This window comes from Gracilibacillus sp. YIM 98692 (assembly GCF_010993965.1).
Classification (GTDB): domain Bacteria; phylum Bacillota; class Bacilli; order Bacillales; family Amphibacillaceae; genus Gracilibacillus.
Map to the genome: position 1 here is coordinate 1 of NZ_WIXM01000002.1, position 115,343 is coordinate 115,343.

A 115,343-nucleotide genomic window follows, 5' to 3' on the forward strand; every position below is an offset into this window, starting at 1 on the left:
GACAAGAAGGCACTATTTAATTCCTGTTTTCTACTCTACCCCGGAAAGGGAGCGTTTTTCCGCAGCGTCGAATAAGCACTCATTTCGAAAGAGGGCACATGGTCCTCTTATCTAAATTATGCCTATTTCCAACAAATTTTATTGAACTAAACAAAAGAATAAAAAATTTTCTATTTCATCCAAAAATGGGTAGCCAAAAAACAAATTTTTTATCATAATAGTGATATCAGTAAATGGAAAAAACAACGCTTACATATTGGACAGACATCATGTAGTAGATGGAAGGAGCCTGTCAAGATGAATTGGATGATCGAATTTGGTCTCGCCTTGTTGCGTCTATTTATGCAACCTTTGTTTTATTTATTTTTCTTATTAATATTGCTCCGCGGTTATTTACAAATAAAAAAAGATCGTCGGAATTTTGGAGTGAAAGTTCATTCCTATTTTCATGAAACCAAGCATACATGGAGCATTTCATTTTTTATTGGATTTATTTTGTCCTTATTATCGGTAACCCTCGGTTTTAGTACCACCTTAGCATTTGGCGTACTACTAGCGATAATCGTTTTTCTTACTTCATGGCTCATTCGTTATACTTGGCTATCGGCAAGCATCAGCTTCCCGCTCGTCTTTGCTCTTATTTATCTAATGCCAATTTACGGGCAGCAATACATACCTTCCCAATGGCAGGGACTATTTTCGAATCTGGATTTACTTCTTTTCGTCATGTTGTTAGCGATATTTTTATTAGCGGAAGCTTGGATTCTATCTCGTTTTAAGGTTCATGATTCTTACCCTGAGCTTGTCGAAAGTAAACGTGGGAAATATCAAGGGCAACATCGCGTCAAGAAGTTAACGATGATTCCATTTTTCACCTTAGTACCTGGAGGGTTTATTGAGCCAATTACGGATACTTGGCCCATTTTAGAAATAGGCGGGGAAACTTATGGCTTGCTTATTCTTCCTTATCTAGTTGGTTTCGAATATTTATTTAAAAGTGATGTACCTAAGTATAATGTCAAGCTATTAAGCAGTAGATTAATTTTATTAAGCGTCTTTGTTCTCCTATTGGCTATTGTTGGGTATTTTTATCCCATTTTTTTATGGGCAGCTATTTTCGTTGCCTTTATTGGAAAAGTAGTCATCCAAGGCACGTTTTCTAACAGTCAAAAAAGGCGAACAGCTTTTTTTCAGCCTGGCGGAGAAGGGTTATTAGTTCTCGGTGTCTTGCCACATACCGCAGCAGTGGAATTAGGTTTAGAGCCAGGTGATCGAATTGTTAAAGTGAATGATCATCATGTTCAGACTCAAGAAGAATTTTATCAAGAAGTACAAAAAAACAGGGCCTTTTGTAAGTTGTCTATTAAAGATATCCATGGCGAGTTACGTTTGAGTCAACGAGCCCTGTATGAAGGCGAACATCATGAATTAGGTGTATTATTTATTAAAGATAGTTAAAAAGCAAGAGGATTTATTCCTCTTGCTTTTCATTAAATTGCAGAAGTTCGCGGATTTCTGTTTCCGTGAGCTTGGTAAGCAATGTTTCACCTGGTTTGATAATTTGATCAACGAGCTCCCGCTTTTTCTGTTGTAATTGATAAATCTTTTCTTCAATCGTTCCTTCAGTAATAAAACGAATAACTTGAACGACATTCTCTTGTCCAATCCGATGAGCCCGACCTGCTGCTTGCTCTTCGACCGCTGGATTCCACCATAAGTCATACAGGACAACTGTATCAGCGCCAGTTAAATTCAGTCCCGTTCCTCCCGCTTTTAGTGAGATAAGGAAAATCCCATTTTCTCCGTTGTTAAACGCTTCTACCATCTTTAATCGCTTTTCAGAAGGAGTAGATCCATCCAAATAAAAAACGTCATAGCCTTTCTCTTCTAGTGTTTTTCGAATGATTTGCAGCATGCTTGAGAATTGCGAGAAAATGAGTGTACGTTTCCCTTGAGCTTCAAGTTCGGCCATAAGCTCCATGAGCTGCTCCAACTTGCCTGAGGTTCCGCTGTAATTTTCTAAAAACAAGCTAGGGTGACAGCAAACCTGTCGTAGTCTGGTTAAACCTGCTAGAATTTGTAATTTTCCCTTTTCAAACCCTTTTTCTTGAATGGTTTCATTCAATTCTTGCTGAATACGTTGTAAGTAGGCAACATAAACTTCTTTTTGTGATTTGGTTAGCTCGGAATATCGAACTGTCTCAATTTTATCAGGCAGTTCTTCTAATACATCTTTTTTCACACGTCTTAAAATAAACGGTCTTGTCATTTTGGCAATAAAATTTGTATCCATTTGCGAGAATGCTTTTTTGTTGCCAAATAGTCCTGGTGAGATGGTATAAAAAATCGACCAAAGCTCATCAAGAGCATTTTCAATCGGAGTACCGCTTAGGGCAAAATATTGCTTCGCCTGTATAGATCGCACTGCTTTAGCCGTTAATGTTAAATGATTTTTGATTGCTTGCGCTTCGTCTAATATTAAGCAATCAAAAGGTTTAGATTGATATAGGTTTTCATCTTTTCTTAAAGTCGGATAGGATGTAATTAAAATATCGGTTTCTTGGTGTACCTGTAATAAATGTTCTCGTTGTTGCTTGGAACCAATGATAACAGCAGAGCTTAAAGTTGGTGCAAATTTTTCCACTTCCTTTTGCCAATTATAGAGCAACGAGGCAGGTGCAACCACAAGTGCTTGATAGTTCTGTGATTTACTGTTTATTTCTGATAATAAAAAGCTTATCGTTTGCAGCGTTTTTCCTAGCCCCATATCATCTGCTAAGATCCCGCCTAGGTGATAATAAGACAATGTCTTCATCCACTGAAATCCGACCTGCTGGTAATCACGTAAGTCTGCCTCTAAGTTTTCCGGCAATGAGAACTGCAGTTGACTAGGGTTCTTTAATTGATCTAGCATCTTTTGAAAAGATTGGCTAAATCGGTTATCTGTTTTTTCAAGTGCTTGCTCTACTTGAAAACCTCGGGCAGCAGGGATTGAAATCTTATCTTCTTCGATTTGTTTTTTGGACCATTGCATTTGTTCTTGTAATTTTTGAAAAGCTTGGAAGCTGTCAGATTCTAAATGGAGCAACGGACCATCAGGAATACGGTAGTATCGCTTTTTTTCTATTAAAGCTTTTAATATATTAGTCACATCTTCTTGTGAAATACCTTCCATATCAAAGTGAATATCAAGCATCCCCTCAGAAGGCCGGTAATCCACTTGTGATTGAAGCGGCTGCGCATTTTCGTTTATTAACTTTTTGACACTTTGTGATACATAGACCGATACAAACTGTTTCAATAATTCCAGCTTTTCATGTAAAAAATGATAAATCGCATCATCATGAAACAGGAACATCGCTTGGTTCATTTCTAAGAATTCACTATCTCTTAACCATTGCATGAGATATTGTTCTTGTGCATAATCACGCTTTGTTATTTTTTCTGATGTTTGTTGATGTTGAAATGGATTAAATATTGTCTCCCCATAATGAAATTCAATATCGACCTTTAATGCGCCCTCTACGTTATCTATATAGACTTTGCCATGAAATGGACTAGTATTCATCTGTTTTTCCATTCTTTCGGTCATTTTCAGTTCGCCAATTTGTTCAAATTGCGGCATGACGCTGCGAACAAAAGTATCCATTTCTTGGGGAGATATCCTTTGTTTTTTTCTAGTTTGAAATGGCAAAATACGAAAGAGTTTATCTAGCACTTGCTTTTGCTGTTGACTTACTTTATAAATATAATTCTCATATATGACATAGCGATAACTTTCTAAAAAATAATAGGAAGATAGTTCTGATAATTCCAATGTATAAGCGCCTTGCTGCAAGTAATCTAATTGAAATTCAAATTGATCGGTTAAAGGTTCAAAATGAATATGATGAAACTCACGATGTTGCCCTAATTTAAACGTAAACTGGGTATCGGTTATTTGATCCAACAAGGCATCGCTTGCGCTTGTTGGAACATAAAGCCCTCTAGGTTGTTCCATTTTCATCATATGGCTGTTTCCAAATAGCTTTTCTTGTTCATAACATATTAGAAGCCAGTCTATGATTTCTCTGTCTTGCGGCGGAAAATAATGCACTTCTGGATAGAAAGTAAAAGATTGGTTTACTTTATAGCTTTCCTGTTGCTCCATTGCTTTTAAGAAAGCGCGAATATCCCTGATAACATAAGGTCTCTTATCTCCCATTTTCATTTCTATCGATAACGCATATTGATTGTGCTTATTTGCACGAGTGACGGAAATGATAAATTCAGACTGTACAGGTTCAGGTGTTTGGTCGCTTTCTTGTTTGTTTCGAAATGTGTGCATTAATTGCTTGGCAAATAAATCAGTTTCAGATTGGTTTTGGACTTCTGCTTTTTTATCTACCGCATATCTTTTTCGATTGGATTGTACATCTTCTGTTATGGCCAATAATACAGCGGCAACATGCTTGCAAGTATCATATTTCGCAAAGGCCGCACAATTACAAGTTGTATCTACTCCCATTCCTTCATCGAAATATATGCGAACCGTATAAATTTTTGTCCCTTTTACTAGCCCTCTCCAGGCGTTAGTACTGGGATTATAGGAAAGGCCATATACTTTCCCATTTTGAAAATATTGCAAACCTCTTTGAAAAAAGCGCTCACCAGTTAGCTGGCGGATCGATTGTTGATTCATTTTAATTTGTTGCACGTTAAATCCCTTCCTCACTCGAAACCATAAGCATATTATATGACAATGGATATCAATTCATCATTTTATTATATCAGATATTTTGATTGATTCCATCATGATTGACTTTTTATGTTTAAACTGCTATTTTATCATGGTCTATAACGTGATAAAATAATCAGAACGACCAAAATCCCAAACCAAAATGGGCAAGGCATTGATTAGGAATAGAGAAGAAAGTAGGGATTTATATGGGATTACAGGATGAAGTGCAGAAACGTAAAACGTTTGCTATTATTTCACACCCGGATGCAGGGAAAACGACAATGACAGAAAAATTATTATTATTTGGGAATTTAATTCGATCTGCAGGTACGGTAAAAGGAAAAAAGTCTGGAAAGTATGCGACATCGGATTGGATGGAAATTGAGAAACAACGTGGTATCTCCGTTACATCTAGTGTGATGAATTTTGCATATCAAGGTCATAAAGTCAATATTTTAGATACGCCAGGACATGAAGATTTTAGTGAAGATACCTATCGAACATTAACGGCCGTAGATAGTGTTGTCATGATCATCGATGCAACCAAAGGGATAGAAGCACAGACGATTAAATTGTTTAAGGTCTGTAAAATGCGAGGTATTCCAATTTTTACTTTTATTAATAAATTGGATCGAGAAGCACGAGAGCCGCTTGAGTTGCTGGATCAAATTGAAGATGTACTAAATATTGAGACATATCCAATGAATTGGCCTGTCGGTATGGGGAAAAGGTTTTTAGGGATTTTAGACCGTTATCAAGACCAATTCATTCAATATAATGGGAATGAAGAAGAATCGTATATACCATTATCGGAAATGGAAGATGAAGCACATCAAGAGATTCGAGAAAACCCTACTTATCAGGAAACGGTGGATGAATTGGAATTATTAGATGAAGCAGGGGATCAATTTTCTTTAGAGCGTGTTTTACAAGGGGAGCAAACACCTGTATTTTTCGGTAGTGCTCTAGCTCCATTTGGTGTGCAAGCTTTTTTTGATACCTTTATTAATATGGCTCCAGCACCAGGGCCACGCCGTACAAAAGAAACTGTAGTTAGTCCAGATCATCCTGATTTTTCTGGATTTATATTTAAGATCCAAGCTAATATGAATCCACAACACCGAGATCGTATTGCCTTTCTTCGTGTTTGCTCTGGAAAATTTGAACGTGGTATGAATGCGAAGTTAGCTCGAACTGGCAAGTCAATCCGCCTCGGGCAAACACAGCAATTTGTTGCTTCATCTCGAGATACAGTAGAAGAAGCTTATGCGGGAGATATTATTGGGGTATATGATCCAGGTTCTTACCGTATTGGTGATACTTTGTTGGAAGGGAAAAAAGCCTTTGAATATGATGAACTGCCACTATTCCCGCCCGAAATGTTCCAACGAGTAACTGCTAAAAATGTGATGAAAGCAAAGCAATTTCGTAAAGGGATTGAACAACTTGTTCAGGAAGGTGCCATACAACTATTCCGCGGCTATCCAACAGACTCTTACATTATTGGCGCTGTCGGTCAACTGCAATATGAAGTGTTTCAACACAGGATGAAAAATGAGTATAATGTAGAAGTCATGCTAGAATCTATCGGTGATCGTATCCCAAGATGGCTGAAAGCCGATCAAGTGGATCCATCATTATTTGATGAACGTAATCTATTAGTAAAGGACCGAGAAGATGAATTTCTCGTCTTATTTAAAAACGATTTTGCATTAAGATGGTTTACAGATAAACATCCCGATATTGAATTGATTGATTTATATGAAGTAAATCAATATGACCAAACAACATAGACGCAAGAAGGAGCTGTCTCAGAAAGGTTAGTTTATGAATGTACTCTGATTCAGCAACTGGAATATACGAGACTCCAGCGAAGACCCCTCGGACGAGCGTTTTTTGCTCGTGAGGAGGCTGAGGCGTTGCCTGCGGAAAGCGAATATATTCCAGTTGCGTGTACAGGGAGCTGACTTTTGGAGTCAGCTCTTTCTTTACCATATCAGCAGTTATATCGTGTTACAGATGAAGTGAACACGACGTAGACACCACGATTAGGAAGATATATAAGTGCAACTACGTCTCTAACTTCGCTAAAGGCTCGTCAATCGACGAGTTTTCTTTACCGTATCAGAAAGTATAAATGGTCAGCAAGGAAGAATTCTCGACGTAGTAGACCATTTTAGGAAGATAGATAAGGTCAACTATGCTACCGCACTGCGCCATAGGGCTTGGCGGATAGCCAAGTTTTCTTTATGCGAAAGTTTTTAAGATATGGTGCTATTTGGTTATAATGGAGAAGACAAGTAAAATATTTTTAATACACGAATATTTGTTCGCTTTTTAACATTATTTCGTTTATAATATAGATAGGGAAGCAGAACGGAGGTTAGGAAAATGGAGAAGCATACTTTTTCATTAGAAGCCCCTTATGAACCTCAAGGGGATCAGCCGCAAGCCATTAAAGAACTAGTTGAAGGCGTAGAAAAAAAGAAGAGACATCAAACATTGTTGGGTGCTACCGGAACTGGTAAAACGTTCACGGTCTCCAATGTGGTGAAAGAAGTGAACCGTCCAACTTTGGTAATTGCTCATAATAAAACATTAGCAGGTCAATTATATAGTGAGTTTAAAGAGTTTTTTCCAAATAATGCAGTCGAATATTTTGTTAGTTATTATGATTATTATCAACCAGAAGCTTATGTACCATCAACCGATACATTTATCGAAAAAGATGCCAGTGTCAATGATGAGATTGATAAGTTGCGGCACTCCGCTACATCTGCCTTGTTTGAAAGAAATGATGTACTGATTGTTGCAAGTGTTTCATGTATATATGGCTTAGGGTCTCCAGAAGAATATAAAAGCCAAGTCCTATCTTTGAGAATGGGAATGGAAAAAGATCGAGATGAACTTCTAAGAGGATTAGTCAGCATTCAATATGCACGAAATGATATAGATTTCCAACGTGGTACCTTTCGTGTCCGAGGCGACTCTGTTGAAATTATTCCAGCTTCGCGTGAGGAGCATTGTATTAGGGTCGAATTTTTTGGGGATGAAATAGACCGAATTCGAGAAGTGGATGCATTAACAGGAGAAATTATCGGCGACCGAGAGCATATTGCTATTTTCCCAGCTTCACACTTCGTCACAAGAGAAGAAAAGCTAAAATTAGCAATGCAAAATATCCGCAAAGAATTAGACGATCAACTGGCTAAATTTCGAGATGAAGACAAGTTGCTGGAAGCACAAAGGTTAGAACAAAGAACTAACTATGACCTCGAAATGATGGAAGAGATGGGCTTTTGTTCCGGTATTGAGAATTATTCCAGACATTTAACTTTACGGGAATCGGGTTCTACTCCTTATACATTACTAGATTACTTTCCTGATGACTCATTAATTGTCATAGATGAGTCTCATGTATCCTTGCCTCAAATTCGCGGGATGTTTAACGGGGACCAAGCTCGAAAGCAAGTATTAGTTGATCATGGATTTCGTCTACCTTCTGCATTAGATAACCGACCATTAACCTTTGGCGAATTTGAAAAAAAAGCGAATCAGCTAATCTATGTATCTGCAACACCTGGACCTTATGAATTAGAGCATACCCCGACGATGACAGAGCAAATTATCCGTCCTACGGGTCTATTAGATCCAGTTGTAGATGTTCGACCGATTGATGGACAAGTCGATGATTTGATCGGAGAAATTAATAAGCGCGTTACCCGTAAAGAAAGGGTTTTGGTTACAACCTTAACGAAAAAAATGTCAGAAGATTTAACCGACTATCTAAAAGAAGTCGGGATGAAAGTAGCTTATTTACATTCTGAGATCAAAACACTAGAAAGAATCGAAATCATAAGAGATTTACGTGTAGGTAAATATGATGTATTAATTGGCATTAACTTGTTACGTGAGGGCTTAGATATTCCGGAAGTTTCCTTGGTAGCCATATTAGATGCAGATAAAGAAGGTTTTTTAAGGTCTGAGCGATCGCTTATTCAAACAATGGGCCGTGCAGCTCGTAATGAAAATGGCATGGTTGTCATGTATGCTGATAAAATGACAGACTCTATGCAGAAAGCGATAGATGAGACTTATCGAAGAAGAGAGAAGCAACAAGCTTATAATGAAGAGCATGGCATTGTGCCGAAGACAATTAAGAAAGGTGTACGAGATGTTATTCGGGCAACAATGGTAGCAGAAGTGGAAGAAGAGTACGATGATACAAAACCAGATCTTAGCGAGATGTCGAAGCAGGAAAAAGAGAAGCTTATAGAAAAAATGGAAAAAGAGATGAAAAATGCGGCTCGTGAACTTGATTTTGAACGAGCAGCAGAACTTCGAGACATCGTTTTAGAATTGAAAGCAGAAGGGTGAGAGGACATGGCGAAAAAAAAGATATCTATTCAAGGCGCACGTGCTCATAACTTAAAAAATATATCTGTGGATATACCAAAAGACAATTTAGTGGTGTTAACTGGACTTTCCGGTTCAGGGAAATCGTCATTAGCATTTGATACCATCTATGCAGAAGGACAGAGGCGCTATGTGGAATCTTTGTCTGCTTATGCGAGACAGTTTTTAGGGCAAATGGATAAACCAGATGTTGATGCGATTGAAGGTCTTTCACCAGCAATCTCCATTGATCAAAAAACGACGAGTCGTAATCCTAGATCAACTGTTGGAACGGTAACCGAGATCTATGATTATATGCGTCTCTTATTTGCTAGAATAGGGCATCCGATTTGCCCCAACCACGGCGTAGAAATTACCTCTCAAACTGTTGAGCAAATGGTTGATCGTATTCTGGAATATGAAGAGAGAACCAAGTTGCAAATTTTAGCCCCTGTCGTTTCAGGGCGTAAAGGGACGCACAACAAAGTTTTAGAAGATTTACAAAAAGAAGGATATGTTCGATTACGTGTAAATGGTGAAATGAGAGAAGTCACTGATGATATCGCATTAGATAAAAACAAAAAACATTCTATTGAAGTGGTGATCGACCGAATTATTGTGAAAGACGGTGTTGCTTCTCGATTATCTGATTCCATAGAAACAGCTTTAAGCCTTGGAGATGGAAAGGTCATAGTCGATATTATTGGGGATGAAGAATTATTATTTAGTGAGAATCATGCTTGTCCGATTTGTGGTTTTTCTATTGATGAATTAGAGCCTAGGCTGTTTTCATTTAATAGCCCTTATGGTGCTTGTGATACTTGTGACGGACTAGGCTCTCAATTAGAAGTAGATGTCGATTTAGTGATTCCAAACCGTCAATTATCACTGAATGAAGGAGCTATTGCAGCATGGGAGCCAACAAGTTCCCAGTATTATCCTCAACTTTTGAAAAGTGTTTGTGAACATTATGATATTGACATGGATGTTTCTGTAAGTAAACTTCCAAAAAGCCAATTAGATAAAATATTACATGGAAGCGGCAAAGAACGGATCTTTTTCCGTTACGAAAATGATTATGGAGTGATACGTGAAAATGAGATTTATTTTGAAGGAGTGCTCCATAATATAGCACGCCGTTACCGGGAAACATCTTCTGATTTTATTAGAGAGCAGATGGAGAAATATATGGCGAATACTGCTTGTCCTTCATGTCAAGGTTATCGTCTCAATCAAGAAGCGTTATCTATCAAAGTAAACGGTAAGCATATAGGGGAGGTAACGGAACTTGCGGTAACAGAAGCCCATCAGTTTTTTACGACATTAAGCTTGTCTGAAAAGGAAGAGCAAATCGCTCATATGATTATTCGTGAACTTGACGATCGTTTAACATTCTTATCTAATGTTGGATTGGATTACCTTACCTTATCGCGATCAGCTGGTACTCTATCCGGCGGGGAAGCTCAGAGAATTCGTTTAGCAACGCAAATAGGTTCTGCTTTAACGGGTGTTCTATATGTGCTAGACGAACCATCTATAGGTTTACATCAGCGAGATAATGATCGTTTAATCCATACTTTAGAACGCATGCGTGATCTTGGCAATACGTTAATAGTAGTCGAACATGATGAGGATACGATGTTAGCTGCAGATTATCTAGTAGATATTGGGCCGGGTGCAGGAGAACATGGTGGTGAAGTGGTAGCGCAGGGAACCCCAAAACAAGTAATGCGGAAGAAATCCTCCCTTACAGGTCAATACTTATCTGGACAAAAATTTATTCCAGTACCGGCAACTCGTCATGAAGCAAGTGAACGTCATCTTGAAGTGATAGGAGCAGAAGAAAACAATTTAAAAAATGTGGATGTTAAAATTCCACTTGGGATTTATACGGCTGTAACTGGTGTATCAGGCTCAGGAAAAAGCTCGTTAATTAATGGTATATTGAAAAAAAGTCTCGTGACTCAACTGCACCGTGGTAAAGAAAAGCCAGGGAAACATAAAGAAATTAAAGGTATTGAATATTTAGATAAGGTCATTGATATTGATCAGTCACCAATTGGAAGAACACCAAGATCTAATCCTGCAACCTATACAGGTGTTTTTGATAATATTCGTGATGTATTTGCGCAAACCAATGAAGCTAAAATTCGCGGATACAAAAAAGGACGATTTAGTTTTAATGTAAAAGGCGGACGTTGCGAAGCATGCCGCGGTGACGGGATAATTAAAATTGAGATGCACTTTTTACCTGATGTTTATGTTCCTTGTGAGGTCTGTGAAGGAAAAAGATATAATCGAGAAACATTAGATGTAAAATATAAAGGGAAAAACATAGCAGATGTATTGGATATGACGATTGAGGAAGCATTAAAATTCTTTGAAAATATTCCGAAAATCAAACGAAAGCTAGAGACTGTTTATGACGTTGGATTGGGATATATTCGATTAGGTCAGCCAGCAACCACCCTTTCTGGAGGAGAAGCCCAAAGGGTAAAGCTGGCAAGTGAATTGCATCGTAGATCGAATGGAAAATCTCTTTATATATTAGACGAACCAACAACAGGTTTACACGTGGATGACATATCTCGATTGTTGGAAGTGATTCAACGATTAGTCAGTAATGGAGATACGGTCATTATTATCGAGCATAATTTAGATGTAATTAAAGCGGCTGATTATATTATTGACCTTGGTCCAGAAGGCGGTGAAGGCGGCGGACAAGTTGTCGCTACAGGTACACCAGAACAGGTCGCCGAAGTAGAAAACTCTCATACCGGCCGTTACTTAAAACCGATCTTAGAACGAGACCAACAAAGAATGGCAGCTAAAATTACAAGCTAACAAAAGGAAAGGGATAGTCCCTTTCCTTTTGTTCCACTAATAGAATGAATATCGTTTTATGGATTATAGTATTAAGAAAAGCTTGTATTTTTGAAACAAGATAATCCTGTCTACTTATGATAGAATATACATGGAACTTTATCACGGTGAATAACCGTCCGTAAAACCCCCACTTCAAAAGTTCAAGCAAAGAAAAGAAGTTTAAGTGGGGGATAACGGACGCTAACCCTGATTGGTTCGACTAACAATCAGTGGTGGAAGAAAGAAACCCCCCCACTGATTGAGTTTCACTTTATAGGGATTGGGGAGGCATCCACAATGGAACCAATAGAAATAGATGTACTACAAAAAGAAATAGACCATTTAGCGAATAAAGATGTTTATATTCATTTAGAAACAACCAATGGCGCCTATGCTAGCCACTTTAATAAAGATGCATATAATGTCGGTGCTTTTATTCGAAACGCTCGAGTACAATATGAACGTGGCAAAATAGTCGGGGCGGGCACAACATATAGAGTTGGCTTAAAATTAGATATTGGCTGGATTTATGCAGAAGGTGTGAATCAATTTGAGTTGAACCAAGAAGGCCGATTATTAATGGCAGGCCACGACAGAGAAGGCCGTCTAATGGTGGCATTACAGATCAGCGAAAAGCCATTCCAATATTAAGGGAAATGATGAGGGGGAATTATAGTGAAAGAGCATGTTGTAGTGATTTACCCACACCCAGATGATGAAGCTTTTGGTGCTTCAGGTACGATTACCACATTTCGTGAAAAAGGGATTCCAGTGACTTACCTATGCGGTACTTTAGGAGAGATGGGGCGAAATATGGGAAATCCAACTTTTGCAACGCGTGAAACCTTGCCTGAAATCAGAAAGCAAGAATTAATTCGGGCTTGTGAGATTTTAGACGTTGATTTGAAGATGTTGGGCTATCGTGATAAAACATTAGAATTTGAATCCACAGAGGAAGTTGCGGAACATCTTTACTCTTATTTAAAAGACATTAAGCCAAGCCTTGTTATTACCCATTATCCTGGTCATGCCGTTCACCCTGATCATGATGCATTTGGTGCTGCGGCAATCAAAGCGGCGGAAAAATTCAAAGAGGAAGATCGTCCTACTGTATGGGCACAAGCCATTAGCAGAACACATGAAGAAGAATTAGGGGGACCAGATATTCAAAATGATGTGACCCCTGTTTTTAAGAAAAAATTTGAAACCATTATGGCCCATAAATCCCAAGCAGATGGTATGATTGCCAAAGTAAAAAACGAATCAGATGACATCGAAGAAGCCACTAAAACATGGCTAGGAGTAGAATCGTTTTATACCTGGCAATTTTAAAGTAATCTTAATAGCCAAAATTTATATATTGTGCAACAAAAAGGGAATTTTCCATTAATCTAACTAATAAAAAGTCTTTAATGAAACATAACTCTTTTAGATAACTTCACAAAATTTAATCATATAAATAAAACTTTCATCGTATGATAAGAAGGAGGGCGGAAATGAGTAAAACATTATATCGCTCTGACAAGAATCGTATGGTAGCAGGGGTTATTGGTGGTATAGCTGAAATCACTAATATGGATGCTACGATACTTAGATTAATATATGTCGCTGCTTGTATATTTACCGCAGGAGCGCCACTTGTCTTGTTATATATAGTAGCTGCTATTATTATTCCGAAAAGAGGGATCTCCTAAATGCGATGGCTATTATCACTGGTGTTTAACGCACTTGCTTTAATGTTGATTGATTATTTATTTACAAATTTTGTAATAGATGGTTTCTTGGTTGCGCTGATTGCTAGTATAATTTTAGCTGTCTTAAATACGATTGTTAAGCCTATTCTTGTTTTGTTTACACTGCCAATTACGATTTTAACACTTGGATTGTTCCTCTTTGTCATTAATGCTATTACACTGATGTTAACACAAGCATTATTAGGAAATGATTTTATTATAGATGGTTTTGGTACAGCTATTCTTGCAGCCATTTTATTATCTATCTTAAATATGATTATCAATCGTCTAGTTAAAAAGTAGAAGCTGCGAAGTAATCATTCGCAGCTTTTCTTTTTTTTAAAAGGACCTTATAAAAATTTAACCCACGCTTTTTCGTACCACATTATTTTTCCCGCAGAACCTTTCCATTAGAAGAAACACGTTGCACCATAGAAGCAACACCATAACATTTCATCATTCTAGTAAAATCATTATTATGAAGAAACGGAGTAAATAAGTATATCTAAGACGTGAATGTTTATAATATATACAAAATAATTGGTTTAATTCGTTCACATCGGGAAAATCAATATATAAGGGAAGAATTGCTACTCCTATTAATGGTTTCTTTCTACCAATAAAATGATGAAGGGGTGTTGTTATGAGTAAATATGGTTATCCTGCTCCTCAAGGGTTATATCATCCAGAAAATGAGCATGAAGCATGCGGTATTGGTATGATTGCCAATGTCAATGGCCGCAAGTCCCACGACATTATCCAACATGCGGTGACGATTCTTTGTAACTTAGAGCATCGTGGTGGTCAGTCCGCAGATATAAGCACAGGGGATGGTGCAGGAATTCTTATACAAATTCCACATGCATTTTTTCAAGATAAATGCCAGGATTTAGATATCGACCTTCCAGATGAAGGGGATTATGGTGTCGGGATGGTTTTTCTTCCACAAGATCCAGTTATCAGAAAAAAAAGTGAGAAAGACCTTCAAGCTATCATTGAAAAAGAAGGATTACAAGTAATAGGCTGGCGCACGGTTCCAGTTAATGATGCCTTTGTTGGTGACTATGCTAAAAAGGTAAAGCCATTCATTCGACAAGTGTTTATCACACCGTCTAATGAGAATAAAACTCGTGATGAATTTGAAAGAAAACTATATATGGTTCGTAAACAAGCAGAAAATCAACTTCAAGGGCTTGAAGAAAGAGAAGATGATCAAAATACGTATATCTGCAGCTTATCGACATCAACGATTGTCTACAAGGGCATGTTAATACCAGAACAATTAGATTCGTTTTATATTGATTTGAATAATCCAGCGTTTAAATCAGCTCTTGCTATCGTGCATTCTCGATTTAGTACAAACACTTTTCCGAGCTGGGAACGAGCGCAGCCGAATCGATTTATCGCCCACAATGGTGAATTTAATACCATTAGAGGAAATGTAAATTGGATGCGTGCACGTGAATCTTTATGTCATTCCGACTCTTTTAATGAAGAGGAACTAGAAAAGATTTTACCGGTAATTGATACAGATGGCAGTGATTCTACGATGTTTGATAATTGCTTTGAATTTCTCTATCAATCCGGGCGCTCTCTTGCACATACTGCCATGATGATGATTCCTGAGCCATGGGTGAATGATCAGCGAATGGATGATAAGAAACGAGCTTTTTATGAATATCATAGTACATTAATGGAGCCGTGGGATGGACCAGCTGCTATTATGTATACCAATGGGGCACAAATCGGAGCCTGTTTGGATCGTAATGGGTTAAGGCCTGCTCGCTACTATGTCACCAAAGATGGCATGATTGTATTAGGCTCCGAAGTAGGCGCATTGGATATTTTACCAGAGGATGTAGAATACAAAGATAGATTGCAGCCAGGCAGAATGCTTCTCGTTGATTTAGAAAAAGGAAAAATTATTCCAGATGAAAAAATCAAAAATGAAATAGCCGATGAGAAGCCTTATAAAGATTGGTTATCAAAGTATAGGATGAACTTAGAAGACTTAGATGTACATGAAAGCAGCCAACCCCATTTATCTACTGATGAATTGTTAGAAAAACAGGTGGCTTTTGGATATACGACAGAAGAGTTAAATAAAATCTTAAAGCCGATGGTCACGGATAAAAAAGATCCAGTGGGTTCGATGGGCTATGACTCGCCACTAGCTGTTTTATCCAAGCGTCCAGAACTTCTGTATAACTATTTTAAACAATTATTTGCTCAAGTCACGAATCCTCCAATTGATGCGATACGGGAAGAGATTGTCACTGCGGTTGAAACAACGATTGGGAAAGAAGGCAACTTAGTGGATCCACAGCCGGAGAGTTGTCAGCACATTCGATTAAAAACTCCAATACTTAATAACCAGCAACTAGCAACGTTGAGTAAAAATAACTTGGATGGCTTTCAATCCAAAACGTTATCCTTGCTTTTTGATGTAAAAAAAGATCGTGATATGGAAAAGGTATTAGATCAGCTTTTTGTTCAAGCCGTTGAGGCGATTGATGAGGGGAAAACGTTACTCATTTTATCTGATCGAGGTATTAATGAAAAAAGAGCTGCGATACCAGCACTACTCGCTGTTTCGGGTTTGCATCATCACTTGATTCGAAAAGGCTTACGGACCAAAGTAAGCATACTGATTGAGACAGGAGAAGCTCGACAAGTTCATCATTTTGCAACTTTATTAGGCTATGGAGCAGAGGGGATCAATCCTTATTTAGCTTTTCGAACACTAGAAGGATTAATAGAAATGGGTGATCTCCGTGACACTTCTTTAGATGAAGTCATCAACACTTATATAAAATCAGCGACCAGTGGTGTCATTAAGGTATTATCGAAAATGGGGATTTCGACAATTCAAAGCTACCGAGGTGCACAAATTTTTGAAGCAGTTGGTATTCATTCCGATGTAATTGAGAAATATTTCACGAGAACAGCTTCACGATTAGGAGGCATTGACTTAGAAACGATTGCTCAAGAGGTCATTATGCGACATAAAGTTGCTTTTAACCGTGATCGCGGTAGAGAAAAAGGATTAGCACCAGGCGATGATTTTCAATGGCGTCAAAATGGGGAAGACCATCAGTATAATCCGCATACGATTCACCTTCTGCAGCATGCCTGTCGGACAAATAACTATAAAGTTTTTAAGCAATATTCCAATATGATTACGAATACAGATAAAAATCTACAATCACTACGTGGACTGCTTTCTTTTAAGAAAAGAACTTCAATTCCAATGGAAGAAGTGGAATCCATCGAAAGTATTTGTAAAAGGTTTAAGACAGGAGCGATGTCCTATGGTTCTATAAGTGAAGAGGCGCATGAATCACTCGCAATTGCGATGAACCGGATTGGCGGAAAAAGTAATTCTGGAGAAGGTGGCGAAGATCCTGATCGTTTTACTCCTGACGAAAATGGAGACTTACGTCGCAGTTCAATTAAACAGGTTGCTTCTGGTCGTTTTGGGGTAACAAGTCACTATCTAATAAATGCAGATGAAATTCAAATTAAAATAGCCCAAGGTGCCAAGCCTGGAGAAGGCGGGCATCTACCCGGAAAAAAAGTGTATCCATGGATTGCAGAAGTTAGAGGATCCACACCAGGGGTAGGGTTAATTTCACCACCTCCGCATCACGACATTTATTCTATTGAAGATTTAGCTGAATTGATTTATAACCTAAAGAATGCAAATCCAAAAGCTCGTGTCAGTGTTAAACTTGTTTCTGCTACTGGTGTAGGTACGATTGCTGCGGGGGTTGCAAAAGGTCGTGCAGATCTTGTGTTAATTAGCGGCTATGATGGTGGTACCGGGGCAGCACCTAGAACAAGCCTAAAGCATACAGGGATGCCTTGGGAAGTTGGCCTTGCCGAGACACATCAAACCTTGTTGATGAACAAATTGCGTGATCGAATTGTTGTGGAAACAGATGGGAAAATGATGACTGGAAGAGATGTCATTATTGCCGCACTACTTGGTGCAGAAGAATACGGATTTTCAACAGCACCTCTCGTTGTCTTGGGATGTACGATGATGCGTGTTTGCCATTTAAACACATGTCCGGTAGGGGTCGCGACCCAAGATCCAGAACTTCGAAAAAAATTCACTGGTACACCAGATCATGTGGTGAATTTTATGCTTTTCATTGCTCAAGAAGTGAGGGAACTAATGGCTGAGCTAGGCTTCCGATCGATTGATGAAATGATAGGTCGTACAGATATATTAGAAAAAACAAGTGCAATGGATCATTGGAAAGCAAAAGGTGTCGATTTATCAGCATTGCTCTATCAGCCGGATGTATCCGATAGTGTTGGACGCTTCCAAACGGTGGAACAAGTACATGGTCTTGATAAAACACTTGATCAGCAAGAATTAATTCCGCTATGTTTGGATGCTATCGAACATAAAAAACAAGTAAAAGCTTCTTTAGGTATTCGAAATATTAACCGGGCGGCAAGCACCATGCTTGGAAGTGAAATTACAAAACGTTATGGAAATGAAGGATTGCCAGAGGATACAATTCGTTTGCGGTTAAGAGGTTCTGCAGGACAAAGCTTTGGAGCTTTTATCCCTAAAGGAATCACATTGAATTTAGTTGGGGACGCAAATGACTATGTCGGAAAAGGGTTATCTGGAGGTAAGATTACGGCTCGGCCATCTCGTAAATCGTCATTTGACCCTGTGAAAAATACGATCATTGGTAATGTTGCATTTTATGGTGCGACAGCTGGTGAAGCCTATATTTACGGGATAGCGGGTGAACGCTTCTGTGTACGAAATAGTGGTGCTAATGTCGTTGTAGAAGGTGTAGGTGACCACGGTTGTGAATACATGACTGGCGGGCGTGTTATTGTTTTAGGAACAACTGGCAAAAACTTTGCAGCTGGCATGTCGGGAGGAGTTGCTTATGTTTTGGATGAATCCGATTCATTCCGAGAGAAATGTAATCAGGAATTAGTGCAGCTTCAATCCATTCATGATCAAATGGAAGCGGAAGAGGTTCGTAACATGATTGAGAAACATGTGGAGTATACACAAAGTACGAATGGACAGCGAATTTTAGAGAATTGGGAAGCTATCTTACCAAAGTTTGTACGTGTGATACCAAATGATTATTTAGAAATGAGACAAGTGATCCAAAAGTTAGAAGCAAGTGGATTCAATAAAAAGGACGCAGCAATGACTGCCTTTGAACAAGGGAAAAAAGCAGTGGAGGCTATCAAGTAAGAGGTCAATGATTCCTCTTATAAACCAAACTTAACACTTAAATGGAAATGGAGGGTAAAAGGATGGGTAAGCCAACTGGTTTTAAAGAATATCAGAGACAACCAACGCCAGAACGTGATCCTTCAAGCAGAACAAAGGATTGGAAAGATTATAAGCAGCCAATGGATGAAGAAGAAGTAAAAAAACAGGGAGCACGTTGTATGGATTGTGGTATTCCAACTTGCCATACCGGAACAGATATGAATGGAATGCCTTCTGGATGCCCGGTCTATCATCTGATCCCAGAGTGGAATGACCTTGTTTATCAGGGGCAATGGAAGCAAGCTTTAGAACGGGAACATAGAATGAATAATTTCCCTGAATTTACTGGGATAGCGTGTCCAGCACCATGTGAGGGTGCGTGTGTACTTGGTATCAATGAACCACCTGTTGCGATTCGATCTATCGAGCGTGCCATAATAGAAAAAGGGTTTGATGAAGGGTGGGTGCAACCTGAACCACCTGCAGTACGTACAGATAAAAAGGTAGCAGTTGTTGGATCTGGTCCTGCAGGTTTAGCAGCAGCAGCACAATTGAATAAGGCCGGACACCATGTAACAGTCTACGAACGTTCGGACCGAATCGGAGGCCTATTAACATATGGAATTCCAGAAATGAAGCTGCCATATAGTGTGGTGGAGCGTCGTGTTGACATTTTAGAAAAAGAAGGAATCACCTTTGTAACAAATACTGAAATAGGGAAGGATTACCCTGCCTCCGAACTTCGTCAAGATTTCGATTCGGTTATTCTATGTGGAGGAGCGACAAGACATCGTGATTTAAAAGTAGAAGGCAGGGAGCTTAAAGGAGTTCATTTCGCGATGGATTTTCTTCACTCGAACACGAAGAGTTTATTGGATTCTAATCATGATGATGGAGCTTATATTTCGGCAAAAGGGAAAGACGTCATTGTCATTGGTGGTGGAGATACTGGTACAGATTGTCTGGCTACGAGCGTTCGTCATGGCTGTAAAAGCTTAACCCAATTTGACTACCATACAAAGAAGCCGTCTGAACGACAAGAAGATGAGAACCCATGGCCGCAATGGCCTGTGATCCATCGAGTGGAATATGGGCATAAAGAAGCGGAAGCTGTTCTCGGCCAGGATCCTAGAGCATATACCGTTTTAACGAAAAAATTTGTTGGTGACGAAAATGGCCATGTGAAGGAAGTCCATACTATTGAAGTAGAACAATATAAAGATGAAAATGGCAATCGAATCAAAAAGGAAATTCCTGGTACAGAAAAAGTGTGGCCAGCTCAATTAGTATTGCTAGCTATTGGTTTTACAGGGCCAGAACAAGATTTGATCAAGGAAATGGAGTTAAAGACAGATCCGAGATCAAATATAAAAGCCGATTATGGACAATACAAAACAAATTTAGACGGTGTATTTGCTGCTGGTGATATGCGACGCGGACAAAGTCTTATCGTGTGGGCCATTAATGAAGGAAGAGAAGCTGCAAGAGAATGCGACAGATATTTAATGGGAGCAACACAGCTACCTTAAACAAAATGGACAGAAGCCTGTATTGATTATATCTACAGGCTTTTTTTTTGGATTCATTGCAGTACAGTTTATTAGTTATGAGTACCATGTTTTTTGATTTAATCAAAAATGATGATGATTTGCATAGCCCTTATTGCTTTCTATAGGAGATACAAGTATAAAATATTTTGAAAAGTCTATTCCATGTCGATAAAAAAGTGCTACAATAGTTACATTGAGGTATAAATTAAAAGATAAAGTGGACATACATACGTGAAAGGATCAACGAGGGGGCTAACATATGGCAAAGGTTCGAACACAAGATCTTTTAAATCGTTTTGCAATTGAGCTTATTACAGGAGAAGAAGGGGTACACCGAGAAATATTTATGAGTGAAGTTTCTCGTCCTGGAATCGAATTAACCGGTTATTTCAAGTATTATCCGAAAGATCGCTTGCAGTTATTAGGCAAGACGGAACTATCCTTTTTTTCGGAATTAACGACAGAAGAAAAGAAAGATCGATCATATCGGCTGTGTACAGACATAACACCAGGGATCGTTGTTACAAGAGATATGGAAGTGCCTGAGGAACTTGTACAAGCTTGTAGAGACTCTGGGGTGCCGTTGATGCGCTCACCATATAAAACAACTCGTGTAATCAGCAGGATTACTAACTTTTTAGAAGCAAAATTTGCACCGTTTACAGCTATTCATGGAGTGTTAGTAGACATATATGGTATTGGTGTCTTGATTACAGGTCAGAGTGGAGTCGGGAAAAGTGAAACGGCACTAGAACTGGTTAAACGAGGTCACAGACTTGTGGCAGATGACAGTGTGGAAATTAGACAGGAAGATTATGACCGATTAATTGGTTCGGCTCCACCTTTAATTGAACATTTGCTTGAAATTAGAGGGCTAGGTATCATTAATGTTATGACATTGTTTGGAGCTGGCTCTGTACGTTCTCATAAAAGAATTACACTTGTGATAAATTTAGAAACATGGGATGAAAAAAAACAGTATGATCGATTAGGTTTAGAAGAAGAAACGATGAAAATTATTGATGTAAACATTCCAAAGGCAACACTACCTGTTCGACCTGGTCGTAACCTTGCTGTTATTATAGAAGTTGCTGCGATGAATTTCCGCTTGAAGCGTATGGGTGTAAATGCCGCAGAGGAATTTTCACAAAGATTATCAAAAATGATTCAAAATGGCGATCAAGATGTAGATACAGACTATGATATCGATGTGGATATGGATTAAAAGTAAGAACGGAGGAGATTTATTTTGGCTTGTGAAGCACCTGCACTAGATCCTATATTTTTGGATTTAGGTTTTTTAACCATTTATTGGTACGGTGTAATCATTGCTTCCGGTGCCTTTTTGGGACTATGGCTAGCGACAAGGGAAGCAGATCGATTAGGAATTAAAAAAGATTATATTGTTGATTTAGTCGTTTTTGCTATTCCTATTGCCATTTTGGCAGCAAGATTATATTACGTGATTTTTGAGTGGGATCGTTATGCCGGAGAACCTTGGTGGAAAGTGTTTGCTGTTTGGGAAGGCGGTATTGCGATACATGGTGCCTTAATTGGTGCTGTGCTAACTGCTATTGTTTATACGCGTGTACGTGGCTTATCCTTTTGGCAAATTGCTGATATTGTGGCCCCTAGCCTTATTCTAGGACAGGCTATTGGTCGCTGGGGTAATTTTATGAATCAAGAAGCACATGGTGGTCCAATATCGGAATCAACGTACCAAAATTTTCACCAATACTTACCAGACTTTATCATGAATCAAATGTGTATTAATGGTACGATGTATCACCCAACCTTTTTGTATGAATCGATATGGAATGTATTAGGTCTTGTTTTACTGCTTATCCTGCGAAAATATCCATTGCGTAGGGGTGAGTTATTCTTAAGTTATGTCATATGGTACTCCTTTGGTCGGTTCTTTATTGAAGGGATGCGTACAGACAGTCTTTATATAGTTGGATCTTTACGTACCGCTCAAGTCATTTCCATTGTCTTGATTATATTTGCTGTGTTGATGATTTGGTATCGCAGAAAAGCTGGACTTGCAAATAAGACGTATCAAGGAAAAGGAATCGGTAAAAATAATAAAAAGAAAAAATAATAATGCAGAAAGTTTTGTGTCAGGCTTTTGCTGAGTAATTGGCAAAAGCCGCTTTTTCTGATATAGTAATTAGTCGTTAAAATGGGAGGTCTTAGGATGAAAGTAGAAACGATTTTATTTGATTTAGATGGAACGCTAATTGATACGAACGAGCTTATTATTGCATCGTTTACCCATACACTTGAAAAATATGGAGATCGGTCTTATACAAGGGAAGAAGTCATTAACTTTATTGGCCCTCCATTAGTGGATAGCTTAAGTAAAGTAAATCCATATAAAGTAGAAGAGATGATGGACACTTATCGAAAACATAACTATGAAAACCATGAAAAGTATGTCAAAGCATATCCAACTGTTGTTGAAACTATAAAAACTTTAAAAGAGCAAAGCTATCAGTTAGGTATTGTCACAACTAAACTTACAGATACAGCGAAGCTTGGCTTAAAAATTACCGGCTTAGCGGATTTGTTTGAAGTAATGATTGGATTAGATGATGTAGAAAATGCTAAACCACATCCTGAGCCAATTCTTAAAGCGATTGATCAGTTACAAGCGAATCCAATGACAACGATGATGGTTGGAGATAATTATCATGATATTGAAGCGGGACATAATGCAGGTGTTCAAACAGCAGGAGTGGCATGGTCCATTAAAGGTAGAAAAATATTAGAAGAACATGAACCGAACTATATGCTGGAAGAGATGAGTGATTTATTGCAAATTGTTGGAGTGGAGCAGGATGCGAAGAACTAAAAGGTATCGTGTAGAGGGAGTGAACTCTCTATGGCATGTTTATAAGACTGTTCCGTTTTGGAAAGTCGTGAAGAATTTTGTTTGTATACAAATAGCAAGATATTTACCTATTTTATCTTGGAAAAATTGCATCTATCGGAATTTCTTAAGGATGAAAGTGGGAAACCACACATCATTTGCATTAATGGTCATGCTGGATATTATGTATCCTGAAAAAATTCGAGTCGGTCAAAATTCGGTGATAGGTTATAATACGACGATATTATCTCATGAATATTTAATTAAGGAATACCGGCTTGGCGAGGTCGACATTGGGGATAATGTAATGATCGGTGCCAACTGCACGATATTACCGGGAGTCAAAATAGGAGACAGTGCTGTTGTAGCTGCTGGAACAGTCGTACATAAGGATGTCTCATCAGGATCCTTTGTTGCAGGAAACCCCATGCGTGTTATATATACAAAAGAAGAAATGGAAGACCGTGCAAAAAACGATCATTTCTTAAACCCATGAATCCGCTGTTTTAAAAGTTTAGTTATCGATGGATTAAACTAATGAACTAACTTTTAGAGCAGCACTTTTTTTATTCTACGTAGTTAAAATTCTACACACATATTTGTGAGGCTTTCTACCATTCTGAATATGGGTTGAATGCTAGGATACGCTCCAGCAAGATACTTCGCTTTCCATGGGCATAGTATCAGCCAGGGGGCTACTTGGAATGACATCTGTGCTCCCTTGCACCGAGGAAGCTGAAGCCATGCCCCTGGAAGGGGAGTATTTTTCCGCTGCGCAAGATTAGCACTTATCTAAGAAAGAACGGTAGAAAGTTATGTTAAAGTTACTACGCAGTATATCGCTACTGACCATTTAGGGTTGTATAAAAAAGCCTAAAAAAAGGGGTTTTTCTGTTTTTAATTTGTGTTATAATGCACTAGTCTTCATATTCTAAATAAAATAAGATAAAGAGTACTTATGTAAACGTTTTGCAAAGAAAAAGGAGGGGAGAAAGGATTGTACCATTCCATTGATTCGGAAAAAAAGATTATCCCTTTTATCCCTGAAGGAGATTTTTATTTTTCAAAAGGTGTAGAGGCCTTTCAAAAGCATAAATTTGAAGTCGCATTAAAATGGTTTAACAAAGCTGTTACGGAACAGCCAGATAACCCTTTATATAAATGTCAAATGTCCATCGTATATACAGAGGTGGGATCCTATCATCTTGCCAATCAAGTATTAACAGAGGTATTGGCGACTCATGGCGAAAAATATCCAGATTGTTATTATCTATTAGCCAATAACTATGCCCATTTAGGATTACTTCAGGATGCAGTAAAACATGCTGAATTGTATTTAGAAAAAACATCAGATGGGGATTTCCAAGAAGATGCAAAAAGCTTATTAGACGTCTTAGACTTTAATGATGAAGATGAAGAAGATTGGGCATTAGATGAGGAAGACGATTTGCTCATGTATCAAGAAACAGCCTTTTATCACTTAGAACGTGAGGAATGGGAAGAGGCTATTGTTACTTTAGAGCATATGATTGCATTGTTTCCTCATTTTTCACAGGCAAGACATGAATACCACTATGCTTTATTTTTTGCTGGCGAACAAGAAGAGGCAATTGAACTGGAAGAAAAATATGCGAAGGATAATCCTGATAATCTATATAGTCAAATGAATTTAACTATTTTTTATTACCAACAAGGGAAAACAAAGAGGTTTCAAGAGCTATTAACCATGCTTGAAAATATATTTCCTATCCATGAGCAGCAAAAGTTACGATTAGCTACCACTTTTGCTCAAGTTGGTATGTATCAAAAAGCGTTCCAACGTTTCCGTTTATTGCATAAATCACAATTAAAGGGTCATCCTTCATATTATAGATGGTTTAGCACTTGTTATTACTATTTAGATAAGCAAGAATATGCGAATGCCCTATGGAAAGAAGGATGTCAGCGGCATACTATTTTATCAAAACAGGCACCACCTTGGGAGCGTAACTAGTTTCTATATGAGCAGAATATTAGACCTTTTGAAAAGTCCGTACGATAATATGTATAGAATGACAAGCATAAGGAAGGGATGACAATCATGGCAGAGGAAAGAATTTATGATGTTATTATTGCAGGTGCAGGTCCTGCAGGCATGACTGCAGCCGTATATACGTCACGTGCAAGTTTAGATACATTGATGTTAGAAAGAGGAATTCCAGGAGGACAGATGGCTAATACAGAAGATGTTGAAAACTATCCTGGTTATGACCATATTTTAGGGCCAGATTTATCTAATAAAATGTTCGAGCATGCTAAAAAGTTTGGTGCGGAGTATGCTTATGGAGATATTAAAGAAGTAATTGACCACGGAGACTATAAAACAGTTGTGGCAGGCTCCAAAGAATATAGGACAAAAACTGTTATCATTACAACAGGTGCTCAGTACAAAAAACTAGGAATTCCTGGAGAAGAAGAACTAGGCGGTCGTGGTGTATCTTATTGCGCCGTTTGTGATGGTGCATTCTTTAAAGGAAAAGATTTAGTTGTTGTCGGTGGTGGAGATTCTGCTGTAGAAGAAGGGGTTTATTTAACAAGATTTGCAAATAAAGTAACGATTATTCATCGCCGCGATGAGTTGCGTGCACAGAAAATCCTGCAAGATCGTGCCTTTAAAAACGATAAAATTGATTTTATTTGGGACACAGTAGTAAAAACCATTAACGAAAAAGATGGGAAAGTAGGTAGTGTTACGCTGTATAACAAGAAAACTGGAGAAGAATATGAGCATGAAACAGATGGCAGCTTTATCTACATCGGTATGGTGCCATTAAGTGAACCATTTAAATCATTGGGGGTTACGAACGAGGAAGGCTATATCCCAACTAATGAAAATATGGAAACTAGCGTACCAGGTGTTTATGCTGCAGGAGATATTAGAGAAAAAGAATTACGTCAAATTGTGACGGCAACAGGCGACGGAAGCATTGCAGCACAAGCAGCACAAGCATATATTGAAAACCTTGAAGAGGCGGTCAATACACCAAATTAATTTGTAATATTTTCGAAATTGTAACGTAAAGAAAGTTAATCTCATTGTAACACGCACGAAATATAAATGAGATATAATGTAGTTAACTAATTGACCCCCTTTTTAATAAATAGATATTGAAGGCATAGGTTTCCAATCCTATGCCAATTTTTTTTGTTGATAAAGGCTGCTAATAATAACATTTGAACGAAGTAAATAACAGTATCCGCTTCAAAAAAAAGAACTTTCTGTCGAAAAGGTTTTTCTTTATTGTGTGGCTGGAATCAATAGGTGTATAATGGAGATGTAATCATTGTGTCGAGTTTACATATGTAAAAGGGAGGGAGTGAACATATGGTAAACAACGCAGAAGAAACCAAACTAGTGATTATTACAGGAATGTCTGGTGCCGGAAAGACAGTTGCTGTTCAAAGTTTTGAAGATTTAGGCTATTATTGTGTCGATAATTTGCCGCCAGCACTCCTACCTAAATTTTTAGAATTGATGAAGGATGCTACAAACAATATTCAAAAAGTTGCATTGGTAATGGACCTAAGAGGTAGAGAATTTTTTGATACCTTGTTTGATGCACTAGATCATTTAGGCCAAGAGGATTGGTTAGAAGAACATATTTTATTTTTAGATGCGCATGATAATGTACTCGTTTCAAGGTATAAAGAAACAAGAAGATCACACCCTCTAGCACAAGATGGTTTGCCATTGGAAGGCATTCATGCTGAACGAAGGATATTAGACGAATTAAGAGGAAGAGCACAATATTTCATCGATACTTCTAAGTTAAAACCAAAAGAATTACGGGAAGAAATTGTACAGCGGTACAGTGAAAAGGAACAGGAAGTCTTTTCCGTTCACAGCGTTTCTTTCGGCTTTAAGTATGGTGTACCAATAGATGCTGATTTAGTTTTTGATGTTCGCTTCTTACCAAACCCCCATTATGTAGAACATATGCGACCATTAACAGGACTGAATTCAGAAGTATCCTCATATGTATTTAAGTGGTCAGATACACAGAAGTTTTTAGAAAAAACGACCGATTTGCTGCAATTTATGCTGCCTCAATATAAAAGAGAAGGAAAAACACAGTTAGTAATCGCAATTGGCTGCACAGGAGGTCAACATCGATCTGTAGCTATTGCGGAGTATATAGCGAAATATTTTCAAAAAAATTATGTCACACATGTAAGTCATCGTGATATAGAGAAGCGGAAGGGTTAAGATATAATGTCAGATGCCACCGAAAAAAAAGTTGTCGTAATAGGTGGAGGTACTGGTCTGCCAGTTTTGTTGAGAGGATTAAAAGAGTATCCAATCGATTTATCAGCCATTGTAACAGTAGCTGATGATGGAGGGAGTTCTGGAAGGCTTCGAGCAGAGATGGAGATCCCTTCACCGGGAGATATACGAAACGTGATTGCAGCATTATCGGATGTAGAACCAATGTTAATGGATTTATTTCAACATCGATTTACGAAAGGGAATGGCCTATCCGGACATTCAATGGGCAATTTACTATTAGCAGCCATGACTTCTGTAACAGGTGACTTTTATCATGGAATAAAAGAAATTGCTCGTGTATTGAATGTAAAGGGAAATATTTACCCTATTGCGAATCAAAATATGTTTTTGCACGCAGAATATGAAGACGGGGATGTAGTGGTTGGTGAGTCAAACATCCCAAAAGCTAATAAACGGATTAAAAAAGTATTTTTAAGGCCAAATCCAGTTTTACCATTACCAGATGCAGTAACGGCGATTCACGAAGCAGATATAGTCGTTATTTCTCCAGGTAGTTTATATACAAGTATTTTGCCTAATTTAATTGTTCCACAAATAGATCAAGCATTAAAAAATACCAATGCAAAAGTGGCTTATGTCTGTAATGTGATGACACAAAATGGAGAAACAAATGGATATACTGTTTCGGATCATGTACAGGCGATTATGGATCATATTGGGCCTGACTGTTTACAGTCTGTTATTGTCCATAATCAACCGATTGAACAATCAATGCGTAAAGTCTATGCAGAAGAAAATGCAACACCTGTGAAATATGATTTGGAACGTTTAAAACAAATGGGACTAGAAATTATAGAAGCAGATATTGTTACACAGCAAAACCATTCGCTTAGACATGATACAGAAAAAATAGCAAACTTGATTGTTTCTTTAGTGTAGCTTCCTGTACGAGAGGGGTGAGAAAGTTGTCTTTTGCCGGAGATATAAAAAAGGAATTAACAAAAGTGGAAAACGATGATTGTTGCAAGCAGGCGGAATTAGCGGCATTGATTCGAATGAATGGAGCGGTTTCGTTTTCACGGTTTCACTATTCATTAGATGTTCAAACCGAAAATGCGGCTATAGCACGACGGATCTACACGTTAATCAAATCGACGTATGATATACCTGTAGAGCTTTTGGTTCGAAAAAAAATGAAGTTAAAGAAAAATAATGTTTACATTGTTCGAATGAATGAAGGTGTCAAAGACATGTTGGTAGACATGGAAATATTGAATGAACCTTTAACCTTTATTCGTACTATTTCGCCTAAGTATACGAAAAAAGAGTGTTGCCGTCGCTCTTATTTACGCGGGGCTTTTTTAGCAGGTGGATCTGTGAATAATCCAGAGACTTCTTCTTATCATTTAGAAATCTATAATTTTTATGAGGAGCATAATCAAGCACTTTGCGAATTGCTCAATGAATATCAACTACATGCACGTATACTAGAACGTAAAAAAGGTTATATTGCTTATATAAAAGAAGCGGAAAAAATTACCGAACTATTAAATTATATTGGTGCCCACCAAGCATTATTTAAATTTGAAGATGTACGAATTGTTCGTGATATGAGAAATTCTGTTAATCGCTTAGTCAATTGTGAGACAGCCAATTTAAATAAAACAATTGGTGCTGCCTTTAGGCAAGTGGAAAATATTCGTTTCATTAAAAATTCTGTTGGACTTGACGCACTGCCTGATAAATTAAAAGAGATTGCAGAATTAAGATTGGAACACCAAGATGTTACCTTAAAAGAATTAGGTGAAATGGTGACAGGTGGGAAAATAAGTAAATCAGGTATTAATCATCGACTGAAAAAAATTGATCAATTTGCTGAGCAGCTCAGACAGGATCAAGTGTCTGTTAATCAGTAATTTTAAGGAATGTGTCAATAAAAATTCTCTTATGAATAATATAAGAGAATTTTTAGTAAAATATATTGGTAGCGCTTACTAAATAGGAGGAGGGGCTTTTATGCTAGAGAAAGAAGTGACGATTCAAGTAGATCCAGGATTACAAGCAAGACCTGCAGCACAATTTGTGCAAAAAGCAAACGGTTTTACATCCGAAATTTTTATAGAAAAGGATGAAAAGCGAATAAATGCCAAAAGTATTATGGGGTTGATGAGTCTGGCCTTAACAAAAGGAAATATCATTAAAATTATGACAGATGGAGATGACGATCAAGAAGCATTAGATGATTTAGTAGCCTTTGTTGAAAATAAACAATAAAGTAAACCAGAAGCTATTCAGGTGGAATGTTTTTTGTTTTTCAAAAGCAACTCTTTTGTTCCATCTGCTGTGTTGATCAGACTTAGAATAAGCAAATAAAAAACCTGCTTCTCTTATAGAGAGCAGGTTTTTTTAATATTTTAGCTATTATCTGATGGCTTTTTCTCCATCACTTTGTCAATTAAGCCGTATTCTTTTGCTTTTTCTGCTGACATAAAGTTGTCGCGGTCTGTGTCACGTTCAATTACTTCTAAAGGTTGACCAGTACGGTCTGCAAGAATTTGATTTAGTTTCTTGCGCATTTCGATAATACGGTTGGCATGAATTTGAATATCACTTGCTTGACCTTGTGTTCCGCCTAGAGGTTGATGGATCATTACTTCACTATTAGGTAGCGCGTAACGCTTTCCAGGCTCTCCGGAGGCTAATAAAAAGGCACCCATAGATGCAGCCATACCAATGCAAATAGTAGAAACATTAGGTTTAATAAATTGCATTGTATCATAAATGGCCATACCTGCAGTGATGGATCCACCAGGTGAGTTAATGTATAAAGAAATATCCTTATCTGGATCTTCTGCAGCTAAGAAAAGTAATTGAGCAACAATGCTGTTTGAGACATTGTCATCAATTCCACTACCTAGCATGATAATTCGGTCTTTTAAAAGGCGAGAGTAAATATCGTATGCACGCTCACCGCGGTTTGTTTGTTCAATAACTGTAGGGATTAAATTCATGAAAATTCCTCCTTTTACTACCTATCAATCAATAATATTTTCACTATCCATATAATAACGAAAAGGTCAAAAAAGGTCAAAAGATATGGCTCGCATTCATATATTAAGTCTAAGATGTTTGATAAATTGATTTCAACTTAACCTAAATACATCCTACCCTAATGGTACATGAATTAAACACATGATCAAAAAAAATGATTTAATGATTGAAAAACTCCATTTGTTTCGTTATAATATTTCTTATCGTATCTTCACATGCGTCCGTAGCTCAGGGGATAGAGCAATGGTTTCCGGTGCCATGTGGCGGGGGTTCGAATCCCTCCGGGCGCGCTTTTAAAAACATAAAAATATTGACATAGCATTTTGCACATGATAAAGTGTAGTTTAATAAATCATATGCAATCACTTGGTTTTAAATGGTACATTAGTTCTTATCTAAAGAGGCGCAGAGGTATCACCTTGTGAAAAACTCGGCAACCATTTAGTGCCTATTTACTTAGCAAGGTCTCCATACAGCTTGGCAATTTTTTAGAAAAGATAAGAGTTCAAAGAAAAAATCGTCTCTCTATCTGAATTAGAGAGATTTTTCATTATCATAAAGAAAAACTTGGCTTGTCGCCAAGACTGGCAAAAGCCTTAGTTTTCTTATACTATCAACAATATATTTATATACTTTCTGATAGTATAAAATAAAATAGCGTACTCTTATCCAGAGAGGCGGAGGGACTGGCCCGAAGATGCCCAGCAACCATTAAGTTTTGAACTTAAAAGGTGCTAATTCCTGCAGGAGATATTCCTGAAAGATAAGAGGGGGGACTACTAATTAATAGTAAAGCCTTCTTCTTATCGAAGAGGGCTTTTTTATTTACTTACATTTGATAATAAAATGGAGGAGGAAATACTAATGACAGATTATAAACATTCCACTTATGATGCTGAAACACTACATTTACACGGAGGGCAGGCACCAGATCCGACAACAGGCTCTCGAGCAGTTCCTATCTATCAGTCTACTTCATATGTATTTCATGACACAGAACATGCTGAGCGCTTGTTCGCATTAGATGAACCAGGAAATATTTATTCCCGTATTGGAAACCCAACAGTTGATGTATTTGAAAAAAGGTTAGCGTTACTTGAAGATGGGGTTGCAGCTGTTGCAACTGCATCAGGTATGTCAGCTATTACATTATCGATCTTAAATATTGCGAGTGCTGGTGATGAGATCGTAGCAGGTGTTAACCTTTATGGAGGTACTTATAACTTATTCGCTGTAACCTTACCGAGATATGGGATCAATGTTAAATTTGTTGACCCAACTGATCCAGAGAATTTCAAAGAGGCAATTACCGATAAGACAAAAGCAGTATATGGAGAAATTATTGGAAATCCTGGCTTACAGGTATTGGATGTAGAAAAAGTTTCTGATATTGCACATGATGCAGGAATTCCATTAATTGTAGATAACACGTTCGCTACACCATTTGGCTGTAAACCAATCACATTAGGTGCTGACATAGTTGTACATTCTGCAACTAAATGGATTGGCGGTCATGGTACTTCTATTGGCGGTATTATTGTAGACGGTGGCCGCTTTAACTGGAATTCAGAAAAATTCCCAGCATTTACAGAGCCAGATAATAGTTATAATGGTGTTCGTTATGCTGTTGACTTCGGAACATTAGCATTTATTACAAAAGTTCGAGTGCAGCTGTTAAGAGATTTCGGTGCAGCTTTAAGTCCGTTTAATGCCTTCCAATTAATACAAGGGTTAGAGACATTGCATTTACGTGTTGAACGTCATAATCAAAACGCATTAGAATTGGCAGAATATTTAAACAATCATGAAGCTGTAGAATGGGTAAGTTATCCAGGATTGGAAAGTCATCCATCTTATGACTTAGCAAAACGTATTCTAAACAATGGCTTTGGTTCTATTATCGTATTTGGTATCAAAGGTGGAAGAGATGCAGGTCGAGACTTAATCAATAATGTAGCATTATGGTCTCATGTTGCCAATGTAGGAGATGCCAAATCATTGATTATTCACCCAGCTTCTACCACCCACCAACAATTGTCTAAAGAACAATTAGAGGAAACTGGTGTTACGGAAGAGCTTGTTCGTTTGTCTGTAGGTATTGAATCACTGAGAGATATTCAAAATGACCTAGATCAAGCACTAGCTAAAGCAACTGGTATTGGGGAAGATGAACAAAAACAAATCATTGTCAACGATGAAGGTGTTATTAAATGGGCGTTAAATTCACCATATGAGCGAATTGTAGAAGATGGGGAAGAAAAGACAAGACAAAAAACATTAGCAATTGTCGGTTTAAGTGGGAAGGAAGCTCGTCCAAGTTACCGATTAGCGAGAAAGATGCAAAGACTTGGTTACAAAATTATTCCGGTAAATCCTAGAGAAACAGAAATCTTAGGAGAAAAAGCTTATCCAGATCTTAAGAGTGTTCCAGTAGACATTGATATTGTGCAAGTTTTCCGTAGTCCAGAAGCAGCAATTGAAATTGCGAAAGAAGCAATTGATGTCCATCCAAAAGTATTCTGGTTACAAGAAGGTGTGGTTTCACCGAAGGCAGAAGAAGTGGCAAGAGAAGCGGGGCTTCAAGTAGTTCATAACCGTTGTACTTATAAAGAAGCTCAGCGCCTGAGAGGAACCATTTCCACATATGCTTGCGAAATCTAAATAGACAACATGTAAGAAGCGGTTTAGTTATTGTTGTAATTGGAATCAATCTATTGCTTGCTGTCGGATTTTCATCTGACAGCCAAGCAGTAGAATAATTCGATTAGATGATGTATATAACTCGACAGCTAGTCTCGTCGTTATACTTATCTAATCATAATGGAAAGTGAAAAGTGAGGGAAAACTCTATGGCACATCAAGGAATTACAGCTATACATGAGGTATCAGGATCATATAATCTTCATGATTATGAATCTGTTCAATCAAACTTTCAATGGGAAGAAGCAAAAGAACTTTTATCTGCATCAAAAACTGGGAAAATAAATGCTGCTTATGAAACGATAGATCGTCATGTAGCAGAAGGATATGGTGATAAAATAGCTCTTCACTATGTAAATGGAGAGGAACGAAAATCTTACACATTCAAAGAAGTGAAAGAGAAAACCGATCACTATGCCAAGGTTTTAAAAGATAATGGTGTGCAAAAAGGGGACCGAGTTTTTGTATTTTTACCGAAAAACCCGGAATGCTATATTGCTATTTTATCTGTGATTAAAGTAGGAGCAATTGCTGGTCCGTTATTTGAAGCTTTCATGGAAGAAGCAGTACGTGATCGTATGAACGACTGTAACGGGACGGTACTGATTACCGATAAGGAATTAGTACAACGTGTACCACAGTCAGACATACCATCACTAGAAACGATTCTGTATGCTGAGGACATAGAAGCATTAGAACAAACTCCTGTAGATGGAGATGAGTTAGTTGAATGGGTTGATTGGGAAGATGGTTTAATTATTCATTATACTAGTGGTTCAACTGGTAAACCTAAAGGTGTTTTACATGCCCATCGTGCTGCACAACACCACATCATTAGTGGTAAATGGGTATTAGATATTAAAGAGGATGATGTTTATTGGTGTACCTCACATCCAGGCTGGGTTACGGGAAGTGTTTATGGATTATTTGCTCCATGGTTAAATAGAGCAACGATCGTTATCCAAGGTGGCAGGTTTAAAGCGGAAGACTGGTATCGATTAATTGATGAACTAGATGTATCCATCTGGTATAGTGCTCCAACAGCATTCCGTATGCTTTTATCTCAAGGAGATTTATATAAAAAGTATAACATGTCGTCTTTAAGGCATGTATTGAGTGTAGGTGAACCGTTAAACCCTGAAGTTATTCAATGGGCTTGGGATAAACTAAATGTTCGCATTCATGATACGTGGTGGATGACAGAAACTGGCGGTCACTTAATTGTGAATTTACCAGCTGAAAAAATAAAGCCAGGCTCCATGGGGAGAGCATTTCCTGGTATTACAGTTGGTATCCTTGATGAAGAAGGCAATGAACTTCCTAATGACGAAGTCGGTCAACTAGCAGTTCGAACTCCATGGCCAGGGTTAATGAAAGAAATTTGGGGAAACCAAGATAAATTCAAATCTTACTTTCAGTATGATGGATGGTATATATCCGGAGACCTTGCCTACAAAGACGAAGAAGGTTATGTGTTCTTCCAAGGCAGAAACGATGATATGATTAATTCTGCTGGTGAACGTATTGGCCCGTTTGAAGTGGAAAGTAAACTGATTGAACATCCAGCAGTGGAAGAAGCTGGAGTGATTGGAAAGCCGGATGAGCTAAGAGGCGAGTTAGTGAAGGCTTTTATTACATTAAGAAAAGGGTATAAAGCATCTGATCAATTGTTAGAAGAGATTCGTTTGTTTGTAAGAAAAAATCTATCAGCACATGCTGCTCCAAGAGAAATAGAAATTGTCGATGAATTACCAAAAACCAAAATAAGTGGAAAAATTTTAAGAAGACAGTTGAAAGCACAAGAAATTGAAAAATTACAACTAAAAAATAAATAATGCAGTATTTTGAATCATACTCTTATGAAGAGTGGTGGAGGGACTGGCCCAATGAAGCCAGGCAACCTTTAAATATCGTTTTAAAAGGTGCTAAATCCTGCAAACGAAAGTTTGGAAAATAAGAGGGAGATAATCAAGTATTCTCTCTTGTTTAACAACAAGAGAGTTTTTTTATTTCCCGTAATATATTAGGAGGGAATGGAATGACATTAATAAAAAATGAAAGTATTGTAAAGGAATATGGAGAAAAGGCAGAAGAAAAATTAGATGCAGCTTTATTAGATTATATAGATTCGGGTTCATCACCATCTGTACGTGTGGAGCAGTCCACAACGAAGCAAAATGTTTTATCTGAAATCATTCTTAGTCCATTAGGTGCTCAAAACTACTTTCATGAAGATGGCGAGCTTGCAACAGCACATGCTGCTAAACAGCTATCTACACCGTTCATAGTTAGTTCCAATTCATCATACAGCATAGAGGAGATTAAAGATGCTGTTCCAGGTGCTCCATTATGGTTTTTAGCACACGTTTTACAAGATCATGAATTAACGAAACATTTTGTTCAACGTGCAGAGTTGGCAGGTTATGAAGCGATTGTGATTCCGACTTCTAATCAGCCTGTTTTAGACTACACAGACTATCTTGAAAAAGGAGATGCCAATTTTGTCGTTGACCCGATCTTTTTTAATAAAACATTTCAACATTCTCGTACTGTGATGCAAAAATCGATTGAAACACAGTATAGCAAAAAGCAGATTTGCTGGGATGATATTGCATACATCCAACAATTTACGAATTTACCAATCTATCTTTACGGAGATGTAACAGATGAGGATGCAAGAATTGCACTAAGATATGGAGTTCACGGATTTATATTAACAGGCTTTTCTCCTTTTGATACGTCTAAGTTATCTTCATTAAGAACGGTTGTTGGGAAACAGTCTCCTATAATAGTTGAAACAGAAATTGAGACCCATCACGAACTGCAGCACTTGCTACATTTAGGAGCTTCTAGTGTAGCCATTAAAAAAGCATATGTATATAGCTTAATCGCAAATGGCTCAAAGGGTATTCAACATTTGCTACAACAATTAAATGGGTAAAACGATTGTGTAAACAAAGAATTGTAGGGTATAGTAAATCTATATCCTACTTTTTTTATTTGACGTATAGAAAAGTATTTTAAAGAAAACCCCTTCTTTATAGAGGGAGTATAAATTGTCAGCAAGGAAGCATTCTCAACATAGTAAAAATTTTAAGGTACGAAGTATAAGTGCAACTACGGCTCGGCAATCGCCAAGTTTTCTTTAAGTTATTAAACAGGAGTGTAAATATGAAAGTACAACTGCTAGGTAAAGAACCATGTGGTTTATGTGAAGATGCTTTATTGTTATTACAAGTATTAAAGCAGGAATATTTATTTGATTTAGAAGAGATCAACATATATAATGATGATGAATTGATAGAAAAATATCATTTAAAAATACCTGTAGTACTGATTAATGGACAAGAAGTCGATTATGGTCAAGTAAACATAGAAACAGTCGAGGCTTATCTAAAAAAAGAAAAATTTTCAGAAAATAGTTGAGTGATGTAAGACGTTTTGGTACAATTACTTATGGAAGTTATTTTTTTTGGTCATTGTGGGACGTTTTATGACTAGGAGGGACAAATTCAGCCCGGTTTTTAAGGAGGAGCGTTTCCGATTGAAGGATTTATTAGATATACAAGAAAAATTATTCCCAGATTTATTAGAAGTCATGCAAAGAAGATATAAAATTTTACATTACATAAAACTTATGCAGCCAATCGGACGTCGCAGTTTATCAGGCTATATCGACTTAAAAGAACGAATTGTACGCAGTGAAATTGAGTTTTTAAATCAACATGGTTTTATAGTTGTGACTTCGAAAGGAATGCAAGTGACTTCAGATGGGGATAATATCCTTGAAAAACTGATTCCTTTTATGGATGAAATATCAGAATTTCGTGTTTTAGAATCAGAAATTAAGGATAAATTACAATTGGAGCATGTCATAATCGTTCCTGGAAATAGTGATACACATCAATCTGTAAAGCAAGCTTTAGGAAAGGCGTGTGTCCACTTTTTAAATACCATATTAACTTCCGATCAAACAATTGCCGTTACTGGTGGCACATCGATTGCTGAGGTTGCTAATCAGATGAAACCGCTGAAGCATGCAAAGAACTGTACATTTGTACCATCTCGTGGAGGATTGGGTGAACAAGTGGAAAATCAAGCCAACACGATTTGTGCAGAGATGGCGAAAAAAGCAAATGGTACATATCGTATGCTCTACGTACCAGATCCATTAAGTGAAGAGTCTTACCATACCATTATTGAAGAACCAGCTATTAAAGACATCCTTGAATTAGTCCACGATGCGAATGTCGTGATTCATGGGATTGGAGAAGCTTTAACGATGGCGGAGAGACGTAAAACATCCTCTTATGTGTTGAACAAGTTAAATGAAAAAAATGCTGTTAGTGAAGCGTTTGGCTATTACTTAAATAATAGCGGTGAAGTGGTTCACAAAGTAAGGACGGTTGGTATGCAATTAGAGGATCTAAAGCGAGCTAGTTATGTTATAGCCGTTGCAGGTGGGAATTCTAAGGCAAATGCCATTCACTCTTATTTTAAACAAGGAAAAAGCAATGTGCTTATAACAGACGAAGCGGCAGCAAAAGAGCTTATAAAGGGACCTTCCCTTTAAATATAAAATCATAGATTTTCTTAAGGAGGAAATTAGCATGGCAGTAAAAGTAGGTATTAATGGTTTTGGCCGTATCGGTCGTAACGTTTTCCGTCAAGCATTAAAAAATGATGAGGTAGAAGTAGTAGCTGTTAACGATTTAACAGATGCGGATATGCTTGCACATTTACTTAAATATGACTCTGTACACGGTAAACTAGAAGAAGAGGTTTCTGTAAATGGAGACTCTCTTGTAGTTGGTGGAAAAGAAATTAATGTACTTTCTGAGCGCGATCCATCTAACTTACCATGGGGTAACCTTGGAGTAGAAGTTGTAATCGAATCTACTGGTATTTTCACACAACGTGATAAAGCAGCATTGCACTTAGAAGCTGGAGCGAAAAAGGTAGTTATTTCTGCACCTGCTAAAGAAGAAGATATTACAGTAGTAATGGGTGTAAACGAAGATAAATATGACCCAGCAAAACATGATGTTTTATCTAACGCATCTTGTACAACAAACTGTCTAGCACCATATGCAAAAGTTTTAAATGACAAGTTTGGTTTAAAGCATGGTATGATGACAACTATTCACTCATATACAAACGACCAACAAATTCTTGACTTACCACATAAAGACTATCGTCGTGCTCGTGCTGCAGCTGAGAATATTATTCCAACAAGCACTGGTGCTGCAAAAGCGGTATCTCTTGTATTACCTGAATTAGAAGGTAAATTAAACGGTATGGCAATGCGTGTGCCTACTCCAGACGGTTCACTAGTTGACTTAGTAGCAGAACTAGATAAAGAAGTAACGGCAGACGAAGTAAATGCAGCACTTAAAGAAGCAGCAGAAGGAGAATTAAAAGGTATCTTAGGATATTCTGATGAGCCACTAGTATCTGCTGACTATGTTGGAAACACTAATTCTTCTACTATCGATGGACTTTCTACTATGGTTATGGAAGGAAACATGGTGAAAGTAGTATCATGGTATGACAACGAAATGGGTTACTCAAGCCGTTGCGTTGACTTAGCAGTTTATCTTAAAAAACAAGGGCTATAATAAGAAAGAGTAAGAATAGGGAGGGGGATAAGTCCTCCTCCCCTTTTTCAGATAGAAGAATGAATGACTAAAAAAAGCATTCATAGCTTAAAAGTAATCCCAAGGAGGTTCATGGTCATGAACAAACAAACTATTAAAGACATTGAGGTAAGTGGAAAGAAGGTCTTCTGTCGTGTGGATTTTAACGTACCAACGAAAGATGGTCAGATTACAGATGAAACACGTATTAAGGCAGCACTTCCAACAATTAAATACCTTTCTGAACACGGAGCGAAAGTTATACTTGCTAGTCACTTAGGTCGTCCTGGTGGAGAAGTAGTAGAAGAACTTCGTATGGATGCTGTAGCAAAACGACTTAGTGACTTAATAGGGCAAGACGTTTTAAAAACGGATGAGGTATATGGTGATGAAGTTAATGAAGCCGTTAGTAAGTTAAAAGATGGCGATATTTTACTAATTGAAAATGTCCGCTTCGAAGCAGGCGAAACGAAGAATGACCCTGCTTTAGCAAAAGAGTTTGCAAACCTTGCTGATTACTATGTAAATGACGCATTTGGTGCAGCTCACCGTGCGCACGCTTCTACTGCAGGAGTAGCTGAGCATATTCCATCCGCGGCTGGTTTCTTACTGGAACAAGAGTTAAATGTATTAGGAAAAGCATTATCCGATCCAGATCGTCCATTTACAGCAATTATCGGTGGAGCGAAAGTAAAAGACAAAATTGGCGTTATCGATAATTTATTAGATAAAGTAGATAACCTTATTGTAGGTGGAGGTCTTGCTTATACATTCGTTAAAGCATTAGGCCATGAAATTGGTAAATCATTATTAGAAGAAGACAAAATTGATTTAGCTAAAGAATTTATGCAAAAAGCAAAAGATAAAGGCGTTAATTTTGTGTTGCCAGAAGACGTTATTGTGGCAGACGACTTCTCTAATGATGCCAACACAAAAGAAGTGAATATTGATCAAATTCCAGCAGATTTAGAAGCACTGGATATTGGTTCAAAAACACGCAAAAAATATGCTGATATTGTTGCAAGTTCTAAATTAGTGATTTGGAACGGACCTATGGGTGTATTTGAACTAGAAACATTTGCTAATGGTACTAAAGCTGTTGCAGATGCATTAAGCAGAACAGAAGGTTATACTGTTATTGGCGGTGGTGACTCAGCTGCAGCTGTTGAGAAGTTTGACTATGCAGAACAAATGGATCACATTTCAACAGGCGGCGGGGCTTCCTTAGAATTTATGGAAGGCAAAGAGCTGCCAGGTGTAAGTGTACTTACAGATAAATAATATTAGGAGAGGTGAAAAGCATGCGTAAAAAAGTTATTGCAGGAAACTGGAAGATGAATAAGCTACTTGGAGAAGCGGTTCAATTTGTTGAAGATACTAAAGATAAAGTTGCTGCAAAAGGACAAGTGGAATCTGTTGTTTGTGCCCCATTTCCATATTTACCTGCACTTGCAGAAAAAGCAGAAGGTACTCATTTGGAGATTGCAGCACAGAATATGCATTTTGAAAATAGCGGTGCTTTTACAGGTGAAGTTAGTCCAGCTATGTTAAAGGACTTCGGAGTTACTTACGTGGTGCTTGGGCACTCTGAGCGTCGTGAGTATTTTGCAGAAACAGATGAAACAGTAAATAAAAAAGCTCACGCTGCGTTTGCACATGGATTAACACCAATTATTTGTGTTGGTGAAACACTAGAGCAACGTGAAGGAAATCAGACAATGACTATCGTAGAAACCCAAGTCAAAGCTGCTCTTGAAGGATTAACAGAAGAGCAAGTGAAGCAGTCTATTATTGCTTATGAACCAGTTTGGGCTATCGGTACTGGTAAGACAGCAACATCTGAACAAGCGAACGAAGTGTGTACACACATTCGCAAAGTAGTATCTGAAAGTGTTTCTGCTGATGCTGGAGAAGCTTTACGCATTCAGTACGGTGGAAGTGTGAAACCAGCAAACGTTGATGAACTATTAGCACAATCTGATATTGATGGTGCTCTTGTAGGTGGTGCAAGCCTTGAAGCTGATTCATTCTTACAGCTTGTGGAGGCTGGTGCAAAATGAGTCAGAATAAATTAGCAGCACTTATAATTTTAGATGGCTATGCATTACGTGATGAAGAAAAAGGAAATGCCATCAAACAAGCCAACACTCCAAATTTTGATCGCTATTGGAAACAGTTTCCTACAAGTGATTTGATAGCTAGCGGAGAAGCAGTAGGCCTTCCTGAAGGGCAAATGGGTAACTCTGAAGTTGGTCACTTAAATATTGGTGCTGGCCGTATTGTTTATCAAAGTTTAACACGAGTTAATTTGTCAATTAAAGAAGGTGACTTCTTTGATAACCAAGTGTTGTTAAAAGCTGTGAATCATGCGAAGCAAAATGATAAAGCATTGCATATTTTCGGTCTTTTATCAGATGGTGGTGTACATAGTCATATTGAACATATGTACGCAGTGCTGAAGCTAGCTGCAGATAAAGGGCTCGAAAAAGTGTATGTACATGCCTTTTTAGATGGTCGTGATGTCGATCAAAAATCAGCAAAAATCTTTATCGAACAAGCTTTAGAAACGATGGATGAATATGGTGTTGGAGAGTTTGCTACGATTTCTGGCCGTTATTATTCCATGGATCGTGATAATCGCTGGGATCGTGTGAAAAAATCTTATGACGCCATGGTTTACGGGGAAGGTCCTAAATATACTGACCCATTTGAAGTAGTGGAAGATTCTTACAAAAATGAGATTTATGATGAATTTGTGATTCCATCTGTTATGACAGATGAGAATGGAAACCCTAAAGGCACGATCAATGATGAAGATTCCGTTATCTTCTATAATTTCCGACCAGATCGTGCGATTCAAATTTCTCGTACGTTTGCTAACAATGATTTCCGAGACTTTGATCGCGGGGATAAAGCACCGAAAGATATCCACTTCGTCTGCTTAACAAACTTTAGTGAGACGGTTGATGGGGATGTTGCTTATGAACCTGTAAACTTGGATAATACGGTTGGCGAGGTATTATCACAAAATAATTTAAACCAGCTGCGTATTGCAGAAACGGAAAAATATCCACACGTCACATTCTTTATGAGTGGTGGACGTGAACAGGAATTTCCTGGTGAAAAGCGTATTTTAATTGATTCACCAAATGTCGCTACTTATGATTTGAAACCTGAAATGAGTGTATACGAAGTAACAGATGCACTTTTAGAGGAATTAGACAGAGATGAGCAAAATGCGATTATATTAAACTTTGCTAACCCTGACATGGTTGGACATTCCGGTATGTTAGAGCCTACTGTAAAGGCAATTGAAGCAGTGGATGAGTGTTTAGGCAAGGTAATCGATAAAATTACTGAAAAAGGTGGACATGCCATCATTACCGCAGACCATGGTAACTCTGATGAAGTGGTAACACTTGATGGTGATCCAATGACAGCTCACACAACTAATCCAGTACCTGTTATTGTGACTAAAGACGGTGTTACTTTACGTAACGGTGGTATTTTAGCGGATTTAGCTCCAACTCTATTGGATTTATTAGATGTGGAGAAACCAGAAGAAATGACAGGCCATTCATTAATCGAAAAATAATTTATTTAAAGGAGAGGTTTTCTTATGCCATATATTACAGACGTTTATGCTCGTGAAGTATTAGACTCTCGAGGTAACCCAACAGTTGAAGTAGAAATTTTCACAGAAAGTGGAGCGTTCGGTTCAGCATTAGTACCAAGTGGTGCATCAACGGGTGAACACGAAGCAGTAGAATTACGTGATGGAGACAAAGATCGTTACTTAGGCAAAGGTGTTCAAAAAGCAGTAGAGAATGTAAATGAAGTCATTGCTCCAGAATTAATGGGAATTGACGTGACTCGTCAAGTAATCATTGATCAACTTTTACTTGAATTAGATGGAACAGAAAACAAAGGGAAATTAGGTGCAAACGCTATTCTTGGCGTTTCTATGGCGGCAGCTCATGCAGCAGCTGATTACTTAGGAGTTCCTTTATACACTTACTTAGGTGGATTCAATGCAACTACTCTTCCATCTCCAATGATGAACATCTTAAATGGTGGAGAGCATGCTGATAACAACGTAGATATTCAAGAGTTTATGATTATGCCTGTAGGTGCCCCTACTTTTAAAGAAGCATTGCGCATGGGTGCTGAAGTATTCCATAACTTGAAGAAAGTGTTAAGTGGAAAAGGCTACAACACTGGTGTTGGTGATGAAGGTGGTTTCGCACCAAACTTAAAATCAAATGAAGAGGCACTTTCTACTATCATTGAAGCAATCGAAGCAGCTGGTTACAAGCCAGGTGAAGAAGTGAAGCTTGCAATGGACGTAGCATCTTCTGAATTCTATGAAGATGGAAAGTACAACCTTAAAGGAGAAGGTGTTGTACGTAATTCAGAAGAAATGGTTGCGTGGTATGAAGAAATGACCGAAAAATATCCAATCGTTTCTATTGAAGATGGATTAGATGAAAACGACTGGGAAGGTCACAAGCTATTAACTGAGCGTATTGGTGACCGCGTACAGTTAGTAGGGGACGACTTGTTCGTAACGAATACCAAACGTCTTGCACAAGGTATTGAGCAAGGTGTGGGTAACTCTATCCTTGTTAAAGTGAACCAAATCGGTACACTTACAGAAACATTTGAAGCAATTGAAATGGCGAAAACAGCTGGTTACACTGCTGTTATCTCTCACCGTTCAGGTGAAACAGAAGATGCCACTATTGCAGACATTGCCGTTGCAACGAATGCAGGTCAAATCAAAACAGGTGCGCCATCCCGTACAGACCGTGTTGCGAAATATAATCAACTACTTCGCATCGAAGACGAACTTCAAGGAACAGCAAAATATGCTGGACAAACAGCATTTTATAACTTAAATAACTAAGTAAATGAAAAAGCCAGTTTCTACTAGAGAAACTGGCTTTTTTTGCATGATAGTTGCTTGACAAGGTGATGCGTATCGTGTATGATTTATTATGTTGAAAATGAGAATCCTTATCAATTAAATAATGCATAAAAGGAAGGGGACAATTTAATATGAAAAAAATATTATGGTTAAGTTTAGTAGGTCTATTACTTAGTGTTTTATTGATGGCTTGTAACAGTGAGCCTGAAAACACGGAAGGAGAAAATGATAATGAAGAGGCACCGTCTTCCTCAGAAGAAGAGGAAAATAATACAGAAGATACATCCATAACGGTATCTGATGTTTATGGAGAGCAAACTTTTGACGAAGTACCTGAAAAAATTGTCGTGCTAGAATGGGTATATGCAGAAAACTTATTAGCACTTGGCGTACAACCTGTGGGGATGGCAGATATCGAAGGCTATCATTCATGGGTGAACATAGAACCTGAGTTAGATGAAAGTGTAGAAGATGTTGGGACTAGACAAGAACCAAGCTTAGAAGCGATTCATGCATTAGATCCTGACCTTATTATAACTGCACAATCACGCCATGAAGATATCTTAGACAGCTTAAAAGATATTGCTCCAACATTAGTGTATAATGCGTACCCAGAAGAAGGTGAGGGGACTCAGTATGAAGAGATGGTCTCTACTTTCAATGAAATGGCTAAGCTTGTACAGAAACAAGACGAAGCAGAACAAGTCCTTAGTGATATAGAAGAAACGTATGAAACAGCTAAAACAGAAATAGAAGAGGCAGGAATAGAAAATAAACTGTTCGCTTTATCTCAAGCATACAGCTCAGACAACTCTCCTGTTATCCGTTTATTTAAAGATAATGCGATGGCTACAGAAATCATGACAAAAATGGGTCTGGAAAATGCTTATGAATCAGAAGGATTCCAGCTATACGGATTTGACCAAACAAACGTAGAAGCACTACAGACAGCCCAAGAAGCACATTTCTTTTATATTGTACAAGAAGATGATAATATTTTTACAGAACAGTTAGCAGGAAACCCAGCGTGGGAAGAATTAGAATTTGTAAAAGAGGATCGCACTTATCAATTGCCAGGCGATACTTGGACATTTGGAGGTCCGCTTTCAGCTGAGGTATTTGCTAACCAGATCAAAGAAGCTCTAGTCCAAGAGAAGTGATGATATGGAAAACCTGCAGAAAAATCATATGTTAGGAACGGTTCTGACCTTTGGGGGCGGAACCGTCCTTTTGCTTTTATTACTATTTATACATATTAACCAAGGTAATGTCCAAATCTCTCCAGCTGTTATTTTAGAAGCCATTTTTGCACCAAAGGATGATTTAGCACATCATACGGTTCGCTATTTGCGATTACCAAGAGCAGTTGTTGGCATTTTAGCTGGAGGTGCTCTAGCGGTGTCTGGCGCAATTTTACAAACGATAACGAAAAACCCGTTAGCTTCTGCCAGTACATTAGGAATACATTCTGGCTCCTATTTTGCCGTTGTGTTTGCGACTGTTTTTTTTACAACAATGAGCGGAGTAAACAGCCTTGTTATTGCTTTTGCCGGTGGTGTATTAACAGCTGTTATTGTTTATGTATTAGCAGGGGTCTCAAATACTAATCCTGTTAAAATGGTTTTAGCTGGAATGGTTGTTACCATGATGTTTTCCGCTTTTACCTCTTTGTTGCAAATATTTTTTGAGAATGAAACAGCAGGATTGTTTTTATGGGGTTCTGGTACCTTGATTCAAAATAATTGGGATGGTGTTCAGTTTGTCTTGCCTTTTATTATCGTAGGGTTAATAGGATCCTTGCTTCTTTCTAAATCCCTTGATATCTTTCAACTAGGAGAAGAAGTAGCAACAGGTTTAGGACAAAAAGTTGGCAGGCTTCGCGTCATGGCTATTATTATCGCTGTGTTTTTAACAGCTGTTACAGTAAGCGTTGTTGGACCAATCGGGTTTGTTGGTATTATTGCTCCACATTTAATTAAATTGCTTGGCTTTCAAAAACATGTAACCGTCATTTTAGGTTCCTTTCTCTGGGGGGGCATTGTCTTATTAGGGGCAGATGTTTTAGCTAGAGTGTTAGATTCTAGTTTTTCTGAATTGCCTGTTGGGGCCATTACAGCATTTATTGGAGCACCATGGCTGATTTGGCTTATTATGAAGAAACAGAATAGAAAATATAATGGAAAAGATACTGGTATTCTGGCAGGCCAAATAAAAGAAACTGGCTTTCAAAAATGGGTGATTCCAGTTATTAGTATACTTGCACTATTAACCATGTTTATTGGAATTTCTAGTGGTAATCAAGGGGTGCAACTGAAGCAAACGTTTGATGCAATTGTATGGAATACCGATCCTTTCATTAAAAATATGGCATTAGATCTTCGAATGCCAAGGTTACTAGTTGCAGCCATTAGCGGATTATTGCTAGCAATTAGCGGGTATATTTTTCAAGGTGTTTTACGAAATCCGTTAGCAGATCCATCTGTTATTGGTATTACATCAGGTGCAGGTGTAGGTGCATTAATTTTTCTATATATTGGCTCCATATCAGCCGTATGGGTACCATTAGGTGCATTTATAGGTGCGATTACAGCATTTTTATTTGTCATGATTCTGGCATACCGAGCCGAGTTTCAACCAACATTATTAGCGCTATTAGGTATTGGAGTCTCAGCCTTTGGTTCAGCGATTATTCAGATCATTGTGGTAAGGTCTGATATGGCAGTTGCATCTGCTTTAACTTGGTTGTCAGGTACTACCTATGCAAAAAGTTGGACAGAATTAATGTATTATTTATTAGTTCCATTGCTTATTTTAGTTCCTATTGTATATGTCGTTAGTGATCGGATTCACACGCTATCATTAGGAGATGATACAGCAAAGGGATTAGGCTTGCATGTACTAAAAACAAGGTTTTATCTAGCCTTATTAGGATCTATTGTCGCTGCAGCTAGTGTTGCAGCAGTAGGAACGATTGGATTTGTCGGACTAATTGCTCCACATGTTGCTCGTATGCTCCTTGGTCCAGCACACAAACATTTATTTGTTACTACCGCCTTATTGGGCGCTGTATTTCTAATGATTGCTGATGTGTTAAGCAGAACTTTACTCGTACCAAAAGAGATACCTTCTGGTATTATTGTGGCAATCATCGGCGCACCATACTTTTTATGGTTAATGCATAAGTCTAATCGAATAAAATTATAGATGCAAGACCTCCATATGTCTGTCAGGGGACATAGTGGGGGGGTTTGACTGTCTATGATTGAAGAAATAATCTTTATAATAAAAACTGTTCAGTTGGCATATTTGTCGTTAATCAGTTACTTTAAAAAAGCATGGTCATTAGTTAAAATGACCATGCTTTTTACATTGCTTTAATGTTGAGTTGGAATATCTGTGTGTAATGGTGGTGAAATTAGCCAACCTTTATCTTTGTTTAATCTTAACATTTTTGCCCCTGCTTGTGCTTGATTCATGTGAAATTGTCCAAAAAGCATTGCAATATCTTCACGAATGCTTTGACCGATAATCGTACTACATGCAACCAAAGATTTAGCGATATGAGTTGAAATTGTTGCACTTATCTCGGCATCATTAAATCGTGCTCCGACTGGAATGTCTTCTAATGTTGCATATGAACGTTCAGGTGGAGTGGGTGGTAATGCAATGCCATTAACCTTCAGTATTTCTTCAATGCGTTCACTTTCCTGTTTAATTAAAGAAATACCATCTTCTATATGTTTTTTTAAGTCTTTGTCACCACAATGATTAAGAAACGTTTGATAGGCAGCATAGTTTCCTTTTGCTGCTAATAGATACGACCAAATGCTTGAAATTTCACCGTAATGTAAAGGTTCTTTTTTAGGATCTCCTGATAAAATTCCCATATTGTTTCCTCCTTATAAAAGATGAAAGGCTCACACAGGTAGTCAGCTTTCCCCATTAATAATGTTTTGACATAAATTTGCTGCATTATACTCTACTTTGGTATCGGATTAACTTCTTGTTGAGCCTGTTAATCATTTTTTCATTCAAGTACACCGCTATTATTTGAAGTATTGATCTTTCTATACAAAAAGAAGTGTAAATTAGAGTGAAACAAAGAGGATAACTGCCTAGCTTGATTACAAAATGTGGCGATTTCACATGTTTTATCTTTTGCTAAAGCATTATAGAAAAAGTTAAGAAAGGTCATGAGTCAGAAACAGCATTTAAAAAAGATAACCCTTAGAAAAACAAAACACAGAGCAGATAATATAAAGTGACTAACAAAGTTAACCAAAAAGCTACAAGCTCTAAAAGGAAATTGGAACTAATACTTACAAGATGAATATAGGGTGTAGAATTTGTATTGTAATCCTTAAACAATTACATAGCACCAACTACTGGGTGTGGTACATATGGCACTACCAGGTAAGTAACTTCTTCAGGGTGCTAACGTAACAGAGAGAGCAGCTACTGCATCTTCTAGATGAGACTTTTTGGTTGCTCCAACGATGCCCCGATAAAATCTTTATTGGGCAATATATTTATATCTTTATTTAAACTCTTAGTCCAGTTGAATATAAAAGACGCGAATCTTTTGAAAATTCTTCAGTTTAGTGTTGACATACCGCACATTTAGTATAGAGCCAGAAATTTTCTAAAAATGAAATTTCTTAGGGGCTTTTATTTATAGATAAGTTGAGGATTCTGGGATTTTGTTACAAATGTTAAGGTTTATTCATAACAGGTTGTTATACTTTTAAAATGATATAATGAAAGAAGTTGTGGGTGAATGAAAAGCTATTGAAGATTGTTTCTCCCAAAAAATTATAAATAATGGTGTATAGTTAAAAAGGACATTAAAAAACCACCAATATTATGTATTGGTGGAGACGGTGGGAATCGAACCCACGTCCAAGGATATCGCCACTCAGGCTTCTACACGTGTAGTTGGTATATTCATGATTCGCTAACTTTTCTGCCTACCAACTGGCGTCCAAGCAGCTAGTCTGATTAGTCTCTTCTACCGATCCACAGACGGAGGATGGTAGCGTAGCCCACTAATAAGTGAGACCCTTCAATCTACCACATGGGCGATGGTAGGAAGGATCCTTCAGCAGTGCTTACGCAGCTGCTAAAGAGTAATTGTTTTCTTTGCCAGTTATTATTGGCGTTAACGTTTTACGAGTCGTAACCTCGACGCGCAACCTGAGCTCGATCTACCCCTGTCGAATCCAAAACGTCCCCATGTAAAATAGGGCATGGACAAGAGCAATGAGCTCTTATATAAAGTTTTCAAATGTCACTTTGTGCCGATAATTGTATTATAACATACGATAATCATAAATCAATATGTCTTTGCAGGGAAATATTACCTCAAACTATCTTTAATAGCTCGATCCATATCTCGCTTGGCCTGCTTGCGCTTCATATCTTCACGTTTATCATATTTCTTTTTCCCTCTACCTATTCCGAGAAGCACCTTCGCAAAACCATTTTTAATATACACCTTTAAAGGAACTAAGGAATAACCAGCTTGTTGTGTTTCTCCAATGAGCTTATCGATTTCTTTACGATGAAGTAAAAGTTTTCTTGCACGTGTAGGGTCATGATTGAATCGGTTCCCTTGCTCATAAGTGGAAATATGCATGTTGTTAAGAAAGGCTTCTCCGCGACGTATAGTCGCAAAACTATCCTTTAAATTAACTCTTCCAGCACGAATTGACTTTATTTCTGTTCCTTGTAAGACAATCCCTGCTTCAAAAGTATCCTCAATAAAGAAGTCATGACGTGCTTTTTTGTTTTGCGCTATTACTCTACCTTGATTTTTTGCCATCTTCAGTTCCTCCTACAACTACGTATAAAAGATTGTAACAAAAAACCAATCAACATGCCATCGAAACACAAAAAGATTTGTACTAAATATTCCATTACTATACATACAACTGAGAATATACTTGCTTTCCGCCCGAGGGCACAAGAGCCATATATTTTGCAGTATTTCTATGCCGCCGGGCGAACCTGAACTCCTCACTGGAGATTTCGTAGATTTTAGTTGCTAAATATTCTAAAACAAAGGTGATGATTCAGAATGTTCGATAAGTTTTATCTTTTCTTCTTCTTTTTTTTCTTTTTCTTCCCATTTGCTTTTTGAGCTTTCTTTGCCGTTTTTTTCAGACCGTTACTATTTTCCGGACGCTTAGCGTGTATGACTTTCGTCTCTTGTTTAGACTGTTTGTTTTTTCTTGGTGCCATTCCGACGATTTCAAAGTCTACGGCTCGTTCTTCTAAATTAACTTGTGCGACAGATATGGTGATCGGGTCACCAACTTGAAATACGTTTCCGGTACGCTCCCCGATCATAGCGTATGCTTTTTCATCATAATGATAATAGTCATCGGTTAAATAGCTGACATGCACAAGTCCTTCGACTGTATTTGGTAACTCAACAAATAAACCAAAATTAGTGACAGAACTAATCACACCTTCATACTCTTCTCCAATTTTATCCTGCATGTATTCTGCTTTCTTTAAGTCATCCACTTCGCGTTCTGCATCAACAGCAGCACGTTCTTTCATGGAGGCGTGCTTAGCAATATCCGGCATCTTATCTTTCCAATGCTGTTGTGTTTGTTCATCCATCTGTCCATCAATTAAATAAGTACGAATTAATCGATGCACAATTAAATCTGGATATCGACGGATTGGGGAAGTGAAATGTGTATAAAATTCAGTAGCTAAACCAAAGTGACCAATACTTTGAGGGTCATACTTGGCTTGCTGCATAGAACGAAGCATCAGCTTGGAAATAATCATTTCTTCGTCTGCACCTTTTACTTCCTCCAATACCTTTTGCAGTGCTTGAGGGTGAATCTCATTTGCTGTTCCTTTTACAACATATCCAAAGCGAGCAATAAATTCAAAAAAGTTTTGCAGTTTTGAAGGATCTGGATCTTCATGAATACGATGGATAAAAGGAACATCCATCCAATGAAAATGTTCAGCTATCGTTTCATTAGCACAAAGCATGAATTCTTCTATTAAACGTTCACCGACAGAACGTTCTCGAATCACGACGTCTTGTGCCTCGCCATTTTGATCGACTAACACTTGAGCTTCCTTAAAATCAAAATCAATCGCTCCGCGACCAAACCTTTTTTTCCGAAGAACTTCCGCTAAATCTCTCATATCTTCAAACATGGGTACGAGAGTCTGATATCTTTCTTTTACTTCTGGATCATCATCAACTAAGATTTGGTTAACGGCTTTATATGTCATTCTTTCTGTTGTATTAATCACTGCTTGGAAAATTTCATGGTTTACGACTTCTCCATTTTGCGATATTTCCATATCACATCCTAGCACTAGTCTATCTACTTGTGGATTTAAAGAACATATTCCATTTGATAAGCGGTGTGGAATCATTGGGATAACACGGTCCACTAAGTAACAGCTTGTTCCCCGATCTAATGCTTCTTTGTCTATGGGAGAATTTTCTTTGACATAATGCGTGACATCCGCGATATATACCCCAAGTTTGTAATTACCATTCTCCAACCTCTGTACTGTCACAGCGTCATCCAAGTCTTTGGCATCTGCACCGTCAATCGTAACAATTATGTCATCACGAAGGTCTCTTCGGTTTTCTAGATCTTTCTCAGCAATTTGATCTGGGATATTTTCTGCTTGATCTAAGACCTCTTGAGGAAAATCAATCGCGATACCATTTTTATAGATGATGGATAAAATATCCATACCTGGATCATTTTTATGACCAAGAATCTCAAGAATTTGACCTTCTGCACTCATTCTTCCTTCTGGATATTTGGTAATCTCGACGATTACCTTATGTCCATCAACGGCTCCTTTTGTCTCTCCTTTTGGTACGAAAATGTCATTAGGGATACGTTTATCATCCGCAATAACAAATCCAAAAGCACCATTATCCTCATATGTTCCAATAATTTGTGTAGCTTGTCTTTCAATAATGCGAACAACTACACCCTCTGGTCTTTTCCCAACTTCATCTTGACGGTCAATTCGAACAAATACTTTGTCTCCATTCATAGCGGAGTTAAGGTCTGCGTGATTTATATAGACATCATCTTGTTCTTCTTCATCAGGTAATAAAAACGCAAATCCTTTAGCATGCATTTGAAGAGTCCCTCGAATTAAATTCATTTTTTCTGGGAGGCCATAACGGTTTTTTCTTGTTCGAATCAATTTACCAGTTTCTTCTAATTGATTTAATGATTTGATTAATTCTGTAAACTGGTCAGCATCGTCTAATTCCATTACTTCTTCGATTTCATGTACAGACAATGGCTTTGTCGCATTTTCGTGAAAAAAATCTAATATACGTTGTTCTAATCCTTGCTCTTCCATGTCGTCACCTCTTTTTACAGAATTCGCTTCGTATAGTATGCCTAATTACCAGTCAAGTGATGCGAAAAATTGCTCAATATCTTTATGTAATTTATCTTTTTCTGGACCAAATGTTATCGCATGTCCAGAATCGTCATACCACTTCAATGCTTTTTCATCTGCTTCAACATGCTCATGTATGTATTTAGCACTATCTGGATTGATCATTTCGTCATCTACAGACTGAATGACAAGTGTAGGGGTATAAATCATATCTACATTTTGTTTCACTTCCTTAATCGTTTTGGCGATCTCTTGAAATAGATCTTGTGAGTCACCTATGAGAGCATTCACTTCTTGTTTAATTGTATCCTCATCTTTCTTTTCTAATTGTTTATATTCTGTTGCAAATTGCTCAAATCCAATGGTAAGCTGTTTTTCATTATCAAAAAACATTGGCGAACACATCGTCACAACCGCTTCTAGTGGATTATTTGCTGCTAGTTTTAAACCTAGTACACCTCCTAGTGATAAACCTGCAACTGCAATTTTTTGATAACCTTTAGCTTGCAGTCTATGATAAGCAGCTTCAACATCTTCCCGCCAATCACTTGCTGTTGCTTGAACTAATTCTTCTGGAGATTTGCCATGTCCTCGGTAAATTGGAGCATAACAAGTATACCCTTTGCTGTTTAAATATCGGCCGAGCATACGAACATCAGCAGAGTGACCAGTGAATCCATGTAGTAATAATACCGCGCGTTCGTCTCCTTCAAACATAAATGGTTCAGGTTGTTTTACTTTCATTCTGTTACATCTCCTTTGTTGTATGTCTCTGAAATAAAGAACATCCTTTGCATTGTCGCAAAGGATGTTCAAGCATTAATGTTATGTTCTCCTATTCTTTCTGATTATAACAAATATGCGATGGCAAAAGTTAGTACAAACAGTAACACACCTGTTACAATAGTACCACGATGCAAAAATGCATCAATACCTCTTGCTTTTTGCTTACCAAATAGTTGTTCTGCACCACCGGAAATAGCGCCTGACAACCCAGCACTTTTACCAGATTGTAATAATACGAAAACGATGAGAACAATTGCATCAATAATTAATAAAGTCATTGCAACGGCTAACATGTTGCAGACACCCCCTAGACGTACAAATGGATATTATCAATGTAGCATAAATATGATAACGATAGCAAGCAATATTAAGCAATATTTCTATTTCTTGAAATTTCGGAGGAGGCGCGGGATGTCTAGTTATTCATTTTGGTTAGATGTAGAACCAGATATATCGATATATGTACGACGGTGGAACTCTTTTCAACCAGCGAAAGCCGTTATCCAGATAGCACATGGAATGACTGAACATATTGGCAGATATCAAGAGTTTGCACAATATTTAATGGAGAAGGGTTTTATAGTTTATGGAAATGATCATAGAGGGCATGGGAAAACCGCAGATAAAACAAAAGAATTTGGTTTTTTTGCAGAGAAAGAGGGTTTTGAAAAAGTGACACATGATCTGGTGAAAGTGACAGGTCATATAAAGGAAGAGTATCCAGATCTTCCTGTTTATCTTATCGGGCATAGCATGGGCTCCTTTCTTGTAAGAAGGTATATCACTTTAGATACAAGTAACATTGCTGGTGCCATTCTATTAGGTACAGGCAGCCAACCTTCTTTTCTGTTAAAAGCAGGGAAACAATTAGCTAATATAATGAACAAACAAAAAGGGAATAGGTCAAAAGGAGACTTCATGAACAAATTAACCTTCTTTGGGTATAATAAGAGGTTCCTTGGCAACACCCCTTTTGACTGGTTGAACTCGGATAAAAACGAAATAAAAAAGTACATGGAAGATGAATATTGCGGATTTGTTCCAACGAATCAATTTTTTTATGATTTGTATAGTGGAATGGAAAAAATCCAATCTAAAAAGGTAGCCAAAAGTATTCCGCGTGACTTCCCTTTATTATTTATTAGTGGCAAAGAAGACCCTGTAGGTCATTATGGAAAAGGAGTGCAAAAAGCAGTTGATTTCTACAAAAAAAATGGGATGGCTTCCGTAGAATTACGTTTACTGCCATCACTTCGACATGAGCTATTAAATGAAAAATCAAAATATGAAATTTTTGATGAAATTATTTCATGGATCTTAGGTCAAAATACTTGTTATTTTGACGAAAAATCACTATAATGTGGTTGCCTGCTTCATGGATTATAATGAAAATTTTCAAATCTTTTTCACAAGGGTTCTTGAAAATGAACCATGAAAAAGAGTAAAATTAAGAAGTAGCATTTACTTAATATAAATAATACTTAGGAGGTTTTTTTATTATGGCAGTAGAAAAAACAGTAACAATTACAGATGAAACAGGAGTTCACGCTCGTCCAGCAACAGTACTTGTGAACAAAGCAGGTAGCTTTGCATCTGATATGAATTTAGAATATAACGGAAAGTCAATTAACTTAAAATCCATTATGGGTGTTATGTCTCTTGGAATCCCGCAAGGTGCAGAGATTAAAATTGTAGCTGACGGATCTGATGAACAAGAAGCACTTGACGCAGTAGTAGAAGTAATCAAATCAGAAGGGCTAGGAGAGTAGTAATTTCATGAGTAATCTCAACGGTATTGCAGCATCAAATGGAATTGCAATTGCAAAAGCGTACAAGCTTGCAATTCCGGACCTTTCTTTTGAAAAAAAGAAAGTAGAAGATACACAAAATGAAATTGATCGCTTAACAGAAGCATTAGAAGTTTCTAAAAAAGAGTTAGAAAAAATTAAAGAACATGCTAAGGTATCACTTGGTGATGAACATGCTGAAATTTTTTCTGCACATTTATTAGTGCTTGATGACCCTGAATTAATTAATCCCATTAAAGATAAAATTGAAACAGAACAAGTGAATGCAGAAGTTGCATTAGATGAGACAGCTAAAATGTTTATTCAAATGTTTGAAAGCATGGATAATGAATATATGCGCGAGCGTGCGGCTGATATAAAAGATGTGACAAAGCGTGTAATGGCTCACTTATTAAATGTTTCATTCCCGAACCCTGCGTTAATAGATGAAGAAGTAGTGGTTGTAGCAGAAGACTTAACACCTTCTGATACAGCTCAATTAAATAAAGAATTCGTACAAGGGTTCACCACAAATATTGGTGGTCGTACATCCCACTCTGCTATTATGGCGAGGTCACTTGAAATTCCTGCAGTTGTTGGGACAAAAGAAGTGACGGAAATAGTTAACGATAATGATTTATTAATCGTTGACGGTATTGACGGTGATGTCATTATCAATCCAACAGACGATCAAATCAAAGTTTACGAACAAAAGCAAGCAGATTTCGAAAAGCAAAAGCAAGAATGGGCTAAATTAAAAGATGAGCCAACTGTATCTAGTGATGGTCAACATGTAGAATTAGTTGCCAATATTGGTACACCTGATGATGTAGAAGGTGTATTGAATAATGGTGGTGAAGGTGTTGGACTTTATCGTACAGAATTCTTGTATATGGGTAAAAATGAGTTGCCAACAGAGGACGAACAGTTCGATGCTTATAAAGCGGTATTAGAACAAATGGGAGAAAAACCTGTTGTAGTTCGTACACTGGATATTGGCGGAGATAAGGAGCTTCCTTATTTAGATTTACCTGATGAAATGAATCCATTCTTAGGTTACCGTGCCATTCGATTATGCTTAGAGCGTGATGATATTTTCCGTACGCAGCTTCGTGCTTTATTACGTGCAAGCGGCTATGGCAACTTAAAAATTATGTTCCCAATGATTGCGACATTGGATGAATTCCGCCAAGCAAAAGCCATTTTATTAGAGGAAAAAGAGAAGTTAACTAAAGATGGTGTTGAAGTATCTGATTCTATCGAAGTTGGTATTATGGTGGAAATTCCGTCAACTGCGGTTATTGCTCGTCAATTTGCGAAAGAAGTCGATTTCTTTAGTATCGGAACGAATGATTTAATCCAATATACATTAGCGGCTGACCGGATGAACGAACGTGTAAGCTACTTATATCAACCATACCACCCTGCTATCCTAAACTTAGTGAATAATGTCATTGAGGCTGCTCATGCAGAAGGTAAGTGGGCTGGTATGTGTGGTGAAATGGCTGGAGACTCGATTGCTATTCCGATTCTTTTAGGTTTAGGATTAGATGAATTTAGTATGAGTGCGACATCCATTTTACCAGCTCGTACACAAATTAAAGATTTATCCAAAAAAGAGCTTGTTTCTTACAAAGAGCAATTGCTAAACATGGATACAGCAGAAGATGTAGAAAAATTTGTGCGCGAAAAAACAAATCAATAAATAGATGAAAGCCACGGAGAAAATTCTCCGTGGCTTTTTAATGAATTTTTGGTTAACCATAAAATATATTTGGTTGACAAAAATTAATTCCTTTATTATTCTATATCTATGCAAAGGAGGGAAAAGGAATGAAAAACGGAAAATTTGGTGCATTAGATTTAACAATGGGGAGTATGTTTGTCGCATTAATGGCTATTGGGGCAAATATTACATCTATAGTACCTTTTTTAGTAATCGGAGGAGTACCGATCACACTTCAAACATTCTTCGCTGTGTTGGCAGGACTTTTGCTTGGCAGCCGTTTAGGAGCCTTCTCTATGTTTACATATATGATATTAGGCCTTGTTGGTGCACCGGTATTCGCTCAGTTTAAAGGTGGAGCAGCTGTTTTATTAGCGCCGACTTTTGGATTTATTGTTTCCTTTATAATTGTTGCATTTGTTGCAGGAAAAATCGTGGAAAATAAGCGTCATTTATCTCGATATATTATCGCTGCTATTGTAGGTACTGCTATTAACTATATTTTTGGAACCCATTGGATGTATGCTGCTTATATTTTTTGGGTAGATGCGCCATCTGGATTTACTTATTCTTTAGCTTGGTATTGGATGGTCTTTCCATTGCCGAAAGATGTTGTACTAGCGGTAGTAGCAGGTATCTTAGCATTTCGTGTTGATAAAAGCGTGCTATCTAAAAGTAATTTTCGAAATCAACAAAATGTAGCATGAGGAGGAATAGCATGACCGGTTGGAATCTATTAGCAGACCAATCCTTGAGCGGTGTTGAAATAACAGAAGATCAAGCATTATCTGTTCTTAACTGCCCAAACGATGACTTGTTATCACTATTAGGTGCTGCTTATCAAGTACGCAAGCATTATTATGGCAATAAGGTTAAACTAAATATGATTATCAATACAAAGTCAGGGTATTGTTCGGAAAACTGTGGTTATTGTGCACAATCGAGAGATTCAAAAGCTCCTATATCAAAATATAAAATGATGGATAAAGATTCGATTATTGCTGGAGCAGAAAGAGCACATCAATTAAAATCAGGAACATATTGTATCGTAGCAAGTGGACGTGGTCCCACATCAAGAGAGCTAGATACGGTAACATCTGCTGTTCAAGAAATAAAAGCAAAATATAATATGAAAATATGTGCTTGCTTAGGTTTGCTAAAGCCTGAACAAGCAAAGCAATTAAAAGAAGCTGGTGTGGACAGATATAATCATAATATTAATACATCTGAAAACCATCATGATTACATAACAACGAGTCATACTTACCAAGATAGAGTAAATACGGTTGATCATGCAAAAAAAGCAGATATTTCGCCTTGTTCGGGTGTAATTGTTGGGATGAAAGAGACAAAGACTGATGTCATTCAAATGGCTCGAGCTCTAAAAGAGCTCGATGCTGACTCCATTCCTGTTAATTTTTTGCATGCTATTGATGGAACGTTACTAGAGGGGGCTGATGAATTAAATCCAGTCTATTGTTTGAAAGTGCTATGTTTATTTCGTTTTATTAATCCTACAAAGGAAATTCGAGTTTCTGGTGGTAGAGAGGTTAATTTAAGAACGTTACAGCCACTTGCTTTATATCCGGCTAACTCTATTTTTGTAGGTGACTATTTAACAACTGCAGGACAAGCCAGTACTTCTGACCATCAGATGGTAGAAGATTTAGGTTTTGAGATAGAAGAGTCAACTGTTAAAGAAAGAATATAGTCACTAAAGGAAAAAGGGTTGTCCTATCAGTAGTAAAACTGACTTGGGACAACTCTATTTTTTATTTCCCTATTAGTATTTATATCGTGTTGCAGATGAAGTGAATTCGACGTAGATACCGATTAGGAAGATGGATAAGGGCAACTTCGTCAAGGGCTCGTTAATTAACAAGTTTAGCTTTATTCCATATAACCTGAAGCAATTGCTTTTGCCAATGGATATGACAGGATTTAAAAGAAAAATCCTTTAAGCAAACTTTTGGTTATTTCAATTCTTTCGTTTCTTCAGAATATAGGGCAGTTCTTTTTAAATTTACACCTACAAATGATTCTAATATCGCTTGTCCGCCAGCAATGGCAAGAATAAAGATAAGGTATTGTGCAATGGTAGGAATCCACAGATACATTCCTCCTAAAAATAATGCACACCAAATTCCTGTACACCAATAGCAAGTTAAAAGATAACCTATTGATGATTTAGGAACCTTTTTAGTTTCGTTTTCAGATATTTTTTTCCTTGTTAAAAATGGATTGCGAATGAATTCAGTTATTTTATCAAAAACAAATAAATGTGTGAGTCGATAGTTAGCGAGTACTATCATAATAAATGTAATCCATGGTATTTCCATAAAAACAACCCTCCATTATACATTTATTCTTACTTTTACCTGTTTCAATAAAAATAAACGATTTTGGAGTATTGTTTATCACGGTGAATAACTGTCCGTAAAACCCCCACTTCAAAAGATCAAGCAAAGCAAAGAAATTTAAGTGGGGGATAACGGAAGATAATACCTTGATTGAGTTTCATAAAGTTTCCATTTGCAAAAATCAATAATTTAACCAAAAATCTGGTGAAACATTTATGGCAAAAAAAAGCAGTGGAGGAAAAATCCCACACTGGTTATTATAGATCCAATGGAAAAAATCCTATACAGTTTAAGACATGTTCACGTCCAAACTCCCTAACAATAAAGTGCCTTTCATCTTTACTCGTATATGTTATTATGTATTATGCACTAACCGATTTTCGCTTGACTACAACTTTTTGAGAGCAACTAGAGGGTTTAACTAAACGAATACCTCTTCTATTCATAACAGAAATGACTAACCCTAATTCATAGTACATTGACTTTGTGTTTTCACCTTTTTTAATTTTTTTATTAATTTCTGTATAAAAATCAACTAGTAGGTCATTAGGTAACTTTTCGTAAAATTTCATAATTGTTAACACCTTCTAACGTAATTTTTAACTTATTTTTATTATAAAGGATATTGTAAGCGATTACAAGAATTAAATTCAAAAAAATCTAATCAATATATATTTCAAAGACAACACGTACATATGGGGAATGGACTAGTCGGAATTCTCATACTTTACCTGGAGGATGGGATTTTCTGATATATATACCATGAATTCCGATGTGGATGACACAACTGCAGCACTAAGAGCGATTAAAAGATGGCGCTGGAATCACCAGCCGATAGGCAGTCTGGGTATCCGTCTAGAGTTCTACAAATAATGCGATCAATAAAGGGATTCAATATATAAGTAAACATATTAAGAGACAAGATTGGACTTATACCTATCCAACCGGAGCAGCTTTACCGGGTTTTTATATTTATTATCATAGTTATAATTATATTTGGCCATTGATCACGCTTAGTCATTATCGAAAGAAATAAAAATGAATATCCGCATATGCCCTATCAAATTAGGTAAAACGTACATATATTAACATTGAAAACCTGAAAAGGAGTGATAAATAATGGGACATAGAGGAGATTTTGTGTTAATCGTCGTTTTATTTATACTATTAATTATTGTTGGAGCTACTTATATCTGTTAAAAAGACACACTATGAGATGATTAAATAGCTTGTTCGACCGATAGGTATTTTGCAAAAGGGAACCTTCATGTATAGTATGATGAAAACAAAGTATCCACAGCAAATATGAGTGAAGCGATCGAAGAGCAAGGGTATGATGTAGAGTAAGGTGAGAGCCGATTCCCTATGAGGGAGTCGGCTTTTTTGTACTATCAGAAAAACAAAGTAAATAGTAGTAAATGCTTTTTATATTAAGGGAGAAAGTATTATGGTTGATAGTATAAGTAAAACTAAGGCTTTCGCCATTAAGACTTGGAGAAGCCAAGTTTTTGTTCACCGTATAGGAATGTAAAAATTGTCAGCAAGGAAGCAATCTCGACGTAGTGGACAATTTTAGGAATATAGATAAGTGCAACTACGTCTCTGACTTCACCCAAAGGCTCGTCAATCGACAAGTTTTCTTTAGGTTGACTGTATCAGAATATTGACGTTTATTCTATTAGTCCATATAATAAGGTTGCCAAAAGTTGTAAGCGATAACAACATTTCTTTTAGGAATAGAGGTATAACCATGATCTATCAGATTAAAAAACTATTTCTCAATTTAAGGCTAAAATATAAAATGGTGATACTAACTACACTTGTCTTATTGGCCTTTAGTATTGGTGGGTTATTCGTTCTTCAGTATGCCTTTCATTTGTACAACCAAGAAATATACCGGCAATCTGCTCAAGCATTGCAGGTTTCGTCTAATTCCGTTGAAGCAGAATTAAAAAAAATGGAACGATTATCCTATCAAGTTGCTACAGATAGATATGTTCAGTCCTTTCTATTAAACCTTCATGAAACAGACTCCAGCTATCAACAATACATAATCGGTACGGACTTACGAAAGCGACTTCTGCAAATTGGCGCTCTGAATAAATATATTCTTTCTTTCCAAGTTTACGATACAAATGATAGTGAGTATGCAAGTGGCAATGTGCCCATTAATATCCATTCAAAACGACTTCAAAAAATTAAGAGAGAGGCAATAGAAATGAGTGGAGGTGCAAGTTGGGTATCACCTGGTAAAAATGATCCAAGTATTATTGTCGCTCGAACGATTCGTGAATATATGAATTTTTCATTAGAACGTTTAGGGATGGTAGGGATTCGAGTTAATATAGAAGAGATTGTAAATGATTTAACAAATAACTTAGATGATCAACAAACGAAATTTTTGATTTATGATGACAAAGGTGAGAAGATTTTTTCCAGTGAAAACAAAGCTTCCTTCTTGAATATAATCGGAAAAATACCAAAAGAACAAGGGTATCAAATGGTGAAACACAATGGAGAACGGTATTTTTTAACCTATTCAAAAGCCGATCACTTAAATTGGACCTACATGATATTAACACCGTATGACAATTTATTTACAGTCATCACTCAGGCGAAAACAGCTGTTTTCATCACCTATTCTATTTTATTTCTTATCATGATTTTCTTAGGCTTTCGTTTTACCGGTATGATCGTAAACCCCATAGAAAGTTTAAATCAAAAAATGAAAAAAGTACAATCAGGAGATTGGCAAGAAAAAAATATGGATGATAATTCGACTTTTACAAAAGATGAAGCAGGTCAAATGCATGCAAATTTCCAAAAAATGATGAGCCAAATACATCATTTAATAGATGAGAACTATAAAAAGCAATTGTTGATTCGGGAATCAGAGTATAAAACGTTACAAGCACAACTTAATCCACATTTTTTGTATAACACGTTGGAATCTATTAATTGGTCTGCAAAAGTTGCAGGTGAAAAAAAGATTTCTCAAATGGCTGAATCATTAGGGTTTGTATTACGTTCATCTATTAATATGAAAGATATGCTTATTTCCCTACAAAAAGAAGTAGCGATAGTAGATCATTATATCACCATTCAACAATATCGATTTGAAGATAGACTAATATTTCAAAAAGATATTGCTCCAGAATTATTAGAGAGAAAAGTTCCTAAATTTATTATTCAACCAATAGTTGAAAACTCAATCCGATATGCGTTACAAGAAATGGTGGACTCATGTACGATTTTGCTGGTAGCTAAAGAAAAGAACAACTGTCTTATGTTATACATTAGAGATAATGGGCCAGGAATGGATACAGATTTTTTAGAAAAAGTGGATAAAGGAACTACGCAGCCAAAAGGAAATGGGATCGGATTAAAAAATATTAATGATAGGATTAAATTATTATTCGGGGATCAATATGGATTAGATATTAAAAGTTCAATCAAAACTGGTACGACAATTTCTATTACATTACCAGGAGAGGAGCTAAAGCCATATGTATAAAGTGCTATTAGTTGATGATGAAAGAATGATATTAGATGGTATTGCGATGATTATTGATTGGAAAACACTTGGAGTCCAGCTAATTGGCAAAGAAAAAAATGGTTTAGATGCATTGAATTTTATGGAAAAATATCAACCGGATATAGTTATAACCGATATAACAATGCCAGGACTTGATGGACTAGGGTTGGTTGCAAAATGTACAGAGTTATATCCTGATATTAAATGGATATTTATATCGGGGTATAATGAGTTTGAATACGCCAGAAAAGCAATGAGATATGGAGTAAAGCATTATTTGTTAAAACCTTGTAATGAACAACAGATTTCAGAAGCTCTAACGGATGTTATTAAAGAGAAGGAAAATGAAGAAAAGGCCATCCACTTTTTGCAGAACATAAAAGATGAAGCAGGAAATCTGCTTTTTTCTGAAAAAGAAGATATTTTGAAGCAGATATCTCAGAGAGCTATGGCGCATAATCGAAGAAGAACACAAAAATATTCAAAAGTTATACAACAAATTATTGATTATATACATGATGAATTAGATAACCCCAATTTGTCCCTGCAATGGTTAGCAAATGAGCATTTATTTATGAATGCAGATTATTTGGGGAAAACATTTAAAAAAGAAGTGGGACAACGATTCTCTAGTTATGTAACTAATGCTAGAATGAATTGTGCAGTAGAAATGATTGAAAAAGATCCTGATATCAAAGTGTTTGAATTAGCAGAAAAATTAGGGTTTGGTACGAATCCTCAATACTTTAGTCAACTGTTTAAAAGAATAAAAGGCGTAACCCCTTCGGAAATTTTAAAATCTTTAGATTAAAGACCTCTTCTTTTTAAACATTTATCACTGTTTTTTCTATAATTGGTTCATGTGAAAATTTGATATCATGTATCTGAAATCGCTTACAGAATTTAAAAAGGGGAGGAACTAAGATGAGAAAGCTGTTATTATTATTTTTTACTTTGTTTGTATCTCTACTGTTAGTAGCATGTAATGGTAATGAAGCAACAAATGAAGATGGTAATCAGGAGGAAGCAGATAATACAAATGAGGATACATCAGATGAAAACGAGGCAGCGGAAGGAGATGTAACTTTACGTATTGCTTGGTGGGGATCGCAACCGCGTCATGACTATACATTAGAAGTTATTGAAATGTACGAAGAACAAAATCCAGGTGTCGTTATCGAACCTGAATATGCGAGTTGGGATGATTATTGGCAAAAATTAGCTCCGCAAGCTGCAGCTAATGAATTGCCAGACATTATCGCGATGGACCTATCTTATTTATCTCAATACGCTGAAAATAATCAATTAGCGGATTTGAATCCTTACATTGGAAATGAAATCGATGTTACGAATATTTCGGATGATGTGGTGAGTGGTGGAAAGGTAAATGACGGAATTTATGGTTTTAACCTAGGGGTTAATGCATTAGGATTTCACTATAACCCAGACGTGTTAGACGAAATTGGAGTAGGGGAAATTCCAGAAGATTGGACATGGGAAGATTATCAAGAAATTTCTCAACAAGCAATCGATCAAGGAGTTTATTTTGATAATGGTTTCCAAGCAGACGTTTTTTTCAACTATTATTTACGTACAAAAGGAAAGCGCTTATATGATGAGAATGGTAATGGGTTAGGCTATGAAGATGATCAATTATTTGTCGAATTCTTTAGTATGTTACAAGAACAAGTGGAAAGTGGTGCGACACCGACACCAGACTACTTAGCCCAATTAGCTGGCCCAGAGGATGATCCAGTTGTAAAAGGGGATGGGGTAGGCATTTTTCAATGGTCTAACCAATTTGTTGGATTAGAAGACATATCAGGTGAAAAGTTTAAGATGGCACCAATGCCTGGTCCAAATGTAACGGATGGGTTATTTTTAAAACCTAGTATGTTTTTCTCTGTTTCTGAAAATTCAGAAGCGAAAGAGGAAGCTGCTAAGTTTATTGATTTCTTTGTTAATGATATCGAAGCAAATAAATTAATTTTAGGAGATCGAGGAGTTCCTGTTTCGTCTGAAGTAAAAGAAGCATTATTGGATGAAGTTTCTTCCTCACAAGCTGAAGTGTTTGAATACATTGCATGGGTAGAAGAAAACAGTACTCCTATGGGACCTGCTGACCCTTCTGGTGCAGGGGAAATCATTTCAACATTGGATAACTTAGCTGAACAACTATCCTATGGAGAAATAACACCTGAAGATGCTGCACAACACTTTAGAACACAAGCAGAAAGTATTTTAAGTAATTAATAATTCATTCATGATAGCTGGTCTTTTGATCAGCTATCATGCTTTAATCCTTGTTAATTTGTCGAAAGGAGCTTCCATGTATGCAATCACACATGAAACAAAATTTGTGGGGATATTTTTTCATAGGTCCTTTTATTATAGGATTTCTCTCATTTACTATTATTCCTATTTTTGCTTCGTTATATTTCTCTTTTACATCATATAATTTGTTTAATGCACCGCAATGGATAGGGTTAGACAATTTCAGAAAAATGTTTACAGAAGATCCGCGGTATATTCATTCTTTAAAAATAACCTTTGTCTATGTATTTGTAGGTGTACCATTACGTTTAGGATTTGCATTAATCGTTGCTATGTTATTAAATACTGCCTCTCGGGCAGTTGGATTATATCGCACACTTTATTATTTACCTAGTTTAATTGGAGGAAGTGTTGCAGTTGCTATTATGTGGAGAAATATTTTTGGGGATGAAGGAATTGTTAATCTTGCTTTGATGTCAATGGGGATAGATCCGGTAAGGTGGTTTGGTGACCCTGGTGCAGCATTGTGGATGCTAATCTTTTTATCTGTTTGGCAATTTGGTTCTTCTATGCTGATCTTTTTGGCTGGTCTCAAGTCTATTCCTCAAAGCTATTACGAGGCAGCTAGTGTGGATGGAGCTAGCTTTTTTCAAAAGTTTTTTACGATCACGATTCCAATGCTTAGCCCAGTTATACTATTTAATGCTATTATGCAAACAATAGCTGCTTTTATGACATTTGTGCCAGCGTTTATTATTTCAAAGGGTACTGGTGGTCCATTAGATGGAACATTATTGTATTCATTATACTTGTTCAAACAAGGGTTTGAATTTTTTCACATGGGTTATGCGTCAGCCATGGCATGGGTTATGTTAATCATTATTGCCATTTTAACCTCATTAATATTTTTATCATCAAAATATTGGGTTCATTATGAGTCGGAAGGGGGCAGATAAAAGTGAAAGCAAAATATTTCAAAAAACTCAGTTATCATATCATCGTTGGCGGATTTGCTATTCTTTTATTGTACCCAGTATTTTGGCTGCTCATGAGCTCATTTAAAGTTAGTGAACAAATTTTTATTACGGCAGATTCCCTGATACCAAATCCATTTATTATAAGTAATTATGCTCAAGGTTGGGAAGGTTTTGGAGATTATGGGTTTGGAGTTTTTATTAAAAATACAGCTGTTTTCGTTATTTTAGTTTTAATTGGTCATTTAATTTCCTGTTCATTAATTGCGTTTGGCTTTGCAAGATTGCAATTTGTTGGCAGACGGTTTTGGTTTGCGATTATGATTATGACTCTAATGCTTCCGTATGAGGTAGTTATGATTCCCCAATATATCATTTTTGCTCAATTAGATTGGTTAAACTCTTTAAAGCCGTTAGTAGTTCCAGCCTACTTTGGCCATCCATTTTTTATTTTTTTACTTGTCCAATTTATTCGCACGATACCTAGGGAGTTAGACGAAGCTGCTATTATAGACGGTTGTAATACTTTTGGGGTATATTCTAGAATTATTTTGCCATTAATAGTCCCTGCTTTAGCGACTACTTCAATTTTTACTTTTTACTGGACATGGGATAATCTTTTAGGACCAGTTTTGTATTTGAATAGTCCATCGAAGTATACGGTTTCTATGGCATTAAACATGTTTCTAAGTAATGAAACAGTCTCGAATTGGGGGGCCATGTTTGCCATGTCCATTGTTTCATTGATTCCTGTATTTATAGTGTTCTTTATTTTCCAACGTTATGTGGTGGAAGGTATTAGTACAAGCGGTTTAAAAGGATAATTATCAAGAGGTAATGACTGTAAGTGAAAGGGAATTGCCTATAACATTCATTAACTACTGAGGTGAATTTTATGCAAGCAGTCAATAAAGCATTAGAATGGATTACAAAGGTTGCTTATTTAAATATTATATGGATTGCCTTTTCTGTAGTAGGATTGGTTGCCTTCGGATTATTCCCCGCAACTGCAGCATGCTTTACTGTTACTAGAAAGTGGATTACTGGATATACAGATATACCGGTTTTTAAAACTTTTTGGAAAGCATACCGCGAATCATATAAAGGGGCTAATATTTTAGGGTATATCATTTTAGCTTTTGGTTATATTCTTTATCTGGATTTTTTATTTTTAACAGTTAATAACAATGAAAGCACTTTACTTTTAACGATTCCATTTTTGTTTATTAGCATTCTATATATTTTAACTGTATTGTATATTTTTCCTGTTTATGTGTATTATGATATGAAAATATCAAAAGTTCTAAAGAGTGCTGTTTTTATTATGTTATTAAATCCTTTATCTACCTTAGTAATGGTGATGGGGTTGTTTGGTATTATGTTTGTTTTATGGCAATTCCAAGGTATTTTCATATTTTTTAGTATGAGTATCATATCGATAGCACTTATGATGCCTGCATACAGGGCTTTTCAGAAGATTCAAGAGAAACAAACATACATAAACAATGGCAAATTGATAGAAGATTAAACGTTATAATATATTCTCTCATTTATACCAACTGGATTTTCGTAAATATGATAAAGAAATAGTTAGGCAATGTTTATATTATATGGCAAAAATTCCACTATATATGGAAATAGGCAGAAATAATCAAAATTTCTGCCTTTGTTTTAAAATAAGAAAGCATAAAAATTTACGCTTCGCTGTCTAGCTCCAGCGCCTACCCCCTCGAGGTCTTAAGTCGAGCCTCTTTGTGGCAAAATAGCACCACATAGAGGCTCGACTTATTGCCCTAGGGTGACCAAGCCGCTTGCGCTTTTCTTATTGATTTGGCAGTATTTGTCATTTTTTTATACAAAATGAAATATTTTTGTAACATTTATATAATACTGTTGCAATCTAAACATGTTACACTGTACGTGACCCAAAATTAGACAGATATCATAAATGTTAATAAATAGATAGATAATTAAAAAAAGGCAGGGGAATTTCGTGCAAAGTCTTAAAAAGTTGTTAAAGCATGGAGTAGTAGTTGCAACGGTTGCGTCTAGTTTTTATTTTGTACATAGCAGTGTCAGTGCAGAAACGGAAGAAGAAATTCAAGCACAGCGTTCTAACATTCAATCAGACATAAATGAAAAACAAAGTGAAATTAGTCAGATAGAACAAGAATTAGTGGAATTAAATGAACAAATTATGCGCAGTGAAGAAGCAATTGAAGACAATCAGAAAATCATTGAAGAAACTGAAGTCGAGATCACCGAAGCAGAAGAAGAAGCTGATCAGCTCGATGAATCCATTCAAAAAATTCAAGATAAAATAGACAAACGTAACGAAATTCTAAAAGATAGAATCTCCTCCTTACAACAAAATGGTGGATCACAGAGCTACTTAGAAGTGCTTTTTGGTGCAACAGATTTTCTCGATTTTATTGATCGGATATCACTTGTGACCAAAATTACGCAAGCAGATCAAGATTTATTGAAGAGTCAAGAAGAAGATAAATTAGAATTAGAAACGAAGAAAAATACATTGGAAACCAAGCTGGAAGAATTAGAGGCAATGAAGCTTGAGTATGAAGGAATGCAAGAACACATTAAAGAACAAGTTGAACAGAATGAACAATTAAAAGAAGAGCTGGAAGAAAAGAAAGAAGCAAATAGTGACATCCTTGACGAACTAAGAATTGAAGATCAAGCATTAGCAAACAAAGCAGATGCTTTAAAGCAAGCAGATCAAGAAGAGCAGTCTAGTTCTTCAGAACAATCAACAACATCTACAGATAGCACAAATTCTAATGCTAATATAGAACAATATTCTAGGAATTCATCTAACTCAAGTTCCAAATCATCTAATCAACCACAATCTGCTCCAGCTAGTGGTAATTTGCAAACTGCCATTAATGCAGGGTATAAGTATGTTGGTAACTCCGTTTATGTATTCGGTGGGGGAAGAACGGCCTATGATATTGCAAATGGTCGATTTGACTGTTCGGGTTTTGTCAGTTGGGCGTTTAAGCAGGCGGGCGTCAACCTTCCAGCATCTACAGCAGGGTTATCATCTGTTGGAACAAAAGTTTCTACTAGTGAGATGAAACCAGGTGACCTTGTCTTCTTTAACACCTATAAAACAAATGGTCATGTTGGTATTTATATAGGTAATAACCAATTTATTGGTTCTCAAAACTCAACTGGTGTAGCGGTAGCAAATATGGGAAGCGGATATTGGAAAAATCACTTCGCAGGTCACGTACGTCGGGTGATGCAATAAAATATGAGGATATTAAAAAAAGCAAGTGCGTATCGAAAACGCACTTGCTTTTTTAAAGTGTAAAAAGTATATTGTTGATTAATTATTAAAAAATAATGAGACTAACTATTTTAACAATACTTTTGATAAGCTTCTGTTAATTGATTAACAATTTCTTCTACTTCGTATCCTTCAATTTGTTCACGAGGGATAAAGTGCTGAAGCTTTCCATCTTTCACTAATCCCATAGATGGAGAAGAAGGCTCTACTCCTTCAAAGTATTCACGCATTTTTGCTGTAGCTTCACGATCTTGTCCAGCAAACACTGTAACTAATTTATTTGGTTTTTTTGGTCCTTCTAAAGAAGTAATTGCTGCAGGTCTAGCAAGTCCAGCAGCACAACCACATACAGAATTCACCACTACTAGTACTGGCTCATTGTTTTCTGAAATAAACTGATCGACTTCTTCAGGTGTTGTTAATTCTTCAAAACCTGCGTTAGTTAACTCATCACGCATAGGTTGAGCAATTTCCTTCATATATTCTTCATATGCATTCATGTATGGATTCCTCCTAATTATCCTAGTCATTCAAATCATAACAAATGACTTCCATTGTGACGAGTCTTTTGCATTGTTAATCCACTATTTTCACTTTTAACCAACCTCGCACACTATTGATAAACCATATCTGATCATAATCATTGATCTCATCTATAGAGACTGATTTCTCTATGATTTGATTTTCGTTCAACAGTTTTTGTCGGTATACTCCTGGCAATAAGCCATCCTCTACTGGAGGGGTATAAAATTTTCCGTCTTTTTCAAAAACAACATTGCCTATTGTGAATTCTGTTACATTGTTATGGAGGTTCCATAACAAGCTTGTTTTCGATTCGCTTTGTAACTGCTGATCGTGTTCTTGATACATGCTTCGATGGGTTGTTTTATGGTATAGGTACACTTGATCTTGATGGATCGGTTTCTTAGCAACTTCTGCTTTAATCGAATTTATATCAGTAGAAACAAGATTTGCTGAAATGTTAATCTGCCCATCTTTGTTTAAAAGCAATCGGACTTTGTAAGAGGCTTGGTCGTTTTCTTTTGCATAGGCTTTTAACTTTTCTTTAATCATGTGCTCGTCAAAAGAATAGGAGAAATATTTAGCGGATGCACTTAGGCGATCGAGATGATAGGAAAGCAAAGGATATTCGCCCTTTTTTAAAAGCACGGATTCAAGTAATGAAAAGTTAGGCTTTTGCTCTTGTAAAACTTTTGATTTTTGTAACAGTTCTTCATATTCATCAGTGCTGGAGGAATCCCAAGTGATCCCGCCGCCGCTACCATAAATCGCTTTTCTTTTGCTATGATCGATCAAAACTGTTCGGATTGGAACATTAAAAACAGCTTTTTTGTCAGGGCTTATCCAACCTATGGCACCACAATATACTTCTCTTGGTGTTGTTTCATACTCCGCAATATACTTCATTGTTTCTACTTTTGGTGCACCAGTTATCGAACCACATGGAAATAAAGCTTCAAACCAATTGAAAATGGTTTGATGATCTTCCAATTCTGCTTCAATGGTAGAAGTCATTTGGTGTACGGTAGGGTATGTTTCTATTTCAAATAATTTTTTTACTTGAACGGATCCAGGTTTTGCGATTCTCCCTAAATCATTTCGAAGCAGGTCCACGATCATCACATTTTCAGCGCGATCTTTTTCCGATTCAGCTAATTGCTTTTTATATGTATCATCCTGACTTAACGTATTTCCACGCTTCATAGTTCCTTTCATCGGTTTAGTGGTGATGGTAGAATCATTCACTTCAAAAAAAAGTTCTGGTGAAACAGAGAGTATTTGATGGTTACCTATATCCAAATAAGCGCCATAATTTGCAGATTGATTTTTCAATAATTGTTGATAAAACGGATAACTGTTACCTGAAAACTTACTTTCCAGTCTCGTTGTATAATTCACTTGATAAGTATGTCCAGATTCAATCGCATTTTTAATTTGTTGTATGGTTTTAGCATAGTGGTCATAACTTGTAGTATTGCTCCAACTAGTAATAGAGTAATTGGATTCACCTGCATATAAATCTTGTTGAATCGGTTTATTAAAAATAGCAAACCAAATGAGAGGAAGTGAGCCATTGTCATGTACGGCATAGCTTGGATCAAAAGCAGGTGCGGCCTCATATGCTACATAACCAGCTGCATAGTATCCATCATTTACTGCTTTTTCTATCTTTTCAAAAATAGGTTTTACTTCAGATATTTGATAAGTGGATAATACTTCAACTGGTTCTGTAAAAGTTAATGGCTGGTTTTCAGTTAAGCTGTCAAAATCAAATTGTAAAAAGGGCTTGGCCAAAGATTAGCCTCCTTTCTCATATCATTTTCGATAGTGCATGATAATAGCTGTTCTTTATCATATGAAAACCGTAATCTGTCAAGATAGCTTCGGGGTGAAATTGTATTCCTTCAACGTTTAACTGAGCATGTTTCACTCCCATAACCTCTCCATTTTTTGTTTCAGCTGTAATGTGCAACTCCTCAAACGGAAAGCTTGGACGGTCAGCGACTAACGAGTGATACCTTGCAACAGACAAGGGGTTGGGTAGATCATGAAAAACTCCTTGATCTGTGTGTTGAATAAGCGATGTCTTACCGTGCATAGGTTGATTTGCTTTTTTAATCCTTCCTCCAAAAAATTGAATGATTACTTGCATTCCCAAGCATACACCGAAGATAGGGGTCTTTTGATAAAAATGCTTCATGACGTCAAGGCATATGCCGCTATCATTTGGTGTACCAGGTCCTGGAGAAAGAACAATCAGCGTTGGTTGTTTGTTTTCTATTTCTTTTATCGTTGTTTGATCATGTCGAAAAACGACAACACCTTCTGATAGTTGCCGGTAATACTGGACTAAGTTGTATGTGAACGAATCATAATTATCAATTATAACAATCAAGGTATACATCCTTTCTTCCTGCCATTGCTTTCTTATATATCACGGTGAACAATCGTCCGTAAGAACTCCCACTGAAGGAAGTTCTCTTTATGGCTCTAGTCCATATTATATTACAAAGCTCGTTTTCTTGCTATTCAGAAGCAAATTTCATCAAATAACAAGAAATTTCACATAATATTTCACTATTCTGTCAATTTGTTGCGAAATAGTCGTAAGGACCTATAATATTCATGTAAAATAATTCTTAATACCTTGATAAGATAGGTCATATTTGAATATTTACAATTAAATTCGAAACGATATTGTATTATTTTATAAAATTAGGTAATATGAATTATATAAAATGATAATAATTTACCATTGCAGGGATAGGGGTATGTGAAATATGACGGATGAGAACGAAAATGAAATGTTGAAAGAACTTTATAATGGCTCAGTTCAGACGATAAAAAATGTAGTACCTATTGAACAAGATTTTCAATCACCAAAATTGTCTACTAAGCCATTAAATGTGGAGTATGGCGTGCTGATTGGATTTAGCGGCACTTATAAAGGAGAGCTTGTGATTCAAGCAGAACACGACATATTTCGGGCGATTGGTGAGGCTTTATATGGCATGCAGTTGTCCGATGACATGTTGGATTCTTTTTCAGGAGAGCTTGGAAATATGATTGCAGGTGGAATATCTACACATCTCGCTAATCAAGAGATACATACTGATATTACCCATCCTACTATTATAAGTGGAAATGCACAGTTAACTGGATTTAAACGAGTGTTAGAAGTTCACATCGATTACCAGAATATCGGTGACATGAAGATGTCGTTATTATTAAACCATTAAAAAGGTGATTGGTGTGACAAAGGAGGAAAAGTCATACAATGCAAGAGTTGATAACAAAAACTATTATTTTTAGGCTGCAGGAACAGGAATATGGTGCAAGTATTGACCAAATTAGATCTATTGAAAGAATGCAAGAAATCACTGCGTTACCTCAAACCTCTAAGTTTATTAAAGGAATTATAAACTTAAGGGGTGAAGTGATACCGATTATTGACCTTCGGACACGTCTAGGTATGGAGGAATTGAGCCCAACGGATCAAACTAGAATCCTTTTAGCAAATGTGAGAGAAATTAGAGTAGGGCTAGTGGTAGATGAGGCCACAGATGTTTTAGATATTAATCCAGAATTAATAGAGAATACACCTGATTTAGTAAAAGATGTTGATCATCGTTACTTAAAGGGTGTAGCAAAATTAGAAAATCGCGGCATGCTTTTACTGTTAAACTTGGATTACGTATTAAATCATGATGAAATAAGCGAGGTAAAGCAAGCCGTAGAATAGAAAAATCATGAAGTAGAAAAATAGGAGGAATTGGGAATGGCACAAGTATTAATCGTTGATGACGCAGCATTTATGCGCATGCAATTGAAAAATATTTTCACATCGCTAGGACATGAAGTGGTTGGCGAAGCGGAAAATGGGAAACAGGCTGCAGAAATGTACAAGAATCTACAGCCAGATTTAGTTTCGATGGATATCACGATGCCTGAAATGAATGGAGTGGAAGCGACTAAAGAAATCAAAAGCGAAGATGATCAGGCTACCATTGTCATGTGTTCTGCAATGGGACAACAACAAATGGTTTTAGATGCTATCAAAGCCGGAGCCAAAGACTTTATTGTAAAGCCATTTACAGAAGAACGTGTTAAAGAAACCTTAGATAAATTATTCCAGTAAAATTGAATCATACATAAAAGAAGAGTGACTTCCTTATGAGGAATCACTCTTTTTTTTAATGTGATGGCATAGTTGGTTTGCTGTTATGTTGTTGCAATGCTGTAATATAAGGACGTACCCATTGTATTATATATCCTGATAATAATGCGTTTAGCAGTGTCCCAACACCGATTGCTCCATTGAAGAAAAAAGCAACAATCACTAATATTACACTGATTACTGCTCGTGATCGGCTTAACGACCAGTCCGTTTTGACAGATAGAATCACCATAGAACGATCCATAGGATTGGGAGCAAAACTTGACTCAAGATAGATCGCAACACCGATACCGGTAAAGAGAATACCGACAACTAATAATAAACTTTGCTCCCATACATTTTGCGGCGTTAACCAACTACCTTGAAGGAAAAGCCATGAATCAATTCCGATTCCTGTTACGAATGAAGTTAACATGGCAAAATACTCGGGTTTAGATTTGCTTGCGATAGCATTAATTAACACTAACGTGAAACCGACAATAATTTCCCAACTGCCAATGGTGAGTCCGATGGTACGATACAATCCAACTAAAAGTGCATCAAATGGTGATGTACCTAGTTCAGACTGTATGGTAAAGGAAATTCCTAATGTTAAAACAAGTATACCAATTAAATAAAAATGTATGCCACGTTTTATGAGCTGCATATGGCATCCACCTCCCAGATAGACAAAAAACACTTTTTTCACTATAACACATTTTAAAAGGATGTGGGAAAGTGAATTTATCACAGTGAATAACCGTCCGTAAAACCCACTTTTAATATACGATTCACCGGAATTTAGTGAGAACCATTCTTAGAATAATATTTTACCTATCGATATTCTGTAACAAAAGGCGTCGTGTATATATTAATAGGTGAAGATATGATAATGAGTAAATGAGTGGCATTATCCATAAACCTTCGTTATCATCAAATTATGTTATATAAAAGGAGTGCACGATAAATGGGCTTATATACAAACTTTATCCAGACAGATAGACAAGAAAAGCTGTTTCTCCAAGCAGAAAGATTAGCACATAAAATAAAAGAACGAAGAAAGTTAGCTGATCAAGCGGCAGAAATGCCGTATGATAATCTACAGGATCTTCGACAAGAGCGTTTTTTATCATTAACGTTACCAACTACATATAATGGTGAAGCTATATCTTTATATGAATTTTTGTTAGTACAAGAAAAGTTAGCTGAAGGGGATGGTGCCACAGCACTATCTGTTGGCTGGCACTTAGGTGTTATAAAAGAGCTCAGTGAAGAAAACTTGTGGGAGCAGGATATGTTTGCATTTATTGCGAATGAAGTTGGTCAAAAACAAAAGCTTGTAAACCGCGCTGCAACCGAACCTGCTACAGGAAGTCCAGCAAGAGGCGGAATACCGGAAACTAAGGCTGTTAAACAAGGCCATGAATATATAATTAATGGTAGAAAAACTTTTACCACAATGGCGAGTGTATTGGATTATTTTATCATTACTGCTTATGTAGAACATGAAAAAGCGATTGGTTCCTTTTTGATTCCAAAAGATGTTCAAGGTGTGAAAGTGGAAAAAACATGGGATACATTAGGGATGCGAGGCACTGGAAGTGATGACTTAGTGCTAGATCAAGTTAGAGTACCTTCTCATTATTTGGTAGAGTTAAGTGAAAAACCTAAGAAACCTGCACCTAAAGGTTGGTTGTTGCATATCCCTGCTTGTTATCTTGGTATAGCCAATGCGGCAAGAAATGACGTGATTCAATTTGCGAAAGAATTTAAGCCTAATAGTCTTAATAAGCCTATTTCAGAAGTAGACCATGTTCGCCAAAAAATTGGAGAAATCGAATTGAAATTAATGCAGGCAAGGTATTTTATGTACAGTATCGCAGAAAAGTGGGATCAACACCCAAATAATCGAGCAAATCTTATGAAAGAATTAGCAGCTGTAAAAGTAGTGGCAACAAACAGTGCTAATGAAATAGTGGATATAGCGATGCGAATTGTTGGGGGGAGAGGGCTTTCAAGGTTATTGCCATTTGAACAATATTATCGAGATGTGAGAGCTGGATTACATAATCCGCCAATGGATGATATGGTCGTTCAAATGTTAGCTAAAAATGCCTTTTCATAAGAAACATATATGCCCAAGCTACATATGATAAAGTGATTCTACTTATGTAAAAGGTGGTACGTAATGGACAAAATAGTCAATCCGAAACAGGTGTATACGTATGACCAAATGGTTCATGATATAAAAGAATTAAAGAATAGGTATAAGGGTATTCAGATAGAAGTGATAGGAAAATCTGTTGATTCCAGAAATATTTATGCGATAAAACTTGGTGATGGCGATAAAGAAGTCATGTTAAATGGCGCGCATCATGCAAGAGAGTGGCTTACTTCGGCATTATTAATGGATATGCTGGAATATTATTGCTCGAAAAGTAATAGCAATTCTAAGATGCAAGAATTATGGAATCAAGTTGCGATTTGGATTGTCCCAATGGTGAATCCTGACGGTGTAACATTAGTGCAAAAGGGACCTGATAATCACCATTTGGAACGGTCCATACAAGAAATGAATCAGCAATCCACAAATTATGCAAGCTGGAAAGCAAATATAAGGGGAGTAGATCTAAACCGTCAATACCCCATAGACTGGGACGATATTAATGATCAAGTGAAAAAGCCAGCACCAGCCATGTATAAAGGGCCAAAGCCTTTGAGTGAACCAGAATCTAAAGCTTTGTATCAGTTTTCATTGCAACATTCCTTTCAATCAGTTGCTTGTTATCATTCTTCAGGTAATGAAATATTCTGGAAATATAAAATTAAAGAGCCGCTTTTAAGTGAGGCCCTGGCCTTATCTGAAAAGCTCTCTACACTCACTGGCTATCAACTCATTGAACCAGGTCATAATCCAAGTGGTGGTGGATTTACAGATTGGTTTTTAATGACGGAAAAACGCCCAAGCTTTACGATTGAAATAGCTCCTTACATTGGCCCTAACCCTGTACCACTGTCATACTATGATCAAATTTGGGAAGAAAATAAAGAAGTTGGTATTTTTTTAGCTAAAGCGTGCTTAAACAATTAGGCATGCTTTTTTGTTTTTGCTTTTTCCTCTATTACATCTTGATATGCCGTTAACAGCTCTTCAAAGCGGTCCTCCCATCGTTGTTTTTGTGCATAACGGATGGCATTCTGTTCTAATTGATAGCGCCAATTATCATTGTAGAGTATTGACACAATAGCTTCTAAATAGGGACGTTGCTGCCCTTGTTCACAAAGTATTCCAGTAAAACCTTCTTGAATAATGTTTTTTACTCCACCTGCATTTGCAGTAATGACAGGAGTGCCGCAAGCAAGTGCTTCTAGTACTACATTGCCAAAAGTTTCTGTCTCGGACGGAAATACAAACAAATCACTCATTCCAACGACTTTAGCAACTTCTTCTTGCGGTAGAAAACCTGTAAAAACAGTATTAGGTAACGTATTCGCTTGTAACCATTCTTTTGAAGGGCCATCACCGACAATCACCCACTGAACGTGATTTGCAATGGATGGAGGGAGGTTATGAAAAATATAACGAAGTGTATCCACATTTTTCTCAGGAGCTAATCGTCCAACATAGCTAATAACATATTTTTTACTAATATTATATTTTTCACAAATAGCCCCTTTTACATAATTTGGATGAAAAACATCCATATCAACTCCGCGCTTCCATACTTGAATATGATGAAAATTACGTTTTTTTAGCTGTTGGTAGGTAAAAGTAGACGGGACAAAAAGACGGGACATGGATTGGTGGAACCACTCCATATATAGCCATAGTGGTTTGGATAATAGAGATAAATGGTAGTATTCCAAATAATGATCAAAATCTGTATGATAAGATCCTACTAGAGGAATATTTAATTTTTTAGAAAGGTGTAAGCCGCATAACCCGATGGAAAATGGTGTTGCAATATGAATAATATCTGGTTGAAAGGATTTAAGTAATTCTCTTATGTAGATGGTGTTCGGAACAGAGACGCGGCATTCTCTATATAGCGGGAATGGAAAGCTAGATTGCGGATAAAATTGAGCATTCTGAACATTCGTTTTTGTTTGTTTAGGTGCAATGACAATATAAGAGTGATTAGTAGAATCTAAATAATGAGTCAGCCTGCCTAAGGTTTTTGCAACACCATTAACATCCGGAAGATACGTGTCTGTAAAAATAGCAATTTTCATTAAGCAACACCCCTTTGAATAATTCCTTTACTTAAAGATATGTCGAATAAATGTAAAGAACAACGGATATTTGTTAAAATATTGTAAAAATGATTTAATAAAACATAATGTCAACGCTTACAAAGTTTGGTATAATAAAGTTAGACTTCAATCACTGGGGGTTTGGGGTTTTTCATCCCCGCAGATTGTTAGCGAACTTCTCAGGGTGCTAGCGTCCGTTAACACACTTCTACTCCTTTCATTATTCTAAGTTTTAGCTGATGTCTTACGGACGATTGGTCACGGTGATAAATGGGAAATATATGTTTTGGAAGATGGAGGTTGGTGAAAGTGTATCAGAAAATATTGTTAGCTAGTGATGGATCTGATCATGCGATGAGAGCTACGGAACATGCGATTAAATTTGTAAAAGCGTCCGCTAATAGTATGTTAGAGTTAGTGTATGTATTGGATGATGATAAAAAGCGAGGTAAAAAAAGATTCAAAGGCATAGTAGAAGATAAAGCGAAAGAAAAAATAAAACTAACAGAGCAAAAACTAAAACATTCTGGTGTTTCCTATAAGCTGACTATTTTAAAAGGAGATCCAAAACATGAAATAGTTGAATACGCTAATTCACATCACATAGATATGTGTATTGTTGGCAGCAGAGGACTGAATAAACTGCAAGAAATGGTACTAGGGAGTGTGAGTCACAAGGTGGCAAAACATATTCACTGCCCTTTAATCATCGTTAAATAATAAATGAACTCCCAACTAGGATTAGTCCAACTACAGTAATACTAATTAAAAGAGAAATAGATAAATAAAGGAGGGCTCGTTTTGGTTCGTCATCTTCAAACATTTTCATCAACTCTACACTAAAGGTTGAAAAGGTAGTAAATGCTCCGCACAAACCTACTCCCACAAAATACCATGTAGAGCTGTTTATCAAACTGGATTGATAGGCAATATAACTTATGGCAAGTATGGCGCTGCCCAAAATATTAGCAAACAGTGTACCTATCGGTAAAAAACTGTCTGCTGTATTCCAATTTCGGCTGAACCAATGCCGTAATAGTGCACCAATACTGCCACCTAATGCAACAAATAAAAAGTTCATTGTGCTTTACTCCTTTTCCTTGCAAGGCAGGTACCGCCATAGCTTAGAGCTACTCCACCAACGACTTGAATAGATATATACCATAACATAGATAGGATGTTTTCTTGTGTTAACATAAATATTTCCATGATTAAAGTGGAAAAAGTGGTAAAAGACCCAATCACTCCAGTAGATATAGCTGTAAACAAAGCAGATGGAAGTTTCTCTTTTATATAAGGGTGGAATAACCAATAGCCTAAAAGGAAACAACCGGTCAGATTTACCGCCATTGTTCCAATAGGGAATTCGATAAAAGAAAGCCATTCAGCAACCCCATAACGTAAAATCGAACCAATTGCGCCACCGATCAAGACTCCTAAAAGTGGAGATTTAATGAAATTTTTCACTGACACGACGGACAAAAACCATAAATCTCGAATTTATGATCATCAATGGTATATTGGCGCAATTCTTCATTTATTTGTTCCATAGGGCAATGATGTATTTCTTTAGTTACCCCGCAGTTTCTACAAATAAAATGATGGTGATGGTGTTGATCACATTTTAGTCGAAAATGTTTCTCTCCATTTAACTCTGTTGTTTCTAAAATCTCTAAGTCACTAAATAAATGCAAGTTACGATAAATAGTATCAAAGCTGATACCCGTGAAAGAAGATTCCATATTCTCTAATAGTTCTTTTGCTGTACAATAACGATTTTGTGACTCAAAAAATTCGATGATATGTTTTCTTTTGTCTGTATATTTATATCCTTTTCCTTTTAACACGTCTAAAGCATCTTGTGTATTCATTAGATCACCTCATCTTGCCTACGATGTTTTCGGTTCGTGAATTGATGGATAAGTTTCTTTATAGAAATAATTAGTACTAAATTTAGAATGAGCAACAATACAATGGTTCCACCTGGCGGAATTTCTAAATAATAACCACTAATGATTCCTAGGACAACGGCTATCTCTGAAAATATTATCGCATAAAAAATCGTTTGTTTAAATCCTTTTGCAATTCGTATACTGGCAGCAACAGGTAAAGTCATCAATGCAGATACAAGTAAAACGCCCACAATACGAATAGAAGCAGCGATGACAAGCGCGGTAAGAAGTATAAAAATAAAATGAATTCGTTTTGCGTGAATGCCTGTAACAGTGGCATGCTCTTCATCAAATGACAATAAAAACAGTTCCTTGTAAAAAAGAAGAATAACAAGGCAAACGATAATGGCAATTACTAATATACTTATAAAATCTTGTCTGCTTACAGCGGAAACAGATCCAAATAAATAATTGTACAAATCCGTATTAAATCCATTAGCGATCGAAATAAATATCACGCTTAACCCCACACCGCCAGAAAGGATGATGGGAATAGCTAGTTCCTGGTATGCGGTATAAACACGTCTCAATTTTTCGATAAATAAGGACCCTATAACCGAAAAGCTAAGACCAGAATAAAAGGGTGTTAAAACAAGAGCGCCTGTTTTCTTTTCTAATAAAAGTCCAAATGCAATACCTGCTAAAGTTACGTGTGATAAAGCGTCTGCTATTAAGGATAGACGCCTTACCACAATAAAAGCTCCTAGCAGAGGAGCAATAATTCCGATAATTATTCCCGTATAAAAAGTGTTTCGTAAAAATTCGTACTCAAAAAAATTTTCAATCATTTTTCTTCCTCCGTCATTACGTTAGTGCTCGTGTGTTACAAGGTTTAGCGGGTGACCGTAAAAATCTGATAGCTGTTCTTTCGTTAATGATTGGAATGAATTAGGGTTTCCATGAAAATGAAGTGTTCTATTTAAACAGGCTACTTTCGACGCATGGTGTGTCATAGTTCCGATGTCATGTGTTACAAGTAATAACGTAATGTTTTGTTGAGTGTTTAACTCGTGTAATAAATCAAAAAACTTTTCCACATTTTCTGCATCAACACCAACTGTGGGTTCGTCTAAAATTAATAATTCGGGTTGACTAACTAACGCTCGTGCTATAAATATTCTTTGTTGCTGCCCTCCAGATAAGTCACCGATGTTTTCATGGAGATAGCCTGACATACCGACTTGTTCTATCGCCGTTCTAATTCGTTTTTTAAGGGCTTTATTCAGATACCGAAAATAGCCAAGCTTAGCTGTTAAACCCATTGCAACAACTTCTTCAACTGTTGCAGGGAATCCACTATTAAATGTATTTGCTTTTTGGGAAACGTATCCTATCTTGTTTTTTTGTTTAAATTTATGAATTGGCTGGTTAAATAAATAGATATGGCCGCTTGTTGCTTTTTCAAGTCCTAGTAAAAGTTTGATTAAAGTTGTTTTGCCTCCACCATTTGGACCGACTAATCCAACGAAATCGCCTCTTTCAATTCGGAAGTTAACGTTGGATAATGCTTGACGATTGCTATAGTGAAAGCTAACGTTATCCATTTTTACAATGGTGTTCGACATGATTTTATTCTCCTTAATGAATGAATGTATATCGTGATTTTATCGTAATCATTACGTTTTGTAAATGAATCTATTTGTTATAATTAGAAAAACTTAGTTAGGATGAAGTCTTTTAACACGATGAACAATCCTACATAAGACCGCCGCTGATAGAACTCTTTATTTATATGGAAAAAGCTTCTGCGAGATTGCGCAGAAGCTTTTTCCTTTAATGAAGAGGGAATTGTTGTTTGTATTGTTGAAATTGTTGATAGCTTTGCTGGCAGGATTGAGGGTCAGCTTGTTCTAGTGTGTACCATCCGTTTTTAAACATGAGGTTATAAAGCTCACGTTGGCAATTTTGTGTATCTTCAAATATGTGAAGTATATCCTGATATAACGTTTGGTTGCTCGCTTCATTTAATGCGGTGCTATATGCTTGTGATAAATATTTTTGTGTAGAAAGCATATCATTGAGGAAATCCCGGTCATTCATAGATTTTGATTTTGGCAGTTGTGTTTCAGGGTTTTGGACCTTTTGATTCATCGGTTGCATCTCTTAACCTCCTACATCATTTGTTGGTTTTTCTTATTAAGATGTTCTAAAATCGTTTGATAATGTTTCTCATGCATTTGACACGCTTTTTCAATGGTTTGTCGCACTTCTGGAATCGTACAATTTTCTGCATAAAAATGAGCTTTTTTAGATGCATTTAAATTCCAAGAAAGCATGTCGGTTAAGTACAAATGATCCTTAACACTAACCATATTTGGCGGCTGTGTCATTGGTTGTGTTCCGTTTTGATTTGGTTGCTGTTGCATGATGCCCCTCCTTCAATCTTTTCTCACTTTATTTTTTTTCAGATAATGATAATATATACCGAAAGATTTGCTTTTTCTTCCGCTTATTCGTTAAAATGGAAACATCTTAATTTGTTGGAGGAAAAGAGATGGCAATTCAATTTTATTGGTATCCAAAATGCGGTACATGCAGAAAAGCAAAAAAATGGCTGGATGACCATGAAGTGAGTTATGAAGCAATACATATTGTGGAGAATCCGCCAACAAAAGAAGAATTAGAAGCTATTATTACAAAAAGTGGTTTGCCGATGAAGAGGTTCTTTAATACAAGTGGAAAAAAGTATCGCGAGCTCGGCTTGAAAGACAAGTTAAAAGAAACTTCAGAGGAAGAAATGCTAGAATATTTAGCATCGGATGGTATGCTCTTAAAACGACCGCTTACGGTCGGCAGTGACAAAGTAACGGTTGGTTTTAAAGAGGAAACGTTTGATCAAACTTGGAAATAAACATTATTAATAAAATTATAGTCTAGATGGAGGTCGTACATATGAATATACCAGAATCGTTATTGTATTCCGTAGAACATGATTGGGTAAAAAAAGAAGATGGCAAGGTGAGAATCGGTATTACAGATCATGCTCAGTCTGAACTGGGAGATATTGTATTCATTGAACTGCCAGAAGTAGGAGATAAAGTCGAAGCGGATGAACCATTTGGAAGTGCGGAATCAGTAAAAACTGTATCAGAATTATATGCACCAGTTAGTGGGAAAGTGGTAGAAGTCAATCAAGAATTAGAAGAAAGCCCTGAACTAGTAAATGAATCTCCATATGAAAAAGCATGGATGATTGTAGTGGAACCAAAAGATCCATCAAAATTAGAAGAGCTTATGTCTGCTGGGGATTATGACAAAATGATTAATGAAGAGTAAAACTGTGTTGTTTAGCATTCGCTTTTTATAGGAGGCGAATGCTAAATTTGTATTTTATCCTGTCATAACTTTCCTTACTTAATCCATACAATATAGTATAGTTATTTTCGACTATTGATGAAGTAGGTGAGCCAATGTCTGTACAAGAAGCAAAGTTAATCATTGTTGAAGGTCGCTCGGATAAAGAAAAAGTAAAAAAATTAGTGGATGAAGATGTAGAGATTGTATGTACAAATGGAACACTTGGAATTGAAAGGCTAGAAAACCTAATTGAAACGTTTGATATGGATCATCGTGATGTGTTTATACTAGTAGACGAGGATAAAGCAGGGAAGAAGATTCGAAAGCAATTATCGAAAGAATTACCACATGCTGTTCATATTTATATTGATAAATCTTTTCGAGAGGTTGCAGCGACACCAGAGTCTGAGCTTGCGGTTGCATTAGTTTCTTCCCACATTGCCATACATCCTAATTATTTGTAATAAAGGTGAGGTAAATGATTGAGCTAACAACAGATAAGTGGCAAGAAGAATTTCATCATAATGAATATAAAATCCTGTTTGTTCATACCCCGTTTTGTGCAACGTGTCAGCTTGCTGAGCGTATGTTAGGAGTCGTTGAAGAGACAGAAAATAATGTTCCTTTATATCGGATGAATGCTTCCTTCTTTCCGGATTTTATGGAGAAAAATAAAATCAAAAGTGTTCCAGCATTATTACTTGTTTATAATGATACTGTGACAGACGATCTTTATGCATTTGAGTCAGTCCCCAAAATATATCAGTATGTGCAGTCATGGAAGAAAAAGTTAAGAATAGACGATGATTTGGGAGAAAATACGAATAACTTTTCGTATTTGTAAGATAATGTTACGTAATCCTTTCTTATTTAACTGAAATATGTTAGAAGAATAAAATATCCCCTTTCGTATACAAGGAGTCAAATGTTATAATTTGAATTGTCAATGAAAAGAAAGGATTGATTAATTATTAGTGACAATCGTTTATCTTTAAATTATACGTCAGAGATGGAAAAAGCGATGCACCAAGCGCATGGAGTAGGCTATGCTGAATATAGCAGAAAGCTGAAAAAGCGTATGAAAGTAGAAGAAGAAAGATGGAATGATTATCAAAAAAGTCAAGACGTTGTACATGAAGTAGACAAATTAGTTCACAGATAAATTGTAAAAAAGCAACAGCCGTTTGTAAGTGGCTGTTGCTTTTTTTTATAAGGAAAGAAAGTATATAACTATTGGTATAACAACTTTTATAAGAAGCCAACCGCTGCGGCTGACCGAAGCGGAGAAAAAATGCGGAGACTCCTACTGGAATGCATGAGCTAAAAATCCATTTTGTAGAATAAAACCTGTTTTATTCTACAGAGTTGAAGCCATGCCAGTGGAAAGCGAAGCATTTTTCCGGAGTGTTTTCTGTCCGTCATCATCCTTATAAACCATAACATTATTGGTAGAAAGGATAAAGACCGAGTGGGCTTCCCCGGTTTTTATAAGTATACCGTGTTACGAGTGAAGTGATTCGACGTAGATACACGATAAGGAAGATAGATAAGGGCAACTATGTCTCTGACTTCGCTAAAGCTCGTCAATCGACGAGTTTTCTTTATGTTAGCTAAATTTCCAAGAATTTAGATAAATCTTCAAGCTATGTGTTATAATAATGAATGGTGTTTATTCGGGTGATTAAAAATATTATAATTTACTATCAACTAAATCAGCGGTATAGATGGCGAAAGTACCATTCAACCGTATAATGGTTGAATATAGATTCGAAATAGTTTAAAATTATAATGAGAATAAAGTGAGAATAGATATTTAATTCCACTTCTAATCATCATAAATTATTAGCTTTGGAGGTATGAAGACATGGCAAATTCAACTTTAGAGATTAAAGATCTTCATGTTGAAATTGAAGGTCAAGAAATATTAAAAGGTGTTAACCTTACAATTAATGGTGGAGAATTCCATGCGGTAATGGGACCAAATGGTACTGGTAAATCAACACTAGCATCTGCCATTATGGGGCACCCTAATTATGAGGTAACAAAAGGTCAAGTGTTACTTGATGGTGAGGATGTATTAGAAATGGAAGTAGACGAACGTGCAAAAGCAGGTCTATTTCTAGCAATGCAATACCCAAGTGAAATCTCCGGTGTTACTACATCAGATTTCTTGCGTTCTTCTATCAATGCACAGCGTGAAGAAGGAGACGAAATTTCTTTAATGAAATTTATTAAAGAAATGGACGGAGCGATGGATTATCTAGAAATGGATAAAAACATGGCGCAGCGTTACCTAAATGAAGGTTTCTCTGGCGGTGAGAAAAAACGAAACGAAATCCTTCAATTAATGATGTTAAAACCAGAAATTGCAATTCTTGATGAAATTGACTCTGGTCTAGATATTGACGCATTGAAAGTAGTATCTAAAGGAATCAACAAACTGCGAGATGAGCAGTTCGGTTGCTTAATTATTACGCACTACCAGCGCTTGTTAGATTATATTACTCCTGATAAAGTACACGTTATGATGCAAGGTCGTGTTGTGAAATCCGGAGGCCCTGAGTTAGCTCAACGCCTTGAAGCAGAGGGTTATGACTGGATTAAAAAGGAACTAGGAATCGAAGATGAAACAGTAGGACAAAAAGCATAAGGGTAAGGAGGTATCGTATGACTGTGGAAACAAAGCTACCATATGATCAACAATATGTTCGGTCATTTTCAGAAAAAAGAAATGAACCTCAATGGATGCAAGATTTAAGACAACAAGCATTAGACTTAGTAGAAACTTTAGAAAATCCGAAACCAGACAAAACGAGTATTAAACGATGGAATTTTCATGATTTCAAGCATGATGTTGGTGGTGAAACAATAAACCAACTTTCAGATCTTCCTTCAGATATTCAAGTTTTTCTTGACATGGAGGACAGTAATGAAAATTTAGTAATCCAACGTAATCAATCCGTTGCTTATCAATCACTTTCTAAAGACTTGACTGATAAGGGAGTTATTTTAACAGATATCCAAACAGCTTTGGATAAGCACGGAGATTTGGTGCAACGTTATTATATGAAAGATGCCGTACAAATTGATGAGCATAAATTCACAGCATTACACACTGCTTTAATGAATGGTGGAGTGTTTGTTTATGTACCAAAAAATGTGCAAGTAGAAGAGCCATTACAAGCTATCTTCTGGCAAGAAGACAATCAAGCAGCTTCCTTTAATCATGTTATCGTTGTGGCAGAGGAGAATAGTTCTTTAACATACGTTGAAAACTATGTTTCCCATAACAAAGAAGAGCATGCGGTAGCAAATATAGTGACAGAAGTGATTGCTCATGATAATGCGCAAATTAACTTCGGTTCTGTAGATAACTTCTCGGAAGGTACAACAGTATATGTAAACCGTAGGGGAGTAGCTTATCGTGATGCTAAGATTGAGTGGAACTTAGGCCAAATGAACGATGGAAATACAGTTTCTGAAAATATTACTCATTTGATTGGCGATAATTCCTATTCTTATGCGAAAACAGTTGCTGTTGGCCGTGGTGATCAATCTCAGAATTATACTGCGAAAATTTCACACTATGGAAAGCAGTCAGAAGGTTATATATTACAACATGGGGTTATGAAGGACAGTGCTTCTTCTATCTTTAACGGTGTTGGAAAAATTGAACATGGTGCAACAAAATCTAATGCAGAGCAAGAATCTCGTGTTTTAATGTTAAGTAAAAATGCACGTGGTGATGCTAACCCAATCTTGTTAATTGATGAAGATGATGTAACAGCAGGTCACGCAGCTTCTGTCGGACGTGTGGATCCAGTCCAACTATACTATTTAATGAGTAGAGGTATATCTCAAAAAGAAGCAGAACGATTAATCATTCATGGTTTCTTAGCTCCAGTTGTAAATGAAATTCCGATTAAAGCAGTTCGTGATCAGTTAACAGAGGTAATTGAAAGGAAAGTATACTAATGGATATTCAAGCAATCCGTGAACAGTTTCCGATCTTAAACCAAGATGTGAATGGTCATCCTTTGGTATATTTGGATTCAGCTGCGACCTCTCAAAAACCTGTTTCTGTTATTAAGTCTTTAGAGGAATACTATAGACAAAATAACTCCAATGTTCATCGTGGTGTGCATACATTAGGAACGAGAGCAACAGATCAGTATGAAGGAGCTAGAGATAAAGTTAAAAACTTTATCGGTGCTTCTTCAACTGAAGAAGTAATATTCACTCGCGGAACAACGACTGCTTTAAATATGGTGGCTTATGGGTATGCTCGTCATTTTCTTAAAGAAGGAGACGAAATAGCTGTAACACCGATGGAGCATCACAGTAATATTATCCCGTGGCAGCAAGCGGCAAAATATACTGGTGCTAAATTGAAATATATTCCACTTGAGGACGATGGTTCGATTACTTTAGAATCTGTACGATCTACTATTTCAGACAAAACAAAAATTGTTGCCGTAACACATGTTTCTAATGTGTTAGGAACAATAAACCCAATTAAAGAGATTTCTCAGATTGCTCATGAGCATGATGCCATTACAGTAGTAGACGGTGCTCAAAGTACACCGCATATGAAAGTGGATGTTACTGATTTAGACTGTGACTTCTTTGCTTTCTCGGGTCATAAAATGTGTGCCCCAACAGGTGTAGGTGTTCTTTATGGAAAGAAAGCATTGCTTGAAAAGATGGAACCAGTAGAATTTGGAGGCGAAATGATCGATTTTGTCGGTCTGTATGAATCCACATGGAAAGACTTGCCTTGGAAGTTTGAAGGTGGAACACCAATTATAGCTGGTGCTATTGGCTTAAGTGCTGCGATTGACTTTTTAGAAGAGGTTGGCTTAGAGCAAATCGAAGAGCATGAGAAACGTGTTGTACAATACGCACAAGAAAAACTTTCTGAAGTGGATGGTTTAACCATTTATGGACCAAAACAACGTGGAGGCCTTGTTACCTTTAATATTGAGGGAGTGCATCCCCATGATTCGGCAACAGTGTTGGATGCAGAAGGTATAGCAGTTCGAGCAGGTCACCACTGTGCGCAACCATTGATGAAGTGGTTAGATGTTACAGCAACAGCACGTGCTAGCTTCTACTTGTATAATGATGAAAATGATGTTGACCGATTAGTAGAAGGAATACAGCGAGCGAAGGAGTATTTCGGCGATGTCTTTTAATAACTTAGATACATTGTACAGACAAGTGATAATGGATCATTACAAAAACCCACGAAACCGTGGAAGTTTAGAGGATGAATCTGTTACAATAGATATGAACAATCCTACTTGTGGTGATCGTATTGAGCTTCATCTTCAAATCAAAGATGGCATTGTAGAAGATGCTAAATTTGAAGGAGAAGGATGCTCTATCAGCATGTCATCTGCATCTATGATGACACAAGCGATCAAAGGACAGCAAGTAGATGATGCAATGAACATGTCTTCTATCTTTTCTAAAATGATGTTAGGAGAAGATGTAGAAGATATTGACTTAGACTTAGGGGATATCGAGGCGTTGCAAGGTGTTTCTAAGTTCCCGGCTAGAATTAAATGTGCGACACTTGCATGGAAGGCAATGGAGAAGGCTGTTGCAAACGAAGAGCAGCAATAGTCGTTTATGGTTATAATTTAATCCTAATATAGGAGGTATTAAAATGGCGAAAAAAGCACCTGAAATAGGCGAATATAAATATGGGTTCCATGATCGTGATATTTCGATTTTCCGTACTGAAAAAGGGCTGACCAAAGCTGTAGTGGAAGAAATTTCACGCATGAAAGAAGAACCTGAATGGATGTTAGAATACAGACTGAAAGCATTAGAACAGTTCTATAAAAAACCAATGCCACAATGGGGTGGCGACTTATCTGAGCTTGATTTTGACGAAATCACGTATTATGTTAAACCTTCCGAGCGTTCTGAGCGTTCTTGGGATGAGGTACCCGATGAAATCAAGCAAACATTTGATAAATTAGGTATTCCAGAAGCAGAGCAAAAATATCTAGCTGGGGTTTCAGCTCAGTATGAATCTGAAGTGGTTTACCATAACTTAAAAGAAGACTTGGAAGAGTTAGGCATTGTCTTCAAAGATACAGATACTGCATTGAAAGAAGATGAAGAAATATTCAAAAAATATTTCGGGAAAGTTATTCCATCATCTGATAACAAGTTCGCGGCATTAAACTCTGCAGTATGGTCTGGTGGTTCCTTTATCTATGTTCCAAAAGGAGTTAAAGCTGAAACACCATTACAAGCATACTTCCGTATTAACTCAGAAAATATGGGGCAATTCGAGCGTACTCTTATCATTGTAGATGAAGGTGCCTCTGTACACTATGTAGAAGGTTGTACAGCACCAACTTACACGACAAACTCTCTGCACAGTGCAGTAGTAGAAATTTTCGTTCACAAAGATGCGTATTGCCGTTATACAACAATCCAAAACTGGGCAAACAACGTATACAACTTAGTAACAAAGCGTGCCACATGTGATGCGAATGCGACAATGGAATGGATTGATGGTAACATCGGTTCCAAATTAACCATGAAATATCCATCGATTATCCTTAAAGGAGAAGGTGCACGTGGTAACACACTATCTATTGCCCTTGCTGGTAAAGGTCAGCACCAAGATGCAGGTGCGAAAATGCATCACTTAGCACCAAATACTTCTTCCACTATTGTTTCGAAGTCTATTTCCAAACAAGGTGGTAAGGTAACGTACCGCGGTATTGTACATTTTGGGCGCAAAGCTGAAAATGCTCGTGCTAATATCGAGTGTGATACGTTAATCATGGATAATAAATCTACTTCAGATACGATCCCATACAATGAGATCTTAAATGAAAACATCTCATTAGAACACGAAGCAAAAGTTTCGAAAGTGTCTGAGGAACAACTATTCTACCTTATGAGTCGCGGTATTTCTGAAGAAGAAGCGACAGAAATGATTGTAATGGGCTTCATCGAACCATTTACAAAAGAGCTTCCGATGGAATATGCAGTAGAAATGAACCGACTTATCAAATTCGAAATGGAAGGATCCATTGGATAATTTTTAAAATAACCTTTATAATAAGAAGAGTTCGAGTATTTCGAACTCTTCTTTCTTTTTATCCCGGTGACAATCGTCCGTAAGACTCACAATTCAAGACTTAGAATAATAAATGAAGGATAAGTGGGGAATAACGGACGCTAGCACCCTGATAAGTATCGCTAACCATCAGTGGGTGATGAAGAACCCCCAACTGATGGAAATCTCTTTATCAATGACATTACTCAAAGAATGGACGGGATCTTTCTTGATAATTGCTTTATGTTTTCTTATTGGTTTGCTATCAGCCTTCATAGGCAGTATTGTTGGATTTGGTGGAGGCGTTATCTTAGTTCCGATATTGTTAATATTACATACGACATCGCCAATGTTTGAATGGGCTGAGGCCAATACGGTAGTTGGTATATCCTTAATCATTATGGTTTTTACTGCTATGTCTTCTACTTATGCATATGCGAAAGTTAAGCGAATAGATTATAAAAGTGGTATGCTATTTATTTTAGGAAGTTTACCTGGTGGTATATTAGGTGCCTGGTTAAACCAATTTGTCGAAACTAAATTATTTTCACTATTTCTTGGTATTTTTATTTTACTTATTTTCTCGATGTTTTTCTTTAAATCAACTGAAGGGAAAAAAGCGACGAATGTTTCTCAACATAAGGGCTCAAAATGGATGATTTCTCAAAGAGTAAAATTGGGTGAAAAAGAGTACCAATATACCTTTTCAATTATTACTGCTGTAGCCCTTTCCTTTCTTGTGGGAGCGTTATCTGGTTTTTTCGGAATTGGCGGAGGATCATTAATGGTTCCAGCGATGATTCTGTTTTTTGCTTTCCCTCCGCACATTGCCACTGCGACTTCCATGTTTATGATTTTGTCTTTAAGTATCGTTAGCTCTTCCACACATATATTTTTAGGGCATATTGAATGGCAGTATGTGTGGGCATTTATTCCTGGTGCATGGATAGGAGGCACGTTAGGAGCAAAGGTAAATCAGCATATGACAAGCAGGGCAATCGCCATTCTTTTACGCTTATTACTCTTATTTATTGGATTACGCTTGATTTGGCAAGGTTTGTGGTAAGGAGGCTAGTATATGCGAGAAGAACTACATTTCTATTATTCCAATGATTTACATAGTCATTTTGAAAATTGGAGCAATATTGTTGCATTCATGGAGTCAAAAAAAAGGAAGCACCAGCTAGATAAAGAGGAATATTGGATATTTGATTTAGGTGACCATGTGGACAGGTTTCATCCTATTGCTGAAGCATACCGAGGGAAGGCTAATGTAAAATTATTAAATCAAGCAGGATACGATGTTGTGACAATTGGTAATAATGAAGGAATCACTCTAGAATACGAAGACTTATTTCATCTATATGATGAAGCTGAATTCCAAATCACTTGCGGGAATCTTTTATCGATGAATGGTCATCAACCTGAATGGCTGAAACAAAATATCGGCTTAGAAACAGCATCAGGCATTAGAATACAAGTCATAGGTTTAACTGCACCATTTAATGCATTTTATCAACCTTTAGGATGGCATGTGGAAACCCCTGTCCCATATTTAGAGAAACTGGTAGAAAAACTAAAAACAGAGGCAGATATTATTGTTTTGCTATCTCACTTAGGGATTACAGAGGATGAGGTGATTGCCAAGCGATTTCCAGAGATTGATTGTATTATTGGTGCACATACCCATCATTTATTTAAAAATGGGGAGTACATAGAAGGTACGTTGCTTACAGCTGCTGGTAAGCATGGAAAATATGTGGGACAAGTTGATTTAATATGGGATCATCATGAGGGGCAGTTAATAAACAAGCAAGCTTATGCTGTTAGTACAGAACATATGAAAAGCCATAAAATGACCGATCAGACATTAGAGTCTCTGGGAGAAAAAGCCGATAAACAATTAGGGAAACCTGTTGCTTATTTACTTAAACCTTATAACGTAAATTGGTTTCAGCATACACCTATTATTGAACATTTAGCACATTATTTGAAAAATTGGACAAAAGCGGATATTGGCATGTTAAATGCAGGTATTTTGTTAGATGATATTAAAGCGGGAGAAGTCACTTATGGAGATGTTCATAGAATATGTCCGCATCCCATTAACCCATGTACGGTAACATTAAGAGGCATAGAAATAATCGAGGTCGTTCGCGGGGCTTATAGTGAAAAACTCATTAATTTGGAGTTAAAAGGATTTGGATTTCGAGGAAAAGTGTTAGGAAAGTTTGTTTTCGACGGTATAGATGTGGAGCTGCATGTTGATAAAGAAGGGAATGAACATGTAAAACAAGTTTATTACCGTGATAAACCAATTGAGCATGAAAGGCAATATGTATTAGCAACAGCGGATATGTTTACATTTGGAAATATGTTTCCAGAGATAGCTCGCTCAACAAATAAGCAGTTTTTCCTACCAGAATTTATGAGAGATTTAATAGTAGGTTTTTTACACGATATGAATTTATAACTTAATATAAGTAAATCCAAGGCTAGTCGCCACAAACACAGCGACTAGCCCAATTTTTTCTATACCAGTACCAGCATTTATCACGGTGAACAATCTTCCAAACCCCCATTTCAAGCTTAGCATAAGGATAAGTGGGGGACAACGGACGCTAGCCCCCTGATAAGTTTCACTAACCATCCGTGGGGGATGAGCACCCCCCACGGAAGGAAGTCCCACTTTATATCGTGTTACAGATGGAGTGAATTCGACGTAGTAGACCATTTTAGGAAGATAGATAAGGGCAACTACGTCTCTGACTTCGCCAAAGGCTCGTCAATCGACGAGTTTTCTTTACCGTATCCAAAAGTATAAATGGTCAGCACGGAAGAAATCTCGACGTAGTAGCCCATTTTAGGAAGATAGATAAGGGCAACTACGTCTCTGACTTCGCCAGGCTCGTCAATCGACGAGTTTTCTTTACCGTATCCGAAAGTATAAATGGTCAGCACGGAAGAAATCTCGACGTAGTAGACCATTTTAGGAAGATAGATAAGGGCAACTACGTCTCTGACTTCGCCAAAGGCTCGTCAATCGACGAGTTTTCTTTAAAAATTTCATTAGTTAAACACACATTTCTATTTCTGATCATATAATCTAGGGAAAGGAGTGTGTGTTACATGATGAATGTTAACCCAATTAAAATAGAAGGTTATACATTTATTGCTATCACTGTTGAATTGCCAAATACTAATTTATTAGTCGTTGCAAATGATATTGGTTACATTATGTGTGGAGCACTAGATGTTGATTTGCTTAATGACAAATTAAAAAACCGTCCTATTGTAGCAGGAAGAGCTATAGGAGTAAGATCCATTGATGATCTATTAGAAGCACCTTTAGAAAAAGTAACAACACATTCTCATAAATATAATTGGAAACCTGGAATGAAAGGGAAAGAAGCATTATTAAAAATAGCTATGTAAAAAGGTATGCAAAAACACCTATGAAATTTCGACATTTTTAATGGGTATTAGTAGATATGTCATAGGTATTTTGATAAAATTTCATTAAAAAGGCAGAAATATAGGTGTTAATAATGAAAATAGTTTCAGTTAAAAATTTAAAAGAGGGAATGGAACTAGCAAAACCGATTTATGATAAATATGGACGGATTCTCTTACAAAAGCATATGAAACTTAGTCCGGCTATAATTAGCCGGCTAAACGATGGCGGTATCACATATGTTTACATTCGAGATAAGGATACGGAGGATATTGCCATTATCCCGCCAATTCCAGAAGAACAGCGTTTAGAAGCGATACAGAAGATTAGAGAGTCGTTTGATACGATGAAAAAGAATGACTTCATGAAAAATAGCTATTTAATAGATTCCCATGCAAATGAGCTTGGTGATATAGTTAATGAGATTACCAATGAATTAAGCAAGAAAAAAGAAGTCATTCATTATTTATCTGATATTTTAGTAACGGATGATTATGTTTATAACCATTCCATTAATGTAAGTATCTATACACTAGCATTAGCTAAAGAACTGAAAATGAAAGCGAAAGAAACTGAATTAATTGGTTTAGGCGCTATTTTACATGATTTAGGAAAATTGCTAGTTCCCAAGGATATATTAAATAAAAAGGGTTCGTTAACAGATGAAGAATTTGGAATTATTAAATCTCATACAGAATTAGGTTTTGACTTACTGAGAAAGAGTCACCATATCCCTTTATTAGTTGCGCATTGTGCATATCAACATCACGAAAGGTTGGATGGTTCAGGATACCCAAGAGGAATTACAGAAAAAGAGATACATCCATTTGCTAAAATAATAGGTGTTTCTGATGTCTTTGACGCTGTGACAAGTAACAGGGTTTATCGAGACGCTATGCTTCCTCATGAAGGCTTGGAAATCTTATATGCAGGTGCTGGCAAAAAGTTTGATAAAAAATTAGTGGAACTGTTTAAACGTACAGTAGCCCTTTATCCAAATGGATTGACTATTTATTTAAACGATCAAAGAGTTGGGGTTGTCGTGCGTCAAAATCCTTCTGCATATGAACGCCCAGTAGTTCGCATATTACGAGAAAACGATCGAAACGTTCAACCATATGATTTAGATCTTAGTGAAACTTTAGAAGTAATGATTATTGATAGTGATTAAAGAGATTTGAAAACTTGACCATTTTATCTATATTTACACCCTTCCCATCATACATTTATGGTGGGAGGGGTTTTTTATGTTACGTAAACGTGGACGAAAAAAGGCTGTGAAACCTCCATTACAACAAGTCATCTTTATATCATTCTTTCTATTTGTTCTTAGTATGATTATCAGTATTTTAGTTGTTAATGAAGGAATAAAGCCAGTTTTATTAAATTATGCAGAAGTGAGAGTTTCACAAATTGCAAACCAAGCAATGGGGATTGCTGTAAATAAAAAGATATCAGAAGACTTAGAAGCAGAAGAACTTGTCCAAGTGCAAGTAGATGAACAAGGAAGGGTTGAAAATTATATTTTTAACGCAGTAGTCGAAAACCGCGTGCAAAGAAACGTACAATATCGAGTGGAAAACTTTTTGAAATTATTAGAGAAGGGGGAAAGGCCAGAGTCAGGTATCCCTATTGAAGTGGAATTGGATCTAGAACCTTCTGAACAAGAGCTATTAGATGATGTAAGAGAAAAGGGACTTTTAGTAGAAGTACCGTTAGGTCAAGCTTTAGGGGTACCAGTGTTAGCAAATTTAGGGCCGAAAGTTCCCGTTAATATGGATGTGATTGGTCATGTGGAAACAGAAATCACCAGTGAACTAGTTGAAACTGGTATAAATGGTGCCTTTATTCATGTTAATGTACATATTTCAGTGGAGATGCGTGTTGTCATTCCGTTTGCATCAAGACCAGTTGAGGTTCTGCAAGATATTCCTGTTACAAAAGTATTTCATCCAGGAGAAGTACCAGATTACTATCATGATGGAGAAGGACAGTCTAACTTTTCTATTCCGATAGAACCCGGTTTTTAAAGAATTTTCAGAGAATATTATGAATGCTATCTACAAAATACGACAAAAAATGATATGAAACTAATAATTTCCTTTGACAGAATATTCTTATGTCCGTTATAATTTCAAAGATTGGACTAAATAAGTAATCAGCATGACATGAACATGTTTGTTAAAATATTCAGAAAAGAAAGGAGATTATAACATGGAGAAACGATCACAGTGGGGAACACGAATAGGTTTCTTGTTAGCTGCTATTGGTTCAGCAATTGGTCTGGGGAATATTTGGCGATTCCCTGCAACAGCGTTTGAGAATGGTGGAGGTGCTTTCTTTGTTCCCTATTTATTTGCATTGCTAACTGCAGGTATTCCGTTACTTATTATGGAGTACACGATAGGGCACAAATATCGCAGTTCATCACCAAGAGGTTTTTCAAAAATTAGTAAAGGCATGGAATGGATTGGTTGGTGGCAAGTACTCATATCATTTGTCATTTCCACTTATTATCCAATTGTTATTTCCTGGGCAATAATGTATGCTTATTTCTCATTTGGAACTAAGTGGGGCGAAAGTGCAACAGATTTCTTTGTTGGCGATTTTCTCACTTTGTCAGAACCTGGTGTATTTGGTTCAATAGTACCTAGTGTTTTAATTCCATTGCTATTTGTATGGGCATTTGTGTTCTTTTTCCTTGGGCGTGGAGTTAAAAAAGGGATTGAATTAGCTAATCGAATTTTCATACCATTACTATTCGTTGTATTTCTTATCATTGTTATCCGTGCTGTTACATTACCAGGAGCTTTTGAAGGACTAGATGCGTTTTTTAAACCCGATTGGAGTCGTATTGCTGACGGTGATGTCTGGGTTGCGGCATATGGTCAAATTTTCTTTAGTTTATCTATTGCATTTGCCATCATGATTACTTATTCTTCTTATTTGCCAAAAAAATCTGATATTACTAATAATGCATTTATTACAGGGTTTGCAAACTCTTCTTTTGAGCTATTAGCAGGTATTGGGGTATTTGCAGTCCTTGGTTTTATGGCATTTAAATCTAATGTACCGGTTAACGATGATTTAGTAGAAGGTGGCGTTGGGTTAGCTTTTATGGTATTTCCTGAAATTATCAGTCAAATGCCAGCAGCTAGTTTTTTCGGATTCTTATTCTTCGCTTCTTTAGTTTTAGCAGGTCTATCATCGATGATATCTATATCAGAAACATATATTGCTGCATTGCAAGAAAAGTTTTCTGTATCTCGAAAAGTTGCAGTAACAATTGGTGGGGGGCTCGCTTTTCTAGCATCTCTACTGTATGTTAATCAAGGCGGACTTTTCTTATTAGATACAGTGGATCACTTTATCAATAATTATGGTGTAGCTTTAGCAGGGTTATTTGAGGTTGTTGCTATTGCCTGGTTTGCTCGTCACCTAAAAGATTTACAAACACATGCTGATTCTGTATCAGATATAAAACTCGGAAAATGGTGGAGAGTGTCATTATCTGTCATTACACCAATCGTATTAGGATATATGATGCTTGAAAACTTAAGGACAGAATTAACTAGACCTTATGAAGATTATCCAATTGAATTTTTATTCACATATGGTTGGGTAGTCGCTATTGGCGCTATGTTTATTGGTGCACTTATTTCAACGAAAAAATGGCCGTCAAAAGATAATCATTCGTAATGAAGGTTTTTAAATAAGGAGGTTCTTTTATGTCAACGAGTGCTATTGTTATGGCAGTAATAGGTGTTGTCATTATTTGGGGCGGGCTAGCTGCTAGTATTATTCATGCCAGTAAATCATCTAAATAAAAGGTATAAAAAAGCGGCCTGTATAGAGTGTATTACTCTTACAGGTCGCTTTTTTCCCATCTTTTTAAGTAAGGATAGGGATCGAAAGACCATTCTGTGTTTCCATTATCCTTATACATGCCATAATGGAGATGAGGAGGGAACTTTCCTGATGTTCCTGGTGGCCCATATCCGGTAGAACCTACAGATCCAATAGTTTGTCCTGCTTCTACTATGTCCCCAACTTCAATACCTTCCGCAAACCCGTTAAGGTGTGCGTAATAGTGATAACGATTGTGAATATCACGAATACCGATTCGCCATCCACCATATTTGTTCCAACCCTTTAGTTCTACCACTCCATATGTGGTCGAACGTACAGGTGTTCCATAACCTGCGAATATATCTGTACCTTCATGAATTCTGCGTCCGCCAAAACCTCGAGCATCACCCCATGTGTTACGGTAGCTATAATTGTAAGTTTTGGGTACGGGAAAAGCATTTTGCTCAAAGCTGATTTGTTTATATTTTTGGAACAATTTGGCGTAATTCATAATAGACAAAACAGATAATTCTCTCTGGTAAAAATCCCATAGAGCTTTTTTAATGTCTTGTTCGGATTGACCATATTTTGTTAATAAAGATCCTATCGTATATAATACGTCGGATTCATTATTGGGGTCTGCAATGCCATCTCCATCACCATCTTTTCCAATTCCATTAAACCATTCCAAAATTTCAGGGGCTGTAGGTTTATGTTCAGGTAAAAACCCATACCATTTCTTTTCAGGAATTTGTATATGAATATTGTCTTTCTTTTCATCATTTTCAGTGTGAATATTTGCTTCGTATTGGTTTATGGCAGCATAATAATACCATGGTACAAGAGAAATGGCTTCTGCTTGTTTAAATCGTAAAATTTCTAAAGAGTCATTGTCCACATTTTCTTCAGCATGTGCTATAGTAGAGGTAAGCATCATACTAAGTATAAATAATAAAGAAACTCGACATAGCAAAAGATTTTACCTCCTTGTAAGGTATATAACATCAATCAAGTTTATATTTTGTTATAAAAGGACATTTCATTCTAGTAAGATTTGTCCATTTTGAATCGGGCATTTATTGGGAGTGAGTCAAAGAAATGTTAGAAGTTCAAGGAAATACATATGAAATCATTAAAGATTTCCGAGAAGGGTTTGATGAAAAAGCTTTTAAAGAACGCTACACAGAGATACTAAGCAAGTATGATTTTATTGTAGGTGATTGGGGATATGATCAGTTGCGCTTAAAAGGGTTTTATGATGATCAAAATCCAAAGGCTACTTTTGATACTAAAATTAGTACCTGTGAGGATTATTTATATGAATTCTGTAATTTTGGATGCCGTTATTTCATATTAAAGCAGGTGGATCACTAACACTATCGAAGGATAGTGTTAGCTTTTTAATAATGGAATAACACACCTTCTAAAATCTTCAGCATCCATTTCATTATATTGTAAAGCATGTTCCACTATATTTTCTTCAGAAATTCTCTCTTTGTCCACTTTTAAGTATTTATTGGTATTCAAATCCACAATAAGTAGGTCAGGTTTTATAGATGGTGTATCAATGATAGCTAAATCAAATAAATGAGTATCTCCTTTAAAGCTGACAAACTTTGTCGTCGCTTGCTCATCCGTATTTTTTAAGTAATTTATTTTTGACATGGATATCCCTCCTTTTTTTTACTAATATTAACAAAAAGTTCTAGTAAAAGAAAGATAACGGTAATGTATGATAAAATGAAAGAAAAATTTAGGGGGCTTCATCATGTATTTTGTCAATATTAATAAATTAAATGAAAAATTAAATTATTTGGACCAAAATTTCCCATTATATGAAAGCCAAGCATTCGATTCTGTGATGGAACATTTAGCATTAGAACGTTTAGTGCATGTCATGATTGAAACCATTCTGGATGTTGGAAACATGCTAATCGATGGATTTGTGATGAGAGATCCAGGGAGTTATGCAGATATTATTGATATTCTTGTCGATGAAAAAGTCATACCTGAACAGGAACAAAAAGCCTATCAAGATTTAATTGCACTAAGGAAAATGATCGTCAATCAGTATGATCAAGTCGACCATAATCGCATTAAAAATAGTTTGGACAAGAACAAGGATATTTATTTAACTTTTAGTCAAAATGTGAAAAGTTTCTTAGAAAATGAAACTGGTGTTGCCAATACATTTAGTCATGAATAAAAGGTATTGCTTTTATATAACAATCCTTCTTGTTTAATAAACATAAATTGCGACGTAACTTTGAAAAGTTCTTTTAAGACGAGTGCTATGATACCACTCCGGAAATATACTTCGCTTTTCCGCAGCGGGGTTCAGCACTTATATTGTTAATATACCTCAATTAGTTTATGTCGCAGTTTGGTTCAACTGTGTATTAAAACAACAAAGGTTACGAACAGAAAGTAAGTAAAAAGACAGATATTTTCTGTCTTTTGTTATATTTTCTAACAATGTTTTTGACCACTCGTTAGGATTGATTTAAAATAACTTAAATGATCAGTATAAGAATAGGAGCGGATAAATATGCAACAACCGGTCATGAAGGACAAATTTGGACGTCGTTTACAGGATTTACGAATATCCGTGACGGATCGTTGCAATTTTCGCTGTCGTTATTGTATGCCACGTGAAATCTTTGGAAAGGATTTTGCGTTTTTACCTAAAGATCATTTGTTAAGCTTCGAAGAAATTGAAAGGTTAGCAAAAGTGTTTCTTCAAATAGGAATAAAAAAAATTCGCATAACTGGTGGAGAACCTTTATTAAGAAGAGAATTAACCGCATTGATTGAGCGTCTTGCCAACCTCGATGGTTTAGAAGATATCGGATTAACTACTAACGGCGTGTTATTAGGCAAGGAAGCAAAAAGATTGAAGCAAGCAGGCTTAAAGCGCGTCAATGTTAGTTTGGACGCATTAGATGATGAAACGTTCATGGCAATTAATGACAGTGCAATGCGTACAAAGCCAGTGGTTGATAGTATTAAACAGGCAAAAGAAGCGGGGTTAGAAGTGAAAGTCAATATGGTCGTTAAAAAGGGAATGAATGACCATGAAGTGTTACCTATGGCAAATTTTTTCAAAGATTTAGGTGTGACACTGCGGTTTATTGAATTTATGGATGTTGGTCAATCCAATGGATGGGATTTCAAGCATGTGGTAACAAAAAAAGAAATGTTTGAAAAAATCTCCCATGTTCATGAGCTGGAGCCAGTGGATCCGGCATATATTGGTGAAGTGGCTAAACGTTATCGTTATAAAGGTACAAATACGGAAGTAGGCTTTATTACATCAGTTTCTGAATCGTTTTGCTCTACTTGTACAAGAGCTCGGATTGCTGCTGATGGACACTTTTTTACTTGCTTGTTTGCAAGTGAAGGACTAAATCTCAAAGATATCTTACGTAATGGAGCAACGGACAAAGAGTTGTATCAAACCATTGCTAATTGTTGGAGAAAACGTGATGATCGTTATTCTGATGAAAGAACAGAAGAAACGGTGAAAAATCGTCAAAAAATTGAAATGTCATATATTGGTGGTTGATAAAGAGAGACTTCCATCATTGAGGGGTTCATCCCCTTCTTGATGAGTTAGCAAAACTTATCAGGGTGCCAGCGTCCATTACCCCCACTTTTACTTCTTTCCTCATTCTAAGTCTTTGGGGTTCTTACGGACGATTTTTCACCGTGATAAAGTTATCGAAGGTAAGGAAGGTAATCATGGAACATGTAGATCGTTTTCATCGGCAAATGTTATTTCAGCCTATAGGAGAGGAAGGACAACAGCAATTAGGGAGGAAACACGTTGTAGTTGTTGGTTGTGGAGCATTAGGATCGTCTATAAGTGAAATGTTAGTTAGAGCTGGAATTGGAAAATTAACGATAATAGATAGAGACTATGTGGAATGGACGAATTTGCAACGGCAGCATTTATTTGTAGAAGCGGATGCAGAAAAAGTGCGCCCAAAAGCGATAGCAGCAAAAGAAAGATTACAGGAAATAAACCAGCAAGTAGAAATTGAAGCTATAGTTATTGATGCCAATCCGGACACCTTACCACCATTTGTTAAACAATGTGATCTACTAATAGATGCTACGGATAATTTTGATACACGGTTTGTTATCAATGATTTTGCGCATAAATACCAAGTCCCTTGGATTTTTGGTGCATGTGTGGGGAGTTCTGGAATGACCTTTACGATTATCCCGAAGAAAACGCCTTGTTTAGACTGTTTATTAAAAGTAACGCCAATGTTTGGTGCCACTTGTGATTCAGTCGGTGTTATCGGGCCAGCTGTACAAATGGTGGTGTCACATCAAGTGACAGAGGGTCTAAAACTTTTAGTAAAGGCAGATCAATATGTCCGTTCAAAGCTAGTTTTGTTTGATTTATGGAAAAACCATTATCAAATGATTGACGTGTCTAAAGCAAAAAATGGACAATGTTCAACTTGTGGACACCATCCGTCTTATCCAACCCTACAGTATAAAAATCAGCCTAAAACAGAAGTGTTATGTGGTCGAGATACGGTTCAAATAAGAGGAAAGAAATATGATCTAGCTATATTAGCTAAACGACTAAAAGATTTTGGTCATGTTCATCAAAATCCATTTTTAGTATCGGTTTATGTGGATTCTTGCAGACTTGTTTTTTTTCAAGATGGAAGAACCTTTGTTCATGGGACAAATTCAATCGAGGAAGCTAAAAGTATCTATTATCAAATTGTAGGTTAGGAGCGTAGACTTATGTTAAATGAGCGAATACCTATTCCGGTAGAAGAAGCAATAACCCGGGTAATGCATGAAGCGAAGCTAGGAGACATGGAATATGTCCAAATAGAAGAAGTCTATCAAAGAGTATTAGCGTCTAACATCGTAGCGGATCATGATGTACCATCTTTTGATCGGTCTCCGTATGATGGGTTCGCTATTATCGCTAAGGATACAGGATCAGCTTCTGCTCAGAGGCCTATTACGTTAGAAGTAGTTGGTCATATTGGTGCAGGTTCCGTTTACAATCAACCTCTTCAGAAAGGGCAAGCGGTTAGAATTATGACTGGTGCACAGATACCTGATGGTGCAGATGCTGTGATCATGTTAGAACATACGGAAACTGTTACAGATTCTGATAAGACATTTGTTAACATTCAACAACAGATGAAGCATCATCAAAATATTTCTTTCCAAGGAGAAGATGTGCAAAAAGGTGAGACGATTGTGGAGAGAGGTACTTTGATTAATCCTGGTATTGCAGCCTTGTTAGCTACATTTGGATATAAAAAAGTTCCAGTAACTAGAAAGCCTGTAGTAGGTGTTATCGCGACTGGAAGTGAGTTGTTAGAGGTTGATCAACCCTTACAAAAAGGGAAGATACGTAACAGTAATACTTATATGTTAATGGCACAAATTGAGCGTGCTGGAGCCAAACCTAAATATTTTGGCCAAGCCAGTGACCAGTTAGATGTCTGTATAAATCAGATGAAAAAAGCAATAGATGAAGTCGATTCTTTAATTACTACAGGTGGTGTGTCTGTAGGGGATTACGATTTATTACCTGAGATATATGAACACTTTGATGCAAAGGTTTTATTTAACAAAGTGGCCATGAGACCAGGAAGCGTAACAACAGTTGCAAAGTGTCAGGATACATTATTATTTGGTTTGTCCGGAAATCCGTCTGCTTGTTATGTCGGTTTTGAATTATTTACGAAACCATTGATACAAGCTTTTTTACAACAAAAAAGTGTTGGATTATCTCGTAAACAAGCTACTCTTGATGTTGATTTTTCAAAAGCAAACCCATTTGATCGATTTATTAGAGGACATGCGGAAATACGTGATGGTATGTTAGTTGCCTACCCTGCTGGCAAAGATAAATCTAATATGGTTCATTCTTTAGCAGATGCTAATGTGCTAATCCGTTTACCTGGAGGTACAGAAGGATTCCAAAAAGGCGATAGTGTTGAAGTATGGTTGCTAGAAAATGATACGATGTAATGAAGGAGAATGGTAGTGACGAAGAAGTTATTTGAAATTGTAGAAAACCCAATAACTGTAGGTCCACTTATAGATAAAGTTATGAGGAGAGAAGCAGGCGCCATTACTACTTTTATCGGCACGGTAAGAGAAATAACCAATGGCAAACGAACCATCAATTTAGAATACCAAGCATATAAACCGATGGCTGAAAAAATGTTAAAGCAAATTGGTGACGAAATTACAGAAAAATGGCCAAGCACTTATGTTGCAATCACTCATCGTGTTGGAAAATTAGATATTTCAGATATCGCAGTGATTATTGCTGTGTCTTCTCCTCATCGGAAGCCTGCGTATGAAGCTAATGAGTATGCCATTGAACGAATTAAACAAATTGTACCGATTTGGAAGAAAGAACAATGGGAAGATGGCAAGGCATGGATTGGAGATCAACTTGAGAATATACCTTATCCGAAAGGAAAGCCAGACATAAAGGGGGATGACCATGATTGAGGTTTTACTGTTTGCTCAATTACAAGAGGATGCAGGCACCGATCGTTTAACATTAAATATAGAAAAACTTTCTGTAAAACAACTGAGGAAAAAGTTAATGGAAACTTATAATCTCCAGCAAGTAAAAGAATCGATGGTAGCCGTCAATGAAGTTTATGCTCTTGATAAAGAATGGATCCAATCAGGAGATACTGTGGCCATTATTCCACCTGTTAGTGGTGGTTAAGAAATTTTACTTTTTTGACTGTGAACAATTGTCCGTAAGATCCCACTGATGGAAGTTCCTCTTTATCTTATTAGTGAAGGCGTGAATCATGATGTATGTTATTCAAGTCGTTGGTTATAAAAATAGTGGAAAAACGACACTTGTATCAAAATGGATTAAATACTTGCAAGCAAAGGGTCTCTCAACAAGTACTATAAAGCATCACGGTCATGGAGGGAAACCTGATACAATAAAGACCAAAGATACTGAAAAACATATGGAAGCAGGTGCAGGTCTTACATCTGTATTAGGGGAGAAGGAAGTCTTTTTAAACGCTCGTTTAGACCAGTTGCCTGTTGAAAATATATTAGACATATATTACTATCTTTCAATTGATGTCGTGTTCATTGAAGGATTTAAATCCTACCCATTTCCTAAAGTTGTGATGTTACGAGATGAAAATGATTTTGGCCTTTTAAATACATTAGAAAATATACAAGCAGTTTATACGATGAGCAAATTTTGTCAGTCATATGATGATGTATTTGTTACCCAATGCAAAATGGAGTTGATAACAGAAATTTCTGATCGTTTAGATTTCTTTCAGGATCAAAGGAATTAAAAAGGTGGGGTGTACGGATGACAAAGGAACATATTGGAATTATTTTAGCTGGAGGCCAATCTCGTCGCTTCGGTTGCCCTAAAGTTTTTGCTGGTTACAAGAATCAACCTTTCTATCAACATGCCATTCAAACATTAACCCCTTTTTCAATTGATATATATATGATTATTCAAAATAAATGGCGGGATGACTTAAAAAATAGCTCTGTAAGCTTATTAGAGGACACACCAAAGTTTGCTGGAGATGGTCCGCTTGCCGGTATCTATTCGGCTATGGAAGTAACAAATGCTACGTGGTATATGGTTATACCAATTGATACGCCTTTGATTCGTCCTGTCATTTTTGAAAAGCTAATGGAAAAAAGGGATGAAAAAAGGCAGGCAGTGATTCCTTTTGTTGATGGAAGAAAGCAGCCGCTAATAGCTATTTATCATCATGACACTAAACCAATCATCAAAGAGCAGTTACAAAAAGGTGATCGGTCCATGAAAGGGTTACTTGATCGAATATCTGTGCAATATGTTCCATTCTCAGACAGCGATAAACATGTATTTATAAATATTAATAGCAAGGAAGATTATCAAAAACTTCCCATGTAAAAAAGCCTTGACATTACTCGTCAAGGCTTTTTACGAACCAGCCAGGGAAATACAACAAGAATCATGCGGAGAGTGAGTATATTTCCTCAGCGTCGGTTTAGCTCTTAAGTTATATAAAGTTCAGGTTAGTAATATTTAAATGATATTATTCGTCGTCTATGGTAACATCATTTGCTGCAGAGTGAGCTAATCGTGAGGAAGCTGCTGCAGCAATTGCTCCAACAATATCATCTAAAAAAGTGTGGCAATCAGCACTAGACTTGTCATTTAATTTTTCCAATATACCGGGCTTCTGTTTATCAATGTATCCATAATTTGTAAAACCAATAGAGCCATAAACATTCACAATAGATAAAGCGATGACTTCATCAATACCATAAAGGCTCTCATCTGTTTCTATAATTTCTTGTAAAGGTTTGGATAACTGTTTTTTCTCTGCTAAAACGTCTAATTGAATACCTGTGATAACGGCATTTTGTACTTCGCGCTTCATCAGAACTCGATTTACGTTTTCTAAACAATCATCAATCGATAAATTTTCTTGATATTTATTTTGTAAAAAATAGACTAGTTCTGCTATGTCTCTTAGTTCCACTCCACGTTCTGTGAGCCAATTTCTAGCTTTCTTTTCTAATTCTGTTTGCTGACGTTCATTTTGCATTCAGATCACATCCTATAATTTTCATTTTCGTGATTTCATAACATATATTTAGTATAACAGAAAATTACGTCTTCTTTCTTCATTTGTTAACGAAAAAGAGGGGGAATATACATGCACTCTATATTTTTGCATTATTCTATACCTGTACCGAACACGCAAGTTAGTGATTCTCCATATTCGGTGTTTCAAGATCAGCAATATTATTATTTTGTGATACCGACAAGGCTGCAAGAACAGACTTTTTTAGAACAATACACCATTGCTAAGCATTTCCATCAGTACCAGTGGGAAAATGTACTTTTACCTGTTCAAAATGTACATAATCAATGGATTACGCAGATCGGTCAAGATAAATATGTTTTATGGTATGCAAAGAAAGGTAATGATGCGCCTTTTTCTGGTTCAATCCTTGCACAGTTTCATCAAACAGGATTCCCATATCCTTACCAGCCTCGTACAAGTAATTCTTATGGAAAGTGGAAAGAGTTATGGATACAAAAACTAGAGCAATATGAACAAATGTATCAAACTTTGTATCAAAAACGTCCTGTTTCTCGTTTTATTCGTCACTATGTGGATATGTTCCCGTACCTTGTTGGATTATCCGAAAATGCTATTCAGTATTTAAATATTGTGGAAGCAGAGAGTCGTTTTAATGAATCTGACCAAGGTACTTTTACATTTGGAAGATATCATCTATCTATGCAAAATGATTTTATTTATATGCATCAACTTGTTTATGATCATCCGGTTCGTGATATAGCAGAAGGTCTCCGTTACTTTTTGCTGCAAAAGGATGGAATAACGAAAGTGGAGTGTAAAAAATTCATCGAACAATATGTGTCGATCCAACCTTTGTCCATTTTCAGTTGGAAACTGCTATATGCGAGATTACTCTTTCCTATTCATTTGTTTGATATAGTTGATAAATTTAGTCAACAAGATGGGGGGGAAGAAATAATCGAAGAAATAATTGTTAGCCAATCTTATTATGAAGCAAATTTGCGTGACTTTTATTATGAAATGGGCGTTGATGAAAGAGAAGCAAATATAATACAATTAGATTGGTTATATTAAAAGAGAAGACCGCAGAATAATAATGCATCTCCTAAAATGAGATGCATTATTATTTTTTGTATTTTAAAAATTATAGTGTACAACGCTTACATAAAATTTTCTTCAAAGAATGGGCTAAATGATCTTGATTATGTAGTTTATGAGATGTATAATGTCCACTATATATAAACAAATGTATTCGTGAAATGTACAAAGGGAGGACGATGTCGTGAGTCAAGTAAACGTAGGACTATGTGGTCTAGGAACTGTAGGAACGGGTGTTGTAAAGCTATTACAAAACCATGCAGAAGAGATAAAACATAAAGTGGGCAGTGAAATTAATATAAAGAAAATTCTTGTTCATGATATAGATAAAAAACGGGATGTTTCAATTGACCGTGAATGGTTAACAAATGATCCAGAAGAGTTAGTGAATAACCCAGAAGTTGATATTATCATTGAAGTAATGGGTGGCATTGAAGATACTAACGTTCTATTAGAAAAAGCCATTAGTAATAAAAAACATATCGTCACAGCCAACAAAGATTTAATGGCAGTACATGGTCAAAAATTATTGCGACTGGCAAAAGAGAATCAATGTGATATTTTATATGATGCGAGTGTAGCAGGTGGCATCCCCATTATTCGTTCCTTAACAGAAGGATTAGCTTCAGACCGCATCCAAAAAATTATGGGTATTGTCAATGGAACAACTAACTATATCTTAACTAAAATGACGGACGATGAATTAGCTTTTGAGCCTGTACTAAAAGAAGCACAAGAGCTTGGATTTGCAGAGGCTGATCCAACTTCTGATGTGGACGGTTTGGATGCAGCACGTAAAATGACATTGCTAGCTAATTTAGCTTTCAAAATGGAAATTGGCTTAGATGATGTAGAAGTTTCAGGAATTCGAACAATTTCGCAAGAAGATATTACTTTTGCTACAAGTTTAGGGTATACTATTAAATTAATAGGTATTGCATCTATCCATAATGGAAAAGCGGAAGTAACCGTAGAACCGACCTTATTACCAAAAGATCACCCGCTAGCACTAGTAAAGAATGAATTCAATGCTGTATATGTGTACGGGGAAGCTGTTGGTGAGACAATGTTCTATGGACCAGGTGCTGGGAGCATGCCAACCGCAACTGCTGTCGTTTCTGATCTTATGGATGTTGTGAAAAACACTCGTCTTGGTATAACAGGAAATGAATATGTCACCCCTCAATATGAGAAACAACTCAAAGAAAATGATGAGAAATACATGCAATACTTCATTAGAATGGAAGTGGATGACACTGCTGGCACTTTCCAAAAGATTACAAACGTCTTTACAGATGAGAATGTAAGCTTTGCTAAAATTTTACAATTACCTTCTGATAAAGAGAAAATGGCTGAAATTGTGATGGTGACACACAAGATTAGCAAACAGCAATTATTAAACAGCAGAGAAAACTTAAAAGATTTAGACGTAGTAAACAGAATTATTAGTTATTATCGCGTCGATGGGGAGGATTAAAAATGGCTTGGGAAGGTCTAATTAAACATTATCAAAAACATCTACCAGTGGAAGAAAATACACCAATGATTTCATTGCATGAAGGAAATACACCTTTAATTAAATTAGAAAAACTATCAGAAAAGTTTGATATTAATGCATATGTGAAATTTGAGGGATTAAACCCTACCGGATCATTTAAAGATCGTGGCATGGTTATGGCCATGGCAAAAGCAGTAGAAGAAGGAGCAAAGGCAGTTATTTGTGCTTCTACCGGTAACACTTCAGCTTCTGCTGCAGCTTTTGCGGCACGTGCCGGCTTAAAATGTATTGTAGTCATTCCAGAAGGGAAAATTGCACAAGGGAAACTTGCTCAAGCGGTAATGTATGGTGCTGAAATCTATTCTATTAAAGGAAACTTCGATGATGCGTTGAAAATTGTTCGTAAATTGGCAGAATCGGGCGATGTAGCTTTAGTAAACTCTGTAAATCCTTTTCGTATTGAAGGGCAAAAAACAGCAGCATTTGAAGTGTGTGATGTGTTAGGAAAAGCGCCAGAGTATCTCTTTATTCCAGTAGGGAATGCAGGAAACATTACAGCATACTGGAAAGGTTTTAAAGAATATCATGAGCAAAAGCAAACAGGCTTGCCGAAAATGATGGGATTTGAAGCAAGTGGTGCTGCAGCCATTGTACATGATCGTGTATTTGAGAATCCGGAAACAGTTGGTACAGCAATCCGAATTGGAAACCCTGCAAGCTGGCAAGGTGCTGTGAGTGCAAGAGATGAATCAAATGGTAACATTGATGAGGTAACAGATGAGGAAATGATTGAAGCATATAAATGGATTGCGGCAAATGAAGGGGTATTTGCAGAACCTGCATCGTGCGCATCTATTGCTGGTTTATTTAAAGCATTAGAACGCGGAGACGTTGAAAAAGGATCGACGGTTGTAAGTGTGCTAACAGGTAATGGATTAAAGGATCCAAATACAGCTATCGATTACAGTGAAGTGAAACCAACTGTTTTACCAAATGATGAAGAAACGGTAATTAATGAAATATTAGGTAGTGTCAAGGCATGAGTTGGGTAATAAAGGTACCTTCTAGTACATCTAATTTAGGGGCAGGTTTTGATTCCGTTGGATTAGCACTTAACTTATATTTAGAATTAACAGTGACTACATCCGATGAATGGGAGTTTGTTCCTACATCACCTAGTTTGGAAGGGACACCAACAGGAAAAGACAATTTGATATATGAAATTACCGAAAAAGTAGCGTTGAAATACAGTAAGTTGGATCAATTAACTCCATGTCGCGTGGAAATGAAAAGTGAAATTCCATTAGCAAGAGGGTTAGGCAGTAGTGCTACAGCGATTATAGCAGGAATTGAGCTAGCCAATATATTATTGAACCTAGATATGACGGAAGATGAGAAGTTACAATTTGCTACAGACATAGAAGGGCATCCGGACAATGTTGCTCCGTCCTTACTAGGGGGTTGCATCATCGGTCATTATGATGGCAAGGTTACGTATACGAAAATCCCTGTCAAAGGGGTTACATTTGTTGCTGTTATCCCTAGTTTTGAACTAAAAACTAAGGATGCTCGTGCTGTATTACCAGACACGTTTAGTTTTAAGGAAAGTGTTCAGGCGAGTGGTATAGCAAACGTGAGTGTAGCAGCTATCTGTCAAGGAGATTGGTCAACACTAGGAGAAATGATGAAAAAGGACTACTTCCATCAACCACACCGGAAATCGTTAATCTCCCATTATGATCAGCTTGTAAATTATTTAGATGAAGATGCGTACGGTGTTTTTCTAAGTGGGGCAGGTCCTACTATGATTGCGGTGGTTGATGATAAGAAGGTATTTAGCTATTTAAAAATGTGGAAAGCTGACTTTCCAGAGTTTCAATGGTTGCCATTACAGGTGGAAAATAGCGGTTCAAGTGTTGCTCCGTTACCAACAAAGGTTTATCAAGAATAAGAACTGCCCTCATTGGGCAGTTCTTTTTCTTACCATATCAGAGAATTTATCACGGTGAATAATCGTCCGTAAAACTCCCACTGATTAAGTTATCAAGTAAAAAACGAATACCTATGATGAATAGGTATTCGTTATCTAATTAAAATACTTGTTCTATTTCTGTTACACCAGGTACCTCAGCCATTAATGCTCTTTCGATACCTGCTTTTAATGTGATGGTAGAACTTGGGCAGTTTCCGCATGCGCCCATTAGACGTAAGCGTACAATACCATCTTCCACTTCTACTAATTCTACGTCACCACCGTCACGTAATAAAAACGGACGTAATTTATTTAACACTTCTTGTACTTGTTCGGATTGTTGTTCCATCATGAACTTCTCCTTTCCAACCTACTTCTATTATAAATGCTTAGTAGAAAAAAATCTATATTAGCAACCTTGTTCATTGATAAAGTTTTTCAATCTAGTGTATATTTTATCGTCAATTCGATTATTTGTAAATAAAAGCATATCAAAAATATAATAAGTCATGAAGGGAATCGAACATTTCTAGTCGGTTAAAAGGTGTGATATAATGATAATGACAGTAAAAGTAAATTTTTGTGTAAAAAATTTAGCTAAAGGAACGGAAAAAGTAAAAGAAGAGTTAGAAAAAGACCCAGATATAGAAGTAAGTGAGTATGGTTGTACCAGCTTTTGCGGAATTTGCAGACAATATCATGTAGCCATTGTTAATGGCAGACCAGTAATAGCTGATACACCAAATGAATTAATCGAAGCAGTATATGATTATATAGACAATGAACTATTTGATGAAAGTTAAAAAAGGAGTTACACGCACATGAAAATACCATTTACAAAAATGCATGGACTAGGGAATAGTTATATATTCATTGATGTATTTGAATTTCCCTTAGAGGAAACAATATTGAGCGATTTAGCAATTAATGTTGCAAACAAAGATATTGGAATTGGTTCAGATGGTCTTATTTTAATCCATCCAACTGATAAAGCAGATGTCGGCATGCGAATCTTTAATAAAGATGGTTCTGAAGGGAAAAACTGTGGAAACGGTCTTCGTTGTGTAGCTAAATATGCATATGAACACCAATTGGTAAAAAATAAACAATTTACAATTGAAACAAAAGCAGGGAATGTTACAGCAGAGGTGCATGGAGAACGTGATCTTGTAGAAGAAGTAACGGTCGATATGGGCAAGCCATATTTAAATCGTGAAGAAATCCCGATGTTAGGGAGTAGCCAGGAACAAGTTATTGCTGAACCATTTGAAGTGGCAGAAAATAAATTATCTGTTACGACGGTTTCCATGGGGAATCCTCACGCTGTATTTTTTGTAGATAATATAGAAGATGCTCCGTTACAAACATTAGGACCAATCATCTCAACAGATGAAAGATTTCCAGAAGGTGTTAATGTAGAGTTTATTGAAAAGGTGAATGATCATAAGCTTCAATTCCGTGTTTGGGAGAGAGGATCTGGCATTACGCAAGCATGTGGAACAGGAGCATGCGCTTCTGTGGTAGCATCGGTTTTAAATGGCAAGGTGCAACAAGGAGAAGAGATTACCGTACATCTAGCTGGCGGTGATTTGTTTATTACATGGGCAGAAGATGACCGTGTCTGGATGCGAGGAAAGGCTGAAACAACAGTGGATGGCACATTTTTTTGGTCAGGAGCTAAGGCATAAAGCAGTTTAAAAGCTATGATAAAAACAGATTGATTGAACTCATGTAAAATCCTTTGTATACTGGAGTGTGCAATAGAAGGTTAAAATTAGAATAGAAAAAGGAGTTTTTCTATGATTATCAATATTACCGATAATGCGAAATATCAAATAGAAGAAATGATGAAGGAAGAAGATGCAGAAACCGTTCGTCTTCGTTTCGGTGTAAAAGGTGGCGGCTGCAGTGGTTTATCTTATTCTTTAGGATTTGATTATGATGTCAATGAAGAATTAGATCATACCGAAGAATCAAATGGAATTCCATTAACCATTAAAAAGTTTGACATTGATGTGATTGATGGAACAACTATTGATTTTAAACAAAACATGATGGGTGGCGGTTTTACCATCGATAATCCGAACGCGATTGTATCATGCGGATGCGGATCGTCCTTCAAAGCAAAAGACCGAGAAGGTTCACCTGAAAATTGTTAATATGCACAGAGTTGGATGATTAATAGTACCAGGATAAAAATGAAACTTGAACGGTAAAGATAACTCCAATTTTGCAATTTTTGGTTGTAAATTACCATAATCTCTCTTAGATGATCATTCAAAATTCACTAGGAGAGATTTTTTGTTTTAAAAATGTATAAAAAATTGTGTTGCAAGCAGCTTAGCTTATAGAAATAACATTATCCAAAATTGACTTTTGCAATCTTATGTATGGGAAAAAACGAACTAAAAAAGAAAAGATACCTTATTGCACAAATTAATTATATCGACAACAATCCTATGAAATTAGGTATGAGAAAGTAAAGAAAAAAAGAAGGAACACCAAGATTAATTCTTTGGTGCCCCAGGTGGATAGTAATAGGGTGGAACTTTAATCCAGCCATGTTCTCTCATTTTAGTTTTAACATCTATTCCATATATTGCCTTTTCGGAATGAAACCTTATCCACATTAGTCCTATATCACTTCGAATACTCTGGCTAATATTAGTAGAACACATTACGATGTTTGATGCAACTTTAGCTGAAATAAGATTAGCAATTTCTGAATCAGTTGGTTTTACTCCTAGTGGAATGTCATTGGGATCAGAAATGGGTTTATGTTCATTTGTATCAGATAAGGGAATGCCTTCTTTTAGCATAAAGGATTGTAAGGCTTGTTGTTGATTTGTAGCAAGCTTCTTGCCTTCTTTTAAAAGGTCAATGAGTACATCATCAGTGGTAGTATTTAAAGCAGATTCAAGCACGGGAATCTCTTCTGATAAGGCCGTATAGTAAAGCCAACATCCCGTTGCTTCACCAATATGTACTCTTGATTTAGGTTCATTGTCAAATCTTGTTCTTAAATAATCAAATAAGGCTTCTATCTTTTTTGGCAATCAAAGCACCTCAAATCATAATAGTATTTATTAACATAATTAACTTAAATTGGAATTTTATACATTCGATATATAGAAGAATAAGTTATGATTTTTCATAACGCTTTATAAACACAAAAAGGGCAGCAGTTCATCTAATGAACCAGCTGCCTTTTTCATTTAACAAGCAAATATCTTCTAGTGAAAATTCTTCCTTAAAACATGCTAGTAGAATGCTTTGGCTGTACTCTTGCTTTTGGATCCATATAAGCTTTTGCATTATTGACGGCTGTTGGACCTTCCCCAAATCCAGCAGCAATTAGATTTACTTTTCCTGGATATGTGCAAATATCTCCTGCTGCGTAAATTCCAGGAACATTTGTTTCCATTTTGGAATTAACTACAATGCTGTTTTTTTCAATCTCTAGTCCCCAATTTTTAATCGGCCCGAGTGATGAAATAAATCCGTAATTTACTAATACGTGATCGACATCAAGGACGACCTCTTTGTCTCCTTTTACTTCTTTTAATCGGACTTGATCAATTTTGCTCTGTCCGATTAAACTTTCGGGCACATATGGTGTTAAAATATTCACATTTGAATTCATCAGTGTTTCCACACTGTGTTCATGTGCACGGAATTTATCTCGACGGTGAACTAATGTCACTTCTTTTGCAATTGGTTCTAACATTAATGCCCAGTCTACGGCTGAGTCACCACCACCGAAAAGAACGACCCTTTGGTCTCGGAATTTATCCATATTGTCAACAAAATAGTGCAAGTTCTTATTTTCAAAGTTTTCTGCGTTATCTATTGCTAGCTTTCTTGGTTGAAAAGCTCCATTACCGCCCGTAATGATTATCACTTTTGAAAAGTGTGTTTCATTTGGTGTTGTAATACGAAACGTATCATCTTCTAAACGTTCTACTTTTTCTACAGATTGATTAAGCACAATTTCTGGCTCAAATAAATCTGTTTGTTCTTTTAAATTGTCAACTAGCTCTTGTGCACGAACTTTTGGAAAACCTGCTATATCATAAATGTATTTCTCTGGATATAATGCGCTTAGTTGTCCGCCGATGTGTGGAAGGCTTTCGATAATTTTGACAGATGATTGTCTCATTCCGCCATAAAAAGCGGTAAATAACCCAACAGGGCCAGCACCAATAATCGTTATATCGTAAACTTGATTAGACATGATAGAATCCCCCTAAAATAAAACATGCATCAATGCCTACCATTTTAACATAATTTGTCGTAAAATGAATAGTACAACACCTTATTAAAGCTGAGAATATCCTGAGAGAAAGAAGAATCTTACAGAAAATTTAAAATCAAGGGTTGAAAAATGTCAAAAAAACGTCTAACATATATTGAGGACTAATTATTTTATTTTCAAAACATACGCCTTAGTACGTGAAATACATC

At 36.7% G+C, this 115,343-nt stretch carries 112 protein-coding genes, 1 tRNA gene, 1 other RNA gene, 1 pseudogene and 2 riboswitches; of the genes and pseudogenes, 86 read left to right on the plus strand and 29 right to left on the minus strand.

Annotated elements, in window-relative coordinates:
* The first annotated feature begins 297 nt into the window (after positions 1-297).
* Positions 298-1,458, plus strand: a complete 1,161-nt coding sequence (locus tag GHD00_RS02180) for a PDZ domain-containing protein (protein WP_163536477.1) — start codon at positions 298-300, stop codon at positions 1,456-1,458.
* A 13-nt stretch (positions 1,459-1,471) separates the two neighbouring features.
* On the opposite strand, the gene GHD00_RS02185 is transcribed toward GHD00_RS02180, so the two are convergent.
* Positions 1,472-4,696 (minus strand): DEAD/DEAH box helicase, encoded by a 3,225-nt coding sequence (locus tag GHD00_RS02185; RefSeq protein WP_163536478.1) that lies wholly within the window; start codon positions 4,694-4,696, stop codon positions 1,472-1,474.
* 230 nt (positions 4,697-4,926) lie between these two features.
* On the opposite strand from GHD00_RS02185, the gene GHD00_RS02190 reads away from it, so the two are divergent.
* The 19 genes from GHD00_RS02190 (at position 4,927) to GHD00_RS02280 (ending at position 29,936) form a co-directional block, all read left to right on the plus strand.
* Positions 4,927-6,513: a peptide chain release factor 3 gene (locus tag GHD00_RS02190; protein WP_163536479.1), complete on the plus strand. Its 1,587-nt coding sequence runs from the start codon at positions 4,927-4,929 to the stop codon at positions 6,511-6,513.
* A gap of 598 nt (positions 6,514-7,111) precedes the next feature.
* Positions 7,112-9,097, plus strand: coding sequence for an excinuclease ABC subunit UvrB (gene uvrB / locus GHD00_RS02195; protein WP_163536480.1), 1,986 nt, complete (start codon positions 7,112-7,114; stop codon positions 9,095-9,097).
* Between the two features lie 6 nt (positions 9,098-9,103).
* Positions 9,104-11,959, plus strand: coding sequence for an excinuclease ABC subunit UvrA (gene uvrA, locus GHD00_RS02200; protein WP_163536481.1), 2,856 nt, complete (start codon positions 9,104-9,106; stop codon positions 11,957-11,959).
* Between the two features lie 318 nt (positions 11,960-12,277).
* Positions 12,278-12,631, plus strand: a complete 354-nt coding sequence (locus GHD00_RS02205) for a YojF family protein (protein ID WP_163536482.1) — start codon at positions 12,278-12,280, stop codon at positions 12,629-12,631.
* Between the two features lie 24 nt (positions 12,632-12,655).
* Complete coding sequence (bshB2, locus tag GHD00_RS02210; protein WP_163536483.1) at positions 12,656-13,312, plus strand: bacillithiol biosynthesis deacetylase BshB2; 657 nt, start codon at positions 12,656-12,658, stop codon at positions 13,310-13,312.
* Positions 13,313-13,476: 164 nt separating this feature from the next.
* Positions 13,477-13,674, plus strand: coding sequence for a PspC domain-containing protein (locus tag GHD00_RS02215; protein WP_163536484.1), 198 nt, complete (start codon positions 13,477-13,479; stop codon positions 13,672-13,674).
* On the plus strand, positions 13,675-14,016 hold the full coding sequence (locus GHD00_RS02220) for a phage holin family protein (RefSeq protein ID WP_163536485.1): 342 nt from the start codon (positions 13,675-13,677) through the stop codon (positions 14,014-14,016).
* A 340-nt stretch (positions 14,017-14,356) separates the two neighbouring features.
* Positions 14,357-18,952 carry a glutamate synthase large subunit gene (gltB, locus tag GHD00_RS02225; protein ID WP_163536486.1) on the plus strand — a complete coding sequence of 1,532 codons (4,596 nt, stop codon included), beginning with the start codon at positions 14,357-14,359 and terminating at the stop codon, positions 18,950-18,952.
* 62 nt (positions 18,953-19,014) lie between these two features.
* Entirely contained in the window at positions 19,015-20,502 is a 1,488-nt protein-coding gene (locus GHD00_RS02230) for a glutamate synthase subunit beta (protein ID WP_163536487.1), read from the plus strand.
* A gap of 280 nt (positions 20,503-20,782) precedes the next feature.
* Positions 20,783-21,748: an HPr(Ser) kinase/phosphatase gene (gene hprK, locus GHD00_RS02235; RefSeq protein ID WP_163536488.1), complete on the plus strand. Its 966-nt coding sequence runs from the start codon at positions 20,783-20,785 to the stop codon at positions 21,746-21,748.
* Between the two features lie 24 nt (positions 21,749-21,772).
* Positions 21,773-22,624, plus strand: a complete 852-nt coding sequence (gene lgt / locus GHD00_RS02240) for a prolipoprotein diacylglyceryl transferase (protein WP_163536489.1) — start codon at positions 21,773-21,775, stop codon at positions 22,622-22,624.
* A gap of 96 nt (positions 22,625-22,720) precedes the next feature.
* Positions 22,721-23,377, plus strand: coding sequence for a pyrophosphatase PpaX (gene ppaX, locus GHD00_RS02245; protein ID WP_163536490.1), 657 nt, complete (start codon positions 22,721-22,723; stop codon positions 23,375-23,377).
* Positions 23,364-23,891 carry an acyltransferase gene (locus tag GHD00_RS02250; protein ID WP_163536491.1) on the plus strand — a complete coding sequence of 176 codons (528 nt, stop codon included), beginning with the start codon at positions 23,364-23,366 and terminating at the stop codon, positions 23,889-23,891. Before ppaX ends, GHD00_RS02250 begins: the two co-directional genes overlap by 14 nt.
* Positions 23,892-24,392: 501 nt before the next feature.
* A complete protein-coding gene (locus tag GHD00_RS02255) occupies positions 24,393-25,388 on the plus strand; it encodes a tetratricopeptide repeat protein (RefSeq protein WP_163536492.1) in 996 nt (331 codons plus the stop codon).
* 87 nt (positions 25,389-25,475) lie between these two features.
* The gene (gene trxB / locus GHD00_RS02260) at positions 25,476-26,426 is read left to right on the plus strand and encodes a thioredoxin-disulfide reductase (RefSeq protein WP_163536493.1); all 951 of its coding nucleotides are present in this window, start codon (positions 25,476-25,478) and stop codon (positions 26,424-26,426) included.
* A 333-nt stretch (positions 26,427-26,759) separates the two neighbouring features.
* On the plus strand, positions 26,760-27,641 hold the full coding sequence (gene rapZ, locus GHD00_RS02265; RefSeq protein WP_163536494.1) for an RNase adapter RapZ: 882 nt from the start codon (positions 26,760-26,762) through the stop codon (positions 27,639-27,641).
* Positions 27,642-27,647: 6 nt separating this feature from the next.
* On the plus strand, positions 27,648-28,601 hold the full coding sequence (locus GHD00_RS02270) for a gluconeogenesis factor YvcK family protein (RefSeq protein ID WP_163536495.1): 954 nt from the start codon (positions 27,648-27,650) through the stop codon (positions 28,599-28,601).
* Positions 28,602-28,627: 26 nt separating this feature from the next.
* Entirely contained in the window at positions 28,628-29,578 is a 951-nt protein-coding gene (whiA, locus tag GHD00_RS02275) for a DNA-binding protein WhiA (protein ID WP_163536496.1), read from the plus strand.
* Between the two features lie 100 nt (positions 29,579-29,678).
* The gene (locus GHD00_RS02280; RefSeq protein WP_163536497.1) at positions 29,679-29,936 is read left to right on the plus strand and encodes an HPr family phosphocarrier protein; all 258 of its coding nucleotides are present in this window, start codon (positions 29,679-29,681) and stop codon (positions 29,934-29,936) included.
* Positions 29,937-30,076: 140 nt separating this feature from the next.
* Here GHD00_RS02280 and clpP read toward each other — a convergent pair whose 3' ends face one another.
* Positions 30,077-30,673 carry an ATP-dependent Clp endopeptidase proteolytic subunit ClpP gene (clpP, locus tag GHD00_RS02285; protein ID WP_163536498.1) on the minus strand — a complete coding sequence of 199 codons (597 nt, stop codon included), beginning with the start codon at positions 30,671-30,673 and terminating at the stop codon, positions 30,077-30,079.
* Between the two features lie 257 nt (positions 30,674-30,930).
* Here clpP and GHD00_RS02290 point away from each other — a divergent pair.
* The 13 genes from GHD00_RS02290 (at position 30,931) to GHD00_RS02350 (ending at position 47,180) form a co-directional block, all read left to right on the plus strand.
* Positions 30,931-31,003, plus strand: a tRNA-Arg gene (locus tag GHD00_RS02290).
* 372 nt (positions 31,004-31,375) lie between these two features.
* A riboswitch (SAM riboswitch) is annotated at positions 31,376-31,483 on the plus strand.
* Positions 31,484-31,577: 94 nt separating this feature from the next.
* On the plus strand, positions 31,578-33,374 hold the full coding sequence (locus GHD00_RS02295) for a PLP-dependent aspartate aminotransferase family protein (RefSeq protein WP_163536499.1): 1,797 nt from the start codon (positions 31,578-31,580) through the stop codon (positions 33,372-33,374).
* Positions 33,375-33,562: 188 nt separating this feature from the next.
* Positions 33,563-35,248 (plus strand): acetate--CoA ligase, encoded by a 1,686-nt coding sequence (acsA, locus tag GHD00_RS02300; RefSeq protein WP_163536500.1) that lies wholly within the window; start codon positions 33,563-33,565, stop codon positions 35,246-35,248.
* Positions 35,249-35,267: 19 nt separating this feature from the next.
* Positions 35,268-35,373, plus strand: a riboswitch (SAM riboswitch).
* Positions 35,374-35,451: 78 nt separating this feature from the next.
* On the plus strand, positions 35,452-36,354 hold the full coding sequence (locus GHD00_RS02305) for an alpha-hydroxy acid oxidase (RefSeq protein WP_163536501.1): 903 nt from the start codon (positions 35,452-35,454) through the stop codon (positions 36,352-36,354).
* Between the two features lie 230 nt (positions 36,355-36,584).
* The gene (locus GHD00_RS02310; RefSeq protein ID WP_163536502.1) at positions 36,585-36,839 is read left to right on the plus strand and encodes a glutaredoxin family protein; all 255 of its coding nucleotides are present in this window, start codon (positions 36,585-36,587) and stop codon (positions 36,837-36,839) included.
* Positions 36,840-36,957: 118 nt separating this feature from the next.
* The gene (locus GHD00_RS02315) at positions 36,958-37,986 is read left to right on the plus strand and encodes a sugar-binding transcriptional regulator (protein WP_276208247.1); all 1,029 of its coding nucleotides are present in this window, start codon (positions 36,958-36,960) and stop codon (positions 37,984-37,986) included.
* Positions 37,987-38,023: 37 nt separating this feature from the next.
* Positions 38,024-39,031: a type I glyceraldehyde-3-phosphate dehydrogenase gene (gap, locus tag GHD00_RS02320; RefSeq protein WP_163536504.1), complete on the plus strand. Its 1,008-nt coding sequence runs from the start codon at positions 38,024-38,026 to the stop codon at positions 39,029-39,031.
* Between the two features lie 117 nt (positions 39,032-39,148).
* Entirely contained in the window at positions 39,149-40,330 is a 1,182-nt protein-coding gene (locus tag GHD00_RS02325; RefSeq protein WP_163536505.1) for a phosphoglycerate kinase, read from the plus strand.
* Between the two features lie 20 nt (positions 40,331-40,350).
* Positions 40,351-41,109: a triose-phosphate isomerase gene (tpiA, locus tag GHD00_RS02330; RefSeq protein WP_163536506.1), complete on the plus strand. Its 759-nt coding sequence runs from the start codon at positions 40,351-40,353 to the stop codon at positions 41,107-41,109.
* Entirely contained in the window at positions 41,106-42,644 is a 1,539-nt protein-coding gene (gene gpmI / locus GHD00_RS02335; protein WP_163536507.1) for a 2,3-bisphosphoglycerate-independent phosphoglycerate mutase, read from the plus strand. The genes tpiA and gpmI overlap by 4 nt, the downstream gene beginning before the upstream one ends.
* 24 nt (positions 42,645-42,668) lie before the next feature.
* Positions 42,669-43,955, plus strand: coding sequence for a phosphopyruvate hydratase (gene eno / locus GHD00_RS02340; protein ID WP_163536508.1), 1,287 nt, complete (start codon positions 42,669-42,671; stop codon positions 43,953-43,955).
* Between the two features lie 152 nt (positions 43,956-44,107).
* Positions 44,108-45,136 (plus strand): ABC transporter substrate-binding protein, encoded by a 1,029-nt coding sequence (locus GHD00_RS02345; RefSeq protein WP_163536509.1) that lies wholly within the window; start codon positions 44,108-44,110, stop codon positions 45,134-45,136.
* 4 nt (positions 45,137-45,140) lie between these two features.
* A complete protein-coding gene (locus GHD00_RS02350; RefSeq protein ID WP_163536510.1) occupies positions 45,141-47,180 on the plus strand; it encodes an iron ABC transporter permease in 2,040 nt (679 codons plus the stop codon).
* A 170-nt stretch (positions 47,181-47,350) separates the two neighbouring features.
* On the opposite strand, the gene GHD00_RS02355 is transcribed toward GHD00_RS02350, so the two are convergent.
* The 7 genes and pseudogenes from GHD00_RS02355 to secG form a co-directional block, all read right to left on the minus strand.
* Entirely contained in the window at positions 47,351-47,863 is a 513-nt protein-coding gene (locus GHD00_RS02355; protein ID WP_163536511.1) for a DUF3231 family protein, read from the minus strand.
* 481 nt (positions 47,864-48,344) lie between these two features.
* Positions 48,345-48,474 (minus strand): annotated as a pseudogene (locus GHD00_RS21000) (aldo/keto reductase); the annotation flags it as partial.
* 371 nt (positions 48,475-48,845) lie between these two features.
* Positions 48,846-49,208, minus strand: a transfer-messenger RNA (tmRNA) gene (gene ssrA, locus GHD00_RS02360).
* A 124-nt stretch (positions 49,209-49,332) separates the two neighbouring features.
* Complete coding sequence (gene smpB / locus GHD00_RS02365) at positions 49,333-49,797, minus strand: SsrA-binding protein SmpB (protein ID WP_163536512.1); 465 nt, start codon at positions 49,795-49,797, stop codon at positions 49,333-49,335.
* Positions 49,798-50,066: 269 nt separating this feature from the next.
* A complete protein-coding gene (rnr, locus tag GHD00_RS02370) occupies positions 50,067-52,346 on the minus strand; it encodes a ribonuclease R (protein ID WP_163536513.1) in 2,280 nt (759 codons plus the stop codon).
* Between the two features lie 45 nt (positions 52,347-52,391).
* Positions 52,392-53,132: an alpha/beta hydrolase gene (locus tag GHD00_RS02375; protein WP_163536514.1), complete on the minus strand. Its 741-nt coding sequence runs from the start codon at positions 53,130-53,132 to the stop codon at positions 52,392-52,394.
* A 104-nt stretch (positions 53,133-53,236) separates the two neighbouring features.
* On the minus strand, positions 53,237-53,467 hold the full coding sequence (gene secG, locus GHD00_RS02380) for a preprotein translocase subunit SecG (protein ID WP_163536515.1): 231 nt from the start codon (positions 53,465-53,467) through the stop codon (positions 53,237-53,239).
* Positions 53,468-53,585: 118 nt separating this feature from the next.
* Here secG and GHD00_RS02385 point away from each other — a divergent pair, with 118 nt between their 5' ends.
* The 5 genes from GHD00_RS02385 to bioB all read left to right on the plus strand — a co-directional run bounded on the left by GHD00_RS02385 (position 53,586) and on the right by bioB (position 58,398).
* A complete protein-coding gene (locus tag GHD00_RS02385; RefSeq protein WP_163536516.1) occupies positions 53,586-54,533 on the plus strand; it encodes an alpha/beta hydrolase in 948 nt (315 codons plus the stop codon).
* A gap of 140 nt (positions 54,534-54,673) precedes the next feature.
* Positions 54,674-54,943: a phosphocarrier protein HPr gene (locus tag GHD00_RS02390; protein WP_018930942.1), complete on the plus strand. Its 270-nt coding sequence runs from the start codon at positions 54,674-54,676 to the stop codon at positions 54,941-54,943.
* A gap of 7 nt (positions 54,944-54,950) precedes the next feature.
* Positions 54,951-56,666, plus strand: a complete 1,716-nt coding sequence (gene ptsP / locus GHD00_RS02395; RefSeq protein ID WP_163536517.1) for a phosphoenolpyruvate--protein phosphotransferase — start codon at positions 54,951-54,953, stop codon at positions 56,664-56,666.
* A 128-nt stretch (positions 56,667-56,794) separates the two neighbouring features.
* Entirely contained in the window at positions 56,795-57,394 is a 600-nt protein-coding gene (locus tag GHD00_RS02400) for a biotin transporter BioY (protein WP_163536518.1), read from the plus strand.
* 11 nt (positions 57,395-57,405) lie between these two features.
* On the plus strand, positions 57,406-58,398 hold the full coding sequence (gene bioB / locus GHD00_RS02405) for a biotin synthase BioB (RefSeq protein WP_163536519.1): 993 nt from the start codon (positions 57,406-57,408) through the stop codon (positions 58,396-58,398).
* 262 nt (positions 58,399-58,660) lie between these two features.
* On the opposite strand, the gene GHD00_RS02410 is transcribed toward bioB, so the two are convergent.
* Together GHD00_RS02410 and GHD00_RS02415 are read right to left on the minus strand one after the other, a co-directional pair.
* A complete protein-coding gene (locus tag GHD00_RS02410; protein WP_163536520.1) occupies positions 58,661-59,026 on the minus strand; it encodes a DUF1360 domain-containing protein in 366 nt (121 codons plus the stop codon).
* Positions 59,027-59,409: 383 nt separating this feature from the next.
* Positions 59,410-59,619, minus strand: a complete 210-nt coding sequence (locus tag GHD00_RS02415; RefSeq protein ID WP_163536521.1) for a hypothetical protein — start codon at positions 59,617-59,619, stop codon at positions 59,410-59,412.
* 305 nt (positions 59,620-59,924) lie between these two features.
* Between GHD00_RS02415 and GHD00_RS02420 the strand changes: the two genes are divergently transcribed.
* From GHD00_RS02420 to GHD00_RS02460, 9 genes are all read left to right on the plus strand, one after another.
* Positions 59,925-60,083, plus strand: a complete 159-nt coding sequence (locus GHD00_RS02420) for a prenyltransferase/squalene oxidase repeat-containing protein (protein ID WP_163536905.1) — start codon at positions 59,925-59,927, stop codon at positions 60,081-60,083.
* 83 nt (positions 60,084-60,166) lie between these two features.
* Complete coding sequence (locus GHD00_RS02425; RefSeq protein ID WP_163536906.1) at positions 60,167-60,247, plus strand: YjcZ family sporulation protein; 81 nt, start codon at positions 60,167-60,169, stop codon at positions 60,245-60,247.
* 550 nt (positions 60,248-60,797) lie between these two features.
* Positions 60,798-62,561 carry a sensor histidine kinase gene (locus GHD00_RS02430; RefSeq protein WP_163536522.1) on the plus strand — a complete coding sequence of 588 codons (1,764 nt, stop codon included), beginning with the start codon at positions 60,798-60,800 and terminating at the stop codon, positions 62,559-62,561.
* Positions 62,554-63,393, plus strand: a complete 840-nt coding sequence (locus tag GHD00_RS02435) for a response regulator transcription factor (protein ID WP_163536523.1) — start codon at positions 62,554-62,556, stop codon at positions 63,391-63,393. The genes GHD00_RS02430 and GHD00_RS02435 overlap by 8 nt, the downstream gene beginning before the upstream one ends.
* Before the next feature lie 113 nt (positions 63,394-63,506).
* A complete protein-coding gene (locus GHD00_RS02440; RefSeq protein WP_163536524.1) occupies positions 63,507-64,835 on the plus strand; it encodes an ABC transporter substrate-binding protein in 1,329 nt (442 codons plus the stop codon).
* Between the two features lie 80 nt (positions 64,836-64,915).
* Positions 64,916-65,812 (plus strand): carbohydrate ABC transporter permease, encoded by an 897-nt coding sequence (locus GHD00_RS02445; RefSeq protein ID WP_163536525.1) that lies wholly within the window; start codon positions 64,916-64,918, stop codon positions 65,810-65,812.
* Positions 65,813-65,814: 2 nt separating this feature from the next.
* Positions 65,815-66,654 (plus strand): carbohydrate ABC transporter permease, encoded by an 840-nt coding sequence (locus tag GHD00_RS02450; protein ID WP_163536526.1) that lies wholly within the window; start codon positions 65,815-65,817, stop codon positions 66,652-66,654.
* Positions 66,655-66,725: 71 nt separating this feature from the next.
* The gene (locus tag GHD00_RS02455) at positions 66,726-67,358 is read left to right on the plus strand and encodes a YesL family protein (protein WP_163536527.1); all 633 of its coding nucleotides are present in this window, start codon (positions 66,726-66,728) and stop codon (positions 67,356-67,358) included.
* Positions 67,359-67,823: 465 nt separating this feature from the next.
* Positions 67,824-69,101 carry a C40 family peptidase gene (locus GHD00_RS02460; RefSeq protein WP_163536528.1) on the plus strand — a complete coding sequence of 426 codons (1,278 nt, stop codon included), beginning with the start codon at positions 67,824-67,826 and terminating at the stop codon, positions 69,099-69,101.
* Positions 69,102-69,211: 110 nt separating this feature from the next.
* On the opposite strand, the gene GHD00_RS02465 is transcribed toward GHD00_RS02460, so the two are convergent.
* From GHD00_RS02465 to GHD00_RS02475, 3 genes are all read right to left on the minus strand, one after another.
* A complete protein-coding gene (locus tag GHD00_RS02465) occupies positions 69,212-69,640 on the minus strand; it encodes a BrxA/BrxB family bacilliredoxin (RefSeq protein WP_163536529.1) in 429 nt (142 codons plus the stop codon).
* Between the two features lie 76 nt (positions 69,641-69,716).
* Positions 69,717-71,456: an aminodeoxychorismate synthase component I gene (gene pabB, locus GHD00_RS02470; protein WP_163536530.1), complete on the minus strand. Its 1,740-nt coding sequence runs from the start codon at positions 71,454-71,456 to the stop codon at positions 69,717-69,719.
* A gap of 16 nt (positions 71,457-71,472) precedes the next feature.
* On the minus strand, positions 71,473-72,057 hold the full coding sequence (locus GHD00_RS02475) for an anthranilate synthase component II (protein WP_163536531.1): 585 nt from the start codon (positions 72,055-72,057) through the stop codon (positions 71,473-71,475).
* 385 nt (positions 72,058-72,442) lie between these two features.
* On the opposite strand from GHD00_RS02475, the gene GHD00_RS02480 reads away from it, so the two are divergent.
* From GHD00_RS02480 to GHD00_RS02490, 3 genes are read left to right on the plus strand one after another with little or no spacing between them, the layout of a single operon-like run.
* On the plus strand, positions 72,443-72,901 hold the full coding sequence (locus tag GHD00_RS02480; RefSeq protein WP_163536532.1) for a chemotaxis protein CheX: 459 nt from the start codon (positions 72,443-72,445) through the stop codon (positions 72,899-72,901).
* A gap of 38 nt (positions 72,902-72,939) precedes the next feature.
* Positions 72,940-73,404 (plus strand): chemotaxis protein CheW, encoded by a 465-nt coding sequence (locus tag GHD00_RS02485; RefSeq protein ID WP_163536533.1) that lies wholly within the window; start codon positions 72,940-72,942, stop codon positions 73,402-73,404.
* Positions 73,405-73,440: 36 nt separating this feature from the next.
* Positions 73,441-73,800: a response regulator gene (locus GHD00_RS02490; RefSeq protein WP_163536534.1), complete on the plus strand. Its 360-nt coding sequence runs from the start codon at positions 73,441-73,443 to the stop codon at positions 73,798-73,800.
* Positions 73,801-73,855: 55 nt separating this feature from the next.
* Here GHD00_RS02490 and GHD00_RS02495 read toward each other — a convergent pair whose 3' ends face one another.
* Positions 73,856-74,485: a YczE/YyaS/YitT family protein gene (locus GHD00_RS02495; protein ID WP_163536535.1), complete on the minus strand. Its 630-nt coding sequence runs from the start codon at positions 74,483-74,485 to the stop codon at positions 73,856-73,858.
* Between the two features lie 300 nt (positions 74,486-74,785).
* Here GHD00_RS02495 and GHD00_RS02500 point away from each other — a divergent pair, with 300 nt between their 5' ends.
* Positions 74,786-75,943: an acyl-CoA dehydrogenase family protein gene (locus GHD00_RS02500; protein ID WP_163536536.1), complete on the plus strand. Its 1,158-nt coding sequence runs from the start codon at positions 74,786-74,788 to the stop codon at positions 75,941-75,943.
* Between the two features lie 63 nt (positions 75,944-76,006).
* Positions 76,007-76,909, plus strand: coding sequence for a M14 family metallopeptidase (locus GHD00_RS02505; protein ID WP_163536537.1), 903 nt, complete (start codon positions 76,007-76,009; stop codon positions 76,907-76,909).
* Here GHD00_RS02505 and GHD00_RS02510 read toward each other — a convergent pair.
* Positions 76,906-78,051: a glycosyltransferase family 4 protein gene (locus tag GHD00_RS02510; protein ID WP_163536538.1), complete on the minus strand. Its 1,146-nt coding sequence runs from the start codon at positions 78,049-78,051 to the stop codon at positions 76,906-76,908. The genes GHD00_RS02505 and GHD00_RS02510 overlap by 4 nt on opposite strands.
* 330 nt (positions 78,052-78,381) lie before the next feature.
* Between GHD00_RS02510 and GHD00_RS02515 the strand changes: the two genes are divergently transcribed.
* Positions 78,382-78,792, plus strand: a complete 411-nt coding sequence (locus tag GHD00_RS02515) for a universal stress protein (protein WP_163536539.1) — start codon at positions 78,382-78,384, stop codon at positions 78,790-78,792.
* Here GHD00_RS02515 and crcB read toward each other — a convergent pair.
* The 7 genes from crcB to GHD00_RS02550 form a co-directional block, all read right to left on the minus strand.
* On the minus strand, positions 78,785-79,153 hold the full coding sequence (gene crcB, locus GHD00_RS02520; RefSeq protein ID WP_163536540.1) for a fluoride efflux transporter CrcB: 369 nt from the start codon (positions 79,151-79,153) through the stop codon (positions 78,785-78,787). The two genes, GHD00_RS02515 and crcB, sit on opposite strands and share 8 nt — an antisense overlap.
* A complete protein-coding gene (locus tag GHD00_RS02525; protein ID WP_163536541.1) occupies positions 79,150-79,545 on the minus strand; it encodes a fluoride efflux transporter FluC in 396 nt (131 codons plus the stop codon). The genes crcB and GHD00_RS02525 overlap by 4 nt, the downstream gene beginning before the upstream one ends.
* Positions 79,536-79,943, minus strand: coding sequence for a Fur family transcriptional regulator (locus GHD00_RS02530; protein WP_163536542.1), 408 nt, complete (start codon positions 79,941-79,943; stop codon positions 79,536-79,538). Before GHD00_RS02530 ends, GHD00_RS02525 begins: the two co-directional genes overlap by 10 nt.
* Positions 79,943-80,812: a metal ABC transporter permease gene (locus tag GHD00_RS02535; RefSeq protein ID WP_163536543.1), complete on the minus strand. Its 870-nt coding sequence runs from the start codon at positions 80,810-80,812 to the stop codon at positions 79,943-79,945. Before GHD00_RS02535 ends, GHD00_RS02530 begins: the two co-directional genes overlap by 1 nt.
* Before the next feature lie 21 nt (positions 80,813-80,833).
* A complete protein-coding gene (locus tag GHD00_RS02540) occupies positions 80,834-81,589 on the minus strand; it encodes a metal ABC transporter ATP-binding protein (RefSeq protein WP_163536544.1) in 756 nt (251 codons plus the stop codon).
* Positions 81,590-81,797: 208 nt separating this feature from the next.
* Positions 81,798-82,115: a spore coat protein gene (locus GHD00_RS02545; protein WP_163536907.1), complete on the minus strand. Its 318-nt coding sequence runs from the start codon at positions 82,113-82,115 to the stop codon at positions 81,798-81,800.
* Positions 82,116-82,135: 20 nt separating this feature from the next.
* Positions 82,136-82,390 carry a hypothetical protein gene (locus tag GHD00_RS02550; RefSeq protein WP_163536545.1) on the minus strand — a complete coding sequence of 85 codons (255 nt, stop codon included), beginning with the start codon at positions 82,388-82,390 and terminating at the stop codon, positions 82,136-82,138.
* Positions 82,391-82,518: 128 nt separating this feature from the next.
* Between GHD00_RS02550 and GHD00_RS02555 the strand changes: the two genes are divergently transcribed.
* The 17 genes from GHD00_RS02555 (at position 82,519) to GHD00_RS02635 (ending at position 97,689) form a co-directional block, all read left to right on the plus strand.
* Positions 82,519-82,875: an arsenate reductase family protein gene (locus GHD00_RS02555; protein ID WP_163536546.1), complete on the plus strand. Its 357-nt coding sequence runs from the start codon at positions 82,519-82,521 to the stop codon at positions 82,873-82,875.
* A 41-nt stretch (positions 82,876-82,916) separates the two neighbouring features.
* On the plus strand, positions 82,917-83,300 hold the full coding sequence (gene gcvH, locus GHD00_RS02560; RefSeq protein WP_163536547.1) for a glycine cleavage system protein GcvH: 384 nt from the start codon (positions 82,917-82,919) through the stop codon (positions 83,298-83,300).
* 134 nt (positions 83,301-83,434) lie between these two features.
* Entirely contained in the window at positions 83,435-83,785 is a 351-nt protein-coding gene (locus GHD00_RS02565) for a ribonuclease M5 (protein WP_163536548.1), read from the plus strand.
* Between the two features lie 14 nt (positions 83,786-83,799).
* Positions 83,800-84,165 (plus strand): thioredoxin family protein, encoded by a 366-nt coding sequence (locus GHD00_RS02570; RefSeq protein WP_163536549.1) that lies wholly within the window; start codon positions 83,800-83,802, stop codon positions 84,163-84,165.
* 177 nt (positions 84,166-84,342) lie between these two features.
* Positions 84,343-84,483: a YuzK family famiily protein gene (locus GHD00_RS02575; protein ID WP_163536476.1), complete on the plus strand. Its 141-nt coding sequence runs from the start codon at positions 84,343-84,345 to the stop codon at positions 84,481-84,483.
* Between the two features lie 702 nt (positions 84,484-85,185).
* Entirely contained in the window at positions 85,186-85,971 is a 786-nt protein-coding gene (sufC, locus tag GHD00_RS02580) for a Fe-S cluster assembly ATPase SufC (RefSeq protein WP_163536550.1), read from the plus strand.
* 17 nt (positions 85,972-85,988) lie between these two features.
* Positions 85,989-87,296, plus strand: a complete 1,308-nt coding sequence (sufD, locus tag GHD00_RS02585; protein ID WP_163536551.1) for a Fe-S cluster assembly protein SufD — start codon at positions 85,989-85,991, stop codon at positions 87,294-87,296.
* Complete coding sequence (locus tag GHD00_RS02590) at positions 87,296-88,516, plus strand: cysteine desulfurase (protein ID WP_163536552.1); 1,221 nt, start codon at positions 87,296-87,298, stop codon at positions 88,514-88,516. The genes sufD and GHD00_RS02590 overlap by 1 nt, the downstream gene beginning before the upstream one ends.
* Positions 88,506-88,949: a Fe-S cluster assembly sulfur transfer protein SufU gene (gene sufU / locus GHD00_RS02595; RefSeq protein ID WP_163536553.1), complete on the plus strand. Its 444-nt coding sequence runs from the start codon at positions 88,506-88,508 to the stop codon at positions 88,947-88,949. The genes GHD00_RS02590 and sufU overlap by 11 nt, the downstream gene beginning before the upstream one ends.
* Before the next feature lie 43 nt (positions 88,950-88,992).
* Positions 88,993-90,390, plus strand: coding sequence for a Fe-S cluster assembly protein SufB (gene sufB, locus GHD00_RS02600; RefSeq protein WP_163536554.1), 1,398 nt, complete (start codon positions 88,993-88,995; stop codon positions 90,388-90,390).
* A gap of 214 nt (positions 90,391-90,604) precedes the next feature.
* Positions 90,605-91,474 (plus strand): sulfite exporter TauE/SafE family protein, encoded by an 870-nt coding sequence (locus GHD00_RS02605; RefSeq protein ID WP_240468575.1) that lies wholly within the window; start codon positions 90,605-90,607, stop codon positions 91,472-91,474.
* Between the two features lie 12 nt (positions 91,475-91,486).
* A complete protein-coding gene (locus GHD00_RS02610; protein ID WP_163536555.1) occupies positions 91,487-92,881 on the plus strand; it encodes a bifunctional metallophosphatase/5'-nucleotidase in 1,395 nt (464 codons plus the stop codon).
* A 656-nt stretch (positions 92,882-93,537) separates the two neighbouring features.
* Positions 93,538-93,843: a YunC family protein gene (locus tag GHD00_RS02615; protein ID WP_163536556.1), complete on the plus strand. Its 306-nt coding sequence runs from the start codon at positions 93,538-93,540 to the stop codon at positions 93,841-93,843.
* A 113-nt stretch (positions 93,844-93,956) separates the two neighbouring features.
* Entirely contained in the window at positions 93,957-95,033 is a 1,077-nt protein-coding gene (locus tag GHD00_RS02620) for an HD-GYP domain-containing protein (RefSeq protein ID WP_163536557.1), read from the plus strand.
* Between the two features lie 76 nt (positions 95,034-95,109).
* Positions 95,110-95,892 (plus strand): sporulation protein YunB, encoded by a 783-nt coding sequence (gene yunB, locus GHD00_RS02625; protein ID WP_163536558.1) that lies wholly within the window; start codon positions 95,110-95,112, stop codon positions 95,890-95,892.
* A gap of 184 nt (positions 95,893-96,076) precedes the next feature.
* Complete coding sequence (locus GHD00_RS02630; protein WP_163536559.1) at positions 96,077-97,561, plus strand: sodium-dependent transporter; 1,485 nt, start codon at positions 96,077-96,079, stop codon at positions 97,559-97,561.
* Between the two features lie 29 nt (positions 97,562-97,590).
* The gene (locus GHD00_RS02635) at positions 97,591-97,689 is read left to right on the plus strand and encodes a methionine/alanine import family NSS transporter small subunit (protein WP_163536560.1); all 99 of its coding nucleotides are present in this window, start codon (positions 97,591-97,593) and stop codon (positions 97,687-97,689) included.
* Positions 97,690-97,727: 38 nt separating this feature from the next.
* On the opposite strand, the gene GHD00_RS02640 is transcribed toward GHD00_RS02635, so the two are convergent.
* Positions 97,728-98,648, minus strand: a complete 921-nt coding sequence (locus GHD00_RS02640; RefSeq protein ID WP_163536909.1) for a M23 family metallopeptidase — start codon at positions 98,646-98,648, stop codon at positions 97,728-97,730.
* A 161-nt stretch (positions 98,649-98,809) separates the two neighbouring features.
* Between GHD00_RS02640 and GHD00_RS02645 the strand changes: the two genes are divergently transcribed.
* The gene (locus tag GHD00_RS02645) at positions 98,810-99,085 is read left to right on the plus strand and encodes a YutD family protein (protein ID WP_163536561.1); all 276 of its coding nucleotides are present in this window, start codon (positions 98,810-98,812) and stop codon (positions 99,083-99,085) included.
* 18 nt (positions 99,086-99,103) lie between these two features.
* Here the strand turns inward: GHD00_RS02645 and GHD00_RS02650 are convergent, their stop codons facing one another.
* Entirely contained in the window at positions 99,104-99,376 is a 273-nt protein-coding gene (locus GHD00_RS02650; RefSeq protein WP_240468577.1) for an SAV0927 family protein, read from the minus strand.
* Positions 99,377-99,479: 103 nt separating this feature from the next.
* On the opposite strand from GHD00_RS02650, the gene GHD00_RS02655 reads away from it, so the two are divergent.
* The 8 genes from GHD00_RS02655 (at position 99,480) to GHD00_RS02690 (ending at position 105,647) form a co-directional block, all read left to right on the plus strand.
* Positions 99,480-99,917, plus strand: coding sequence for a DUF86 domain-containing protein (locus GHD00_RS02655; protein ID WP_163536562.1), 438 nt, complete (start codon positions 99,480-99,482; stop codon positions 99,915-99,917).
* 342 nt (positions 99,918-100,259) lie between these two features.
* Positions 100,260-101,276, plus strand: coding sequence for a GTP 3',8-cyclase MoaA (gene moaA / locus GHD00_RS02660; RefSeq protein WP_163536563.1), 1,017 nt, complete (start codon positions 100,260-100,262; stop codon positions 101,274-101,276).
* A 176-nt stretch (positions 101,277-101,452) separates the two neighbouring features.
* Positions 101,453-102,466 (plus strand): ThiF family adenylyltransferase, encoded by a 1,014-nt coding sequence (locus GHD00_RS02665; RefSeq protein ID WP_163536564.1) that lies wholly within the window; start codon positions 101,453-101,455, stop codon positions 102,464-102,466.
* A gap of 12 nt (positions 102,467-102,478) precedes the next feature.
* A complete protein-coding gene (locus GHD00_RS02670; protein ID WP_163536565.1) occupies positions 102,479-103,729 on the plus strand; it encodes a molybdopterin molybdotransferase MoeA in 1,251 nt (416 codons plus the stop codon).
* 15 nt (positions 103,730-103,744) lie between these two features.
* On the plus strand, positions 103,745-104,221 hold the full coding sequence (locus GHD00_RS02675; RefSeq protein ID WP_163536566.1) for a molybdenum cofactor biosynthesis protein MoaE: 477 nt from the start codon (positions 103,745-103,747) through the stop codon (positions 104,219-104,221).
* Positions 104,214-104,447 carry a molybdopterin converting factor subunit 1 gene (moaD, locus tag GHD00_RS02680; RefSeq protein ID WP_163536567.1) on the plus strand — a complete coding sequence of 78 codons (234 nt, stop codon included), beginning with the start codon at positions 104,214-104,216 and terminating at the stop codon, positions 104,445-104,447. Before GHD00_RS02675 ends, moaD begins: the two co-directional genes overlap by 8 nt.
* Positions 104,448-104,535: 88 nt before the next feature.
* Positions 104,536-105,048, plus strand: coding sequence for a molybdopterin-guanine dinucleotide biosynthesis protein B (mobB, locus tag GHD00_RS02685; protein ID WP_163536568.1), 513 nt, complete (start codon positions 104,536-104,538; stop codon positions 105,046-105,048).
* 17 nt (positions 105,049-105,065) lie between these two features.
* Positions 105,066-105,647 carry a molybdenum cofactor guanylyltransferase gene (locus GHD00_RS02690; protein WP_163536569.1) on the plus strand — a complete coding sequence of 194 codons (582 nt, stop codon included), beginning with the start codon at positions 105,066-105,068 and terminating at the stop codon, positions 105,645-105,647.
* 145 nt (positions 105,648-105,792) lie between these two features.
* On the opposite strand, the gene GHD00_RS02695 is transcribed toward GHD00_RS02690, so the two are convergent.
* Positions 105,793-106,308, minus strand: coding sequence for a phosphatidylglycerophosphatase A family protein (locus tag GHD00_RS02695; RefSeq protein WP_163536570.1), 516 nt, complete (start codon positions 106,306-106,308; stop codon positions 105,793-105,795).
* Between the two features lie 111 nt (positions 106,309-106,419).
* On the opposite strand from GHD00_RS02695, the gene GHD00_RS02700 reads away from it, so the two are divergent.
* The 4 genes from GHD00_RS02700 (at position 106,420) to thrB (ending at position 110,858) form a co-directional block, all read left to right on the plus strand.
* Complete coding sequence (locus GHD00_RS02700) at positions 106,420-107,385, plus strand: protein kinase family protein (protein WP_163536571.1); 966 nt, start codon at positions 106,420-106,422, stop codon at positions 107,383-107,385.
* A gap of 208 nt (positions 107,386-107,593) precedes the next feature.
* The gene (locus GHD00_RS02705; protein ID WP_163536572.1) at positions 107,594-108,886 is read left to right on the plus strand and encodes a homoserine dehydrogenase; all 1,293 of its coding nucleotides are present in this window, start codon (positions 107,594-107,596) and stop codon (positions 108,884-108,886) included.
* Between the two features lie 2 nt (positions 108,887-108,888).
* The gene (gene thrC / locus GHD00_RS02710; protein WP_163536573.1) at positions 108,889-109,950 is read left to right on the plus strand and encodes a threonine synthase; all 1,062 of its coding nucleotides are present in this window, start codon (positions 108,889-108,891) and stop codon (positions 109,948-109,950) included.
* Positions 109,947-110,858 (plus strand): homoserine kinase, encoded by a 912-nt coding sequence (gene thrB, locus GHD00_RS02715; RefSeq protein ID WP_163536574.1) that lies wholly within the window; start codon positions 109,947-109,949, stop codon positions 110,856-110,858. Before thrC ends, thrB begins: the two co-directional genes overlap by 4 nt.
* A 139-nt stretch (positions 110,859-110,997) precedes the next feature.
* Here the strand turns inward: thrB and GHD00_RS02720 are convergent, their stop codons facing one another.
* Positions 110,998-111,228: a NifU family protein gene (locus tag GHD00_RS02720; RefSeq protein ID WP_163536575.1), complete on the minus strand. Its 231-nt coding sequence runs from the start codon at positions 111,226-111,228 to the stop codon at positions 110,998-111,000.
* A gap of 205 nt (positions 111,229-111,433) precedes the next feature.
* Between GHD00_RS02720 and GHD00_RS02725 the strand changes: the two genes are divergently transcribed.
* The 3 genes from GHD00_RS02725 to GHD00_RS02735 all read left to right on the plus strand — a co-directional run bounded on the left by GHD00_RS02725 (position 111,434) and on the right by GHD00_RS02735 (position 113,038).
* Positions 111,434-111,682: a YuzB family protein gene (locus tag GHD00_RS02725; RefSeq protein WP_481810371.1), complete on the plus strand. Its 249-nt coding sequence runs from the start codon at positions 111,434-111,436 to the stop codon at positions 111,680-111,682.
* An 18-nt stretch (positions 111,683-111,700) separates the two neighbouring features.
* Positions 111,701-112,567 carry a diaminopimelate epimerase gene (gene dapF, locus GHD00_RS02730; protein WP_163536576.1) on the plus strand — a complete coding sequence of 289 codons (867 nt, stop codon included), beginning with the start codon at positions 111,701-111,703 and terminating at the stop codon, positions 112,565-112,567.
* A 111-nt stretch (positions 112,568-112,678) separates the two neighbouring features.
* Positions 112,679-113,038 (plus strand): HesB/IscA family protein, encoded by a 360-nt coding sequence (locus GHD00_RS02735; protein ID WP_163536577.1) that lies wholly within the window; start codon positions 112,679-112,681, stop codon positions 113,036-113,038.
* Positions 113,039-113,386: 348 nt separating this feature from the next.
* On the opposite strand, the gene GHD00_RS02740 is transcribed toward GHD00_RS02735, so the two are convergent.
* Positions 113,387-113,935: a DUF3231 family protein gene (locus tag GHD00_RS02740; RefSeq protein WP_163536578.1), complete on the minus strand. Its 549-nt coding sequence runs from the start codon at positions 113,933-113,935 to the stop codon at positions 113,387-113,389.
* Positions 113,936-114,129: 194 nt separating this feature from the next.
* The gene (locus GHD00_RS02745; protein WP_163536579.1) at positions 114,130-115,113 is read right to left on the minus strand and encodes an NAD(P)/FAD-dependent oxidoreductase; all 984 of its coding nucleotides are present in this window, start codon (positions 115,111-115,113) and stop codon (positions 114,130-114,132) included.
* Positions 115,114-115,343: the final 230 nt, after the last annotated feature.

Coding starts and splice junctions, on each gene's coding strand:
- GHD00_RS02180 (WP_163536477.1), top strand. CDS start 298: ATGAATTGGATGATCGAATTTGGTCTCGCCTTGTTGCGTCTATTTATG.
- GHD00_RS02190 (WP_163536479.1), top strand. CDS start 4,927: ATGGGATTACAGGATGAAGTGCAGAAACGTAAAACGTTTGCTATTATT.
- uvrB (WP_163536480.1), top strand. CDS start 7,112: ATGGAGAAGCATACTTTTTCATTAGAAGCCCCTTATGAACCTCAAGGG.
- uvrA (WP_163536481.1), top strand. CDS start 9,104: ATGGCGAAAAAAAAGATATCTATTCAAGGCGCACGTGCTCATAACTTA.
- GHD00_RS02205 (WP_163536482.1), top strand. CDS start 12,278: ATGGAACCAATAGAAATAGATGTACTACAAAAAGAAATAGACCATTTA.
- GHD00_RS02215 (WP_163536484.1), top strand. CDS start 13,477: ATGAGTAAAACATTATATCGCTCTGACAAGAATCGTATGGTAGCAGGG.
- GHD00_RS02220 (WP_163536485.1), top strand. CDS start 13,675: ATGCGATGGCTATTATCACTGGTGTTTAACGCACTTGCTTTAATGTTG.
- gltB (WP_163536486.1), top strand. CDS start 14,357: ATGAGTAAATATGGTTATCCTGCTCCTCAAGGGTTATATCATCCAGAA.
- GHD00_RS02230 (WP_163536487.1), top strand. CDS start 19,015: ATGGGTAAGCCAACTGGTTTTAAAGAATATCAGAGACAACCAACGCCA.
- hprK (WP_163536488.1), top strand. CDS start 20,783: ATGGCAAAGGTTCGAACACAAGATCTTTTAAATCGTTTTGCAATTGAG.
- ppaX (WP_163536490.1), top strand. CDS start 22,721: ATGAAAGTAGAAACGATTTTATTTGATTTAGATGGAACGCTAATTGAT.
- GHD00_RS02250 (WP_163536491.1), top strand. CDS start 23,364: ATGCGAAGAACTAAAAGGTATCGTGTAGAGGGAGTGAACTCTCTATGG.
- trxB (WP_163536493.1), top strand. CDS start 25,476: ATGGCAGAGGAAAGAATTTATGATGTTATTATTGCAGGTGCAGGTCCT.
- rapZ (WP_163536494.1), top strand. CDS start 26,760: ATGGTAAACAACGCAGAAGAAACCAAACTAGTGATTATTACAGGAATG.
- GHD00_RS02270 (WP_163536495.1), top strand. CDS start 27,648: ATGTCAGATGCCACCGAAAAAAAAGTTGTCGTAATAGGTGGAGGTACT.
- GHD00_RS02280 (WP_163536497.1), top strand. CDS start 29,679: ATGCTAGAGAAAGAAGTGACGATTCAAGTAGATCCAGGATTACAAGCA.
- clpP (WP_163536498.1), bottom strand. CDS start 30,673: ATGAATTTAATCCCTACAGTTATTGAACAAACAAACCGCGGTGAGCGT.
- GHD00_RS02295 (WP_163536499.1), top strand. CDS start 31,578: ATGACAGATTATAAACATTCCACTTATGATGCTGAAACACTACATTTA.
- acsA (WP_163536500.1), top strand. CDS start 33,563: ATGGCACATCAAGGAATTACAGCTATACATGAGGTATCAGGATCATAT.
- GHD00_RS02305 (WP_163536501.1), top strand. CDS start 35,452: ATGACATTAATAAAAAATGAAAGTATTGTAAAGGAATATGGAGAAAAG.
- GHD00_RS02310 (WP_163536502.1), top strand. CDS start 36,585: ATGAAAGTACAACTGCTAGGTAAAGAACCATGTGGTTTATGTGAAGAT.
- gap (WP_163536504.1), top strand. CDS start 38,024: ATGGCAGTAAAAGTAGGTATTAATGGTTTTGGCCGTATCGGTCGTAAC.
- GHD00_RS02325 (WP_163536505.1), top strand. CDS start 39,149: ATGAACAAACAAACTATTAAAGACATTGAGGTAAGTGGAAAGAAGGTC.
- tpiA (WP_163536506.1), top strand. CDS start 40,351: ATGCGTAAAAAAGTTATTGCAGGAAACTGGAAGATGAATAAGCTACTT.
- gpmI (WP_163536507.1), top strand. CDS start 41,106: ATGAGTCAGAATAAATTAGCAGCACTTATAATTTTAGATGGCTATGCA.
- eno (WP_163536508.1), top strand. CDS start 42,669: ATGCCATATATTACAGACGTTTATGCTCGTGAAGTATTAGACTCTCGA.
- GHD00_RS02345 (WP_163536509.1), top strand. CDS start 44,108: ATGAAAAAAATATTATGGTTAAGTTTAGTAGGTCTATTACTTAGTGTT.
- GHD00_RS02350 (WP_163536510.1), top strand. CDS start 45,141: ATGGAAAACCTGCAGAAAAATCATATGTTAGGAACGGTTCTGACCTTT.
- GHD00_RS02355 (WP_163536511.1), bottom strand. CDS start 47,863: ATGGGAATTTTATCAGGAGATCCTAAAAAAGAACCTTTACATTACGGT.
- smpB (WP_163536512.1), bottom strand. CDS start 49,797: ATGGCAAAAAATCAAGGTAGAGTAATAGCGCAAAACAAAAAAGCACGT.
- rnr (WP_163536513.1), bottom strand. CDS start 52,346: ATGGAAGAGCAAGGATTAGAACAACGTATATTAGATTTTTTTCACGAA.
- GHD00_RS02375 (WP_163536514.1), bottom strand. CDS start 53,132: ATGAAAGTAAAACAACCTGAACCATTTATGTTTGAAGGAGACGAACGC.
- secG (WP_163536515.1), bottom strand. CDS start 53,467: ATGTTAGCCGTTGCAATGACTTTATTAATTATTGATGCAATTGTTCTC.
- GHD00_RS02385 (WP_163536516.1), top strand. CDS start 53,586: ATGTCTAGTTATTCATTTTGGTTAGATGTAGAACCAGATATATCGATA.
- GHD00_RS02390 (WP_018930942.1), top strand. CDS start 54,674: ATGGCAGTAGAAAAAACAGTAACAATTACAGATGAAACAGGAGTTCAC.
- ptsP (WP_163536517.1), top strand. CDS start 54,951: ATGAGTAATCTCAACGGTATTGCAGCATCAAATGGAATTGCAATTGCA.
- GHD00_RS02400 (WP_163536518.1), top strand. CDS start 56,795: ATGAAAAACGGAAAATTTGGTGCATTAGATTTAACAATGGGGAGTATG.
- bioB (WP_163536519.1), top strand. CDS start 57,406: ATGACCGGTTGGAATCTATTAGCAGACCAATCCTTGAGCGGTGTTGAA.
- GHD00_RS02410 (WP_163536520.1), bottom strand. CDS start 59,026: ATGGAAATACCATGGATTACATTTATTATGATAGTACTCGCTAACTAT.
- GHD00_RS02415 (WP_163536521.1), bottom strand. CDS start 59,619: ATGAAATTTTACGAAAAGTTACCTAATGACCTACTAGTTGATTTTTAT.
- GHD00_RS02425 (WP_163536906.1), top strand. CDS start 60,167: ATGGGACATAGAGGAGATTTTGTGTTAATCGTCGTTTTATTTATACTA.
- GHD00_RS02430 (WP_163536522.1), top strand. CDS start 60,798: ATGATCTATCAGATTAAAAAACTATTTCTCAATTTAAGGCTAAAATAT.
- GHD00_RS02435 (WP_163536523.1), top strand. CDS start 62,554: ATGTATAAAGTGCTATTAGTTGATGATGAAAGAATGATATTAGATGGT.
- GHD00_RS02440 (WP_163536524.1), top strand. CDS start 63,507: ATGAGAAAGCTGTTATTATTATTTTTTACTTTGTTTGTATCTCTACTG.
- GHD00_RS02445 (WP_163536525.1), top strand. CDS start 64,916: ATGCAATCACACATGAAACAAAATTTGTGGGGATATTTTTTCATAGGT.
- GHD00_RS02455 (WP_163536527.1), top strand. CDS start 66,726: ATGCAAGCAGTCAATAAAGCATTAGAATGGATTACAAAGGTTGCTTAT.
- GHD00_RS02465 (WP_163536529.1), bottom strand. CDS start 69,640: ATGAATGCATATGAAGAATATATGAAGGAAATTGCTCAACCTATGCGT.
- GHD00_RS02480 (WP_163536532.1), top strand. CDS start 72,443: ATGACGGATGAGAACGAAAATGAAATGTTGAAAGAACTTTATAATGGC.
- GHD00_RS02485 (WP_163536533.1), top strand. CDS start 72,940: ATGCAAGAGTTGATAACAAAAACTATTATTTTTAGGCTGCAGGAACAG.
- GHD00_RS02490 (WP_163536534.1), top strand. CDS start 73,441: ATGGCACAAGTATTAATCGTTGATGACGCAGCATTTATGCGCATGCAA.
- GHD00_RS02495 (WP_163536535.1), bottom strand. CDS start 74,485: ATGCAGCTCATAAAACGTGGCATACATTTTTATTTAATTGGTATACTT.
- GHD00_RS02500 (WP_163536536.1), top strand. CDS start 74,786: ATGGGCTTATATACAAACTTTATCCAGACAGATAGACAAGAAAAGCTG.
- GHD00_RS02505 (WP_163536537.1), top strand. CDS start 76,007: ATGGACAAAATAGTCAATCCGAAACAGGTGTATACGTATGACCAAATG.
- GHD00_RS02510 (WP_163536538.1), bottom strand. CDS start 78,051: ATGAAAATTGCTATTTTTACAGACACGTATCTTCCGGATGTTAATGGT.
- crcB (WP_163536540.1), bottom strand. CDS start 79,153: ATGAACTTTTTATTTGTTGCATTAGGTGGCAGTATTGGTGCACTATTA.
- GHD00_RS02530 (WP_163536542.1), bottom strand. CDS start 79,943: ATGAATACACAAGATGCTTTAGACGTGTTAAAAGGAAAAGGATATAAA.
- GHD00_RS02535 (WP_163536543.1), bottom strand. CDS start 80,812: ATGATTGAAAATTTTTTTGAGTACGAATTTTTACGAAACACTTTTTAT.
- GHD00_RS02540 (WP_163536544.1), bottom strand. CDS start 81,589: ATGTCGAACACCATTGTAAAAATGGATAACGTTAGCTTTCACTATAGC.
- GHD00_RS02545 (WP_163536907.1), bottom strand. CDS start 82,115: ATGAATCAAAAGGTCCAAAACCCTGAAACACAACTGCCAAAATCAAAA.
- GHD00_RS02550 (WP_163536545.1), bottom strand. CDS start 82,390: ATGCAACAGCAACCAAATCAAAACGGAACACAACCAATGACACAGCCG.
- GHD00_RS02555 (WP_163536546.1), top strand. CDS start 82,519: ATGGCAATTCAATTTTATTGGTATCCAAAATGCGGTACATGCAGAAAA.
- gcvH (WP_163536547.1), top strand. CDS start 82,917: ATGAATATACCAGAATCGTTATTGTATTCCGTAGAACATGATTGGGTA.
- GHD00_RS02565 (WP_163536548.1), top strand. CDS start 83,435: ATGTCTGTACAAGAAGCAAAGTTAATCATTGTTGAAGGTCGCTCGGAT.
- GHD00_RS02570 (WP_163536549.1), top strand. CDS start 83,800: ATGATTGAGCTAACAACAGATAAGTGGCAAGAAGAATTTCATCATAAT.
- GHD00_RS02575 (WP_163536476.1), top strand. CDS start 84,343: ATGCACCAAGCGCATGGAGTAGGCTATGCTGAATATAGCAGAAAGCTG.
- sufC (WP_163536550.1), top strand. CDS start 85,186: ATGGCAAATTCAACTTTAGAGATTAAAGATCTTCATGTTGAAATTGAA.
- sufD (WP_163536551.1), top strand. CDS start 85,989: ATGACTGTGGAAACAAAGCTACCATATGATCAACAATATGTTCGGTCA.
- GHD00_RS02590 (WP_163536552.1), top strand. CDS start 87,296: ATGGATATTCAAGCAATCCGTGAACAGTTTCCGATCTTAAACCAAGAT.
- sufU (WP_163536553.1), top strand. CDS start 88,506: ATGTCTTTTAATAACTTAGATACATTGTACAGACAAGTGATAATGGAT.
- sufB (WP_163536554.1), top strand. CDS start 88,993: ATGGCGAAAAAAGCACCTGAAATAGGCGAATATAAATATGGGTTCCAT.
- GHD00_RS02605 (WP_240468575.1), top strand. CDS start 90,605: ATGACATTACTCAAAGAATGGACGGGATCTTTCTTGATAATTGCTTTA.
- GHD00_RS02610 (WP_163536555.1), top strand. CDS start 91,487: ATGCGAGAAGAACTACATTTCTATTATTCCAATGATTTACATAGTCAT.
- GHD00_RS02615 (WP_163536556.1), top strand. CDS start 93,538: ATGATGAATGTTAACCCAATTAAAATAGAAGGTTATACATTTATTGCT.
- GHD00_RS02620 (WP_163536557.1), top strand. CDS start 93,957: ATGAAAATAGTTTCAGTTAAAAATTTAAAAGAGGGAATGGAACTAGCA.
- yunB (WP_163536558.1), top strand. CDS start 95,110: ATGTTACGTAAACGTGGACGAAAAAAGGCTGTGAAACCTCCATTACAA.
- GHD00_RS02630 (WP_163536559.1), top strand. CDS start 96,077: ATGGAGAAACGATCACAGTGGGGAACACGAATAGGTTTCTTGTTAGCT.
- GHD00_RS02635 (WP_163536560.1), top strand. CDS start 97,591: ATGTCAACGAGTGCTATTGTTATGGCAGTAATAGGTGTTGTCATTATT.
- GHD00_RS02640 (WP_163536909.1), bottom strand. CDS start 98,648: ATGATGCTTACCTCTACTATAGCACATGCTGAAGAAAATGTGGACAAT.
- GHD00_RS02645 (WP_163536561.1), top strand. CDS start 98,810: ATGTTAGAAGTTCAAGGAAATACATATGAAATCATTAAAGATTTCCGA.
- GHD00_RS02650 (WP_240468577.1), bottom strand. CDS start 99,376: ATGTCAAAAATAAATTACTTAAAAAATACGGATGAGCAAGCGACGACA.
- GHD00_RS02655 (WP_163536562.1), top strand. CDS start 99,480: ATGTATTTTGTCAATATTAATAAATTAAATGAAAAATTAAATTATTTG.
- moaA (WP_163536563.1), top strand. CDS start 100,260: ATGCAACAACCGGTCATGAAGGACAAATTTGGACGTCGTTTACAGGAT.
- GHD00_RS02665 (WP_163536564.1), top strand. CDS start 101,453: ATGGAACATGTAGATCGTTTTCATCGGCAAATGTTATTTCAGCCTATA.
- GHD00_RS02670 (WP_163536565.1), top strand. CDS start 102,479: ATGTTAAATGAGCGAATACCTATTCCGGTAGAAGAAGCAATAACCCGG.
- moaD (WP_163536567.1), top strand. CDS start 104,214: ATGATTGAGGTTTTACTGTTTGCTCAATTACAAGAGGATGCAGGCACC.
- mobB (WP_163536568.1), top strand. CDS start 104,536: ATGATGTATGTTATTCAAGTCGTTGGTTATAAAAATAGTGGAAAAACG.
- GHD00_RS02690 (WP_163536569.1), top strand. CDS start 105,066: ATGACAAAGGAACATATTGGAATTATTTTAGCTGGAGGCCAATCTCGT.
- GHD00_RS02695 (WP_163536570.1), bottom strand. CDS start 106,308: ATGCAAAATGAACGTCAGCAAACAGAATTAGAAAAGAAAGCTAGAAAT.
- GHD00_RS02700 (WP_163536571.1), top strand. CDS start 106,420: ATGCACTCTATATTTTTGCATTATTCTATACCTGTACCGAACACGCAA.
- thrC (WP_163536573.1), top strand. CDS start 108,889: ATGGCTTGGGAAGGTCTAATTAAACATTATCAAAAACATCTACCAGTG.
- thrB (WP_163536574.1), top strand. CDS start 109,947: ATGAGTTGGGTAATAAAGGTACCTTCTAGTACATCTAATTTAGGGGCA.
- GHD00_RS02720 (WP_163536575.1), bottom strand. CDS start 111,228: ATGGAACAACAATCCGAACAAGTACAAGAAGTGTTAAATAAATTACGT.
- GHD00_RS02725 (WP_481810371.1), top strand. CDS start 111,434: ATGATAATGACAGTAAAAGTAAATTTTTGTGTAAAAAATTTAGCTAAA.
- dapF (WP_163536576.1), top strand. CDS start 111,701: ATGAAAATACCATTTACAAAAATGCATGGACTAGGGAATAGTTATATA.
- GHD00_RS02735 (WP_163536577.1), top strand. CDS start 112,679: ATGATTATCAATATTACCGATAATGCGAAATATCAAATAGAAGAAATG.
- GHD00_RS02745 (WP_163536579.1), bottom strand. CDS start 115,113: ATGTCTAATCAAGTTTACGATATAACGATTATTGGTGCTGGCCCTGTT.